This is a genomic window from Aeoliella straminimaris, from assembly GCF_024054565.1.
Taxonomy (GTDB): domain Bacteria; phylum Planctomycetota; class Planctomycetia; order Pirellulales; family Lacipirellulaceae; genus Aeoliella; species Aeoliella straminimaris.
Window position 1 is genome coordinate 1 of the sequence record NZ_JAMXLR010000077.1, and the last position, 115343, is coordinate 115343.

General features: G+C 59.7%; 92 protein-coding genes (1 of these 92 running past the window's edge). 35 read left to right on the top strand and 57 right to left on the bottom strand.

Going from position 1 to position 115343, the window contains the following annotated elements; genetic code table 11:
• Window positions 1-306: 306 nt before the first annotated feature.
• The 6 genes from NG895_RS22330 to NG895_RS22355 form a co-directional block, all read right to left on the bottom strand.
• Window positions 307-2112: a CARDB domain-containing protein gene (locus NG895_RS22330; RefSeq protein ID WP_252854757.1), complete on the bottom strand. Its 1806-nt coding sequence runs from the start codon at window positions 2110-2112 to the stop codon at window positions 307-309.
• A 743-nt stretch (window positions 2113-2855) separates the two neighbouring features.
• Complete coding sequence (locus NG895_RS22335) at window positions 2856-3863, bottom strand: DUF1207 domain-containing protein (protein WP_252854758.1); 1008 nt, start codon at window positions 3861-3863, stop codon at window positions 2856-2858.
• A gap of 1048 nt (window positions 3864-4911) precedes the next feature.
• A complete protein-coding gene (locus NG895_RS22340) occupies window positions 4912-5736 on the bottom strand; it encodes a DUF1559 family PulG-like putative transporter (RefSeq protein WP_252854759.1) in 825 nt (274 codons plus the stop codon).
• Between the two features lie 64 nt (window positions 5737-5800).
• Window positions 5801-6595: a PEP-CTERM sorting domain-containing protein gene (locus tag NG895_RS22345; protein WP_252854760.1), complete on the bottom strand. Its 795-nt coding sequence runs from the start codon at window positions 6593-6595 to the stop codon at window positions 5801-5803.
• A gap of 147 nt (window positions 6596-6742) precedes the next feature.
• A complete protein-coding gene (locus NG895_RS22350) occupies window positions 6743-9874 on the bottom strand; it encodes a serine/threonine protein kinase (protein WP_252854761.1) in 3132 nt (1043 codons plus the stop codon).
• A 219-nt stretch (window positions 9875-10093) separates the two neighbouring features.
• A complete protein-coding gene (locus tag NG895_RS22355; protein WP_252854762.1) occupies window positions 10094-10660 on the bottom strand; it encodes an ECF-type sigma factor in 567 nt (188 codons plus the stop codon).
• 569 nt (window positions 10661-11229) lie between these two features.
• On the opposite strand from NG895_RS22355, the gene NG895_RS22360 reads away from it, so the two are divergent.
• Window positions 11230-11655, top strand: coding sequence for a hypothetical protein (locus NG895_RS22360; protein WP_252854763.1), 426 nt, complete (start codon window positions 11230-11232; stop codon window positions 11653-11655).
• A 166-nt stretch (window positions 11656-11821) separates the two neighbouring features.
• On the opposite strand, the gene NG895_RS22365 is transcribed toward NG895_RS22360, so the two are convergent.
• A complete protein-coding gene (locus tag NG895_RS22365) occupies window positions 11822-13231 on the bottom strand; it encodes a BNR repeat-containing protein (protein ID WP_252854764.1) in 1410 nt (469 codons plus the stop codon).
• Between the two features lie 681 nt (window positions 13232-13912).
• A complete protein-coding gene (locus NG895_RS22370; protein ID WP_252854765.1) occupies window positions 13913-15079 on the bottom strand; it encodes an FAD-dependent monooxygenase in 1167 nt (388 codons plus the stop codon).
• Window positions 15080-15414: 335 nt separating this feature from the next.
• Between NG895_RS22370 and NG895_RS22375 the strand changes: the two genes are divergently transcribed.
• Window positions 15415-16221 (top strand): TrkA C-terminal domain-containing protein, encoded by an 807-nt coding sequence (locus NG895_RS22375; protein ID WP_252854766.1) that lies wholly within the window; start codon window positions 15415-15417, stop codon window positions 16219-16221.
• 40 nt (window positions 16222-16261) lie between these two features.
• Here the strand turns inward: NG895_RS22375 and NG895_RS22380 are convergent, their stop codons facing one another.
• The 3 genes from NG895_RS22380 to NG895_RS22390 form a co-directional block, all read right to left on the bottom strand.
• Entirely contained in the window at window positions 16262-17179 is a 918-nt protein-coding gene (locus tag NG895_RS22380) for an aldo/keto reductase (protein ID WP_252854767.1), read from the bottom strand.
• 430 nt (window positions 17180-17609) lie between these two features.
• Entirely contained in the window at window positions 17610-18533 is a 924-nt protein-coding gene (locus tag NG895_RS22385) for a hypothetical protein (protein ID WP_252854768.1), read from the bottom strand.
• Window positions 18534-18682: 149 nt separating this feature from the next.
• Complete coding sequence (locus NG895_RS22390; RefSeq protein ID WP_252854769.1) at window positions 18683-20137, bottom strand: B12-binding domain-containing radical SAM protein; 1455 nt, start codon at window positions 20135-20137, stop codon at window positions 18683-18685.
• Between the two features lie 202 nt (window positions 20138-20339).
• Between NG895_RS22390 and NG895_RS22395 the strand changes: the two genes are divergently transcribed.
• The 8 genes from NG895_RS22395 to NG895_RS22430 all read left to right on the top strand — a co-directional run bounded on the left by NG895_RS22395 (window position 20340) and on the right by NG895_RS22430 (window position 29870).
• A complete protein-coding gene (locus NG895_RS22395) occupies window positions 20340-20762 on the top strand; it encodes a hypothetical protein (RefSeq protein ID WP_252854770.1) in 423 nt (140 codons plus the stop codon).
• A gap of 158 nt (window positions 20763-20920) precedes the next feature.
• On the top strand, window positions 20921-21931 hold the full coding sequence (locus NG895_RS22400) for an alcohol dehydrogenase catalytic domain-containing protein (protein ID WP_252854771.1): 1011 nt from the start codon (window positions 20921-20923) through the stop codon (window positions 21929-21931).
• A 100-nt stretch (window positions 21932-22031) separates the two neighbouring features.
• Window positions 22032-22460 (top strand): VOC family protein, encoded by a 429-nt coding sequence (locus NG895_RS22405; protein WP_252854772.1) that lies wholly within the window; start codon window positions 22032-22034, stop codon window positions 22458-22460.
• Window positions 22461-23476: 1016 nt separating this feature from the next.
• Window positions 23477-23914: a hypothetical protein gene (locus NG895_RS22410; protein ID WP_252854773.1), complete on the top strand. Its 438-nt coding sequence runs from the start codon at window positions 23477-23479 to the stop codon at window positions 23912-23914.
• A 143-nt stretch (window positions 23915-24057) separates the two neighbouring features.
• Window positions 24058-24621, top strand: a complete 564-nt coding sequence (locus NG895_RS22415) for a tetratricopeptide repeat protein (RefSeq protein ID WP_252854774.1) — start codon at window positions 24058-24060, stop codon at window positions 24619-24621.
• Window positions 24622-24699: 78 nt separating this feature from the next.
• Window positions 24700-24906, top strand: a complete 207-nt coding sequence (locus tag NG895_RS22420; RefSeq protein ID WP_252854775.1) for a nucleoside/nucleotide kinase family protein — start codon at window positions 24700-24702, stop codon at window positions 24904-24906.
• Window positions 24907-25362: 456 nt separating this feature from the next.
• On the top strand, window positions 25363-28146 hold the full coding sequence (locus NG895_RS22425) for a bifunctional acetate--CoA ligase family protein/GNAT family N-acetyltransferase (RefSeq protein ID WP_252854776.1): 2784 nt from the start codon (window positions 25363-25365) through the stop codon (window positions 28144-28146).
• A 473-nt stretch (window positions 28147-28619) separates the two neighbouring features.
• Window positions 28620-29870, top strand: a complete 1251-nt coding sequence (locus NG895_RS22430) for a right-handed parallel beta-helix repeat-containing protein (RefSeq protein WP_252854777.1) — start codon at window positions 28620-28622, stop codon at window positions 29868-29870.
• Between the two features lie 123 nt (window positions 29871-29993).
• Here the strand turns inward: NG895_RS22430 and NG895_RS22435 are convergent, their stop codons facing one another.
• The 7 genes from NG895_RS22435 to NG895_RS22465 all read right to left on the bottom strand — a co-directional run bounded on the left by NG895_RS22435 (window position 29994) and on the right by NG895_RS22465 (window position 39772).
• The gene (locus NG895_RS22435; protein WP_252854778.1) at window positions 29994-30782 is read right to left on the bottom strand and encodes a class I SAM-dependent DNA methyltransferase; all 789 of its coding nucleotides are present in this window, start codon (window positions 30780-30782) and stop codon (window positions 29994-29996) included.
• A 232-nt stretch (window positions 30783-31014) separates the two neighbouring features.
• Window positions 31015-32172, bottom strand: a complete 1158-nt coding sequence (locus NG895_RS22440) for a hypothetical protein (RefSeq protein ID WP_252854779.1) — start codon at window positions 32170-32172, stop codon at window positions 31015-31017.
• A 203-nt stretch (window positions 32173-32375) separates the two neighbouring features.
• A complete protein-coding gene (locus NG895_RS22445; RefSeq protein WP_252854780.1) occupies window positions 32376-35375 on the bottom strand; it encodes a tetratricopeptide repeat protein in 3000 nt (999 codons plus the stop codon).
• Between the two features lie 207 nt (window positions 35376-35582).
• Window positions 35583-37778, bottom strand: coding sequence for an alpha-glucan family phosphorylase (gene glgP / locus NG895_RS22450; RefSeq protein WP_252854781.1), 2196 nt, complete (start codon window positions 37776-37778; stop codon window positions 35583-35585).
• A gap of 411 nt (window positions 37779-38189) precedes the next feature.
• On the bottom strand, window positions 38190-38486 hold the full coding sequence (locus tag NG895_RS22455; RefSeq protein ID WP_252854782.1) for an RNA recognition motif domain-containing protein: 297 nt from the start codon (window positions 38484-38486) through the stop codon (window positions 38190-38192).
• A 308-nt stretch (window positions 38487-38794) separates the two neighbouring features.
• Window positions 38795-39268 (bottom strand): hypothetical protein, encoded by a 474-nt coding sequence (locus NG895_RS22460; RefSeq protein ID WP_252854783.1) that lies wholly within the window; start codon window positions 39266-39268, stop codon window positions 38795-38797.
• A 54-nt stretch (window positions 39269-39322) separates the two neighbouring features.
• Window positions 39323-39772: a PH domain-containing protein gene (locus tag NG895_RS22465; protein ID WP_252854784.1), complete on the bottom strand. Its 450-nt coding sequence runs from the start codon at window positions 39770-39772 to the stop codon at window positions 39323-39325.
• Window positions 39773-39958: 186 nt separating this feature from the next.
• Between NG895_RS22465 and NG895_RS22470 the strand changes: the two genes are divergently transcribed.
• The 3 genes from NG895_RS22470 (at window position 39959) to NG895_RS22480 (ending at window position 43387) form a co-directional block, all read left to right on the top strand.
• The gene (locus NG895_RS22470) at window positions 39959-41545 is read left to right on the top strand and encodes a glycoside hydrolase family protein (protein WP_252854785.1); all 1587 of its coding nucleotides are present in this window, start codon (window positions 39959-39961) and stop codon (window positions 41543-41545) included.
• Window positions 41546-41587: 42 nt separating this feature from the next.
• Complete coding sequence (locus tag NG895_RS22475; protein ID WP_252854786.1) at window positions 41588-42823, top strand: formylmethanofuran dehydrogenase subunit B; 1236 nt, start codon at window positions 41588-41590, stop codon at window positions 42821-42823.
• A gap of 111 nt (window positions 42824-42934) precedes the next feature.
• The gene (locus tag NG895_RS22480) at window positions 42935-43387 is read left to right on the top strand and encodes a hypothetical protein (protein WP_252854787.1); all 453 of its coding nucleotides are present in this window, start codon (window positions 42935-42937) and stop codon (window positions 43385-43387) included.
• Between the two features lie 45 nt (window positions 43388-43432).
• Here NG895_RS22480 and NG895_RS22485 read toward each other — a convergent pair whose 3' ends face one another.
• The 3 genes from NG895_RS22485 to NG895_RS22495 form a co-directional block, all read right to left on the bottom strand.
• Window positions 43433-45397, bottom strand: coding sequence for a tetratricopeptide repeat protein (locus NG895_RS22485; RefSeq protein WP_252854788.1), 1965 nt, complete (start codon window positions 45395-45397; stop codon window positions 43433-43435).
• A 336-nt stretch (window positions 45398-45733) separates the two neighbouring features.
• Complete coding sequence (locus NG895_RS22490; RefSeq protein ID WP_252854789.1) at window positions 45734-49198, bottom strand: alkaline phosphatase; 3465 nt, start codon at window positions 49196-49198, stop codon at window positions 45734-45736.
• Window positions 49199-50057: 859 nt separating this feature from the next.
• Entirely contained in the window at window positions 50058-50567 is a 510-nt protein-coding gene (locus NG895_RS22495) for a Dabb family protein (protein ID WP_252854790.1), read from the bottom strand.
• Between the two features lie 315 nt (window positions 50568-50882).
• Here NG895_RS22495 and NG895_RS22500 point away from each other — a divergent pair, with 315 nt between their 5' ends.
• The 4 genes from NG895_RS22500 to NG895_RS22515 all read left to right on the top strand — a co-directional run bounded on the left by NG895_RS22500 (window position 50883) and on the right by NG895_RS22515 (window position 55450).
• The gene (locus NG895_RS22500) at window positions 50883-53093 is read left to right on the top strand and encodes a hypothetical protein (RefSeq protein ID WP_252854791.1); all 2211 of its coding nucleotides are present in this window, start codon (window positions 50883-50885) and stop codon (window positions 53091-53093) included.
• A 367-nt stretch (window positions 53094-53460) separates the two neighbouring features.
• Window positions 53461-53910: a hypothetical protein gene (locus NG895_RS22505; protein ID WP_252854792.1), complete on the top strand. Its 450-nt coding sequence runs from the start codon at window positions 53461-53463 to the stop codon at window positions 53908-53910.
• A gap of 249 nt (window positions 53911-54159) precedes the next feature.
• Entirely contained in the window at window positions 54160-54309 is a 150-nt protein-coding gene (locus NG895_RS22510; protein WP_252854793.1) for a hypothetical protein, read from the top strand.
• A gap of 94 nt (window positions 54310-54403) precedes the next feature.
• Complete coding sequence (locus tag NG895_RS22515) at window positions 54404-55450, top strand: hypothetical protein (RefSeq protein WP_252854794.1); 1047 nt, start codon at window positions 54404-54406, stop codon at window positions 55448-55450.
• A 20-nt stretch (window positions 55451-55470) separates the two neighbouring features.
• On the opposite strand, the gene NG895_RS22520 is transcribed toward NG895_RS22515, so the two are convergent.
• Complete coding sequence (locus NG895_RS22520) at window positions 55471-55731, bottom strand: anti-sigma factor (RefSeq protein ID WP_252854795.1); 261 nt, start codon at window positions 55729-55731, stop codon at window positions 55471-55473.
• Between the two features lie 310 nt (window positions 55732-56041).
• Between NG895_RS22520 and NG895_RS22525 the strand changes: the two genes are divergently transcribed.
• Window positions 56042-57691, top strand: coding sequence for a formylmethanofuran dehydrogenase subunit A (locus NG895_RS22525; RefSeq protein ID WP_252854796.1), 1650 nt, complete (start codon window positions 56042-56044; stop codon window positions 57689-57691).
• Window positions 57692-58013: 322 nt separating this feature from the next.
• Window positions 58014-58850: a DUF2262 domain-containing protein gene (locus NG895_RS22530; RefSeq protein WP_252854797.1), complete on the top strand. Its 837-nt coding sequence runs from the start codon at window positions 58014-58016 to the stop codon at window positions 58848-58850.
• A 1083-nt stretch (window positions 58851-59933) separates the two neighbouring features.
• Here NG895_RS22530 and NG895_RS22535 read toward each other — a convergent pair.
• The 4 genes from NG895_RS22535 to NG895_RS22550 form a co-directional block, all read right to left on the bottom strand.
• The gene (locus NG895_RS22535; protein ID WP_252854798.1) at window positions 59934-60467 is read right to left on the bottom strand and encodes a hypothetical protein; all 534 of its coding nucleotides are present in this window, start codon (window positions 60465-60467) and stop codon (window positions 59934-59936) included.
• Window positions 60468-60625: 158 nt separating this feature from the next.
• On the bottom strand, window positions 60626-61012 hold the full coding sequence (locus NG895_RS22540; protein WP_252854799.1) for a hypothetical protein: 387 nt from the start codon (window positions 61010-61012) through the stop codon (window positions 60626-60628).
• 162 nt (window positions 61013-61174) lie between these two features.
• On the bottom strand, window positions 61175-61789 hold the full coding sequence (mobA, locus tag NG895_RS22545; RefSeq protein ID WP_252854800.1) for a molybdenum cofactor guanylyltransferase: 615 nt from the start codon (window positions 61787-61789) through the stop codon (window positions 61175-61177).
• Window positions 61786-62151: a hypothetical protein gene (locus NG895_RS22550; RefSeq protein WP_252854801.1), complete on the bottom strand. Its 366-nt coding sequence runs from the start codon at window positions 62149-62151 to the stop codon at window positions 61786-61788. Before NG895_RS22550 ends, mobA begins: the two co-directional genes overlap by 4 nt.
• Before the next feature lie 80 nt (window positions 62152-62231).
• On the opposite strand from NG895_RS22550, the gene NG895_RS22555 reads away from it, so the two are divergent.
• On the top strand, window positions 62232-63044 hold the full coding sequence (locus NG895_RS22555; protein ID WP_252854802.1) for a formylmethanofuran dehydrogenase subunit C: 813 nt from the start codon (window positions 62232-62234) through the stop codon (window positions 63042-63044).
• A gap of 309 nt (window positions 63045-63353) precedes the next feature.
• Here the strand turns inward: NG895_RS22555 and NG895_RS22560 are convergent, their stop codons facing one another.
• Together NG895_RS22560 and NG895_RS22565 are read right to left on the bottom strand one after the other, a co-directional pair.
• Window positions 63354-63689, bottom strand: a complete 336-nt coding sequence (locus tag NG895_RS22560; protein WP_252854803.1) for a helix-turn-helix domain-containing protein — start codon at window positions 63687-63689, stop codon at window positions 63354-63356.
• A 52-nt stretch (window positions 63690-63741) separates the two neighbouring features.
• Complete coding sequence (locus NG895_RS22565) at window positions 63742-63885, bottom strand: hypothetical protein (protein ID WP_252854804.1); 144 nt, start codon at window positions 63883-63885, stop codon at window positions 63742-63744.
• A 249-nt stretch (window positions 63886-64134) separates the two neighbouring features.
• Between NG895_RS22565 and NG895_RS22570 the strand changes: the two genes are divergently transcribed.
• The 3 genes from NG895_RS22570 to NG895_RS22580 all read left to right on the top strand — a co-directional run bounded on the left by NG895_RS22570 (window position 64135) and on the right by NG895_RS22580 (window position 67240).
• Window positions 64135-64287 carry a hypothetical protein gene (locus NG895_RS22570; RefSeq protein WP_252854805.1) on the top strand — a complete coding sequence of 51 codons (153 nt, stop codon included), beginning with the start codon at window positions 64135-64137 and terminating at the stop codon, window positions 64285-64287.
• A 210-nt stretch (window positions 64288-64497) separates the two neighbouring features.
• Complete coding sequence (locus NG895_RS22575; RefSeq protein ID WP_252854806.1) at window positions 64498-64812, top strand: hypothetical protein; 315 nt, start codon at window positions 64498-64500, stop codon at window positions 64810-64812.
• A 373-nt stretch (window positions 64813-65185) separates the two neighbouring features.
• Window positions 65186-67240: a catalase gene (locus NG895_RS22580; protein ID WP_252854807.1), complete on the top strand. Its 2055-nt coding sequence runs from the start codon at window positions 65186-65188 to the stop codon at window positions 67238-67240.
• Window positions 67241-67285: 45 nt separating this feature from the next.
• On the opposite strand, the gene NG895_RS22585 is transcribed toward NG895_RS22580, so the two are convergent.
• On the bottom strand, window positions 67286-68731 hold the full coding sequence (locus tag NG895_RS22585; RefSeq protein WP_252854808.1) for a protein kinase domain-containing protein: 1446 nt from the start codon (window positions 68729-68731) through the stop codon (window positions 67286-67288).
• 656 nt (window positions 68732-69387) lie between these two features.
• Between NG895_RS22585 and NG895_RS22590 the strand changes: the two genes are divergently transcribed.
• Window positions 69388-71088, top strand: coding sequence for a hypothetical protein (locus NG895_RS22590; protein WP_252854809.1), 1701 nt, complete (start codon window positions 69388-69390; stop codon window positions 71086-71088).
• A gap of 58 nt (window positions 71089-71146) precedes the next feature.
• On the top strand, window positions 71147-73339 hold the full coding sequence (locus NG895_RS22595; RefSeq protein ID WP_252854810.1) for a PhnD/SsuA/transferrin family substrate-binding protein: 2193 nt from the start codon (window positions 71147-71149) through the stop codon (window positions 73337-73339).
• Window positions 73340-73417: 78 nt separating this feature from the next.
• Here the strand turns inward: NG895_RS22595 and NG895_RS22600 are convergent, their stop codons facing one another.
• A complete protein-coding gene (locus tag NG895_RS22600; protein WP_252854811.1) occupies window positions 73418-73624 on the bottom strand; it encodes a hypothetical protein in 207 nt (68 codons plus the stop codon).
• Between the two features lie 295 nt (window positions 73625-73919).
• Here NG895_RS22600 and NG895_RS22605 point away from each other — a divergent pair, with 295 nt between their 5' ends.
• Window positions 73920-74492, top strand: coding sequence for a hypothetical protein (locus NG895_RS22605; RefSeq protein WP_252854812.1), 573 nt, complete (start codon window positions 73920-73922; stop codon window positions 74490-74492).
• Window positions 74493-74511: 19 nt separating this feature from the next.
• On the opposite strand, the gene metF is transcribed toward NG895_RS22605, so the two are convergent.
• The gene (gene metF / locus NG895_RS22610; RefSeq protein ID WP_252854813.1) at window positions 74512-75387 is read right to left on the bottom strand and encodes a methylenetetrahydrofolate reductase [NAD(P)H]; all 876 of its coding nucleotides are present in this window, start codon (window positions 75385-75387) and stop codon (window positions 74512-74514) included.
• A gap of 372 nt (window positions 75388-75759) precedes the next feature.
• Between metF and NG895_RS22615 the strand changes: the two genes are divergently transcribed.
• From NG895_RS22615 to NG895_RS22630, 4 genes are all read left to right on the top strand, one after another.
• Window positions 75760-76818, top strand: a complete 1059-nt coding sequence (locus NG895_RS22615; RefSeq protein WP_252854814.1) for a GGDEF domain-containing protein — start codon at window positions 75760-75762, stop codon at window positions 76816-76818.
• A gap of 148 nt (window positions 76819-76966) precedes the next feature.
• Window positions 76967-79300 (top strand): DUF1592 domain-containing protein, encoded by a 2334-nt coding sequence (locus NG895_RS22620; protein ID WP_252854815.1) that lies wholly within the window; start codon window positions 76967-76969, stop codon window positions 79298-79300.
• 42 nt (window positions 79301-79342) lie between these two features.
• On the top strand, window positions 79343-80323 hold the full coding sequence (locus NG895_RS22625) for a family 43 glycosylhydrolase (RefSeq protein ID WP_252854816.1): 981 nt from the start codon (window positions 79343-79345) through the stop codon (window positions 80321-80323).
• Between the two features lie 75 nt (window positions 80324-80398).
• Window positions 80399-81733, top strand: coding sequence for a DUF1552 domain-containing protein (locus tag NG895_RS22630; RefSeq protein WP_252854817.1), 1335 nt, complete (start codon window positions 80399-80401; stop codon window positions 81731-81733).
• 72 nt (window positions 81734-81805) lie between these two features.
• Here the strand turns inward: NG895_RS22630 and NG895_RS22635 are convergent, their stop codons facing one another.
• Window positions 81806-82306 carry a helix-turn-helix domain-containing protein gene (locus tag NG895_RS22635; RefSeq protein WP_252854818.1) on the bottom strand — a complete coding sequence of 167 codons (501 nt, stop codon included), beginning with the start codon at window positions 82304-82306 and terminating at the stop codon, window positions 81806-81808.
• Between the two features lie 957 nt (window positions 82307-83263).
• On the bottom strand, window positions 83264-84298 hold the full coding sequence (locus tag NG895_RS22640; protein WP_252854819.1) for a metallophosphoesterase family protein: 1035 nt from the start codon (window positions 84296-84298) through the stop codon (window positions 83264-83266).
• A 244-nt stretch (window positions 84299-84542) separates the two neighbouring features.
• Between NG895_RS22640 and phnW the strand changes: the two genes are divergently transcribed.
• A complete protein-coding gene (gene phnW / locus NG895_RS22645) occupies window positions 84543-85661 on the top strand; it encodes a 2-aminoethylphosphonate--pyruvate transaminase (RefSeq protein ID WP_252854820.1) in 1119 nt (372 codons plus the stop codon).
• 35 nt (window positions 85662-85696) lie between these two features.
• On the opposite strand, the gene NG895_RS22650 is transcribed toward phnW, so the two are convergent.
• The 5 genes from NG895_RS22650 to NG895_RS22670 all read right to left on the bottom strand — a co-directional run bounded on the left by NG895_RS22650 (window position 85697) and on the right by NG895_RS22670 (window position 92023).
• On the bottom strand, window positions 85697-86668 hold the full coding sequence (locus NG895_RS22650; RefSeq protein ID WP_252854821.1) for a hypothetical protein: 972 nt from the start codon (window positions 86666-86668) through the stop codon (window positions 85697-85699).
• 276 nt (window positions 86669-86944) lie between these two features.
• Window positions 86945-88624, bottom strand: coding sequence for a right-handed parallel beta-helix repeat-containing protein (locus tag NG895_RS30675; protein WP_252854822.1), 1680 nt, complete (start codon window positions 88622-88624; stop codon window positions 86945-86947).
• 274 nt (window positions 88625-88898) lie between these two features.
• Window positions 88899-89633 carry a deoxyribonuclease V gene (nfi, locus tag NG895_RS22660; RefSeq protein WP_252854823.1) on the bottom strand — a complete coding sequence of 245 codons (735 nt, stop codon included), beginning with the start codon at window positions 89631-89633 and terminating at the stop codon, window positions 88899-88901.
• A 62-nt stretch (window positions 89634-89695) separates the two neighbouring features.
• A complete protein-coding gene (locus NG895_RS22665; RefSeq protein ID WP_252854824.1) occupies window positions 89696-90847 on the bottom strand; it encodes a glycosyltransferase in 1152 nt (383 codons plus the stop codon).
• Window positions 90848-90865: 18 nt separating this feature from the next.
• Window positions 90866-92023, bottom strand: coding sequence for a c-type cytochrome domain-containing protein (locus NG895_RS22670; RefSeq protein WP_252854825.1), 1158 nt, complete (start codon window positions 92021-92023; stop codon window positions 90866-90868).
• A gap of 160 nt (window positions 92024-92183) precedes the next feature.
• On the opposite strand from NG895_RS22670, the gene NG895_RS22675 reads away from it, so the two are divergent.
• Complete coding sequence (locus NG895_RS22675; protein WP_252854826.1) at window positions 92184-93959, top strand: DUF885 domain-containing protein; 1776 nt, start codon at window positions 92184-92186, stop codon at window positions 93957-93959.
• 37 nt (window positions 93960-93996) lie between these two features.
• On the opposite strand, the gene NG895_RS22680 is transcribed toward NG895_RS22675, so the two are convergent.
• Both NG895_RS22680 and NG895_RS22685 read right to left on the bottom strand, forming a co-directional pair.
• The gene (locus NG895_RS22680; protein ID WP_252854827.1) at window positions 93997-94737 is read right to left on the bottom strand and encodes a TSUP family transporter; all 741 of its coding nucleotides are present in this window, start codon (window positions 94735-94737) and stop codon (window positions 93997-93999) included.
• A 103-nt stretch (window positions 94738-94840) separates the two neighbouring features.
• A complete protein-coding gene (locus NG895_RS22685) occupies window positions 94841-95647 on the bottom strand; it encodes a hypothetical protein (RefSeq protein ID WP_252854828.1) in 807 nt (268 codons plus the stop codon).
• A 128-nt stretch (window positions 95648-95775) separates the two neighbouring features.
• Between NG895_RS22685 and NG895_RS22690 the strand changes: the two genes are divergently transcribed.
• Window positions 95776-97056 carry a glycosyltransferase gene (locus NG895_RS22690; protein ID WP_252854829.1) on the top strand — a complete coding sequence of 427 codons (1281 nt, stop codon included), beginning with the start codon at window positions 95776-95778 and terminating at the stop codon, window positions 97054-97056.
• On the opposite strand, the gene NG895_RS22695 is transcribed toward NG895_RS22690, so the two are convergent.
• Window positions 97053-97790, bottom strand: a complete 738-nt coding sequence (locus tag NG895_RS22695; RefSeq protein ID WP_252854830.1) for a tetratricopeptide repeat protein — start codon at window positions 97788-97790, stop codon at window positions 97053-97055. The genes NG895_RS22690 and NG895_RS22695 overlap by 4 nt on opposite strands.
• 375 nt (window positions 97791-98165) lie before the next feature.
• On the opposite strand from NG895_RS22695, the gene NG895_RS22700 reads away from it, so the two are divergent.
• The gene (locus NG895_RS22700) at window positions 98166-98693 is read left to right on the top strand and encodes a hypothetical protein (protein WP_341871476.1); all 528 of its coding nucleotides are present in this window, start codon (window positions 98166-98168) and stop codon (window positions 98691-98693) included.
• Between the two features lie 42 nt (window positions 98694-98735).
• Here the strand turns inward: NG895_RS22700 and NG895_RS22705 are convergent, their stop codons facing one another.
• Both NG895_RS22705 and NG895_RS22710 read right to left on the bottom strand, forming a co-directional pair.
• Complete coding sequence (locus tag NG895_RS22705) at window positions 98736-99389, bottom strand: anti-sigma factor family protein (RefSeq protein ID WP_252854831.1); 654 nt, start codon at window positions 99387-99389, stop codon at window positions 98736-98738.
• The gene (locus NG895_RS22710; protein ID WP_252854832.1) at window positions 99343-100083 is read right to left on the bottom strand and encodes an RNA polymerase sigma factor; all 741 of its coding nucleotides are present in this window, start codon (window positions 100081-100083) and stop codon (window positions 99343-99345) included. Before NG895_RS22710 ends, NG895_RS22705 begins: the two co-directional genes overlap by 47 nt.
• Window positions 100084-100637: 554 nt before the next feature.
• Here NG895_RS22710 and NG895_RS22715 point away from each other — a divergent pair.
• Window positions 100638-101279 (top strand): imm11 family protein, encoded by a 642-nt coding sequence (locus NG895_RS22715; RefSeq protein WP_252854833.1) that lies wholly within the window; start codon window positions 100638-100640, stop codon window positions 101277-101279.
• Between the two features lie 281 nt (window positions 101280-101560).
• Here the strand turns inward: NG895_RS22715 and NG895_RS22720 are convergent, their stop codons facing one another.
• From NG895_RS22720 to rnr, 14 genes are all read right to left on the bottom strand, one after another.
• Window positions 101561-102304: a PEP-CTERM sorting domain-containing protein gene (locus NG895_RS22720; protein WP_252854834.1), complete on the bottom strand. Its 744-nt coding sequence runs from the start codon at window positions 102302-102304 to the stop codon at window positions 101561-101563.
• A 426-nt stretch (window positions 102305-102730) separates the two neighbouring features.
• Entirely contained in the window at window positions 102731-103312 is a 582-nt protein-coding gene (locus NG895_RS22725; protein ID WP_252854835.1) for a hypothetical protein, read from the bottom strand.
• A gap of 320 nt (window positions 103313-103632) precedes the next feature.
• Window positions 103633-104652 (bottom strand): hypothetical protein, encoded by a 1020-nt coding sequence (locus NG895_RS22730; RefSeq protein ID WP_252854836.1) that lies wholly within the window; start codon window positions 104650-104652, stop codon window positions 103633-103635.
• Window positions 104653-104802: 150 nt separating this feature from the next.
• A complete protein-coding gene (locus tag NG895_RS22735) occupies window positions 104803-105069 on the bottom strand; it encodes a hypothetical protein (RefSeq protein WP_252854837.1) in 267 nt (88 codons plus the stop codon).
• Window positions 105070-105175: 106 nt separating this feature from the next.
• The gene (locus NG895_RS22740; protein WP_252854838.1) at window positions 105176-105862 is read right to left on the bottom strand and encodes an FHA domain-containing protein; all 687 of its coding nucleotides are present in this window, start codon (window positions 105860-105862) and stop codon (window positions 105176-105178) included.
• A gap of 382 nt (window positions 105863-106244) precedes the next feature.
• Window positions 106245-107051, bottom strand: coding sequence for a lipoate--protein ligase family protein (locus NG895_RS22745; protein WP_252854839.1), 807 nt, complete (start codon window positions 107049-107051; stop codon window positions 106245-106247).
• A 187-nt stretch (window positions 107052-107238) separates the two neighbouring features.
• Window positions 107239-107703: a DUF6985 domain-containing protein gene (locus NG895_RS22750; protein WP_252854840.1), complete on the bottom strand. Its 465-nt coding sequence runs from the start codon at window positions 107701-107703 to the stop codon at window positions 107239-107241.
• Window positions 107704-107925: 222 nt separating this feature from the next.
• Window positions 107926-109386: an aminomethyl-transferring glycine dehydrogenase subunit GcvPB gene (gene gcvPB / locus NG895_RS22755; protein ID WP_252854841.1), complete on the bottom strand. Its 1461-nt coding sequence runs from the start codon at window positions 109384-109386 to the stop codon at window positions 107926-107928.
• A gap of 322 nt (window positions 109387-109708) precedes the next feature.
• Window positions 109709-110497: a hypothetical protein gene (locus NG895_RS22760; protein ID WP_252854842.1), complete on the bottom strand. Its 789-nt coding sequence runs from the start codon at window positions 110495-110497 to the stop codon at window positions 109709-109711.
• A 169-nt stretch (window positions 110498-110666) separates the two neighbouring features.
• Window positions 110667-112052, bottom strand: a complete 1386-nt coding sequence (gcvPA, locus tag NG895_RS22765; protein WP_252854843.1) for an aminomethyl-transferring glycine dehydrogenase subunit GcvPA — start codon at window positions 112050-112052, stop codon at window positions 110667-110669.
• 101 nt (window positions 112053-112153) lie between these two features.
• A complete protein-coding gene (gene gcvH / locus NG895_RS22770; RefSeq protein ID WP_252854844.1) occupies window positions 112154-112552 on the bottom strand; it encodes a glycine cleavage system protein GcvH in 399 nt (132 codons plus the stop codon).
• Window positions 112553-112629: 77 nt separating this feature from the next.
• On the bottom strand, window positions 112630-113013 hold the full coding sequence (locus tag NG895_RS22775; RefSeq protein WP_252854845.1) for a GxxExxY protein: 384 nt from the start codon (window positions 113011-113013) through the stop codon (window positions 112630-112632).
• A 41-nt stretch (window positions 113014-113054) separates the two neighbouring features.
• Window positions 113055-114182 carry a glycine cleavage system aminomethyltransferase GcvT gene (gene gcvT / locus NG895_RS22780; protein WP_252854846.1) on the bottom strand — a complete coding sequence of 376 codons (1128 nt, stop codon included), beginning with the start codon at window positions 114180-114182 and terminating at the stop codon, window positions 113055-113057.
• 166 nt (window positions 114183-114348) lie between these two features.
• On the bottom strand, window positions 114349-115343 hold the 3' portion of the coding sequence (gene rnr, locus NG895_RS22785) for a ribonuclease R (RefSeq protein ID WP_252854847.1). It continues 1351 nt past the right edge of the window; the window shows 995 of its 2346 coding nt (coding positions 1352-2346); its start codon lies beyond the right edge, outside the window; its stop codon occupies window positions 114349-114351.

Below are 115343 nucleotides of genomic sequence, written 5' to 3' on the forward strand. Positions count from 1 at the left end.
GTTCCGAGGAGACACCTCGGCGAGTTCGGGGGAGGCGCAACTCGCACGTGCTGGTCCAACCGCTGGCAGATTCGGTGATCAAGCAATTGATGGCGATTGTGCACACCGCTGCAAATGGCGAGACAACAAACCACCGCTATTGTGCCTAACTTCCATCCAGGAGCCGTACATCCAGAGTTGGAGCAGCTCGGGGGCATGATTTCATTTTGCGTCGCTCAAGGACAACAGGTTGATGCCGACCGACTATCTTCTGTACGGCGCGACTCAGCCATACCGCTTGCATACAGGGCTTTGTCGCCGGTGATGCTATTTCTCGAGCCAAGTCAGCGAGACTTCCATTGTATTGTTTAACTCGTCCGCTTCCGAGACTACATTGTCGGGATCAACAGTAACTTTAACGACATGAGTGCCAGGTCGGCTACGCCCACTGGTTGCGACACCTACTTGTCCGGGACCGAGTGTGAGACCGCGAAAATTCCCCGTAAGGTCCTCGGTCTCGAATCGGACGGACGCGCCCGTAGCCGGCATAGCTCCGTTGTTTCGGACTCGAGCACGCAGATAGCTGCCGTTGTGAAGGAAGACGTCCACAACTTCCAAATCGGGTAGCTGACTGCGTTCGCTGGGCTCTTGTGCCGGCAACGCGTCCCCCTCAGCGGTTTGTGGGGATCGAGTGCGATGGGCAGCTAGTGGATCACTTCGAGATTCGAATTGCTCGATCTGTGCGATAGAACGTTTAGCGTACCGACTCAGACTGGGGTAGTTCGATGTGGCAGCGACACGAAGTGCGGGAAGTGCGGGGCGGCCTGCGGCGCCCAAGTTGCCCACAGTCTGTGCCGCCGCTTCGACCGTCTCACACCACGGACAGGGATGATTCAAAAGGGCAATGAGCGCCGGAAGGCAATCGTCGCGCCTTGGCATGATCCTTGGTAGCGTGTGGATGACTTGTTCGGAACCCTTGGCAACTGCACGAAAGCGGTACTGCTCGTTTGGGTCTGCCGAAGCAGCGACGATAAACTCGACGACTGCCGGGCCGATCTTCGTTCGGTCGGGCAGTTTGAAAAGCACACTTGTCGCCGCGTGCCAATTCCCCCAGTTGAGAAGTACTTGCGTCGCCGCTCGCCGGACTGGGATCGACTGGTTGGTGTCGCGTACGATCGCGACGACGCGGGATGTATTTCCTGGGCCGGAGTTGTGTCCCTTATTCCACATCTCCGGCGAAGCGAGAAGACACAATAGCTCTTTTCGCGCTTGAGTACTGGTTGTCGTCTCGATGCGATCGAGGATCGACGATATCGCGTCGCCATTGGCGGCCATCACGCAGAACGGATCTCTGTCGAGCTCAAGCAGCTGAAGGAATTGAGCCTTGGCGAGTTCGAAGTCCCGATCGTCGCTGCCCTCGGCGGCTTCGACCAGTTCGTCGAGTTTCTCAATGGCGGCATTCCTGGCATCTTCGCTCTCTTGCATCATCCGACCTATCCGCTGTTGCTCGCGAGCGTCGGAGAAGTATGCGTTGTGAACCACGGCCCCCAACGTCCCAAAGCATGCAGCGGCGATTCCCAATACCATGAGTAAATCGCGGGTGGTGTATCGAAGGCCCTTGGGTCGTGGTGCAGTCCACCAGATGCTCAGTGCCGCCAACCACAACGGCAGCAACACTCCGGCTGCCAGACCGTACAGCGTCCAGGCATAGATGTCTGAAGAGAGGGATCGCATGAACAATAACGCAACGGCAAACAAGGTTGCCAATAGTGCCATCCATCCGGCGCCCCAACCCGGATGAGCACGCTCGACAAATACGCCTGGCAAAAATCCGAGCACGGCTACCAGTACACCGGCAGCAACCCACTTGTCGATTGTCTCATCAAACACGCTACGGCCGTTGCCGATCAGCATCAAAGCAGCCAGCCAGTAAATGCCATAGAGCGCTCCCAGAACGCCGATACACCACAATAGCATCGGGCGCCAGATTGGCGATGAAGATTCGTGAATGCGACGCCATATCACGACAACGATCCCGCCGATCGCAACCGCCATGGCCACCAACACGATCAGTCCGAGTATGGCAGCGATGCCCGACCCGTACCCGCCATATTGTGCAAGCATTAGTCGCATCACGAGCCGCCCCTAAGGGAAAGTGATCGTAGCAGCGTAAACCTGCGAGTACTCCGAAGATGACGCCAAATCTACCACGGATTTACTTGACATGCGACAGGAACAATTGAGGATCACACGAAGTTGAAGTGTTCGAGTACCATCGATTTCTAGCACTTAAGGAGCGCAATTGGGATTGAAGTCTCTCCTCCCTCGCTTGGCTGAAGCCCAGAGAACTAGTGATAGCCGCAAGCACAAATCGAACACATCAGAATCTGAGAGGCACACGTAGCAAGTACCAAGCGAATCTGACCTCGCTCAGTTAGGCGACTGGCCAAGTTGCTGCGGATGCATCGGCGAATGGCACTTAGTTATTCGCAAGTCCTTGTAGCATTTGACGTTTGGCTTCGTGTCGGGGAATGGCCAGAGGAACGTAGTGCTTGTGCCGTCGCTTGATTCGCCTTGGTTCAAAACGATTGGGTCGATCTGCCACGCGGTGAACTGCGATGGCCTGCAGCAACTGTTTGTAGAGCAGCTCCCAGGGGGCGTCAAAGTAGAACCCGTACTTGTATGGATCGTGAGGATCTATCAAGTCGGCGATTGCAATCGCTGCGTTCTCCGCACTTCACTCCGAATGCCAGAGGGCGACGAACGCCCGGTCAACCTGCTCCACCGAGCCCGCTGGAATGGTAGGCGAGGTCAGAACCTCCTGCCCCATCTTGTTCAGTACCACTTCAGGTGCGGCCGTAGGCCGCGCTGGACCCTCAAAAATCGTACCATAGCCCCCAGCCGTACTGCTCTTCAGACTCGTCGAAGAACTGATACAGGTTGCTTTTCCCGGTGAGGTATTGAAAGCCGGTGCGGACGGTTCTGCCGGTCGGGCCCCGCCACAGCCAGCCTAGCTGCAGGGTGTAGTCGCCGCCAAAGTTGTTTTCCTGGCGGAGGTGGCCATTGGTGGCGAAAAACGGAGTTCCTCGGAAGCCGGTCGGCCCCGGCTGGGCGTACTCGACGCCTGTTTGAATCTCCAGGTGTTTCGCGCCACCCGATGGCTTGAAGGCGTAGGCGGTTTCGCCATACAGCCGCCACGCCGGTCGAGGGTTAACCGAGACTCCGATCAACATCGAGTCGCGAACGTAGTTCTTGCGCTGTGCGCTCGGCATGCGGACGATCAGTTCATCGCCCAAGTGCGAGCTGACGTGGTAGTAGCCGATTTTGAATTGCCATCGACCGTGCCCGTAGGTGAGCGGGATACCAAAGCGATAGTCGGAGACGTCGACGTCGTGGTGATTGTCGATGTTCAGTCGCACGAATCCGGCGCCCTCGATGTCGAGTTGCCATCCTTGCGGCCGAAGGGGGTCTTCGGTGCCAAACCGCAAGAGGCCCTGCCGTCCACCCAGTGTCACGTCCCACAACGTCTGGTTGCTCGACGTCTCTTCAAAGTAAATGAGCTGGAACCGCGGCTCGCGAGGGCCGGCGAGATAGCTACGGTAAATGAGTCCCTCCGGTAGTAGCTGCCACCGCCAGGCGTCGCTGGAAGATCCGGCGCCGGCGAGGGTGAAGTCGGAGTCGGCATACTGTGCCGACGACACGGCCGGGTCGAACCGCAGTTCGCTGTCCGCGACATAAGGGGTCCATAGGTCCTGCGCCCGGTTGTCGACGAGGCCTCCGTTTGCTAGCTCTACCGCCACATCGTCCCCACCGCGCGCGGCTGTCCCCACGACCAGAAGCGTGAGAACAAGCGAACTGGCGCAGGGTGCGAACGAATAGCGCATCGCCGTAGGGTCCTTGAGGGTGCGAGGCGGGCGGTGGCGAGGGGCCGAGAGGCGAGGTGGGAACTTAGAGGTGGGAATTTAGAGGTGGGAATTTAGAGGTGGGAATTTAGAGGTGGGGCACGGCGGCAGCCGTTCGCATCAGGCGACGCGAGACACGCGAGGTCCTGCCAAGACTACATCGAGTTGGCCTAAGTCGCATCTTGAGCCGTGTGCACTCGACTTGGCCTATTGCCTGCTTCTAATCTGATCAAGTTGTCGTTGTCGGCAACCTGGGAAAGCAAGCTGGTGCGAGCAAGTCGACTGCTAGCTACGCTATCTTTCCTTGATTCTAGCCTCTGCGTGAGACTGCCATGCCCGGCCGCTACACCCGAAAAAGGCTCCGGACACTCTTTCTCTCTTACTCGCCATTGGAGCTTTCGCCCTTCGCCAAACTGATCGAGACGGTTCGCGGTGTCGGCTATCGATTCCGCGATCCCGCCTCGGCGCAGAGCCGCAATAGTCCTACGGCCGCGCCGAGTGCCTGGCCGAGGGTTTCCCCGGCATGGAGGGGAGCGAGATTGTCGCCATGTTCTTCCAGGCAATGGCATGCCATCCCGCCGCGATGGTCACGCGGATCTAGTTCCGCTACGTCGACATCGTTGAGGAGGAGGGAGCGTGAGAGACGCTGCTTGGGGCGGCCGGCATGTTGGTGCCGCTGCAGTTAGTAAGCCCACGATGCCATCCCTGTAGAGCTGACGTTCAGCCGATCCAAAGCCGCTAGAAAGAGCTCCCCAAATCCGTCCGAAACGCGGCCTACCATCGATCGTCGGCTTAGGCAGAGACCTGCAACCAGAGCCTCAGCCGGAAGTGCGGATCACCGTCATCTCCCTCTCCGCCCGCTAGCTGGCATTCGCCAAAGGCTATTACCAGAAGAACGGTAGTTGCGCCCGAGCCGTCCCAGGTATCAAGGCTACACTCCGCTACCTGAGGGGAACTCGACAACACCCTCTGCCAAGCCTGTCTGACGGTAAGGTGTTCATTCTCCAGCACCCACCCGAGCTCTGTTTCCCTACCAGAGAGGCTTAGTTGTCCTGGTCTGAGTCGGCCAGGTAACGTTGTCTCCTGAAACCAACTCATCTCCCTGCGGAGTCAGCAGTGCGAGCATGACCATTGGATCAACGTCCTCCGACTTAAAATGAACTGAACCGTCACACATGGCCACGTTGATTCCATCATGAAAACTGTAGGCGCCTCTCGTATTGGACTGGTTAACGGTGAGTCCAGTAGTGACTGAGCCTTGCAGGAACATACTGTAGCCCGCCCGAAATCGTCCCCAATACCACGCGCTGGTTACGTCTGGATTAGGAACTCGATTTGGCCAGGAACCGAGGTGATGCGATACATCTCGTGCCTCATAAAAGATGGGGATGCCGGCCCGCTCTATGAACATCATTGTCCGTGAAAGACCGTCGGTGATTCTCTCCCACCCCTGATTATCTTCGATGTACGCTGGCCAGCCCTCATAGCTCTTTCCACAACTAACGTCACCTTCTGTTGTAGGGGAGTAGTCGCTGCCAAAATTCTGTACCCATGGCTCTTTCGTAAGCTCCCACACACGTGCCAGTTCTCTGATCTGGGGTGCCGACGGGCACTTTGGATACCAGCCTACCCGGACCTTGGTGCCTATGTAGTACGTTCCTTCCTCGGTTTCCCACTCCGCTGGCATCATTGCCGGGTCGAGTTGGCTGAGTGCGATCTGCTTCAGGTTGCTCTTGCACTCGGCGATGCGGGCTGCCTCGCGGGCAGTTTGCACCGCCGGCAAGAGCAAGCCGCCCAATACGCCGATGATGGCGATGGCAACTAACAACTCCACGAGTGTAAATGCTTTTCGCATCGTTTCGGCCCTTTGCTGATGTGGTGAGTGAGATTATAGCGCCCTAAAGCCAAGTACGCGGACACTACCTACACCTGCGCCACCGAAGACCAAGGAGCATACCGATGAGCCCCGTGGTCATCAACGCAGTGGAAGGCTCGGGCACAGGCGTGAAATAGACATCGTCGAAGGTAGTATTGATCGGTCCGACCGTATCGGAGGCAAAATTGATGTTGGTCTGAAGGGCAAACCGACCTACAGGCAAGGTCGCGTCGGTGAAGGCGAGTTGCGGCTGCGTCGGCTCGGGTTCTCCGTCGCGCCAGACTTTCATCGAAAGCTGATCGCCCACGGCCCCCGCCTCTATCCACCACTCTTCGCCCAGCCCCACGGCGACTCCGGGAATCTCCATGCTGTCGGTTAGAAAACTGTCCTCATATCTATTGAAGCCAAAGCCCCTGCCCCCAAAGGCGGAGAATGCATAGAGACTGAACCCTGTCTCCAGCGATCCGGTATATCTCAGAAGGATAGTCGCACCACTGTCGACCGCATCTGCCCGCACTTTAGCTCTCCATAAGCCATTGGTGTACAGTGGATCGCTCGACTGATCCCAAACAGAAGACATGGCGCCACGGTACGGCGCCTCCAAGGGTACGTCTTGCGGTGTTGAGAAGTGATAGGCGAAGGAAGTAGGGTCCATCGATCCTGGTCCCCACGACTCACCCTCGTTGGTGTCGACCGTTGTCCAGCCGTCATCGTTACCGTCGTTGAAATCGTCGATGAGCATCATGGTGCCTGCCCTGGCCGTGGTCCACGCCGTGGCGACAAGGGTCACTGCAAGTAAGATTTCCCGCAGGCCATGGCAAAGTAGTGCTGCGTTCATGTCTCGCGCTCTTTCATGCGGCCTGCGGTAGGATAAACACGAGGTCGCGAGCGCGCAGGCCGTGCGCTCGGAATCCCCCCCCTTGGCTTACAAGGGTGTACTTGTGCGCTGCCCTGTTACAGCGAGGAGCATACGTGCAACCTGGTACTACCACTGAATGTTGGAAGCGTTTTGGCTCACCTCTTCTGTGGAGGTAACTCCGCCAGGTTCTTCCAGGCGTCCCTTCCAGAGCTCGACTTGTTCGTTCGAATTCAACTGCCGGTACGTCTGGATGAGTCCTTGTACGATTCGCTGTCGAACTCCGTGGAGATAGACGCAATGCTGCAACTGCAATGTTTTGTATGCGTTTTCGAGTCGAGTCGCCGCATCCACGTAGTCTTTCTGATCGATCAACAACTCTCCCAATCGCACCTCGGCCAGTATCGTCTGAATATGACTGGGCCCAAGCCATTGTGCATTCTTGCGAACTTTCACACCTAGCTCCAAGACCTCTCGCGCTTCGGAGGGGCGTTCAGCTTCTTCAAGGTAGTCGACCAACAGTGACTCGATTTGCCAGCGATCGGATGGAACCGTGTATTTACGGCCATTTAGTATTGTCGCGTTTGGCTCCTCGGCTTTGTCCAGTGCCAATTGAAGCTGCTGAATGGCTTCCTTCGCTTCACCTCTGCGATGTTGAATCATTGCTTTCACCAGGTGAAATGCGGGTTCTTGGCTTACCTGGTGCCATGCCTTGACTTGTTCGTGTCCGTCGCTCACTAGCTTCTCCGCTCGTTCAAGCACCTCCGGAGTCGCGTTTGAAGTGGCCAGCATGCCGCGGACATGCGCCCAATAGGATCCCGCATGCACTTGAGGCGCGTCGACGAAGTGCTGTGTCAGTGACCGCAGCTCTCTGTATTGATGGGCGGCATCCGACGGCTTATCCATCGCTTCAAACGTCAGAGCCAACTGCGCGCAAGGCATGCCGAATAAACCATGCATCATTCCGAACTCGCGTTCGGCCAATTGCTTGGCCTTTTTGAGTCGGTGCTCGGCTGCTTCAAGGTCTTCTAGCTGGAAATAGAACCACCCTTCAAGGTATTTGGACGAGATCGTCGAATTGGGAGCGTTCGACTCACCTACGTTAGCCTGGACCTCATGGACCAGATTGAAAGCGTTGGCGACGTCACCTTTCGCAAAAAGGAGACTTGCGAGACTCAGGCCGCACGCATGTCCTTCCGGTTCGCTGCGCAGATCGGACGTTTGGTAGAGTGCGTATGCATCCTGGTACACTTGTATAGCAGTATCGAGTTCGCCTAGTCGGCGGTGGCATTGGGCCTTCTTTGACAGCAAATTTCCTTTCAGGTGGTTTTGCTGGTTCTTGGATTTCTCATAGCTCTCAATTGCATCGTCGAAACATCCGCGGGCCATCTCAAGGTGTTCCGTGTCGTCCATGAGCATATGAATATTACCTAGATCGGCGTGCGTAAAGACTGCATTTTCACCTTCAAGGCGTACAGCCTCCTTTGCAGCGGCGATCGCTTCTTCGTGCCTTTCGGGCCACTCCTGCAACGCATAGGCTTTACCCACATATACACGGGCCGGAACTTCCCCGTACTGACGATAGATTCTGATGGCCTCATCGGCATGCGCTATCAAGTTCGTCGAATCTTTGACTCGATCGATCCCCCCGCCCGCAGAGTAGGCCAATCGCCCATGAATATGAGCGACAATCGGGTTGTTGTCTGCGTACTCCTGCTTTGCCAGCACCAGCGCCGTTTCGAGATGGTTCGCGAACTTGTCATACTCGCCGACGTCGAAGTAGGAATCGGCCAAGATCATGCGCACTTCAATCTCAACCCGAGGGTGTCCGCTGAGGCGTCCCTCTTGTTCGATCTGTCGGGAGATCTCTTCGACCGATTCATACACGGTGCGATTGCGGCCGGGATTCGCAAGCAAGAAAGTCGTTGGCTGCATTTCGCGAAGTACATCGGCCAAGACCTGCTGGTCCTCAAGGACTGCCGACAGGTCCGCGGCCCTCTGGCGCGCCTCCTTCTCCGCTGACCGGGCTTCCTGCTCAGCCAACAATGCCTTCGCAGCGGACACATTAGCTTGCTCTTTCTGGTGGATGGCGTGTACAAACGCCACCGTCGATACAGCGAGGCCCACAACGAGGGCGGAGACCACAGCGGCCGAGGCGGCCACAAGTTCTCGATTGCGTCGCATGAATTTCTTCGCTCGATACCAATTGCCGGCCGGTCGCGCAGTAATGGGCTCATCCTTCAGGTATCGCTCGACATCCTCCGCCAGAGCGCCTGCCGACTCGTACCGCCGATTGCGATCTTTTTCGAGCGCCTTCATCACGATCCAGTCGAGCTCGCCCCTTAGTGACTTGCTTAGCGTTCGCATCTCGCTCTGCCGTTGTTCGGCCACGGTCGAGATGTTTTCAGCGGCCAGGGTCGAGACCCGCGCGCTCGGGCGCGGCGGTTCGTCTTCGCGAATCATTCTTCGCATCTCATCGAAGCCGGCTTGTTTGAGTGAGTTGCTATCGAACGGTGTGCTGCCAGTCAACAGTTCGTACAGCAGCACGCCCAGCGAATAGACGTCGCTACGCGTATCGACGTCTACGACGCCCAAGCCGGCTTGTTCGGGACTCATGTACAGTGGGGTACCGACCAATTGCGCAAATTGGGTGTACACGGTTTGCTCAGAGAGCTTCTCGCCGACAGCTTTTGCCACGCCGAAGTCAATTACTTTAGGCACTGCAGCTCCGTCGATCTCCGGAACAAGAATGTTCGACGGCTTGAGATCACGGTGGATGACCCCCTTCTGGTGGGCATGCTGCACGGCCCTACAGACTTTGACGAATAGTTCCAGTCTCTCGTGGGTGCCGAGTTTGTGTTGCTCGCAGTACTCGGTCAGGGGTGGTCCTTGGACCAGTTCCATGACGAAGTACGGCTGCTCCAAATTGGTCACGCCTCCATCAAACACCTTGGCAATATGGGGGTGGTCCATCATCGCGAGCGCCTGCCGTTCTGCCTCAAAGCGAGCGACCACATCGCGATTGGCCAAGCCCGGCTTGACAACCTTGATGGCTACTTTGCGGCGGACAGGCGTAGCCTGCTCGGCGACGTAGACCACCCCCATGCCCCCTTCGCCGAGCTGCTCACGAAGCTTGTAGGGACCGATCTCGGTGTCGACAGGGATCCCGGTTGGCAATGCTGCCACCATCTCAAGCAACGCGTCAGGCAGCTGCTCCAAGAAGTGCTTTGCCTGCTCGTCATGTTCCAATAGACAATCCATACGGCGGCGCAGGGTTGGCGATTCCCTGCAAACTTCGTCAAGGAACCGTTTCCGGTCCTCTGGGTCCTGGCGGGACATGGCTTCAATGAAGAGGTTTTGCTCGTTCATAGATCGCTCGTTGGCAGAGTCGATTGACCTCCAATAAGCAATGCGAATTTCCGCGGCAAATTGCGCACAGATTTTCGAAATCACCTTCTGGAGCCTGAGACGAATGAGTGATTACGACCGATTATCGCCGAAAACCCGCTCGTGCAGCCATGCCTTGGCGAACGCCCAAAGCGTGTTAGCGTGGCGAGGCGAGATGCCGAGGATCTCGGACGCCTCCGCATTGGAGAAACCAGCAAAATACCGGAGCTTTACCAGCTTCGCCGTCTCGGGCTGCTGAATCTCGAGTTCATCGAGCGCTTGATCCAAAGCGATTAAGTCGTCCGAGCGAGTAATCAAGGGCAGATCGACATCTTTCAGCTCGACTCGGTGGTGGCCGCCCCCGTGTTTGACGCTGTTCTTACGTCGGACACTCTCAATTAGTATTCGCCGCATGGCTTCGGCGGCAGCAGCGAAAAAATGCGCCCGCGAATCCCATTGTTGCACGTGTTCGACGTTGACCAGTTTGACGTACGCCTCATGTACCAACGCTGTGGCCTGAAGGGTCTGGCCAGGCTTCTCGTGTGCCAACTTTGCTGCGGCTAACTTTCGCAGCTCGCTGTAAACCAGCGGCAACAACTGCTCAGCAGCGCTCGGATCGCCCTGTTCGACCTGCGACAAGATTTGCGTGACGTCGGTCATAAAAACGAGTATAGCAGGTGCGAGACCGTGCTTCAGGCGGGCAGAGAACCGAGCCATTTCGTGCTGAGGTCGCCCCACCGCCTGCAGTTCGAGAAATTGTTAACCTGCTGAAGTTGTATTGGCTTTGCTCAGTTGGCCGGAGGGCTTCGGCGCGTCGGTCTTGACGACCGCTGTAAATAGCCAGCCCGCGAGTCCCACCGCGACGGGGGGCAGAGCGACCGATTTCGAGCCGCCGCCAACTCCCCGCGGGGCAGCTCACCGCGGGAGGTTTGGAGTTATCGAAACCTGCTCAGGCCACACCGTCCTGTGTAAGCCGGTGAACTCGAGTACCTCCGGTCGCCCTGTGTGAAAAACTATGTTCGGGCAGTTGTCCGTGTGCGCAGCACAAGAGGTTACCGGGACGATTGCCACGCCTACCCAGCGTAGCGGCGTAGCCCGGGTACTCCTCTGCAAGGCGAAAGTTCTTCGGGAGAGTGACTAAACTAGGTGGTGGATGTTAACCGAGCCGAGTTGCTTTGGTCGGCACCGCAAGTAGTTCGCAATGGAGAGACCGTTCCCTGCAGGGGTCGATGAGATACAACCTGAAAATCCTGTTTGTGCTCACGACCACCATTGCGATTGCAGTCGGATCGATAGCAGCCTGGAGTTTCTATTATCCCTATCAGGCAACAGGGACGAGTGTCGCTGTAGCGAATCGGGTTCTCTGGGACGACCTGAAGCTTCCAGCTGGTGCGAGTGACATCACGTTCTACGTCGACCGGTACGGCTGCGAGGCTGAATTTGCGATCTCCCAGCCCGAGTTCTTGGAATGGTGCAAGGTTCAGGGATGGAGTGTTTCAGGGATCACAACGCCCGTACCCTACTTCGAACCGGTGTGCCTGCCCGAAGACGACCGCCTGGTGGAGACTGGCTACGAATTTTCGATTCCATACGGCCGAGTCGTCTATGACAGTTCGCGCTCTCGCGCGGCCTTCTGGGCATCGACCTTTCCGTGAGGCCAGCATGTAGCACGGTCAGCTGTCGCGTCACTCCGCTTCGGTCAAATCAAACCTGTGGAGACGCCTCGGCGGTCTAACCTTGGCGATTGACCAGACTTGCGGCGGTCTGGGGACCTCAGCAGTGTGGAATGCCATGGAGGAAATGGGTTGCCACTGGGCAACGTCAGTGGCCAGGTTCGGGGCTCGTTGTCGTCGCCTGCACCGCTTTGTTGGCGGTATCTGTCTTTGCATTGGCTACGAGTTTGTAAAGCCTCAGGGTGCTGGGCTCCGGTAGCGGTGGCTTACGTGGACGGTCGTGGTTGGCTCCCAGGGTTTCCCATTGAAGAACGTAACGAACCGAATCGTCCGCGGCCCCGCCAATGTCGATGGCGCGGCGAATGCCCATGCCCTCAAAATCGCTCTGCTTCCGCCTGAGTTCTTTCGGATATTCCTGCGTGACCTCGATTTTCTTCGTCGTCGGGCGCAGGGAGTTCTCGTCGATCACTAGCCGCCCACTTCCGTAGTCGCGGTGGCGATAGGTCATGGTGAGTAGGCCCGGTTCGGCTCGGCTCAGTCCGCTGATCCGGATCCCAATGAAACCCATCGAACCACGTCCACTGAACTCGATCGGCTGCTGCCAGTCCGTCAGAACGTGCCGGGTCCATGTGGTGCCTTCCGGCCGCGCGGCATAGATCTGCATGTCCCCGTTGCGATCGGATTTGTGATAGGTGATGATTGGACGATTGCTGGAGTCGAACGTCAGTTTTTCGCACCCGTTGATGATGCCGCCCCCACTAGGAATGGGGTCTACCCATAACGACTTGTTGTCGAGAGTCATGGAGGGTTCGATCTTCTGCCCAAAGGCAGATTCCCAGTGAACAAGATCCTTGCTGCGGGCATAGGAGAGATGGTGATTCGTGGCGCAGTCCGGAGTGTCGCGCCATACCCAGACGAGGTGGAACCAGCCATCTGGTCCGCGGATCGGCCCGAGCGGGTAGGCGTTGCACCTTCCTTCGCCGTCCAGCAGTGGCTTGTCCAGCAAGCGTGCCCATTGCCTTGTTGCCAGGTCGTACTTGTTCCAGATCCGCATTCCGTTACCAGAGCCGCCATCCCGGTAGTTGAAGAGTAGGGTTCCCTCCTGGTCCGTCAGGAACTTTGGATAGGTCACCCTATCCTCCTGCTCGCCGGTCATCTTGAGTTGCTTCAGCGAAGTGATGTCTCCTGGTCTCTCGGTGCGAAAGTAGATGAGCTTCACGCAGTGCATGTTCCCCGAGACGTGCAGGTGCCCGTCGCCATCGACCGCCATCGTAATGTAGTTGTGCGAGTCCCACCCGATTCTTGTGGGAAGCACCTGGTACTGCCATTGATCTGAATCGAGAGATCTCGAAGCGATACACATCTGTCGCTGCTCGTTATAGTAAGCGATATACTGACGCGTCTTGTCTGTGAGAATGCAGAATTCGACGGGAAACCCGGATGGCACCTGGTCGATTTCCCATGAGTCCTCTAGCTGGAATTGCACCGAGTCGAGTGCCGTCGCTGCTTGTGCGATAACTGCTCCGAGGATGAACAAGGATGAAATGGTTTTGCGCATTACTTTCCGCCTACGTAGAAGGCTCGGCTGCCGGCCGCCCGCGGGAGCGGACGTCCAACCGACCACACCATTCTAGTCCCAGACAGCCCGCAACTGCAGCCGGTGGTTATCGACCGCGTTTGCGGGCATTGCGCATCTCACCCGGGACCGCGCCTTTGAACCCCGCGATAGCATCAGCTTCCAAATGCCGTGACGGGAGTCAAGCTGACCACCGATCAAGTGATGGTCAATGCCGATCGGTTTGACCCAATAGGTGATCGGCCGCTATTCGCTTCGCAATCACCAATAGACGAGGAGTTGCCCAACCAGGCAGATGCGGCTGCATGCGAGCACTGTTCCCGCAGCATAATTCGACAGCGGACAAGACGCCGACTGCAATGGCTCATGCGGCGAACTTGCTGAAGCTGCATCGCCCGCCAACTCGGAGATTTCCGGTGAAGGCGCCAAGGTGTCAAATTTCGGAGAAGACCTCAGCATCTCAGGTTGGAGCGAATTTCGGGTCGGGTAGTCCAACCTTGGCTTCTTGACGACTGACCAGACCTGCAGCGGTGTGTCGAATTCAGTGCGTACTGCGTGGCAAGAGTGGAAGCGTCTAGTGCAGCACAGCTTGCCTCAACCCGCCGTCCGTCATTGTCACGCCCTTGATACAACACTGCTGACAGCCCCGGGCCATTGCGATGTTTACAAGCCGAGTGGCAGCCCCGCGCTCCAGCCCGTCGCCATTCGGATAGCCATCGTGGCATAGTCTGCCTGCATGGCGTCGCGGTCACGTGCTTTGCACTCGGCGGGATCCTTATTGAACAGCATTGATGCGAAGGCACGCCCCCCCATGATTATCCCAGTTGTCTTGGCCAAGCGTCTTTGAGTGAACGCTGCCATAATGTCGTCCGGACTTCCATGCGAAGTCGCAAACTCGTGAGCCAGGCACCAGGCGTCCTCCAGGGCTTGCGCTGCGCCTTGACCGGATGTAGGCAGTGCTGCGTGTGCGGCATCCCCAACTAGCAGCACGTTGTCTTTATGCCAAGTAGGCATTGGATTGTGGTCGTACAAGACCACGCGTTTAATGTTTGATTCAGTCGTGTTCAGTATGATATCGCCAATGGGTGAGGGCCAGCCATCAAAAGCCTGGCGCAGTCGTACAATGTCTTCACCGACTTCTCTTGCTTCACTGCTGAGCACAGCGATGCCTGCAGCCCAGTAAGCAGTGTGCGCAGAAATCGGCACAATTCCGAAACGTGCGCCTAAGCCCCAGTAGTCGCCAATCTCCGCGTGATCAAACAATGCGACATCCGAATGGTAGATACCTATCCAATTCACAAAGCCCTGAAAAACAGGTCGGTTGACCTTTGCCACATAGCGACGAGCGATGGAGTTCATTCTTCCGTCTGCGCCGATGACTATGGCTGGAGAAATAGTAAGGCCATTCGAAAACTGCACCCGGCGACCATCGCTATCACTTGCGATCCCTACTGCGTTTGCATTGTAGTGAATGGAGACCCCTAGTTCCTCAGTCCGCCGCAAAAGGACTTGCATTAAGTCTTTTCGTAACACGGGCAGACTTGGATAGCCCATGGCCTCGTCAATCAAGCGAATGTCGAGTCTCCCTAACTCGGTGCCGTCTATCGAGATTCGTCGCATCGCGGTTGTTGTTCCCGCAAGAGAACGTAGTTCGTCCAGAATTCCGAGTTCGGAAAGAACAAATGACGCGTTTGGCCAGCAAACAATGCCGGCACCGAGACCATGCACAGATTCTCGGCGCTCGAAGACATCTACGGTCATCCCAAGTCGTCTCAAGGAAATGGCCGTGGCTAGTCCCGCGACTCCACCACCGAGTATCGCTACATCCAAGATCGACTCCGCATAAGGTTGTTGGTACTTTGACTTGTTCGGAGGGAATCCTTACCGCTCGACTGCAGGCAGATGAGGCATCGACAATTCACCGGGCAGCCAGTCGTTGCGATTCGAATTGTATCCTTGGCCCACTTTAACGGCCAATACGAGATAAGAGTCCTTTGCTGCATTCATCGAGAGTGAGCCCTGCGCCATGTTACAATGGGAGGGAGAGGCGGGCCACGTGCAGTTATGACCTTGCCGTACGGAATGCTCTCCAGGGCAACCAATCAATTGCGATCATTACGGTGTCCTCCGAGCAGAGGCGTTCGCACTTGCTGGAGATATGAACCATGGCTGCAGTCTTTACGCTCTTGTTGGTGCTTGTCTTCTCGCTGGTCGTAATCCGTGTAGCAACCGTTGGACTAACGCTGACGGGCTTGTCACGCGACCTGGCCGAGTTCCAATCGCTTTCTGCGTTCACCGGCTCTGGATTCACCACGCGGGAGGCAGAAGAGATTGTCAATCATCCAGTGCGGCGGCGAATCATCATGCACCTGATGCTGATGGGCAACGCTGGCATTGTGATTGCCGTCCCATCGGTTCTGCTTTCGTTTCTCAATACCGCCAGTGCTCAGACTTGGTCAGACACGTGGTGGTTTAGGGTCGAAGTGCTTGCGGCAGGGGTATTCGTGTTGTGGATCGTGGCGCGCAGCCGCCATATCGAACAACTAATGTGGCGAGTCAACAGTTGGGCGCTGCGAAGATGGACGCAAGTCGACGTCCATGACTATGTGGGGCTGTTACGGTTGGCTCGCGACTACACGGTATCGGAACTGCAAGTTCACGAGGGAGACTGGCTCTGTGGGCACACCTTGGTCGAACTGAAATTGGCAAGCGAGGGAGTCCTCGTGCTCGGCATCGAGCGTGCGAATGGACGATACATTGGTGCGCCGCGTGGGCAGGCCTGCCTGGAAGCCAACGACCGACTTATCCTTTATGGTCGCGTCTCAACACTGCTTGACCTCGATTCGCGGAAAGCGGGATTCGAAGGAAACATGGATCATGTCATCAAAGTTACCGAGCAACTCGACGTCATCGAGTCGGAAGTAAAGGCTGCAGGCCCCGGTGTAGACGAAGAGGAGGGCAAAGCAGGTTAAACATCCTCCGGCAGAGGACTTGAGATTCAGGCAAACTCTGCTAGCTCATGGCCGATGGGTACTTTGCCATGAACGAGAGCACCTCGTCGATCTGTCCAGGCTTTTCGAAGCCGATAGTCATGGCGTCCATAAAGTCGTGCTGCTGCGCATAGCGGATGCAAGCCTCCCGCTCGTCTGCGAGTTGCCCCTCGCCCAGGATCTTCATGCCCAGAATCGCTTTGCCGGCAGCCTTGGCTTTGCGGAGAACGGGAATCACTTCCTCAACCGAGGCGTCCATCTTGACGCCGCGCGGGTTGATTCGCGCCAGGATTACGTCGACCCAAGGCGATTCTGCCGCGGCCTTCAGCGCACCGAAGTCGTGACACGATACGCCAACAGCCTTTATACGACCGAGTCGCTTCTGCTCGTCGAGCACTTCCATGTAGAGCTTCATTTGGTCGCCCCAGTCCGATCGCATCAGGCAGTGCAGCAGCACGATGTCCAGGTAGTCGGTCGCCAGTTCGTGTCGAAACCGTTCTATCGTGGAGCGGGCGATCTGGGCACGCTGGTCGACGGTGGTTTCGTCCTCAGGCCCGTCGTAACGCCACCAGATCTTGGTGAGAATGGCGACCTTCTCTCGGGGAATCGTGCGGAGCGCCTCGCGGAAGTAGACGTGGGTACCGTACAGGTCTGCCAGGTCAAAGAACGTAATGCCGCGGGCGTAGGCGTGGTGAAACAAGTCGACCAGCTTCGAAAATCCTAGCCGCGTCTGGTTCGACTGCCTTTTTCCTCCGTGTACACCGGTACCCTGTCCTAGTCGAGAGAGCGTGACGCCGGTCTTGCCAAGGTTGACTTGGGGAGGAGCGGGCACCTGCGATACTGGTGCTTGCGGTTGTGGCGGTTTCGCGCGAGCTGCGCTCGTGGCCGCTGCTGTGGCAGCCAAGCTACCCAAAAATCGCCTGCGATCGAATTCGGCCATGGCCATCTCCTTTAAGAAGAGCTCATCAGCAATATACCAAGGTGCGAGCGAGAACTCAAACTCGCAGGCCAGTTGATAGCAGTGAAAAAAGAAGCCGCGCGTTGAATGCGTGGCGTACGGTGCCGCTTAAGTCGCGGCGCCCAGAAGGTCAAAATGGGGATAGCTACGCTTCCTCCCTCGCCTGCTTTCGTCCGGTCGACATGACCGGAAAAGCAACCCCGCACTAGTTGGAGTTGGAAGCGTTGGGAGTGACTCCGGTCGGCTGGTCCAGCTTCAACTTGTGGGCTGAGAGTCCGATTGTGGTCGGTGTTGTCGACCTCAGCGAGACGAACTGTCAAGGCACCATTGATTCGTCTGAGTGCAGGCGTACTGGCTGCAGATAGCTTCGTGGAGTGGAAAAAGGGTCTTCAATCATGTTCGAAGCGGTGTCTCACTTGTTGCCAGTACTTTTGTGCTCTCGTTTCCGTTGTTGCGTCGCTGGTTCGTCAATGTACTCTTGGAACTGATCTCGCAAGCGTTTACGGTCTGATGGGTCTGAGTCGAGCCCGCGGATGCGAAGGTACAATCGGGGATTGAGCGGTGCGCGGAAGAGCATTGTGCCTAAACGTCGCCAGAATGGGTACTTGCGAACCTTATCGACGATGTGAAATGGCGTCGACGTACAGTTGTTCGTGCCAACCAGATGGAACAAGCGATATTTCTCATTGTTGGCGGACCGGTGGCTGCGTTTTAGTGACTCGAGCAACACGGCTTTCTTTTCCGCATTCGATAGCGGAATCGGAGGACTCTCGGAAATGTAGTAGTCCTCGACCACGATCCGTTCGAATACGATCTCCGTCGTGGATACGAAACGATGTGCAGCAACCAGGTTTCCAAAGTAGGCGTCCCTGACGTTGAAGGTCACGCCGGGTGGACCGACGGCCTCCAACGAGTAAACAAAATCGTGGATCTGGTATGTTGGTGTTCCCGTTATGTCATGTCCAAGCGGATAGAGGTCGACCGATTGTCCTTTCCCCATGACAAATCGTGTTTGGATATGATTCAGCAGCGGCACCGTGTATTTTGGAATGCCGCGCTCCCCCCAAATGACCTCCCGTCCATGTTCTCCGGGCTTCGTCTTCTTGCTGGAAAAGTTCATCGACTGGCCAAAGATCTCGGCAACTCCGTCCAACGGAAGCGTGGCTGTCCAAAAGGTGCCTTCGTGGTAGAAATAGTCGAGGACCACTCGCTCTTCCTCAAGCGTCTCCATGCGCAGGGTGATGGACCGCCTCGTGGAAACATCTACAGGACGTCCCGCATAGCGAGATCGCTTTGGCATCAAGACAGGCGAGACTTCATTAGCAGGGGCGTTCATGATTGCGTTTCCATGTCAATTGCGAATGCCTACTACTCATGTTGTTCGTGGCGACTCTGGCAGCGGTGGTGGACGCAATCGGCTAGCAGTAAGAACGTCCCCACCCTCTATTCGCGATTGGGTACTTCCTCATCCGTCATTCCCTCCTTCTACGTTTCTTGCTCCGCGACGATGGGCAGCTGCGTGCTTAACGGCTGCTCGATGGTTTCCCCACTATTCGGCTGAATCCTTCCCAGTCCGGAGAGCACCTGTTCGAGCATCGGTCGCATCTGGCTGATCTGTTTCAGGCGGATCACCGCGTTCCAGAGGCCTTCGAATTTCTTCCAGCCCGCGGCGTAGGTCAAGTGGCGGCCGCGCCCGGTCCAGGTTGGTTTGGTGGCGGCGGCGGTGAACAGGTTTCGCCAGGTGTAGAACTGGCGGTACGACTGCCAGTAGCCCTGCTCGAGCTCATCGGGCGTCATCCGTGCAGGCTGGAATACGGTGTGGCGGGTGTCGTACTCGTTCCAGCGGGAGTGCAGCAGACGGCCCTCACGCTGCATCCGCTGGTAGAGTCCGGTCGAAGGGTATGGCGTGAGGATGTGATACGTCGAAGTCTCGAGGCCCTGGCTGACGCCCCACTCGACGGTTCGCTCGAACACCGAGGTGTCGTCCTGGTCCATGCCGAACACGAAGCTACCGTTGATCATCACGCCCGCGTCGCGGACCCGGCGGATGGCGGTGGTGTAGTCGCGGTCGAGGTTCTGCGTTTTGGCGTGGTCGGCGAGGTTCGTGGTGTCGAGCGTCTCGAAGCCGATGAACAAGCTTCGCAGCCCGGCGGCGGCTGCTTTCTCCAGCAAGCCCGGCTGGAGGATCGTGTTCACCGTGGCGGCCGCCTGCCACAACCGGCCCATGCCCTGCATGCCGTCGAACAACGTGGCGGCGAAGCGGCGATTGCCGAACAGATGATCGTCGAGAAAGTACAGGTGCCGCCCCGGCAGGCGCTCGATCTCGGCCAGCGCATCGTCCACGGTTTGCGTGTAATAGCCGCGGCCACCGGTGAAGAAGGCATCCTTGTAACAGAAGTCGCAATGGTGAGGGCAACCGCGCGAGACGACGATGGAATTCGGTACCAGGTACAAGTGCCGACGGATCAAGTCGCGGCGAATCTTCGGCAGCCCGTCGAGCGTGCGGACCGTTGAAGTGTAGCGCGGGCGGGGGTGGCCTTGCCGATAGTCTTCGAGAAATTGCGGCCAGGTGTCTTCGCCGGGGCCGAGGAAGATGCTGTCGGCATGGGCGGCCGCCTCGTCGGGTAGCGACGTGACATGAAGACCGCCCAAACAGACGTACGTGCCCCCCTCGCGGTAGTGGTCCGCGATTTCGTACGCCCGTTGGGCGGAGGTAATGTAGGCCTGGATGACTACCACGTCGGGCCGCTCGCCCGAGTTCGAGGCGTCATCCAGGCAAAGCCGCTCGACGTGTTCGTCGTGAATGCTGGCCTGGTCGTCGTCTTTCAAGTACCCGGCCAGCGTCGCCAGACCCAACGGTGGGAATAGGCTGTATTTTACTGGCCGAAATAGCGGGCTGGTCGCCTCGGTGAGGGCAGGCAGGATGAACTTGACCTTCATGCGTCGAGGCGACCTCCTTCGACTTCTACGCTGCTAGCATCAAAGGGTTCGAAGGCAAGTTGAAAAAAGTATGGGGTGTTCACAATCGCGCAAGCGGCCTGCTCTCCGTTTACGATTTCCTTGGCCAACTGCGAATGCCGAGCCCCTACAATGGCGGAGAATCGACGACCGTTTCTAGTGCTTCGTTTAAATGGAGGGCAACATGCGTTTTCTAAGTTTGGCGATCGCGGTGTTGGTTGTGGGGGTGAGTGCGACGCTGGTGGCAAAGCAGCCCAGCAAAGAGTCCGCGCCCAAGGGGATGGACTGCACCATGTACACCAAGCCGTACAAGGCGACCGAATACGGCGCATTTCCTCTGCCGAAGGGACTCGAGTGGAAAGTGATGCCGCGGTACGTAGGTATGCAGGAGAATGGCGACCGCATTGTCGACGAGCGAGTGACCTTGGTGTTAGTCGACCGAGAGAAGCGATTCTGGCCGGTGATCTCCAAGATGTCGCTGCACGAGGCACGGGATCTCCATAAGAAGCTCGGCGATGTGATCGCGGACAAAGAGAAGGCCGAAGCTGTAAAGGACAAGCAGGTCGACAATGCCGCCGAGGAAGCGGTGGAAGGGGAAGAAGAATAGTCGCGCCCAAGTAGCACACAGCCGCACCTAGATCCGCGTTGCGTCATGGAGCAAACGAGTTCGCTCTCTCGTACTTCTCGTCCACTGGGGAGGAGTACGAGAGAGCATCGAAACGTTACAATGCGTAGTGAGCGGAGTCATTCCGAAGGAGGTGCATCATGCGTGCGATGGTACTGCACGAGTTGGTGTCGCTTGACGAGTGCGACGCGCCACTGGTGCTGGAGAAGCTGCCCAAGCCGGCGCCGCGCGGCGGACAAGTGCTCGTCGAAGTAGCTTGCTGCGGTGTCTGTCATACGGAACTCGACGAAATCGAAGGCCGCACGCCCCCCGCCAAGCTGCCGATGGTGCTCGGACATCAGGTCGTGGGACGTGTGGTAGAGCAGGGCACCGGGGCAACCAAACATCCCATCGGCCAACGAGTCGGCATCGGCTGGATTCATTCTTCCAACGGCCGCAAGGACGAGAACCTGGCCAGCGAGTTCCACGCCACGGGTCGCGACGCCCCCGGTGGGTACGCCGAGTACCTGACAGTGCCCGAGGACTACGCCTATCCCATTCCCGAGGTGTTCACCGATGCGCAGGCCGCGCCGCTGCTGTGTGCCGGCGGTGTCGGGTATCGTTCGCTGCGGTTGTGCAAGCTGGTTGATGGCCAGCGGCTGGGGCTCACCGGCTTTGGCGCCTCGGCGCATCTGGTGCTGCAAATCGCGCGGCACTTGTATCCCCGCAGCGGAATCTACGTCTTCGCCCGCAGTGCCGAGCAGCGAGCGTTCGCCAAGCAACTGGGTGCGTGCTGGGCGGGCGACACGACGGACTGCGCGCCGCAGTTGCTCGACGCAGTGATCGACACTACGCCCGCCTGGCGGCCGGTGGTCGAGGCACTCGGCAACTTGCGCCCCGGCGGCCGCTTGATCGTGAACGCCATCCGCAAGGAGGCCGGCGATCAGCAAGCGCTGCTGGACCTCGACTACACACAGCATTTGTGGATGGAGAAGGAGATCAAAAGTGTGGCGAACGTCACCCACCACGACCTGGCCGAGTTCCTGCCCATGGCCGCCGACGTGCCGCTGAAGCCAACGGTGGAATGCCTGCCGCTCGAGCTGGCCAACGAAGCGCTGCTGCGGGTCAAGCGCGGCGGTGGTCGCGGCGCGCAAGTACTGATGGTGAAGTGACAGAATACCCAGTGACTCAGTACCCAAGTACGATCGTTTGCCCGTATATTGGTCAGGCGGGGCTTTCGTCATTTGCCAAGGTTTACTTCCAGGAAGCTGCATGGTTGCCACACGAATCACGATGGTCACGCTCGGCGTGGCCGATATTGCCAAGTCGCGGGCATTCTACGAGCGGCTCGGCTGGCGGGCGTCGGGGGCGTCGAACGAGAGCGTCGTATTCTTTCACTCCGGCGGCACCGTGCTCGGGCTCTTTGGTCGCGAATCGCTTGCCGAGGATGCTAATGTCGAGAATACCCAGGGCAGCTTCGATGGCGTAACGCTGGCCACCAACTACAACTCGCCCGAGGAAGTCGACGCGGCGTTCGCCCACGCCGTGGCGTGCGGCGCAACGCCAACCAAGCCGCCCGAAAAGGTCTTCTGGGGCGGCTACTCCGGCTACTACGCCGACCCCGACGGCCACCTGTGGGAAGTGGCCCACAACCCATTCATGCAGCTGGACGCCACCGAGCACATGACGCTGCCGGAGTAGGAGCCGATACCTTCGTTTTGGGCCAACTCCTTTTTTGGGCCAATTCTGGGGGATCTACATCCATGGTCCCAAAACCCCCGCCGTTTTGTCCGCCCCGGCTTTCATTTACCCCTTGTTTTTCAGGTTCGACAGCAATCGCCCAGGGACAAAACCCACCGCGTTGTTCTCCGCATGTTTCGGTAGTGACCCAATACTCCTCGAGCCGATAGTGGCCATTCGCTCCGCGAATGAGCGCCTCCGGCATTACACTCGTTCGCAGAGCGAACGGCCACTAACGACTTTTGGCCTACAGCTTACAGCCCATTCCAAATGTCCAAAGCTCCACGCGAGCTACAAACTGCCGCACCTCTATTGGATCACACCGGCGGGCCGTTTCAATGACGATTATTTTACACCTGCGTTTTTTACGAAGCCGCCGCACAGGCGCCGCTCAGCTCGGGTGAAATTACCACAGAGGGCCCGGCGGAGTGGCACTGCCGGCAAGTTTCGGGTGCCACTGCTGGCTTGGCGAGGGTGGACCCATGGAGTGAGTTGGAGCAGCTAGTTGGGCCAAACACGGTCCGCCACGAGGTCCCTTGACCAGCAGTGTGCGTAAGGTTTGGCGTGCAACTCGCCACGGTGTTATATTCGGTGCATGCTTCCTGCCAAGCCTCATCGAAAACAAGTCCGGCACTTCGACCAGCAGGGCGAGATTCACGAGTTGACGTTCTCGTGCTACCACCGGTGGCCTTTGTTAGAGGACGACTGCCGAGGTGATCGGCCGTGCCACCGGATTGGTTTGCTGGAGAACCCGACTTTACGAGCTACTGAGGCTGCCCACAGAGCACTGCTGGCCCACCGCAAGCTGGCGAACGAGTAGAAAACTGTGCGAATCGCTGAGGGTTTGAAAAAGCCAAACCTCGACAAGCCAGCAGTGGCATCCTACGCTTGTGGTGGAAAGGCATTGTTTCCTTATTGGGCATGGGGCAGCAGGACCGCCAGTGATGTCGTGCCACCAGCATCTGAGTAACTCACGTATGGCAAGAGGCAAATCAGTAAGTGGGTGGATGCTGAAATACGGTGGACTGTGCGTAGGCATCACTGCAATAGGCGTACTCTACGAATATTTCAGCCCCCCAGCGCCAACCCGTGTTCTGCGCGAAATTCGCATCGCGCTCTCGCCAGAGATCATGGATTTTATTGGAAATGGAGATGCCGAAATTGAGTACGACGCTATGTACTCACTTGATCAAGCGCATCGATTTGTAGATTCGAATCAAATCCAAGTTCTCACCTTTGAGGCCGCTGAGATGATTGACGAGAATCGCATCGCCATTGTCGTTCCGGATGTTGTCTCATATTCTCCACTCAGGAGAGTTCTTCATGAAGATCTATGCGATGCACTAGTCGCTAAAGTCACAGTTGATGGAAAGTCACGGATATTTGTAATGGAGATCGATCGGATAGAAGAGTAGTCCGCTTGGTGAGAAAGTTCGCCACACAAAAAAACAATCCCTAAAACACGAACTAGCTGGATTGCGAAAAGAAAGTCCGGCGGGTGGCACCCGCGGGCAAAACTTATTTGTTCGGCAACTCAGTGCATGGTCTACATGGTGTAATGGAAGAGTTTCCCGTCGACTTTGCTGATATGAAAGCAGCCTTTTACCGAGGCGAGTTCACTCAAGTTATTACTGAACTAGACAGTTTGCGACGGCACTTTTTGCCCGAACAACTGCCGACAAGTGTATTTGTGTATGGTGGCTTGGCGCGGTACTATTCTGGCGACTTCGTTGGAGCGATACGACAATATGAACAAGCAATTCGCATCGACGACGAGTGCGGCGCCGCTTTGTCAAACCTCGCGTATATTTATGCGTGTTGTCCTGACAAAGGCTTTCATGATGCTGCGACTGCGGTTGCCCTTGCCGAGCGAGCTAGCGAATTGTCTAACTGGTCGGATGGCAATTGCATCGAGGTGTTGGCAGCAGCTCATGCGCGAGGAGGTGATTTTTCTAAGGCAGAATCGTACCTTTTGCTGGCTCAGGAACTCGGTCCGCCGAACAAGCAAGAAGGGCTTCGGAAATTGTTAGAAATGGTCCGGCTTCGACAAGCTATATGTGGAGATGTCTTTGAAGACTTCAAACGTTGTCAACGGGACTTTGGAGATAGTAGCGAACCTTAGGACACTCTTCAGCAAAACTACCTGGACTCTCCCGTAGCGAAGAACCGCTGAACGATAGAACTGTCAGGCCGAAGCATCTTGGGGGCCAATGTTAGCCCACAGTGCCACCAAGGCGCGCGGGTCGAACTTGTCTACATCGAGCCACCCCTGGAGACCATCGTCCGTCAGAATGCGGATCGTAGTCGGCCGGTTCCGAAGAAGGTGGTCGAGCGATTGGCCGGCAAGCTGGAAGTGCCCACCTGGCGGGAGTGTCACGCGCTGGCGTTGCTGGAGCGGGTGGCGTAAGGTCTGGCCGTTTCACCTGACTTCTAGATCGTCAAGTAATTCAATGGCCATCATTTGATACGGGTGCCCGTGCGGTTTAATGTCGCACGTCTTGCTGGCGGTATGTCGATTGCACGGTTCTGGGGTATCTATTTGGCATTCATCCCTTCCGCCGTTTTTTATCGCGTCTGGGCGGATGTCCCGCCCGGCTGGCGGTGCTGAACCGCAGCATGCGGGTGTGCCCGGCGGCACACCGGTGCAAGTCCTGGACCTTCGTTTGCAAGCGTTGCGTGCATCTGTTCGACTGGAGAGGGTGCATTAAATTCGTCGCAAGAGAGTGAAAAAGAGTGCTGTCTCGCCCAGGTCGTATTGTCGCGGGTTTGCGGTTTAGACCACGATAGACCGTCAACGCTCCGTGGCCCGGTTGGCGACAGTTCAAATGGGTCTAACCTATTCAAGGAGTGAAAGGCGATACTGATGAATAGGACCGATACGGCGGATTCGCCGACCAAGAAAGAGCAGGAAATCACGATGCCCGTTCGCAACCTCGATAAGATCTTTCATCCCGAAAGCGTCGCCATCATTGGCGCCAGTCATAAGGCGACCAGTGTCGGACACACGGTGATGCAAAACATGGCCGAGGCGGGGTTCACGGGGCCGGTCTACCCGGTGAACCCGCGGTACGAGAAGATTGGCGACAAGCAGTGCTACGCGAGCCTGGCCGACCTGCCCACCGTGCCCGACCTGGCCGTAATCTGCACGCCGGGCGCCACGGTGCCGAACATCGTTCGCGAGTGTGGCGACGCGGGCATCATGGGGTTGGTGATCCTGTCGGCCGGTTTTCGCGAGACGGGCGAGAAGGGTCGTAAACTGGAAGACGAACTCCGCGAAGCGGCCGGCGAGTATCCCGGCTTGCGGATCATCGGGCCCAACTGCCTGGGCATCATGTCGCCCCATTCGAAGCTGAACGCCAGCTTCGGCAACACCACCCCCGCGCCAGGCCGCGTGGCCTTCATCTCGCAGTCGGGCGCGCTCTGCACGGCGGTGCTCGATTGGGCCCTGCAGGAGCACATCGGGTTCTCGCACTTCGTGTCGCTGGGCAACACCATCGACGTGACGATCGGCGACCTGATCGACTACTTCGCCACCGACGACTGGACCGAGTCGCTTATTCTGTACGTCGAGTCGATTACCGAAGCTCGCGAGTTCATGTCCGCCGCGCGGGCGTTCGCGCGGAACAAGCCGATCATCGCCTACAAGGCGGGACGGTTTACCGAGTCGGCCGAGGCCGCGGCGTCGCATACCGGCGCGATGGCCGGCGTCGACACCGTGTACGAGGCGGCCTTCAACCGCGCGGGCATCGTGCGCATCTCGGAGATGACGGACATGTTCGACTGCGCCGAACTGCTCGCCCGTCAGCAAACGCCCAAGGGACCGCGGCTGGCCATCGTGACCAACGCGGGCGGACCTGGCGTGATGGCCACCGACGCGTTGCTCGATCGCAACGGCGTATTGGCCCGGCTGTCGAAAGAGTCGATCGAGAAGCTGAATGCCGAGTTGCCGGCTGCCTGGTCGAAGAGCAATCCCATCGACGTGCTGGGCGACGCTTCGCCCGAGCGGCTGGCCGCGGCGCTGAAAATCGTGCTGGAAGACCCCAATGTCGATGCCGTGCTGACGGTGTTTGCGCCGCAGGCCATCAGCCAACCCGTGGCGGCGGCCGAAGCCGTGATCAAGGTGGCCAAAGGTTCGCGCAAACCGATACTTACTTCCTGGATGGGCGGCGCGTCGATGGCCGGCGCGATCGACATGTTCAATCGCTCGGGCATTCCGACCTACTCGGCGCCCGAGCAGGCGGTCCGCGCGTTCATGTACCTGGTTTCCTACGCCCGTACCCGCGAAGTGCTGTACGAGACACCCCGCGAGGTTCCCGTGGGATTCCCGCTGAATCGCGGCAAGTTGCGCGGTGTGTTCGACACCATTTTGAGCGAGGGCCACGACACCCTGACCGAAAGCACCTCGAAGGCGCTGCTCGAGTCGTACGAGATTCCGGTGGCCAAACCCTTCGTCGCCCGCAACATGGACGACGCAGTGAGCCTCGCCCGCCGCGTGGGTTACCCCGTGGTGCTGAAGGTGCTGTCGCCCGACATCACGCACAAGACGGACGTCGGCGGCGTCGAGCTTGGTCTGGCCAACGAGACCGAAGTGATCGAGTCGTTCCACCGCATCGTCAATCGCGCCAAAGAAGAACGGCCCGACGCCGACGTGCAGGGCGTCACCGTGCAGAAGATGGTTATCAGCCCCGTAGGCCGCGAGCTGATCGTCGGCGCACGCCGCGACAATGTGTTCGGTATGGTGATGCTGGTGGGCGCCGGCGGCACGGCGGCCGAGTTGTTCAAGGACCGCGCGCTGGAACTGCCGCCGCTGAACGAACGGCTGGCGCGACGGATGCTCGAGTCGCTCAAGAGTTGGCCGCTGTTGGATGGCTATCGTGGCCGCCCGCGGGTGAACGTCGACCGGCTGATCGAGTCGCTGATTCGGTTGTCGTACCTGGTGGCCGACTATCCGGAGATCAAGGAACTGGACGTCAACCCGCTGCTGGTAACGCCCGACGACGTGATCGCGCTCGACGCCCGAGTGATACTCGACCACAACATGGTGCTCAACCCGCCGCGGCGGTTCTCGCACCTGGCCATCCGTCCTTACCCCGAGGAGTACACCAAACGGGTAAAACTAAAAGACGGTCGTAGCGTACTGCTGCGGCCGATCAAACCCGAGGACGAACCGATGTGGCACGACCTGCTGGCCAGTTGCTCGAAGGAGTCGATTTGGTTCCGGTTCCGCTACCTGTTCAAGAAGAGCACGCACGAGATGGCCACGCGATTCTGCTTTATCGACTACGACCGCGAAATCGCGATTGTGGCCGAGATGGAAGACGCCGGCGAGCGGCGCTTGGTGGGCGTGTGCCGATTGGTGCCCGATGCCGATCGCACCAACGCCGAATACGGCGTGCTGGTGGCCGACGCCCTGCAAGGGCAGGGGCTCGGTTCGCTGCTCACGGATTATTGCCTGGAGATCTGCACGAACTGGGGCATCCACACCATCGTGGCCGAGACCGCCCCGCAGAACCAGCGGATGCTCAGCATCTTCGCTCACCGCGGCTTCACCCTCGACCGCAACACCTGCGACGACGTGGTGCTGGGCCGCAAGGAGTTGGTAAAAAACCCGTCGCCCACCGAAGGTAGCCCGGCGCTGTTGCGCTAAATAGGTAGCACCGATAGTCGGCCGGAGATAGCGCTGCGATGCGCGGACGGTCTGTACGGCCGATTGTCGGCGTCGCTGGCGACATCTGGTATCCGAATTCACCCGCTTGCCCCGGGGCGATGGGGGTGAGGCGAGTTTCTGTTTGCTCCAACCTCCCTGGGGGATGCTGCACCGACGGGAGTTCGGGAAGGTCCGCGTTGGGCGTATCAAGCGGCTACTCGGGTTACACTCAGGTGCAGAGATCGCCACTACCGACGCGACTTTGGACTTTTGCGTCGCAGTCCAGCCGAGGGCGTGGGCTACCGGCCCCGATGAGCGCCGGGCAGAGGCGGCCTGGCTCGCAAAGAAAGGGACGACAACGAAGCAACGAGCAGCTAAAACAGAAGCTACGGCAATCCACTGCCTGCGCGTCAGGCCGCCAATCGACCGCCAGCAGGTCTGTCTACAGCCAAAAACGATACGAGAGCAGAATGATGTTGATTCTGATGCTGAAGCAACAATTGCCATCGGCTCTTACCGCTGTGTTTCTCCTGATCTCTGGAGGTCAGGCGTTCGGGGGTGACATCATCGTGCGCAACACGGGCGATTTGCGCCACGAGTTGCGCCGTGCCCAGCCCGGAACTACAATCACTCTGGCACCGGGGGAATACGATGGAATTTCGCTGGAGGGCATCAACGGCACGCAGGAGCATCCGATAGTCATCACGGGCGCCGATCCCGCCGACCCGCCGTTGTTCAAGGGGGGAAAACAAGCGATCCATCTTTCGAACTGCAACTATGTCACCTTGCGACATATCAGGGTGTCCGGTTGTACGACGAATGGAATCAATTCTGATGATGGCGGAAATTTCAGCATCCCCTCGAAGGGAATGTCTTTCGAGAATCTCGTCATCGAGAACATCGGCCCGAAAGGCAATCATGACGGGCTGAAGCTATCTGGTCTTGATGAATTCGCTGTCAGCAACTGCCACTTCTCCGGCTGGGGTGGCTCGGCGATCGACATGGTCGGTTGCCACGACGGGCTCATTGAGAAATGCCATTTCATCGGCAAGGAGGGCTACTCTCAGAACACAGGCGTCCAGGCCAAGGGCGGCACCGAGAACATCCTGGTCAGGCAGAACTACTTCGACAATGCCGGTGGGCGTGCCATCAACATTGGCGGCAGTACCGGCCTGGAGTTCTTCCGTCCAAAGCTGACCGATTATGAAGCCCGGGAGATCGACGTGGCGGGCAACCTGTTTGTCGGCAGCGACTCCCCGATAGCCTACGTCACATCCATCAACTGTAAGGTCCGTCAGAACACGATCATTCATCCCGGCAAGTGGGTCGTGCGAATTCTGCAAGAACAGTCGACGGACAACTTCCAGCCATGCCAGCAGGGAACATTCCAAAACAACCTGGTCGTGTTTGACAGTCGCGTGAGGACGTCTGTCAATGTTGGACCAAATACCAAGCCTGAGACCTTTGTATTTCGCAGGAATGCCTGGTTTTGCAGTGACGGTAACCGTCGCCCCTCACTGCCTTCCAAAGAGATGGATGGCGTTTACCAGGTGGATCCTCTGCTCGAGAATGCTGAGACACCTGAGTTGAAGATAGGATCGACGAACCCCAAATTGCGGGGAATTGGTGCGCACGCTTTTCGCCCGGAGCACTCCGAACCAAGACCATCCGACGGAAATAGGGAACAAGGCACGAACGCGGACGTGGACAAGCCACGTCGCTGAGCTGGAAAGCTTGGGCTGCGGCCGGCTGTCCGGGCGATCCGCTATCCAACATCCCGCGAAAAAAGCCGCCGAGGCTTGGCTCGGCGGCTTTGTGTTCTGTGAGTCGTTGAGCGTTTGGGAGGCTCAATCCTCGATGCCCCGCGACGTGAGGAAGTCGTCCGGAATGTTCGCGCTCTTGCGGCCCACCAGGGCGTAGTAGAACAGCGGCAGGCCTTCCATCGACAGGCGGTGGCGATACCGTTCGAGGTGGAAGACGTCCAGGTACTCGGAGAAAATCAGCTCGCGGATGAATCGCGAAAAGCCGGTGTTGTCCGAGGCGTCGAGGAACGTCTCCTTGATGTTGAAGGCGACCCAGCCTCCTTCACTCACGAACTGCAGCCCCTGCATGAAGGCCTTGGGCGGAATGTCGCCAAAGCCCAGCGCGGCGACGCTGGTCAGACAGTCGATGTTCCACTCGCCGATTTGCTCGGCCGTGTCGGCGTCGAGGTTCGTGAAGTCGTTCACGTAGTACTCGTCGTACAGTTCAGGCCGGTCGCGATAGCAGGCCGAGCGGGCTTCGGGGATGATGTCGACCCCAATCAGCCGGGCGACGCCACACCGCTTGAGTTCCTCGCCCATCATGCCATTGCCGGCGCCCAGGTCGAGCACCCGCAACTCCGAAGCATACTGTCCCACGGCTTCGAGTGTCTTGTGCAGGATGCCAGCCACCTTGGCGGGCGAGTTGCACTTCAGGCGGTCGTAGAATAACTGCTCGTAGAGGCCCTGCTCGTTGTAGATCTTGTCGTAGTCGTGTAGCAGCAGCTTGCGTTTCTTCCGATCTGGACCATCCACGAGGTAGAAATAGGCTTCATCCTGGGCAAGGTCGTGCGATCCAATCGGAGGGAATTGGATCCGGTGGCGCGTGGCGGGCATGGGTCTCCAAACGGGTTGAGGGGCTCAAGCTAACATAAACCACGTCATTCTATCACAACTAGGGAAGTTGTGCAGGAATGGTGCCAACGCTTGGTGTACATGCATGTGCCGTGAAGGTCGATCTTCCCCTTAATTCAAAGGGTGGGAGGCGTGCGCGAGCTGCTAGCGGCGGAATTTTGCCGAAGGGCAGGAGGGGAGGTGAAGCGGCAGCTACGAAGTACTACCAACAGTGTCATCTTACTTGCGCCGAGACATTTCGGCCCCAGGCAACAGCGATGGCTCCCAGCCCCGCTATCAACAGCGTTGCCGAGGGGACCTCGGGGACCGCGACGCTGGACGACGCGATGCTGGCTGGCAAGGTGTTGCCGAAATTCATGCGCCACACTTCGTATTGAGCGGTCCCGATGACACCGCCGGCCGGGTCGTTCATCAGCGATCCCGCCTCGCCACCCAGGTGATTCCGCCAGACGACGTAGTCGGCGATGTCGACTCGGTCGTCGCCATTAAAGTCGCCATCCAGGGCCGTCTCGATTTCCGACACGACGATGTTGTCCCACACGATCCAGTTCACGTCGTTCACCGAGTTAAACATGTCGGTTGCACCGATGAGGATGTCGCCGGCCGCTTGAGCAGAGATGTCGAACTGGTCAATCACCACTCCTTCGACGTAGAAAGTGGCCGTTTGGTTGCGGACCAGCAGTTCGGTCGAAAACCACCGGTTGCCGGCATAGCCAGCATCGTCGAACGTCGGGTCGTCGCCGACGAAGGGGATCTCCAGGACTTCTGGATCCTGCAGCGAAAGCGAAGGGGCATTGCCATATAGTCCTGTCGCTGTGCCATCGCTCACGCGGTAGTAGTCGTCGGGCACCAAAGAGTCGTCCAGGCCGCTGTCGTGCGGAATGTGATAGACGGTACCCATGCCATCGGGCTTGTACGCGAAGGGTACCGAGTTGCGGTCGGAATTCACGCCCAGTACGGCGTGCTCACTTGCGCCGGCACCGCCGCCGTACCAAATGAAGGCATCGGCTGTGATGCGGTACTCGCCGGGCAGGGCTTCTATGATGGGCGACACGGCAATCGCCTCCCCTTCGTCAACGAGCCCGTCGTCGAAGATGTTTACTTGCAGGCCAAGGCCGATGGTGGTTTCGTCCATCGAATTGGGGGCCGGGGCAAGGCCTATCGTCGAGTAGTCGAAGGCGAAATCGACGGTGCCGTCCCATTCGTTGGTTCCGACCACTTCGGTACTGTAGAAAGGCGTGCTAAACCGACTTTCGGCAGTGCCGGCGTCGAAATCCTCGGCGAAGATCACCGCCCCCGCATCGGCAGCCATCAGGCTCGCCAGAAACACCTCAATACAAAGCAGCGCGGACCTGGTCCAAGCGGTCAACATAACGCACCCCACTGAAGTTAGCGTATTGAAACCGAATGTCTTGTCGCATTCTTCGTACCGCCGGTGAGGTCAGTGTAAGCGAAGTGACCTCGAATTGCACACTACTATCGGAGCGCATTCACAAAAAATTAACCGCCGAGGCGAACCCCGGCGGTCATTGGGAAACACGAGCGTGAACGTGGCGGCCACTCGACGGGCGGTGCTTATTCTTCCTGCGCAGGGTGCTCCGGACCCCACAGGTCGTCTTCGTGCAGCACGTCCTTGGTCTTCCGCGAAGTATCCAGCTTGTTGCAAAGGGCTCGGCCGGCCAGGGTTGAGTAGTAGATCTCTCGATCGGGTTGGACCAACGCCCGACGCCAATAGAGCAGGGCGGCATCCGACTTGCCGAGTCGCTCGAGCTCGTTGGCGAAGAAGTAAGCGAAGGCGGTCCGCGTGAGGCCACTTTCGATTTGTCGAATCAGTTCGCCGATTCGATCGATCTCGTCGTCGGAGATCTCCGTTTGCTCGAGCAGGTCGAACAAGGCATTGGCCGCTGCTACGGTTTGGGGGGCGATGTCCGGATTTCCGTCGTAATGTTTTTTGACGGTTGCGATCCGCTGCTCAACGTCGGCATCGACACCGAGCTCGCGCGCCAGTTGGGCGACCATGAAGGTGCACGTATAAGTGGGGGTGTCCTTCAGGGCGTTCTGGTAGCATTCGAGGGCCTGTTGAGGCTGGTTTTGCAGCAACGCGAAGACCCCTTTGCTAACTTCGTCATTGCGAGAATGCCTATCCTTGAGCAACTCGTAATACTTTTGGGCGTGCTGCAGTGCCTCCTGCTCGTTGCCGCGACCGGTGCGACAGCACCAGAAGTACCAGGCCCAGCCGTAGTTGCTTGCATAGTTGGTTGTCTGCTCGCGTGTCCAGTACTCCGATTGTTCCCATTCGCCCAGCCCTTCGAGCACGAAACCTGCCTGGCCCAGCGAGACGGTGCCCCACACTTGGGCGGCTTCCAGGATGAATGGTTTGGCCCGCTTCCACTCTCCCCAGTTGCAGTAGGTCTCCGCAATCTTACACTGCGCGAAGTAGTGATTGGACGAGGTGTCGGGCGTCTTCAAAAAGGCCTTCCACAGCTTTTCCCAGCGATCGCGATCACCGATTTCCAGGTAGATGTCCGCCAATTGCTCGGCTGCCGAGTAAGTAGGCACAAGTATCAGGCTGCGACGAAAGTTGAGAATCGCCGCTTCGTTGTCGCCCGCTTCGTGGAACTTGGTGGCCAGCATGCGAAATGCTTCGGAGTCTTCACGCAGTTGGCCTTCCCATTTCTTAAGCTGTTCGAGTGTCGGTTCTTTGGCAGCCCCGATTTCGATGCGTGCGGGTATCTCCGAATGGGGCGCGTAGGCACGAAGTTCGCTGGTCACCATGCGAACCGCCGTATCGCTGCCTGGTTGCCAGTACATGCCCGAGGGATAGATGCTGAGCAACAGTCCCTGCGCAGTTGGTAGGCGGGTCCGACCTTCCCAGGCAGCGCGGCCTACTTCTTTGCGACCATCGATTTTTGTGTACCAACAGAGGTGGCACAAAGTACTCATCCGCCCGGTGACGTCTTGTGGGTTCAACTTGCCGCCCAACGCAGCGATCTGGTCTTTTTCCCTCACCCTATGGAAGCGATATGACTCGAGCAGCGGGAGGTACCGATGCTGGCCGACTGTCGGCACAATGCGATCGACGTCGTCAGCGTGGGACGTCTCCGTCGCCACCATCGACACTTGGAAGTAATTGGCTGCCTGCACGAAGGCCTCCTCCTTCATCAAGTAACCAAGTGCCGACCAGGTAAGGCCCCCGGCCGTCTCCTTCTTCGAGCTGTTGTGCAGCAGTTGCCCTAAGTAGCCGGGCAGCGGTGTGAACTGGTCTTGAGGCTCAGGGTCGTTGGTTAGCCCGGCCAGCAATTGCGCCTTAACCTCGTTGGTTGGCAGCACGGTTTTCACTTCTGCTGGCAGGTCTTCCAGGCTGTCGAGGCTGATGACCGAAAAGTGGTTGAAGGCGGCTGGAGCGTAGTTTGCGCCTGTGCGTGTAGCGGCCAGGCTGCGGCCGAATTGGGCCATGTCGGAGTAAACGCCGTAGCCGGTGGGAACGGCCTGCAGAACTTCGACACCCGAGTGATAGATCCATTCCGAATAGCGGTAGTTCGCCGTCAGCTGAAACCAGAGTCGCAGCGCCCAGGGCTGGAGGGTTTTGGAGTTGTCGGCCAGTTCATGCAGCTCTTTGCGTTTCCATTCGCAGTAGGGGCGGATGAGCGATGTCCACTCGGGGGCCGACTCGGCAGACGACATCTCTGCAATCGTGTCCAGGTCGGCTTTTGCCTGGCCGTGCAAACCAGTGAGCGCCCTGGCGTAGGCGCGGTGCCAGAGGGCGGTGGCCGTGGGGGCGTCGGCATTGGCTGCGACCATCCGCTCGGCGTAGATCAGTGCCCGGGCGAAGCACGTGGAGCTCACGGCGTTCCACTGATGCTGGGTCAGCTGCCCCAGGTTCGCGTATCCCCGCACCAGCACCGCTTCCCACTCGGGCGACCTGCCACCCGCGGCGGCGAGTGCTTCGTGCGCCTTGCGGACCGCGTCGAACTGGGGAATGAAGTCGACCTGCAGCAACTGTTCTTCAATCTCCTCGCCCGGCGGTTCGACCTTGGTCGGATCAATGGCCTGGGCTTCGACGCCGCCGGCTGCGAGGGCTTTCTGCAGGTCGCCGGGGATCAAGCCGGTCATCACCTCGGCCGCGTTGGTCATCATGTTCACCGGCTGCGAATCGACGTCGTAGGTTGCCTCCCACAGCGCGGGTTGCTCCCACCAGTCGACCTCGTTGATGGGATTGGCCGGATCGATGGCGATGAGCTTCAGTTGCCACTTCTTGGTTTTGATGTCGTAGCGCTCGAGCAGCGCCAGGTGGGTGACCTCGCTGCCGTCGGCGACGACCTCGCCGAGCGACTCGTCGCGGGCGATCTGGTTGAGGTCATCGCGGGCCGCGATGAGCAGTGCTTGCCGCGCCAGTTCGCGAGTCAGCAGACAACGACGCGTGTGAATCGTCACGTCGAGGTACGGCATGTGCTCGGTTTCGAGGTACAGCTGACTCGGTCCCGCTCCGATGGCCGGAGAGCCGCCTGCGAGTGTTGAGAGCAGAGTTAGTAGACAGACTGCGACGGTCGCCACGCGGCGAGAAATGGCATTCATGGATTGGCTCGATAGGATCTGGCTTAAGGATGGACGCCTGGATGAATAGATGCCCTCTATTCTAGCGAGCAGGCCGCGGTGTGGTCAAAAAAACAGATCGGGTCTTTGTAGGAGGGGATTTCGGGTAGCCAACAAAAAAACCGCCGAGGTTCGCCTCGGCGGTTTTCATGAAATCTTGATGTTGTTGGCACGATTGCCAATTGCCGGTTAAGGCATGTCGCTGCTCAGGCCGCCGGCGGCGGGGACGTAGCAGTGACGGACATAGTCGACCACCATGCGGTGCGAACTGAAGCGTTCGGCCAACGTGGCGATCGATTCGATCATCATGTTGATCCACTTCGAAGGGAGGCCGTCGGCGTCGCGATCGTAGAACGTGGGGACCACCTCGTAGGCCAGCACGTTATACAGATTCTCGGCATCACGCTCGTCGGTGATGTTGTCGTCCACGTGCTGCGTGCCGTTGCCGATGGCGAAGCCGTTGCGGCCGTTGTAGGCCTCGGCCCACCAACCATCGAGAATCGAGCAGTTCAGGCCGCCGTTGAGGATGACCTTCATACCGCTGGTGCCGGAGGCTTCCAACGGACGGCGGGGGTTGTTAAGCCACACGTCGACGCCTTGCGTCAGGTGACGGCCCACGTTGATGTCGTAGTCTTCCACGAACACCACCCGACCAGCAAACCGCGGGTCGCGGCGCAGTTGGGCGATCTTCTTGATGAAGCTCTTGCCACCTTCGTCGGCCGGGTGAGCCTTGCCGCTGAAGATGAACTGCACCGGGCGTTCCGGGTCGTTGATCAGCTCGGCGATCTCGTCCAGCTTGCGGAGGAACAGGTCGGCACGCTTGTACGTGGCGAACCGGCGAGCGAAGCCGATGGTCAGCGCGCTGGGGTCGAGTGCCGAACGCGCCGCTTCCACGGCGGTCTCGTCTTCGTTGCGGCGACGGCACTGCCGGCTGAGGCGGCGGCGGACAAACTCCAACAGCCGGCTCTTCAGGGCGTGGTGCGTTTCCCACAACTCGCCCGGCTCGATGGTGTAGACCTTGTTCCAGACCTCGGGCTCCTCGAGCCGCAGACGCCAGCCCTGACCGAGGTGCCGTTCGAACAATTGCTGCATCGGTTGAGCGATCCAGCTCGGGATGTGCACGCCGTTGGTGATGTGCCCGATGGGGATTTCTTCTTCCACGCGCCACGGCCAGAGGTGCGCCCACATGCGGCGGGAGACATGCCCGTGCAGCGAGCTCACGGCGTTGGCCCTTCGCGACAGCTTGAGTCCGATGACCGTCATGCAGAACGTTTCGTGTTCGTTCTGGGGTTCGACGCGGCCCAAGCCCATGAGCTGCTCGTGCGAGATGCCCAAGTGGTCGCGGAGCGGGCCCAAGTGCTCTTCGACCAGCGCCGCGTCGAAGCGGTCGTGACCGGCGGGCACAGGCGTGTGCGTGGTGAACACGGTGTGCTGGGCCACATCGCGTAGCGCGTCGTCGAACGACAGGCCATCGCCTTCCATCCGCTCGCGGATCACTTCCAGCGGGGCGAACGCGCTGTGACCTTCATTCAGGTGGTAGCAGCCCGGCGTAATACCCAGGGCTCGCAAGGCTTTCACGCCACCGACGCCGAGCACCAGTTCCTGGCGGATACGCGTGCGACGGTCGCCGCCGTACAGGCGGGAGGTCAATTCGCGGTCCTGCGGGCTGTTGCCTTCGACATCGCAGTCCAGCAGGTACAGCTTGACGCGGCCCACGTGCATCAACCAGACCTTGGCCAGCAGCGTGCCATCGCGGGTATCGATAGTCACCGAAATCGGCTTGCCATCGGGACCCGTGGCCGCTTCCATCGGCAGGTTATCCACCTTCGTGTCGAGGTACTCTTCTTGCTGGTAACCTTCGCCATTGAGGTGCTGCTTGAAGTAGCCCTGGTCGTAGAACAAACCAATGGCCACCAGCGGCACGCCCAGTCCGCTGGCACTCTTGATGTGGTCGCCCGACAGCACGCCGAGGCCGCCGGAGTAGATGGGGACCGATTCGTGAATGCCGAACTCGGCCGAAAAGTAGGCCACCGGCTTCGAGCCGAGCACACCGGCGTGAATACCGCCCCAAGTTTGGTGCACATCGGCCATGTAGTCCTTCAGCCGGCGATGGGCCTGGTTGATGCGGGTGTACATCACCATCTCGCCCGCCCGCTCGGCCACCAGTTCGGGGCTCATTTCGGCGAGCAGGGCGATGGGGTTGTGGTCGAGTTGCCGCCAGCGTACCGGATCGAGATCGCGGAACAGGCTGACGACCTCGGGATGCCAGCTCCACCATAGATTGCTGGCGAGGGATTGCAGCTTGTTATACAAGGCTTGCGGGGTGATTTCGGTCCAGTTTACCCGCTCGATAGCGGCGACGGTTCCATCTTCTACCTGGCTCATAACGTGACTCGTCTTTTCCTGATAACGAACGAAGCCTGTACGGACACAACTTCTCTTACGGCAACCATAGCGCGGTCACCAATTGCGGCAATCGCGCGGCAGGATCGCTGAAATGCGGCGATCACCACCGGGCTAGTGTCTCCGAAACGAGGGCGCACGACGACTAACAATCGCCGCATTATAGCGATTTGCAGATAGATTGCGACGCCTCTATGATGTCGTCGAAATCGCTGGCGGACTTTGGCGAATCCCCGCAGTACTTACCCAAATCTCGTAAAGTACGGCCCCCGGGTGGTCGTTGGTCGCCCGGCGGGCAGGGGGGCTCTGGCGTGCAGTTGGCCGGTAGCCGCTCGACCGCGAATCGATTTCGTTCCCTCGCGTGCGGCGAGGGTTCTCTGGTCCGTCACCGGTCTACCAGCGACCTCCGCCGCTTCCACCACGGCGAGGGCCACCACCACCGCCAGCAGGTTTTGGACGCGCTTCATTCACGGTGAGCGTGCGACCATCAAGTTCTACGCCATTCATTCCGTCGATGGCTTGCTGGCCTTCTTCCTGGTTGGCCATGGTGACAAATGCGAAACCGCGAGGGCGACCTGTTTCGCGATCGTTGATGATGGCAACTTCTTCTACTTGGCCGAAGGCAGCGAACTGTTCCTCGAGCGAGGCTTGCGTGGTGTTGTAGGAAAGATTGCCGACGTAGATTTTCATCTCGAGACTCCAAGACGCGGACGTGCAGCAGCCACAACGACCCACGAGGCAGTCGGGCTGCCGCCGAAACAACGGACGTTCGCTAGCGCAACCGAACACCGTATCCAAGTCGCACGCCTGAAAAGATCACCTCGAACACGTCGCCGGGCAGCGGGAGCGTATTCGTAAATTTACCAGATTTGTGGCAAACACCAGTAGAATAGTCTGCGATTTTGCAATATTTCCGGGCCCCCAATGCTGGGGGAAAGCGCAAGCGATAAGCACTCGTCAGCTACCAGCAATTCCACGAATGCCAGCATTCGCCATTGCTATGCTTGGTCGTCATCGGGTTCTTCATCTTCTTCATCTTCTTCGTCGATGCTCGTGAATTGCATCTGCTCTCCGTCCGACAATCCCACGGGCGTGCCGGTTGCCTGCAGCATGTAAGGCTTGCCGTCAGAGAAGTAAAGCAGCGTGGGATGCGCAAGCGACGTGAGATGGTAGTAACCCACCGGCCCGGTGCCATGCGACCACCGCGCCAGCCATTCCGACAACGCAATGAATGGCATGAAGAACTCGGCGGCCGTGGCCGTGCCGGTGATGGTCACATGCCGCTCGGACAGTGTCGTCTTGCCGGCGACCAGCGCGATCACTTCGGTGGGCGATGTTTCGAGTTGCTGCTCGTCGACCTCGGGCACTGCCTCCGGTGTTTGGCCTTCGACAAGCTGCGTGAAGAAGTCGACCACCGCCGCGGGGCAGTGGTCGGCCAGTGGGAAGCTGAGCGTGTATTGGTAGTGGGACATGACGACCAGTATGCGAACAGCGTGCTGAACACGCAATTGGCAGGTCGCGGCTGGTCACGCTCGTTGACGCGCCGCGGTGTCTCGCACCACCAGCATTTCGTTGCGTACCCGCTCCGGGTCGACCAGTCCGTACAGGATGGCTTCGGAAGTCTGCGCGCCCATGCCGGCGGTTTGTACATTCAGTTGCCACAGGCCGAAGTAGCGCAGCACCGGCCCTTGGGCCAACACGACGTCGGTCACCCGGTCCAGCGGGATGGCCTTGCGACGGAGGAACAGCACGCCTTGGTTTACCCGCAGTGTGGTGCCGTCGAGCCAGTAGTCCAGGGCGTCGGTTTGCAGACCGGTAAACCAGCGGCCAATGGTGAGGGCATAGACGATGGCCAGCACCAGAGTGATGCCGAGGGTGAATAACCCCATGACGGCCAGCATCAGCACCTGCGACCAGTAGAAATAGTCGCGGACTCGGTTGCGTTGGATATCGAAATGGAGCAGTTCGGCGTTCATTTTTGGGGTTTCTTGATGTCCGGCGATCACCCAGGGCCGGTATACGGTCCATTATTGTAGTATCCCGCACCAGGCTGTATTTCGCCCGCCCGCAGAGAATCTTGCTGGCAAAACACCTCTTGGCCTGCGGACGTTGGCAACGTAGTTTAGGGCAGTCCCTCCGCAGAACTTCTTGAGAATCACCCCATGTTTTCCGAATCCAACTGGAGCCGAAAGTCGATTGGCGATGTCGACGTGGTGTACCACGACGGTCTCTATCACTTATTCCACCTGGTGCTGCCCAACCACGACTTCATCGCCCATGCGGTGAGCGACAACGCCGTGAACTGGCGGCGGGTGGACAATGCCATCTTCATCGGCGACCCCGGCAGTTGGGACGACCTGATGTTGTGGACTATGGCCATCTCGGCCGATCCCTACAAGCCGGGTAGCTGGCGGATGTTCTACACGGGTCTGAGCCGCTGCGATCAGGGCGTCAAACAACGGATCGGCCTGGCCGTGAGCGACGACCTGTATCGTTGGACCAAGGTGCCCAGTTGGTGGGAAGATCGCCGGGGCAAGAACGACCCCGAGCCGATCAAGCAGGCCATTCACAACCTGCAGCCGACGCAGTGCACCCGCATCAAGGCCACGCACGATGCGGATAGTGCCTATCCGCTGGAGCCCGATCTCGAGTACTACGAGGCATCGTACGACGACGACCGCAACTGGATCAGCTTTCGCGATCCCTTTTACTATCGCGAGAACGGCGAAGGCTACCTGATCATGGCCGCCCGCTCGAACCATGGGCCGCTGGTCCGGCGGGGCTGTGTCGGCGCGATGAAGGAAGTGGCGCCCAACAAGTTCGAGGTCCGCCCCCCGCTATACGAGCCGATGCACTACGACGATATCGAAGTGCCCAACCTGTTCAAGATGGACGACGAGTACTATTTGATCGGCAGCATCCGCGAGGACGCCAAGATTCGCTACTGGCACACCAGCAAGATTGGCCAGCCGTGGCGCAACTATTCCGATAACGTGCTGTTGCCCACCGGAAACTACGCCGGGCGAATCTGTCACGACGACAAGGGCACGCTGCTGTGGAATTTCTACACCGCCAATCTGTACGATCGGCAGCATGGCAACCTGATGCCGATGCCCAAGCGGCTGGTGCACACCTCCGAGGGGCAGCTCAAGGCGCGGGCGTACGAGGGGCTGCGAGAGCGGGAACTCGACACCATCAACACGCGGGCCATCATCACGCTGAAAGACGCCACTAGCGAGGACTACTGCGAGATCGAGGGCGACCATCTGCACCTCAGCAGCGAGGCCGGCTTCCAGGGCTACGTCTTCCGCCAGAAGGCCGAATGCTTCCGTCTGTCGGCCAAGCTGCGGATGGTCGGCGCCGGTAAGTGCGGGCTGTTGTACCGCATCAACCGCCAGAACCACGACGGCTACTACCTGTCGCTCGACCTGCGAAAAGGTATCGCCCAACTCCGCGCCTGGGGTACCGGACCCAAGCGCTCGGGCGAGGACATGATGCGCTTCGCCGCGTTGCAGGGGGGCAACTACTTCGCCGAAGATCGCCACAACGTGAGTATCCAACTGGTCTGCTTCGGCAGCTATCACGAACTGTCGATCAACGATAACGTGATCCTGTCGCTGGCCGACAGCCGTTATCATGAAGGAGCGTTTGGCTTCTACGTCGAAACGGCCGACCTGCACATCCACGACCTGAACGTCGTGCGACTCGAGTCGCCCGAACAGACGGATCACCATTTGACCCGCGGGTAGGGGAATTGCCTCCTACACCTGCCCCTGAATCCTTAACTTCCCATGCCTCCGGTCCTCACCACCTGCACCGCTTGCGGCTGTACTTGCGACGACATTCGCTTGTCGGTCGATGGCGAGGGCGCAGTCACCAAAGCGGACCACGCCTGCGAAATTGGCCAGCAGTGGTTCGCCCGCCCCCCGGCGACGGGGCCGGTGGCGATGATCGAAGGCCGTGAGGCCACGCTCGACGAGGCCCTCGCCCGCGCGGCGGAGATTCTTCAGGGGGCCCGATTGCCGCTGGTGACCGGTTTGCAGCAGGCGACTACCGAAGCCGTGCGTGCGGCCATGGCGCTGGCCGACCAGTTGGGCGCCTGCATCGATTGGACCGCCAGCGATGCCGACGCCGCCTCGACGCTAGCCCTGCAGAACGCTGGCAGCGTGACGGCCTCGCTGGGCGAGGTGGCGCAGCGATCGGACATGGTTCTGGTGTGGGGCATGGACCTCGCTACCACACACCCGCGGCATTTTGAGCGGTATTCGCTGGAGCCGACCAGCGCGTGGATCGACGGTCGCGAGGATCGCACGTTGATCGTGATCGATGGTAGTTCGACAGCCACGGCGAAGTTGGCCGATGAGTATGTTCAGCTCGACCCCAATCGCAGTTATGAAGCTCTTGTGGTCCTCCGCTCACTCTTAGCCGACATCACCCTGGATGCAGCGACAGTCAAACAGCAAACCGGAGTGGCAATCGACAAGTGGCAAGAGCTCGTTGAGAAAATGAAAGCGGCGAAATACGGCGCGATGATTCATGGTGGCGGTCTCGCCGCGAGTCGCGAGTGCTTGATCGCGCTCACCCAGTTAATGGCCGACCTCACCGCCCACACCCGCTGGGTCGCGATGCCCGCCGGCAGTGCCGGCAACAAAGCTGGTGCAGCGAGCGTGCTTACGTGGCAAACCGGTTACCCGCTGGGGGTGAACCTGGCTGAGGGGTATCCCCAGTACGGCCCGGGCGAGTGGACCACCGCGGCAATGCTCGAGCGAGGCGAAGCAGATGCCGCGCTACTAATCGGATTCGAGGGCGACGGGCCGTCGATTCCCACCGTCGCCCTCGACTGGCAATCGACGAATGCCATGGCATCCGCCACGGTGGCGATCCGCACCGCCCGCCCTGGCGTGGAATGCGGCGGCACCACGCAGCGCGTGGACGGGGTGATGCTGCCGATCAGGGCGGCGCGGACGACCGACGCGCCGACGACGGAGGAAGCGTTGGAGAAGTTGAAGAGCCTGATCGAAGAGTAGTAGGGCCGCCGCGGCCGTGAAGAAGTCGCCGGTAGGGCCGATGCGGCCAAAATACGGTTGGGAGCACATCCAACAGATAGCCTGAAGGTCGAACTTCAACCCCATTCAACAATGCAACAAATCTCCTCTCCATCGACGTTTATGGTGAAGTGGCTCCTGCCGGCTATCTATTTTGGGTTGGTGGCGCTGGTGCTGGTTTACTTTGTGAACCGTGTGACGGGGCATTGGACATCGGTGGCGGTTTTGCTCGCGCCAACTTTCTTTGGTGTGCTCGGTTATTCGATCATGCGGAACTACAACTTTCGGCTGGTCGATGAAGTGTGGCTCGACGAGCACGAGATTGCCGTCTGCAACGGCAGCCAGGAGGATCGCTTTCCCCTGCACAACCTGGGCCATATCGAAGTAACCAGCCGGGGCAAAGGCCGCCACATCACGCTGTTTTTGAAAGAGCCCTCCGTGTTCGGCGACGAGATCATGTTCCTGCAATCGATCGACCGTTCGCCGCCGGTCGAAAAGCTGCTCGACGAAGCCTATCGTCAGAGCCAGCTGGAAGCGACGAAATAGACCTCGTCCCGCAGCGGCTTGCGACAGGCAGCAACGGGTATGCCATCAATCCAGCCGATCCGCCAGTTGCTGCCGTTCGAGATCTTCGAGCATCGCTCGGTATTCTCCCTTCATTCCCAGGGGGGCCCGTTTGATGGCCATTTTCATGTACTCAATTGCCTGGTCGATCCGATTCGACTCCGCATGTAGCATGGCCAGCGCCGCGATCATGTCGGGGTCCGACCATTCGCTCAGTTCGCAAGCGGTCTCCACGCTCCACAAGGCTTCTTTCAAAACCCGTGGCGGTGCATCGAGGTCGTTGGCCAACTCGTAGCCCAGCCCGTAGTATGCCCAAGCGTTGCTGGAATCCAACTGGATGGCTTTGCGGTAGTCGGTTATCGCGGCCGGACTGTCGCCGTTGTCGCTGTGTATGCCGCCGCGGATGACGTACGCCCAGGGGAGCTCGGGATCGAGCTCTACCGCCCGATCGCAGTCGCGGAGGGCTTCTTCGCGCCGTTCGAGCATGCGGAGGGCCTCGCCCCGGTCGGCGTAAAACATGGCCTGCGTGGGATCCAGCTCGATAGCCTTGGTGGTGTCGTCCAGCGATGCCTGGTAATGTCCCAGCACGCGATAGGCCTCGGCCCGGCTGCGATACGCCTCGGCCAGGGTGGGATCGGCGTCGATGGCTTGGGAGAAATCTATCACTGCCTCTTCGAATTCCTGTTGCTCGACATGGCGCTGGCCGCGATTTACGTGCGCCGAGGCCGTTTGCGGATTGAGCCAATCAGCGGCCGGGTAGTACAGGGCCCAGCCAAAGATCACGCAGGCCACGCAGGCGGCCACGATCGCTTTTCTGCCAGCATTCTCCTGAGTCGCGACCCCGGCGAACGATTCTGGCGGCGTTACCGTGGTGCAGTATCCTGGATTCCATTCGGTCTGGTCTCTGTCCGCCGATTGGAACACGACCTTGGTCTGCTTCATGACGATGGCAATCGCCACGATCGCCAGACAACTGGCCGCCGTTAGGTAGAAAGGAACCTGCACCACTTCGTCCGGCCCGCCAAAGTAGTAGATGCCGTTGTATTGCAGCTTACACGCCAGCAGCGAGGTCGAGTTGAACAGAATGTGCAGTATCATCGGACCCCACAGCGAGCGCGACCACAAGTACACGCAGTGCAGGACAATGCCCAGCACGATCGTATAACTCACTTGTATGGGGTCGATGTGAAACAGCCCGAACAACAACGAAGTGGCAGCGATGCCACCGACCGGTCCGTACCGCGCCAGCAAACCTCGTCCCAGGAATCCGCGAAAGAACAGCTCCTCGCACACGCCGGGCAGCAAACAGATCACAACGAAGCCGAGGTACCAAGGCTGGTCGCCCAACGCTTCGAACAGCTCATCGAGGTAGCTCGTATAGCCGAGCGGCAATGCCGGCAAACCATCGGGTGTGGCTGCTGCTTGAACCGGCTCGGCAGCCGGGAACGCGCGATCGATGACCTCCGCTACCCGATTGCCGACGGCTTGGCAGACGAACCAGGTGGGCACCGTGAGCAGCACCACCAGCAGCAAATGGAACGGGTTGATGGGGCGCAGGGAAAGCTGCCGCGGGGGGTCGGGTTTCAGGTTGATCAAGCTCAGCGTGAGCATCACCAGATCGGCGACCACCAGCGCGGCGATCATCACCACGTAGCGCTGCGACAATTGGAACCCCCCGATGGCCAGTACGAGAGGAACGATCATGACGGCCGCCACGGTTTGCGCTGCGAACAAGCTCACGAGCCAGCCGAACGCCGGCACCAACGCCATCGCGGGGGAAGCGAGCGGTTCCAGCTCGACAGGCTCCAGGTCCAGGGGCGGTAGGTCCTCAGACGTTGCAGGTTCCTCGCCGGTAGGCGGGTCGGTCATCGGCGTGTCGGCGGTGGCCTCATCGTCGGGCACCAACAGCATTTGATACCCGCAGGCCGGACATTCGCCGTCGTTTTTCGGGATGATCCGTACGTCACAGTGGGGGCACCTGATAATCTCCATGGCGACTCCCAGGCTCCGGAGAGTTGGCAGACATTCAGGGTAGACGCGACTGCTTGAGATGAGAAGGTGGTCGGGGACGAGCTCGCCAGGCACGCATCATCGATGGGTATCGTCTCCTCCGCGTGTGCATATTGTACCCGGAAGTCAACATCGAATCGACTGGTTGTTGCAGCTACCAGTCTTTTCGTTCATTTCACGGTCCATGGCGGCCATGCTACGGGAGTGTGCAGGCTGCCTAGTAGAAGTCGGTGAAGGAAGCGCGGGCGGGATCGCCGCGGCAGCCAGAGCCACTTACCGGTTTTGGCGCTGCTCGATTCACTGCCTGCGCAGCCCGCCCTAGTTCACCTCTGCAAATACCGCGTCCACGACAGCGGGATCCAAGGATAGGCTCACATCCTCCGCTGCGTCCAGCGCCTCGCTGGTGCTAAAGAACATCTGATCCACGTAGAGCGCGTCGAGCGTTGTTTCGCCGTTCGACCGATTGGTGTCGATCGCACGAACGTAAACTAAGCCATCGGTGATTGTGAGCGGTCCCGAGGAATACATGTCGTCGGGTGACGAATTGTCGACCGTGAACATCGTGGTCCACGTGTTCTGATCCAGCGAATACTGAATCTCGAAGTGATCGTTGGAACCGGTGTCATAGGCCTCCATAAAGAAGGTCCAATCTCCCTCTTGGGCAAGGTCGAACGTCCAGATGTGCTCAAGCTGGCTCTTCCCTTGGCCCCGGCTCAGCAGTTCCTCCTGGATCACTTCGTAGAGGCCGTCGTCGACGAGCGTGGCGCTATGGTCGCCGGAGATTACCTCTCCCAGTACCGTACTTTCACCGCTGGTGTAGACGTTGTCGGGCACTACCGCGGTGTCGTGGATCGCAATGGTGGCCGTGTCGGGCGATGCCACGGTATAGTCGCCCGCAACGAGCACGAGCGTTAAGGTCTCGATCCCTTCGCTCTGGCCGTCGTTAACCGGGGTGATGGTGATCGTTGCCTCGGCACTGCCGTCGGGTATCGTCACCGATCCGGTGAGCGTTTCCTGGTAATCGCTGGCGGTCGCCGTGCTACTGTCATCGACAACGTAGCTGACCACCAGATCGCCGGACACATCGCCGGATCGAGTGACAGTAAAGGTGCCCGGATCGCTTACGTCTTCAACGGCCGTGTCGTCGGTGGTCACGAGCGACACCGTGGGGAGCACGGGCCCGGTCTGACGCAGGAAATACATCTCATCAATCGAGATCATGTCCAAGGTCGACTCCTTGGATCGGTCGGTATCGACCACCCGAACCTGAACCGCCCCAGAGATCGGCGCGCCAAACTGGTACTCGTGGACGCTTTCGGTAGTTGCCACGCTCGCGATCATGGTCGTCCAATTGACACCATCGGTGGAGTACTCGAATTGGAAATCATCGGCAGAAAGCGCGGTGCGATAGCCTTCGAACACGAACTGCTGCGCGCTGTCGACCTGACCAAAGTCCCACACGTGTTCCAAGCGGCTTCGTTTGCCGCCGTAGATCTCTTCGGTGATTTGTTCGTTCCGGTCGTCAGCCGCCTGGGTGTCGACGTACGATCCGGCGACCGTGCCGAACACCGAGGTTTCGCTCGCGGCAAAATACCGCTGCACCGCGGGTGCGACGGCGACCGTTACCGCGACCACGTTGCTATCGTGAAGGCCGTCGTTGACGTGGTAGCTGAAGCTGTCGGAGAGATTCTCGCTGCCATCGTGAGTGTAGCTGAAGGTGCCATCCGCGTTGAGCGTGAAATCAGTCGCAAACGCTGGTCCCGTATCCAGCACCGCCGTTAGCGTGTCGCCCGGCAGGTCGGCATCGCTGTCGTTGGCCTGCACGCTGGCCTCGCCCGAGTCCAGCAATGTGACCGTGCCGCCCTCGGTCACGGTGGCACTGTCCGCCACCGCGATGGGCGTGTTGTCGTTCACCGGTGTGACGGTTATCAGCACGGTGGCTGTATCAGCGCCACCGGCGCCATCGTGCACTTCGTAAGTAAAGCTGTCGGAAAAGTTTTCGCTTCCATTGTGGGTGTAGCTGAACGTGCCATCGGTTTTGAGTACGAGATCTCCAAACTGCGGCGCGACGATCGGTGTGGTGTTGATCGTGAGGGTGTCGCCGGGATCTGCATCCGTGTCGTTGTCCAGCACACTCGCAGCGCCACCGTCCAACGTGGTGGCCATCGCACCCTCGTCCAGGGTGACGGCATCTGCATTGGCCACAGGCTGGCTATTGCCCGTGCCAGGCTGGAAGCTGACCACGAGCTTCGGCTGGGTGGGCCCTTCGGCGGAATCGAAGTCGACCCCGTCGGTGCCGGACGAAAGCACTGCCCACCCGTGGTTGGTTGTGGGGTCGGCTTGCCAGGCTGCTAGACTACTCGTCACGTCGATCAAAAGTGTGCCGGTTGCCACGGCGCCGGTCGACGCATCTGCCCATCCGGCGGCTTCCGTACCATCGGCCTGGATGCCAGCGACTCGGCTATTCCAGGTGTCCGTGTCGTCCCAGCTTGTGAGCATTTGATGCAAGTTGAGGCTGTTGCCAGGATTGGAGACCTGCAGTTCAAGTCGGGCAGAGACGAGTTGCGCGTCCAGCGGTACCTGGCCGGCGCCTGTGCCGAAAATGTCCGCAAAGCGGAGCAGGACTTGGGCATCGTCGCCGCTGCCTGATGGTTCGTCCGAGTCGACGTTCAGCTGTGTGGCCGTTGCGTAACTGGTGTCGGCCCGAGCGGGATCTTGGAACAGGTTGGTATCGAACGTTCCCGAGTACGAATTGACACCCTGCTGGAACTCGACCGTGGAGAACGCCCCGACAGTTGTCAAACTGAACACGTCGGTGTTGTCCAGCGTGCCGATGACGGATTCGGCGCCCGCCCCCCAGGCGTACACCGGCACGTTTGCCGCCGTGTGGCCGGTGGTCGAAAAACTCCCGGTGCCAGTGTCAAAGTTGAAGTCCAGTCCGCCCGTTTCGTGATCGGCAGTGACGATCAACAGGGTGTCCGTCCAATTACTGTTCAGGTCTACCCAGTCGATCACCGTTTGGACGGCGTTGGAAAATTCGACCACCTCGGCCTGCAGACGCGGCAGGTCGTTATCGTGACCCGCATGATCGATCCGCCCGCCTTCGACCATCAGGAAGAATCCATCCGGGTCATTGTCCACCAGATCGAGGGCGGTGCCTGTCATCTCCGAAAGATGCGGCAGGTCGTCCAGACCGTCGTATTCGTAGGGCAGGTGGCTGCTGCCGAACTGACCGGAGACATAGACCTCGGTGCCCGTGAGCACCTGCATTTCGTCCGCGGTCGTCACCACGGTATAGCCGGCGTTCGTGGCTGCGGACGCGGACATTCCGTTGGCCCCGCCACCCAACAGCACGTTGGGTAACGTCTGCGAGAGAAAGTCATCGGCAATGGAGCCCGTGTTGTTACGACTCGATTCATGAGCGCCAAAGGCGGCCGGAGTGGCATGGGTTATGTAGGCAGTGGACACCAGTCCGGTCGCCTTTCCGGACAACTGGTGGATCTCGAGCGACGTCTGCAACTCGGAGCCATCGCCGGGATAGGCCAAGCTGATGACACCGTTGTTGACCTTTTGGCCAGTGGCCATTGCCGTGGCGGAAGCCGCGGAGTCGGTCACGGAATTATCGGCCGAGTAGGTGGTCATTTCGGCCTGGTAGGGCAACGTCTCGAAGCTCAGGGGCGTGTCGCCGCTGGAATCCAGGAGGTAACGCCCGGCCTCCACCTGCTCGGGTCCCATTCCGTCGCCGATCATCAGGATGATGTTCGTGGGCATGGTGCTGAGCACTAACCGGGACTCCAAAGACTCCATCCGGAGGTTTCGGCGTTGATTGGAGCCGGGGCACCGGCCAAGAATGTCATGACTTGCGAATCGGAAATTCATCGCCAACCCCTCCAGGAAGAGATACCGTAGTCGTTCCATGCGTGGCCTGCACCGGGCAATGCATCAAAACGGCATTCACAATTAACGACTATACGAGAAAGTAGTCCTGATTGCAGCGACTCCCGCACGCGTCCGACTTCCGAGAACGCGCTACCTCGCCACCTTCTCCCCTGGAGCCGATGAAGAAGAAGTAGCTGGGCAAATGCTGTACCCATCGTCCAATGCGCGACAGCTTTGCAAAGCTGGAAAGGCCTTGGAACAACTCCGGGATAGAAGGATAGTATGAACCTATCTCCCAGATGGAGGTACATCAATCCGTAGGGTTGCCCTTCGGATTAATAGAACGAAGGCCTGAAAAGCCTTGAAGTGGATTTTGTGGTCGAGATATTCGGTTGTGCCGAACAGCGCGCATTCATGTGACAGACGAGCACGATCCAATTCCAGTGCATCGAATCTTCACCGCACTGTCACTTTCTCAGCGACAGTGCCCAGGCCTCCAACGCTGATCCACCCGGAACTCGCCGAAGTGCCGCAATAACCATCCCGCCTGCCGCAGTGACGCGGAATCCTCGCGACCGACGCCATGCGGCGCTGAACACTAACTCGGCCGCATTGCCCAAGGGCAACTTCAGCCGCGGGGTGGCATCAGCGCATCGGAGCTTGCAGGAAACTCAGTCTGTCGCGAACGGTGGCGCGCCACCCCGCGATCAGCGCGCCGCGGTGGATTCGCGCCGGGTTATTGGATGGAGGCGCCGTCGCCTTTCTACTTCTCAGCCTTCTCGCTGTCTTTCTTCTTCGATTTCGGCTGCGGCGAATAGTCTACGACCAGCACTTCTTCGACGTGCGGGCGCAGCAGGCCGGCGAACTTGATGTGCTCGGGGTGGGGCAGGTAGGCCGCGCGGTCGGCGTCCGAGTTGAAGGTGACCAGGAAGCAGTGGGTGAAGCCGCTGCTGAGACCCTCGGGGCTGTTGTTCAGGCCCCACTCTAGATCGGCAATTTCCTCGATCTTCTCGGGCAGCGAGGCAAACGCCTGCTCGATTTCGGCGATCTTCTCTTTCGAAGTGCCTTCCTTGAATTGCAGCAGCACCACGTGGCGAATCATGTCCCTCGCGGTCTTCTTCGCCGGTTTGGTCGATTCGGCCGGCTGGCTCTCGGCCGACGAAGACTCGGCGGCTGCGGCCGGGGCGGGTGCATCCTGGGCCACCACCCAGGACGTGACGGCGGCCGTGAATAGCAGAAAAGAGGTAATAATGGCGGTGATGCGGAAACTCATGCTACACTTCTCCTACGGTGGAAAAACGCTTCAGATGCTCGATCGAGTGGGGATCGGTACCTACTTTTTACCATATTCAGCCGTTCTGCGGGGCAAGAATGAAACCCAGCGGCCGAAGGCGTAGTAGATATTCTTGGCCTGCCCGGTGTCCTGCGGCAAGTGGCCATCCGGGGCGTGGAAACCGGCCTGGCAGTGGTTTACGAACCCCCACGTACTTATTTACAACAACAGTCTTCAGGCGGACCGCTCAGATTCCGACTTTTGACTGCATTTCACACCGACTTCACATCCTTCCCTCGGCGAGGAGTACCCGTCATGCGTTCTATTGTCTTCCGTCCGAATAGCCCGTTGATGCGCGCCGTCGTGGCCGCCAGCGTGTTGGTTGCCGCTTCGGTAGCGGCAGCGGCCGACATGGCCGACCACGCCAAGTCGCTGAGCGTGGCTCCCAAGGACTCCGCGTTCTACGTTGCCTGGGTCAAGAACCAGCAGCAGATGGAGTCGATTGCCGAGAGCAATACGTGGAAAAAGTTCATGGCCATCCCCGTTGTACAAATGGGATGGATGCAGGTGCAAACGCAGTGGCAGTTTCCCACCCAGCCCGAACTGGTGCAGTTCAAGAACTGGTTCGACAGCGAAGAAGGTCAGGACGTGTTTGGTCTGGCCAAGGAAATGTGTGCCGAAGAGTTCTTTGTCTATGGCGACGGCTCGGTAACCACCCTGCTGCAAGTGCTGATGGAGATGAACTCGGAGATGACCCGCGCCCAGTTCCAGTCCCTCCAACTGTATGGCGGACCTGACGCGGTGGACGAGGACGTGATCGCCAGAGAAAACGCCATCAAGCTGCTCGACAAGTACAAGGGCCAGCTCGGCATTCCGAACCTGGTAACCGGCTTCGTGATCGAAGACAAAGCCCGCGCTTCGCGCGTGCTGGATATTGCCGAGAACCGTCTGCGCGAGGCGATCCAGCAAGAAGAAGACGTGCCGCCATGGGTGCTCGAGAACCTGGAACGCAGGCAGGTAAACGGCAACGAACTGCTGACCTTCACCATCACCGGCGATCAGCTTCCCTGGGACGAAATCGAAGAGGACCTGGTCGAAGCGCCTGAACTGTACGAGAAGCTCAAGTCGTTGTTGGAAGACAAGCAGGTGGTCTTCGCCCTGGGTATTGTCGACAACTACATGCTGTTGAGCGTGACCGGTTCGCTGGATTTCTACGAGAACTTTGGCAAGGGCGACTCGCTGGCCGAAACCAAGGAGTTCAAGCGGCTGAGCGAGCACGCCGACCAGAACGTCATCACCCTGGGCTACGCCAGCGGCGATTTCATGAAGGCCCTGGCTTCGCAAAAGAGCTCGTTCGAAGATCTGGCTGTCATGGCCAAGGGCCTTCTGTCGATGGCCGACCTGACCGAAGACGAGTCGAAGGCCATCGAGAAGGATATCGACGAACTGAAGGACGACATCCTGAAGTGGCTGCCCAAGCCGGGCGCCGTGGCCGCCACCACGTTTACCACCGATCGTGGATACGAGAGCTTCACCTACAACTGGGGTGAGCAGCCGGCCACGATGGACGGTTCGAAGGAGCTGACGCTCATCGATCACCTGGGTAAGGATTCGCTCGGTTGGTACGTCGCCCGTGGCAAGCAATCGCCCGAAGGCTACGACGAGTTCGTCGATTGGTGCAAGCGTGGATTCGCCCATTTCGAGACCATTGGCGAGCGTCAAGCGCCCGAAGACGACTGGGCCGAGTACACGAAGGTGCGGGATGAAGTGCTGCCGTTGCTCGAGCAACTGGACGAAGCCAACCGCAAGTACCTGATCCCCGGCTTTGCCGATGGTCAGAGCGCCATCGTGCTGGACGCCAGCGTTACCGGCAAAGAGTGGTGCGACTACATGCCGGCTTCGAAGAAGGAGTTGCCGCTGCCAACCATCGCCTGCGTGGCGGGCGTAAGCGACGCCAGTGCCGTACGCGATGGAGCGAAGATTTACTACGACGTCATTCAGCAGGCAATCGACAAGGCCCGCAAGGCCAACCCGGATGATGTGCCACCCATCGTGCTGCAGAAACCTACGGAGTCGACCACCAGCTCGGGCACTATTTACTCGTACGCATTGCCCACCGAATGGGGCGTCGACGATCGCATCGCTCCGAATGCTGGCTTGAGCGACTCGGTGCTGGTGCTGAGCGCCCTGCCCGAATTGAGTGAGAAGCTGCTGGCTGGTTCGCCTCCGGAGCTGGACGGCCCGGTGGCCGATTTCGACCGCCCGCTGTTGGCGGCCGGCCACTTCAAGATTGCCGGATTCATCGAAGCGGCCAAGCCGTGGATCGATTACGGCATTCAAGTGGCCATCGATCAAGCGGATGAAGAGGGTGGCAACATGGTGGCAACCGTGGGCTTCATCAAGCCGCAGGTCGATCAGTTGATCGAAGTCATGCAAGCCATGGACAGCTATACCGGCGTCACCTACCGCGACGGCGACGCCTGGGTGACGCACGGCGAGATGCGGATCATCGACCTGGAGGATTAGTCGCCCCGCAATCCAATGCAACGAGTTGCACAGGAACACTAATCGATGCTGATCTTCGCCACTGGGTGGAGATCAGCAGAGATTGGTGTTCCTTTTTTTGTTGAGGCGAGTTTCGATTCTACGACTTGTCGGCGCTATCTATCGCCGTGCGCCCAACCAATATGCCCAGCACGCCACCGCGAAAATAACGAGGGTCCCGATACCGAAGCTGATCGGATCGGCTGGAGTGACAAGAATAGCAGCCACATTGGACACGACGGCGATCACCGCTAGCGACGCCGCATGACGACGAGGCGAAGTCCGTCTTGGCAGGGGTGTCGACTTTTCCTGCGGTGCGGCGTAGGGGTTTTCAGTGGGGTCGCTCACGATGGCCGCCGCTGGTGATGTGTTAATTGCTGCCAAAGTATATTGTGGGCAACGAGTTCAGGCAAATACGGTCAGCCTGGAACTTCGCTACGCTACAATCGAGGGCATGCGATTCACCATCCGCTCAATCCTGGTGCTGACCGCCGGCACTGCGCTGTGGCTGACGCTGCTGGTGCACGTGCCCCAGGTGGCGGTGATCATCGCCGCCTTGTTTGCAGCGTTTGGCCTATTCTGGGCCGCCAGGTTGGTGCCACGTGGGAGGGCACGCGACGCGATGTTTGTCCTGGGGGTCTTGTGGTCGTACTTTACGTCTTACCTGCTGGCGATCGCGCTGTGGCCCAGGAATCCTCCGGAAGTCGTCGACGCGCTATACACGTTTTCCTTCGACTGGCTGAGGCATACGCCAATGGACCCGCTGCTGGAGTGGTACTTCCACGTGTGTGGCGTTTGAGTGCGGCATGGCAAGGGATCAATGATGATGGGGGAGGCGTTGACGTGACTGATCTGTGTGCCATTTCGAACGAGGCTCGCCGTCTGAGGAATCTGGCTTGCCGTCTGGTTGGCGTTGAGACGCCTTGGGTGGTCGGCCGACTGAGCTCCCCAAATCCCACCGAGCCGACCGGGGCAACGTAGATCCTTCAGTCGCTTGGGCCTCCTTTAGACGACATGCTCCCCACGCGAATGCGTTATAATCGGGAACATGAGATTTTCGATTCGTCTGATTTTTGCGCTGACCACCATCCTGGCACTGTGGCTCGCCCTGTATGTGCATGTGCCATCGTTTGCAATCGTCGTAGGATGGCTGCTCGTGGCCGTGGGCGTTACGCGACAGTCGTGGAGGACCGCGTAGCCGCCGGCGGCCCCAGTTTTAGATGCTAAACTTCCCCTAGGCCGGCTGGCGGCCTTGTCCTTCGCTCAGATTTAAAGTCCGTCCGGAACTAACGATGCATCGTCGCCTGTTATTCCTCCTCACCGCGTTTGCCATCAGCCCGTTGCTGCCGAAAAGCGTTTGTGCTCAACAGGCCAACGGCGACCTGGCCGGCGCGCCGCTGGCCCATGCCCGGCAAACGGCCATCGACGCCCGGGCGTTCCACCGCGAGCTGGACGCCGAGAAGATTGCCAAGTGGATCGAGATCGCTTCGGTCTGCACCATGGCGGAGTTCGAGCTGTTCCTCGCTCCCCTGACGGACGATGAACAGAAGCTGGTCGAGAAGTTGGCGACCATGCCCGCCCCGATCGTCAATCGTCTGCACTTCGAAGACCTTCGCGCGGTGCTCAAGGCCGGGCAGCTTTCGTCGTACTACGTCGAGGAAGAACTCGGCAAACATCTTGCCCACACGACGCCGGCCATCGAAGACAAACTCTACGGCGCGTTCGACTGCGTATTTGCCAGCGTCGGACCGCCGGATGGCTCGCCTCGCTACGGCGACGTGGTGATTCGAATGGAGGATTCGGTCCGCGATGGCGCCTGGGCCACGCCGTTCAGTGGCATGCACTTCATCTACGCGGTTCGCCATCAGGACGCCCGTAAGATGCAGGACCTGCTGGCCGCTGGCAAAAACTTGCCAACCGACCCGACCAACCCGCTGAGCCTCGGCTTCGACGACCGGCTGCACTTTTCGCACTACGTAGTGACCGAGCGGCACTGGAACAGGGCGCTGGCGTATCAGGCGATTCTCGTGCTGCGGAATGCAGGCGACACGGCGGCCGGCACGCGAATTCGTCAGCGGTTTGCGAAGTTGCTCTCAGAGGACGACCCCCGCAAGTTCTGGAAGACATTCATACCGGCCCGCGAAGAGAACCTGTCCGAACAACAACAAGCCGCGCGAACTCCGTTCGGCTACCTGGAAGGCAAGTTCGACAACCGGCTGACGACTGCCCAGATGACTTCAATCGAAGTACCGGCCGACAAGCTCAAAGAAGTGCTCACTTGGCCCGAGGCCCAGCCGCATCGGCATCTCATTCGCGCCAAAGCCAATGATGTCCCCTAGGAAGTTGGTGATCCGCCACTTCAGGTCTCTTCGGCGCGAAACTCGAGCCTCTTCAAAGCTTCATGCATGAATAACTGCATCTGAAACTCGTGACGCAGATCGGCGTCCGACATTAATTCACGTACTAATTGACGCATGCCGATCTCGTCGAGTACTCCGTCCACGTAATTATGGCACAGACGTTCGAACAGACTGCCGTTCTCGTCGAATTCGTCGTCAACCATGGCCCCCAATTGAGCTGTTAGCCCACCTCGCTGAGTAATCGGACGTGGATTCTGCACGACAGGGCGTCTCCTAGAACTAACATCTAGCTAGCGAGAAGGCAGTGTATTTACCGTGCCTTACTTACTAAGACACCGGCCGAGATGAAGATATCCCACCAATCCGCGTAGAATTCTCTGGATGGTTTTATTGCCCCTTCATCCGGCTGCTGGTATTGGTATCGCTGGGGAGTCGCTTGGTACGCAGGTTGGGGAACACCAATCGACGCTAATCTGCGCTGATCGATGAGTGCAGATTAGCGAGGACTCGTGTTCCCCTACTCCTTACATACCTTTCACTTCGCAACGCTTTGCGTCAAACTAATCCTCCATGGCCACGCTCACCAAGATCTCCGGGGGAACCGTCTTCGATCCTGCCAACGGGATCGATGGCGAAGTGCGCGACTTATGGTTCTCGAATGGCAAGATGGTCGCGCCACCGACGGATAAAAACGCCAAGGCCGATCGCACCATCGACGCAGCGGGCCTGGTGATTATGCCGGGCGGGGTCGATATGCATTGCCACATCGCCGGGCCGAAGGTGAACGTGGGACGCAAGCTACGGGCCGACGATCGCCGCGATCCGGCCGCGGCTTTGGAGCGAACAAGACTTACGAGAAGTGGCACACTCGGCTCCGTCCCATCCACCTTCGCCACGGCTTACAAGTACGCAGCGCTCGGCTACACGGCGGCGTTCGATGCGGCCGTGCCGCCGCTCGGGGCGCGGCAGGCGCATCAGGAGCTGGCTGACACGCCGTCGATCGATCGGGGCTTTTACACGCTGGTCGGCAACAACCACTACCTGATGGAGCAAATCGCCGCCGGCGAGCCCGAGGGCGTCGAGGCGTACCTCGCCTGGTTGCTCACTGCCACGAAGAGCTACGCCCCCAAGCTGGTGAATCCCGGCGGTGTGGAAGTTTGGAAGCAACTCGGCGCCGGTGAATCGACTGGCCTCGACGATCGGGTGCCAACGTTTAACGTCACGCCCCGCGAGATCATCCAGGGTATCGCCCGTGCCGCCAATGCCCTCGAGCTACCGCACCCGGTGCACATCCACTGCAACCAGCTCGGCATGCCCGGCAATTGGAACACGACGCTCGAAACGATGAAGTCGCTCGAGGGACATCGCGGCCACCTCACGCACATTCAGTTTCACAGCTACGGCGGCGGCGAAGGGGAAGAGTCGTCGCTCAAGAGTCAGGTTGCCGAGCTGTCCGAGTACATCAACGCGCACGAGAACTTGTCGGTCGACGTTGGCCAGGTGATGTTCGGCAATACCACCAGCATGACGGGCGACGGGCCGCTTGGTTACTACTTGCGGAGCATCTACGGCGACCGCTGGTACTCGGCCGATGGCGAGGTCGAGTCGGGCTGCGGCGTGATGCCCATCGAGTACAAGAACAAAAACCTGGTGCACGCCCTGCAATGGGCGATCGGCCTGGAGTGGTACCTGGCGGTCGACGACCCGTGGCGGGTGGTGATGAGCACCGACCACCCCAACGGCGGCTCGTTCCTGGCGTACCCCGAGATCATCCGCCTGCTGATGGACCGTACCTATCGCAATGACGTGCTGGCCACCTGCCCCAAAGGACTTGGTAAGCGAACCGCGCTCGCCGACATGGACCGCCAGTACACACTCGGCGAAATCGCCGTCATCACCCGCGCCGGCCCCGCCAGGCTGCTGGGCCTGGAGCAGAAAGGCCACCTCGGCCCGGGCGCGGATGCCGACATCACGCTCTACACTCCGAGCGAAAACTTCGCCGAGATGTTCCAGTTGCCGCGAATGGTCTTCAAGGCGGGCGAGCTATTAGTGGAACAAGGCGAAATCCGCACCGCCACCACCGGCCGCACGCTGCACGTGGATGTATCGTACGACCAGGATCGACTCGCTAACCTGCCCGAGTGGTTCAACTCGCGGTACTCGCTGGAGTTTGAGAATTTTGCGATTGGTGAAGAGGAGTTGGGAGAGGTGTCATCCTGAAACTGCGGTAATGTCATCCAGAAGGAGCCTAAGCGACTGAAGGATCTCGCGTGCCCTCGGAGAAGGTATTGAGGAACGCTAATCTTCGCTAATAATTGGGGAGAAATATGGATGCCGATGTGCCACGCCGAGGGAGAATCTGATAGTCTCAGAGTAGACTTCGTAGGGCTGTGACATACGGTGTCTTTTTTAACTCTATACCTTTTGCAGTCAGTCCAGGCAGATGCTCCAGTACCGAACCAATCTACTGTTGCTAGTTGGTCTGATATGTACGGGCTGTAGCGGAACATCATCACCGGATTCTGGTTCATCGGAGAAGGCCATGCCCACTCCCTATCATCCTCCAGGTATCGAGTCATTGTCCGAGATCGACATGGCGGATGTTACCTATCAAGACCAATCGGTAATCATTTGTGGGCTGGTTTCGCTCGAACCTCAAGCCGGATCAAACGGAACTAACGATTCTTACATGGTTCATAGCTTGTCATTCGCAGCTTGGCACCGCCCTGGTGAACCGATAGTTGAACGGGAACTCGATGTCTTTCGTGCCGTGCCTAAAGGAGAGGAGTTTTTTGACACGGATTGCTTCGAAGACTTTCCAGAACTCTCGATTCAGAAGTTCAGGGTTCTGCTTTCGGAGGACGAAACGCGTGCTGTTTTTGAGCAAGCATTTCTAATGGACGACAAAGATGACGAAGCCCTGATTGCTGTTCGGGAAGAACTCAAGAAGCCAGTTGTGGTATCAACTAAGCTGTTCGGCGACTTAGTCTTAAACCGGCAAGTCGAGTGGTTTGAAGGCACAGCAATCTGGAATGGCGAAAAAGTCCCCATTGCTTTTGACACCGACGAAGAGTTAGGCATTACGAAACAGCTACAAACAGCCGAGGAGTTGTTCCAAGACTCAGCGAAGTGGGGAGAACTTATTGCAGAATTCGCAGCTAAGGAGAATCTCTCAGTCGCCAACGATTGGCGACTACAAGGGGCTCCCAGAATTACCAAAAGCGAGTTCCTGCAACGAATTAAGCCTTCATTCATCATCATTCAGACTGATGGCGAGTTTAAGTTCTCCTGCGATGACGACGATATGTTTGGAGGTCATTCGATTGACATCAGTGGCTCGTTGCAGGAAGGTCTGACTCATTCCCGCATTTCGGGATGACCCTTTGAGCAATAGTCAAGTCTACTTCAGATTCATTGTTCGAAGCATTTGGAACTATCTTCCCGCGTCGTCAGAGCTGTACCCCACTTTTCCGCAATCTACGACACATATTAGCGCCGATTAGCGTTCCCTACTCTTTGCGCCTGCTTCCACCAACGCCGCATACTCCTCCGGCGTATTGCAATTCCTGAGGCTCCACAACTCGGGATCCACTTTCGCCATTTCGCAGGCGACACATGCCAGATTCAGTCATTGAGATCAGGAAAATCAATGATAAGCTGAAGTAGATCGTCTGGACCGCCGAACGCCAGCGTTCTATCCTGAAGAACGCCGCGAACGTGCAACTTTCAGAGCAACGTCCAGTCTTGCTCATAGTCTTCAGGCTCGAGCATTGATGGAGAATCCATACCAGTCACCGAATGTTGAACCAACGGAATCTTCGGTGACCAACCACCGTAGTTTCCGCTTGACTCGGTGTTCGACATCACCGGACGCCAGCATCACGGTTGGCTCTTTTCGCGACGCACTAGTTTTCAGCCTTGTCCAACAACTTCCTTTGTTGGTGCTGTCCGCGCTGCTCTTGGATGGCGGTTTGGTTTTCCAGCGTGTCGCTATCGCATCCATTGCGTATTGGGTTATGACGCTGCTAATCATGATCCGACGCGGCCGGAACATGTCGAGGTCGGATATCCTGCTCCTCAAATGGGGATTTCTGCCGCTGTTGCTTACGACATGTACACTTTGGTTGCTTGCATCGACAATGTTGCCGTGACCATGACTGCCTCGTCGGATGAGTCAAGCTCGGGTAACGCTGCGGATCCCCCTTGATGTTCCGCGATTGGTGAGGAGAACATGGGGTAGATGTCCCGCGCCGTGTAATCCTGAAGGATCTCGTTCGCCCTGGGGGGGCAGATTCCAGGGGAACGCTTATCTTCCCTAATAATTACTGGTTGGGGGAAAGGATTGCATGATGTAGCGGCGCATCACTTGCGCCGCAAATGACGGCGGCCGAAGAATGCGCCCGGCGATGTCGTAGCGGCATTTTCGAGGACCAAGTTCTTTGACGCACGCGATGCAAGTTTACTAGGTGAAGAGGTTCACCGCCTTTAGGGCAATTTCGTGGGGCGTATCTGCAAAGTACCACGCAGTACAATCTCGATCATCAGGCAGTTTCTTGTAACTGACGATTATGTGAAATGTGCAGGCGACCTTCATCGCCACAGTTGTCTGATTTATGGCCAGCCCTGAAGCGTCGTATGCTGTTTCGAGTTGATTGCTTGCCAGGTCAAGATCGGGCAGTCGCGCATATAGCATAACTAGGTCTTCTGTACCCAATGTCAGATGCCAACTATCTGTCTCGAACTCGATGCATTCCAGGCATTCGCCAGGAGCGGGATAGCCGACTACTTGTGAATTTATAAGCCTGGCTGAGAGCTGCACATCGGTAGTATCAGACTTGGGGAGAACCTGAAGAACACACGCTATCGATCTATCAATCGTCATCCCATTCGCGATTGAATGTGGCAAGTTTCCGCGATGCAGCGATATTCCTCCGTTCGACTCGGCCTCAACCAGCACGCCGCCAAGGGGCGTTTCTATTAACATATGCTTTCGCATTGGATGGCTGCTAAATTACAGATGGTTTTCGTGTTTCCGCGCAGGCAGAAGTCTTGAGGATTCAGTCCTGATGGGTCCGCGCGAGCTGAGACTCGTTTGACCCAACCTACGAACCTAATGGTTGCTGATTGGGGGATGGATTGAACCATCCGCCGAATTCAACTCAGCCCCTTCATCAGCATCACCAAGGGTGAAATAAGAGCGTAAACGGCGAGGAGGGTGAGGGCAAACGCAAGTCCGAAGGACCAGTTAGCCATCAGGTAGCGTTGGCGAGGACTGGCATAAATCGCAGCAAAACCTAACAGGAGTGCAGCGGTGGCCGGTAACAAAGGGCAAGCAGGGTGCAGCATCACACGAGTTATGAGCGGCAGTTCTACATCGAAGTCTCGGTACAGGGATGCCAGTACAGTACTTCCAAACCAAATGGCCACGGACAGCAAAGCCCAGACGATGCACGCCACAAGGGCACTTGTCTTGAACGTGAAAACCTCCGATTGTCCCGTCGAGGTGGGCGCTCGATACGGATTGGAGGAGTCCTCGTTCATGGTTGGTTGATTCACGAGTCGTTCAGTCGCCGGTATTCGAGTATTGCTCAAATGTACCCGGTCGTACTGCGACACACCATCGTTCCATTATACCGGTCACAACACATAGGCATGTCGCTAAGGTCCCAACACATGACCACCATTAGTGGCGATTAGCGCAGATTAGCGTTCCCCAATCTTCCCACCCGCTTCCACCAACGCCGCGTACTCCTCCGGCGTATTGCAATTCCGCAAACTCCACAGCTCAGGATCGACTTCCGCCAGCTCCTCGCGCGAAACGTACCGCGCGTTGAGTTCTGCCACCCAGTCGATCACACGGCGTTCGCCGCGGGCTAATCGCTCGTCGGCCAACTTCGCTACGCTTGGACGATAGACGGCCGTAAGTGGATAAAGCTGGCCATCGAGCCGGGGCACCACCGCGTCTTGTTCTCCGAGCATGCTTGCCAGGAATGTCGGCAGCTCCGGCGCCACCAGCGGTGCGTCGCAGGTGGTGACGAACACGGCGTCGGCCGCGCTCGTCGTGGAGAGGCCGGTGGCTAGTCCTTCCAGCGGGCCGCAGTCGCTCGTGCGATCGAAGACAATGTTTACTTCGGCGGGCAGCTCTGGCAGTGTTTGCCCCTGCGCGGCGACGCAGAGCATTCGTGCGGGCGGTATCGTCGCGCTCAACCGCTGCACTACACCGGTGAGCATCGGCTGGCCGGCGAACTCGAGCGTCGCCTTGTCGCGGCCCATCCGCCGGCTGCCGCCCCCGCAGAGGATGATCGCCCACGGGTTCATCGGTGGTCCTCCTTTGCGGGGCCGCGGCCGATGCGGGAGAAGAAGGCGAACAATAGCGCCGACCGGATGGCCCATAATCCGCAGACGATGGCGGTGATCACACCGAGCGCGGCGAGCGGGATGCCCAAGGCGTGAATTGCTACATGCATCCAACTCTCTTGCGCCCCCATGGCGAACCAGAGCAAGCCGGCGGCCACCAGAAAGGCCACCACACCCGTGAGCGCTAGCACAGCGAAGCCAATGGCCTCGTGCTTGAGATCGCGCAGCCTGGGTCCCAGCTCGCGCGGCGGCGACTTGGCGTCGCCCGTCGACACGGTCTGGGGCGACGCGAACGGGTTTGGGGACTCACGATCGGTGGGCATGTGCTTTATAGTAAACGATCGCACCGGCGAGGCGTAGCTCGCCGGCTAATGTTCCGCGCACATTCGATCGTAACCTGCCGTTGACACTCACGCTTCGCCCACGATTGCTCGACCGATTGCCGGTGTCGCTCGCCGGGGTGACGCCCGCTGCGCTGGCGGGTAAATCGCTCAGGCAGATCGAGCAGACTCCCGTCTGGCAGGGCAATCGGCAACTGCCGCTGGCCGAGTTGTATGAAGTGTCCGGCTCGGCCGCTGATCTCCACTGGCGGCTCGAAGGCGACTTCTCGCGTGTGCACAATATTGCCAGCGCGATGAATGAGGGCGCGGTGCACGTCGCCGGCGACGTCGGTCGCCACGCTGGGCAGCAGATGCGGGGAGGCAAACTGACGGTGGAAGGCTCGGCCGGCGACTGGCTGGGCGCGGCCATGCGGGGTGGCAGCATCGACCTGCAGGGCGACACCGGCAACCACGTGGGCGGCGCGCTGGTGGCCGCCAAGGTGGGCATGCGGGGTGGGCGAATCCTGGTGCGCGGCAGCGTCGGCACCCACGCGGCCGAGCGAATGCGGCGCGGCTGGATTACCGTGCTCTCGGACTGCGGCGAGTGGGCCGGCCACCAGATGCGGGCGGGCACGCTGATGGTATTCGGCAGTTGCGGCCCAAGGCCCGGCGCGTCGATGCGCCGCGGCACGCTCGCACTTTTGGGCGGCGCGCCGGAGCTTTTGCCCACGTTCCGCTACGCGTGCGATTACGCGCCTCAGGCACTCGCGCTAATGCTATGCGACTTGGCAGAGCAGGGGATCGATGCGGCGCAGAATGTCTCCTGCAACGTCGCGATTTACAACGGCGACTTACTCGAAGGCGGCCGCGGCGAAGTGTTGGTCGCGCGGGGCTAAGCGGTCATTGGGGGCTCGCCCCATTCGCGTGGTCATCGGGATGCGTATCATACCGCGGCCAGAGGGACTACGCGGTGGCGAGGGCGAGGCGCCCGCGAGAGAGTACAAATGGTTGTCGCCGGCTGGCGAGCGGTGCTAGCCAGCCGGCGATAACACATCGTGGCCAAGTGGTAAGCCGATGAAGCATTACCCCGAAATTCGACGGCGTCGTCAGTTATCAACCAAGTTTCAACGAATTCATGCCCGCCGGCGCTCGGTTGTTCCGATTGGCGAACTGGTACCATGCCGTCGTGCAGAGCGATACGGCCCCTACGCCACGCGGTCGCTTTGCGACGGGGCGAAACAGGTGGCGGCCTCCACACCCGCAAATTGCCGATGGCCCCGGCGGCGGGTGCGGAGATGGAACTCCCGGGCGCGGCATGCCACACATGGCAGGTATACCCGCACACCGCAGGTGGGGCAGCGCGTCGCCCGCTGTGAGGGGGCGTGCTCGTCGCTGTCGCGGCTGAATAAACCACGCCGACCACTGGCGATGGCGTACACGCTGCTGTGGCTGACGCCTACCCGCTGGGCGATCTGACGGCGGGTCAACTCGTTCCGCTCAAGCAATTCAACGATCTGTTGGACTTCCGACTGGCTAAGCATGACCTTCGTGGGGGTTAGGGCAGGGGGGAACCAGGGCGACGCAGAGGGGAAATCAGGCGTCCGCTTCGTCGACGATGTCGAACCAAAAATCCCCCTCCTCTGGTAGGGGTTCGTCCTCCCCTTCAGGCAGGAAGACCTCCCAGATTTCGTCCCCTGGTTCGCCCTGGCTGATAGTGTTCTTGTGTTCAGTATCCATGGCATGAAGGTAGCACGAATGGTGTACAAAAACTACGCGCGACCGGAAAAATTTGTGTACTTTTTGTGTCCCCCGATCCGAGGGGGAAAGGTGCCCGATCGCACGTTCTAACCCGCACACCCGGTAGTGGCTGGGCGAGATTGCAGAGCCCGGTCGGTGAGGGGCGATAAATCTCTATGCAGGCATGGATTGCCCCACGCGCACCACGGAGGAGTGCTCGACCCCGCTCGCACCTCCCGGATTCCTTTCATGCCTTTCGACGTTGTAATGCCTGTACTCGGCACCTGCTTTGTTACCGCCTGGGTCTTCATTGGCGGAATGATGGTCCGCGACTCGCTGGACCGGGCGCGCGAAATACGCTTCGACTCGCCCAGCGATCCGCAGCAGGTACACTTCCGCTAGTCGCGGCTTGAACGCTGCCCATATGGTTCTGTCGCCTGTCGCTGGGCCAAGCTGCCACACGTGGATTTCCACCGTGTTTGGCCGGAATGAGACCCAATCTACGGATTGTTAAGAAAACGTTATCGAGTTAGGTTAAGGCGTGGCGAATGGGTGGCACCCAATTACTTCAGCAGGGCGACGTCTGCCCAGCGAGGGCGAGACACGAAACGGATGTTGGCTAAAGGACTGGAAACGGGCGACTGGGTCGTCTATCGAAAGCAGAAGCACAGCACCTCACCCGGTCCGCGGGCGAAGGACGTGGCTGCTGCTCCTTCCGGCGAGACCTACGCCTACGTGGTCGACAAGTACTGGGTGGTGAAACAACGCCTGGACGACAACAGCGTGCTGCTGATCACGCGCACGGGCAAAGAGCACACGGTATCGCTTGCCGATCCGAATCTTCGCGCGGCCCGATGGTGGGAGCGTTGGTTGTACGGCGAACGCTTCCGCGAGACCGAGAAACTGTTGGAAGCCCCCGTGGGCTAAACCGTATTCAGCATTGGCGTACGAGTTCCGCTTCGGGCGACGCCGCGGATCTACGAGTCCTCAGGCTTTTCTTTTTGCCCATTGAGCTCAAGCTCGGTGCCTGCTTCTAGCATCACCACTATTGTCGGTGGTCTCACCGTCAGCTTGATCGTCGGCCGCGCAGCTGGCAGTTGTCGAACTTCTGTGGATTTCCCTCGTGTTGACTCGAGTTCTGCCCCACGATGGCTGGTTCGGGGTTCGCGGTGGCTGCTTGGCATCAACTTTGCACCATTTTAGGACTTCTATCGTACCGCATACAGTTTTTACATCAGATGTTATGGCGGCAGGCGAAGCGGCGCTCCGGGCACAATGGTATTGGAAGGGAGAATCTCTAATGGCAAAGCAGAATGGTCAAGGCAGTTATCGAGGAACTGGTGGCGAGTTGCATCAAACGAACACCGATTCGCAGGCTCATCTGACGACAAATCAAGGAGTGTCCGTTTCCGACGATCAGAACACGCTGACCGTCGGTCCGAGTGGACCCCAATTGCTTGAAGATCATGTGATGCGTGAGAAGATCACGCACTTCGATCACGAACGCATTCCCGAGCGGGTGGTACACGCCCGCGGCTACGGAGCGCATGGCTACTTCGAGCCGTACAAATCGCACGCCAAGCTTACCAAAGCGGCTTTTCTGCAGGACCCCAAAGAGCGGACGCCAGTGTTTGTGCGTTTCTCCACGGTTGCCGGCAGCGCGGGCTCGCCCGATACCGCCCGCGATGTGCGTGGCTTCGCCGTGAAGTTCTACACCAGCGAAGGCAACTACGACCTGGTGGGCAACAACATTCCGGTGTTCTTCATTCAGGACGCCATCAAGTTCCCCGACCTGATTCACAGCGTGAAGCCCGCACCCGACCGCGACTTTCCCCAAGCGCAGTCGGCGCACGACACGTTCTGGGACTTCGTCGGCCTGACGCCCGAGAGCATGCACATGCTGATGTGGGTGATGAGCGATCGGGCGATTCCGCGTTCGTTCCGCATGATGGAAGGGTTCGGCATCCACACGTTCCGCATGATCAACAAGCAGGGCGACTCGACCTTCGTGAAGTTCCACTGGCGGCCGAAGCTCGGTACCTACTCGCTGATGTGGGACGAAGCGGTGAAGATCGCTGGCGCCGATCCTGACTTCCATCGCCGCGATCTGTGGAACGCCATTGAGTCGGGCGACTATCCCGAATGGGAATTGAGCGTGCAGGCGTTCACCGCTGAGCAGGCTGAAGAGTTCGGCTACGATGTGCTCGATCCCACGAAGCTCGTGCCCGAAGAGGAAGTGCCTCTGACGCCGCTGGGACGCATGGTGCTCGATCGCAACGTAGAGAACTTCTTCGCCGAGACCGAGCAAGTGGCGTTCTGCCCATCGCACGTGGTGCCCGGCATCGATTTCTCCAACGATCCTTTGCTGCAGGGGCGACTGTTCAGTTACCTCGATACGCAGCTTTCGCGGCTTGGATCGCCCAACTTTCATCAGATCCCGATCAACGCGCCCAAGAACAGTGCGCAGAACTTTCAGCGGGATGGCCACATGCAGATGGGCGTGCCAGCAGGGCGAGTGGCCAACGAACCCAACTCGTTGGATGATGGTTCACCCCGTGAGAATCCCAAGGAGGGTTTCGCCAGTTATCAGGCCGAAGAAGCTGGTAGCAAGCAACGCATCCGTCCCGAGAGCTTCGCCGATCACTACACCCAGGCGCGGCTGTTCTATCACTCGATGACCACGCCCGAACAGAAGCACATTGTCGGCGGGCTGGCGTTCGAACTGGGCAAGTGCAAAGAAACCAAGGTCCACACCCGCATGTTGGGGCACTTGCGCCACATCGATAAGGACCTGTCCATCGAGGTGGCCGAGGCGCTCGGAATGAAAGGGCAGGCCGACAAGATTAAGCCGGCGGTGGAACCTTTCGACATGAAGCCGAGTCCGGCCCTGTCGCAGTATGCCAAGGCGCCCGACTCGATTGCCGGCAAAAAGATTGGCCTGCTTACCACCCATGGCGTGGAGTCGAAGCTTTACAACGCCCTGCTGAAAGCGGCCAAGGAAGAGTCGGCCCAAGTAGAAGTGATCGCGCCGACGATTGGCCCCATGGAAACCAGCAGTGGCAAGGAGATTGAGCCCGACCACTTCCTCTCGGGCGCGCCTTCGGCGTTGTTCGACGCGGTGGTGATTGCCCCGGCGGATGAATCGTTGGCCGCGATGCCTGATGCGGTGAACTGGCTACGCGATGCGTACGCCCACCTGAAGGTGATTGGTTACAACGGCAATACCGAGCAACTGTTCCGCAAGGCCGGCATCGAGCAGGGGGCCGACGAGGGCGTTTTGGACGTCGCCGGCGGGCAGTTCGATGCGCTGGTCGCCGCGGCGAAGAAGCATCGCGTATGGGGCCGCGAGCCTTGAGGCGAGCGGCCGCCAGGGTGACCACCGATGTCGCGCGTTAGGGCTTTAGAGTTCTTCGAACCGAGCGAGCAGTTCCGGGTCGGTTTGCATGTTCCGCAGATCGGTCGGCGTGACCTGCTGCTTGTACAGCCGCGCCTTTTCGTCGTTGCCCAATTCGGCATACGCCACGGCTAGGGCCACATAGGCGAAGGTTCGCGTGGTGTGTTGCGCGCTGGGCACGTCGGCTAGCTCCAGCAATGGATCGAGCGCCTTTTCGTAGTCTTCGGCGCGCATGTAGTATCGCGCCAGGCCCTGCTTTGCCTGATTGATTTCGAAGGGATCGGCCTCCTCGCCATGCAGCGTCCATACAGCCTGCCAGGCCGCCGGCGTGTCGACCATCTTGGCGTGGAACAACTGTTTCTGTGCTGTCTCGTATTTTGTCAGTGTTGGTTCGCTGCTGGCCAGCACGTAGGGCCGCCGCGCGGCGCCGGCCACCAGGGCGCCCACCACGGCGGCAATAGCTAGTATCGCGATCAATCGCCTGCTTTTGGGCTTGGGTATCTGCAGGGCGCGAGTGCCACGCATCAATTGTTCCAGTTCGCTGGTGGCTTCGATGGTACCACCGTAGGCCGTCAAGTCGCTCAGCGACCAATTCTCAGGGCCTTCTGCCCAACCATCGGCGGCTGCTTGCTTGGCCAGCATGCGCAGCTCGCGCATCAGCTCCATCGGGTTGGAGAAGCGATCCTCCGGCTTCTTGGCCATCATCCGCTCGACCAACTGCACCAGCGCTGCGGGGGTGTCCGGCGCCGCTTCGGCCAGCGGCGTTGGCTGCTTGTTGATGTGCTGCACCGCCACGGCCAGTGGTGTCTCGCCCTGGAAAGGTGGTTCGCCCGTCAACATGTGATAAGCGGTAACGCCCAGCGAATAGATGTCGCTGCGGCTATCGACCGAGCCCCCTTCAATCTGCTCGGGGCTCATATACAGGGGAGTGCCCATGGTGACACCCGCTTGGGTGCGGTTGGTCTCGTCGGTCGTGGCGCGGGCCAGGCCAAAGTCGGCCACTTTCACCTCGCCCGAACGGGAGAGCATGATGTTCTCGGGCTTGACGTCGCGGTGAACGATAGCTCGTTCGTGGGCCTTCGAAAGTGCAGCCGTCACTTGGCGAAGGATGTCGAGCACGCGCCCCGGTTCGACTCGGCCGTGGCGGTGCATCCACTCGGCCAGGTTTTGCCCGGCCACGTATTCCTGCGCGATGAAGTGCGAACCGTTCGACTGCCCGACTTCATACACCTGCACGATATTGGCATGCACTAGCGAGGCGGCTGAGCGGGCTTCGTGTTTGAATCGTTCGACGTAGGCGGGCTGCGACGCCAAGTCGACTGACAGCACCTTGAGCGCCACCTGCCTGGCCAGCGACTGCTGTTCGGCCAGATAGACCTCGGCCATAGCCCCTCGCCCAAGGCGGCGGAGTACCTGATAGTCGTTCAGCAGCTTGCCTGTAAGATCGGACAAGGGCGGCAGAGGGATGAAAAACGAGTGGGAGAGAATTGGTTTTGCGCAGGCAACCTGCAAGCACACAAGTCGAACTACTTAAATGCAGACGTCGCCAGCCTTTCTATTCTATCCAAATCGGGGTGTTCTTGGCAGAACCGGTGGCCCGCGGACTGAGGAAATCGGCTTAATTGCGGACAACTTGGCAATTTCCAAAACTACCTCGATTGCCAGCGGGTAGGAGAGCGGGGGACACGCCGTTTGGGCTTACCCCCGTGGTGGCACTTGGGCCAGCGCCGTGCAGGGGATGGCGCTGGCACAGGTGGCCACCTGCGACCGACACCCACTTGCACTGCACCTTGGTCCGCCCGCCCCCGCGAAAGAAGCAGTTTTCGATCATGCATTGACAGCTGGCAGAGCTTTCCCCGTTTTCCGCGATACTCCGGGAACTCGAGAGGAAGTGCTGACGTCCAAGCTGTTTGGGGAACTTGGCGGATCGGAATATTCTGGCCAGAAATCGCCGATTCGGATAGCGTCGGCGCCAATAAGCAGGGATAATCTTCGAAAGCTCTCACGAGGTGCACCGGAACCCCTTTCGCCCTCGACCCCCCCCCCTCCAGTTTACCCTATTACAACGCCAGGCAAGTCGTTCGACACCTAACTCAGGGAGGCATTTTATGTCACGGATCACTCAATTGTTTTTTGCCGGCTTCGCTATGCTGGCCATCGTCGTTTGGGCCGCGATGCCCGCGAACGCCGAGGAGGTCACGCTGGAGGTCGAGGCCGACAGCCCCGCCGCCGCCGAGGCTCCTTGTACCGAGGCCAAGTGCCCCGCTTGCGAAGACGGCACCTGCACCGGTGAAGACTGCCCGCTGAAGGCCACTACCGTGGCGGCCAGTTCCGATAAGCCCGTGATCTCGGCCGCCGAGAGCGAAGCGGAACTCGGCACCCCGACTCACCGTCAGGTGAAGATCATCAAGGCCAATCAAGAAGGTCTGTCGAACACCAAGCTCAATTGCTTTTGCATGACGCTCGATGGTCGCATCCTGGCCGGCTGCGGCAGCAGCAAGGACAATGGCGAGATTCGCGTCTTCAATTCCGATGGCGACTACGTCGAAACCTGGTCGACACCCGTGAAGGTCGAAGCCATTAATGTCCGCGCCAACGACGGTCACGTGTTCGTGGCGGGCGATGGCCGGTTGGTGCAACTGGACGACACTGGCAGCCTGATTGCCGACAAGCCCTCGCCTCATGCTTCGGTCAGCAAGGAGCAAGCCGCCAAGATGCGCCAGGCGGTGATCGACCAACTTACTTCGCGCGTGAAGCTGTATCAGCAGCAGGCGAAGATCTACGACCAGCAGATCGAATTGATCGGCGCCCAGGTCGAAAAGCTGCAAACCAAGCTCGACGAACTGCCCGCCGCCGAAGAGGGCACCGACGAAGCGGCCGAAGGCGAAGAAGCGGATTCCGAATCTGCCGTCGCCTCGCGGACGCGAGCGATGTTTGAGAAGCAACTCACCCAGCTCGAGCGAAGCAAGGGCAGCCTCGAGCGGACCAAGGAGCTGTGGAACAAGCGCATCGAACAACTGGGCGACGCCGAACCTTCCGAAGAAGACATCCAGAGGCAGATTGAATCGCAAGTTTCCCGCAAGCTGGCCGTGGCATCGATCAGCGCCGTGGACGACCAGGTGTACATCGCCTGCTCGGCCGCCGTTGGTTATGGCTACAGCGTATGGGCGATTAGCGATGACTTCGCCAGTGGTGAAGAAATCATCGGCGACCTGCGTGGCTGCTGTGGCCAGATGGACGTGCAGGTGAACGACCATGGTATCTACGTGGCCGAGAACTCGCGCGACCGCGTGGTGTGCTTCGACCACAAGGGCGAGGAGGTCACGCACTGGGGTCACTCGGCTCGTGAGGGTATTCGCGGGTTCGGCAGTTGCTGCAACCCGATGAATGTCGCCTTCGGTCCTGAGCACACTGTTTACACTGCCGAAAGTGGCACGGGACGCATCAAGCAGTACACTTCCGATGGTCAGTTGCTGCAGGTGGTCGGATCGGCCGACCTGGTGCCTGGCTGCAAGAAGGTGTCGATTGGCGTCAGCAGCGATGGTAATCGCGTGTTCATGCTCGATATCACTCGCGACCACATCGTGATGATGGATCGTATCCCAGCCGAGGAACGTAAGCAGATGGTTGCCAAGGCGCAGGCCGACGACAACGCTGCCAATTCGGACGACACCGACGAGGCCGCAGGCGAGAAGCCCGTGGCCGACAAAGTCACCCAACTCAAGGCCAGCCAGCCGATTCGGGTGCGTGCCGCGGCGATCCGTGCCATTCAGGTCCAACCTGCCATCAAGGCAGTGCCGGCCCAATAGTCCGCTCGCTGTCACCGACCGTTCTCGGTTAACGAAACTTAACGAGGGAAATATGCCCATGCGTTTTGCCTGTTTGGCGATCCTGGCGTTGGTACCACTTTGCGTGGCCCCGCCAGCGACGGCCGATGAGCCCGCGCCACTGAATATGGTGGTGATGGATCCGCTCGCCGCGCCGCTGTCGTGCCCCTGCGTGGAGGGCTACGCCCAACGCAAGTACGAAGAACTGGCCAAGTACCTGACCAAGAAGTTGGGGCGTGAAGTCAAGGTGGCCTTCGGCGAGTCAGTCGCCCGGGGTATGGAAAAGGGCGAATTTGACGAAGTGCATATCGTCATCGGCAAGGACTCCGTGGTCCGCGCCGACGCCGCCAAGCTGAAGGTGAAAGCCGTGCCGGTGGCACAGCTTACCGGCAAGGATGGCTCGACCACACAGACCGGCCTGGTGGTTGTTCGCAGTAGCGATTCGGCCAAGAAGGTGAGCGACCTGAGTGGTTACCGCATTCTGTACGGCCCGCAGGAGTGCGACGAGAAGTTCGCCGCGCCGCGCGACTTGCTCGCAGCGGCCGGCATCGACGTGGTAGCGGCCGAGCAGGCCGAAACCAGCGCTGCCTGCAGCGACGGTGCGTGCAAGATCATCGAGTGGGGCGATTCGCAAAACGCCGCGGCGGTGATCTCCAGCTACGCCGCGCCGCTGCTCGAAGGTTGCGGCACCATCAATAAGGGCGACCTCCGCGTGGTGGGCGAAACCAAACCTGTGCCGTTCGTGACCGCATTCGTCAATGGCAGCCTGGCCGACGACGAGCAGCAGGAGGTTCGCGAGACACTGCTCGACGTGATGTACGAACCCGAGTTGCTGTTGTCGCTGGAAACTCTGAAGGGCTTTGTGCCGCTGACCAAAGAGTACAAAGACAAGTACAAGAAATCCAAGGACGCACCCCCTGCTGGCGAGAAGCTGGGGGTGCTTCCCGTTTCCGGACTTGAGGATCGGGGGCCTCCCGATGGGGGGCCGCCTGGCGCAGGGCCGCAGGTGGTCGCCGCCAACTCTTCGCCCGAACAGGAAGCAACCCTTGGGTGGACTGGTTGGCGGGGCCCGCACCGCGACGGCCGTGTGCGAGCTCTGCCAACCCGCCTCCCCGAGAAGCTCCCGCAGGTCTGGCAAGTTCCTCTGGCCCACTCGGGCCTCGGCGGCATCGCTGCCACGGATAAGTACGTCGTAATCGGCGACCGCAATCTGCCCAACACGGGCGACGAGTTCCGCTGTTACGATGCTGCTACCGGCAATCTGCTTTGGATAGTGGACTATCCGGCCGAGGGCGCGCTGGACTACGACAACACTCCACGGGCCACGCCATTGATTGTGGCCGGCGAAGACGAACTGCTGGGGCCGCGGGTCATTCTGCAAGGTGCGTTTGGACACCTGAGCTGTGTCGATCTGGCGACCGGCATCATTTACTGGCAGAAAAACATTCGCGACGAGTTCGGTGCCGACAGCGAACTCGTGTGGGGCACTTGTTCGTCGCCGCTGGTCGTGGATGGCAAGCTGATCGTGACCCCGGGCGCGCCCGAGGCCTCGATAGCGGCGCTCGACCTGATGACGGGTCTGGCGCTATGGCAAACGCCTGGCGAGACTTCCGGTTACGGTTCGTTGATTGTCGCCACGTTGGGCGGCAAGCGGCAGATTGTGGGGCACGATCGGGTGTCACTCGGTGGTTGGGACGTGGAGACCGGCGAGCGACTGTGGACGCTCAAGCCCCCTCGCAGTGGCGACTTCAACGTGCCGACCCCCATCGAAGTGGATGGCAAGCTGCTGGTCACCACCGAAGGCAATGGCACCCGGCTTTATGCGTTCGACGCCGATGGTAAGATCATCCCCGAGCCGACCGCCCTGCAAATGCAATTGGCGCCCGACATGAGCACTCCCGTGGTGGTGGGCTCGCGATTGTACTGTGTTTGCCAGCAACTTTACTGCCTGGACCTGGCCGGCAGCCTGGCCGAGCTGTGCGAACTGCAGGACCCCGCCCTGGGCGACTACGCCCCCATTATCGCCGACGACAAGCATCTGCTGATTCTAGGTCATGGCGGCGAGCTACTGCTGATCGACATCTCAGGCGAAAGTCTGACGATCACCAGCCGCACATTCTTGTTCGACGACCCCGAAACCCGCGAAGCGGAACTCTACAGCCACCCGGCGATCGTCGGCAACCGGCTGTACGTACGCGGTGAAACTTCGCTGGCGTGCTTCGAGCTGCAGTGAGGTAGTCGTGTCGGGTGACGAACCTGCGACCGATCGAGGAGACGGAAATCCATTCCGGTCACCTCGAACGAAGGCTCATCACCGCCCGCCCGATGAAGCGCAGAAGCCAACGAAGAGCCCATTGCGCTGGTGGAGCTTGATTGCCGCGGCCGTGTGCCCGATGGTGATGGTCGCGACGCTGATTGCCGCTTTTAGCGGATTGCCATCGCCGACGCCCACGGTTCGTGTAACAGTGGTCTTCGTGATGGGCTGCGGAGCGTTGGCCGCCGTGACCCTGGGAATCATGGCCCTGACAAAGCGCTTTAGCGCCGTCGCACTCATCGCTGTTTTGTTGGGACTGTTGGAACTACCTCTCGTCCACGCCATGATCTCGATGTCCAGGGAACTGGGGGACCTGTGAAGTTGCCAGGCTCAGCGAACCCGAACCATCCTGCTCGCAATTCTTGACTGTTAGCCGACCCGCGACGCGCATGCTTGTCGTTTGCCCTTCGACTGCACACTCGGCGATTATGACCAGCTCATGCCGCGACCAAGCTCTTAGCACATTTGTTGGTTGGCTCCTTTCCAACCGACAACTATCATGGAGCCCAGCGAGGCCGATGTTCGATTCGGCCTGTCCGACACTCTGCTATTGCTGAACGAGGGGAAGTTAGCTGCGATGAAGAATTTGCTGCTCGTTTGCGGAATTGTGGTCGGAGTACTGTTCACGATCCTGTTCTATGTACTGATGTGGATTGGTTTGAGGGCCGAAGCGGGCGCCATTCCCGACACGGTGATCGTATCAGGCGATGAGATTAGCGAGCCGGCGCGCGAGGCGATCGGCAAAGCCATCACGCTTCGGCCCAACGAGACCATTGCCTATTTCTACAGCACTGGGGTGCTGAACTGGGAGGAGGACGGAAACCTGATTACCAATCAGCGTGTGGTCTCGTACATGCAGGATGAAGAAGGGAAGTTCATCGTGGAGGAAGCGGACTACGACAACATTGAGGAGATCGCACCAGAGTTCAGTGACAAATGGATCGACGACACGTTCGTGTGGATTACTCCCAGGGAAGGGGAGGAGTTCTTGATAGCATTGTCGATCGAAGAGGACCTCGATCATCCGGCCGTCGAATACATTCAGCGCAAACTCGACGAGGCGAAGCAATAGCGCGGCATTCGGTGGGAGGCTACTTCACGCCCAGCCCCAGGTTTTCCAGCACCCGGCTGGCCGCTTCCGACTTGTTCAGCACGTACAGGTGAATGCCCGGGACGTCGGCCTTGATCAGGTCTTCCAATTGCCGCGTGGCGAACTCGACGCCGACGTCGAACTGGGCCGCTTCGTCTTCGCCGGCCGACTGCAATGCGGAGACAAAATCCTCCGGCAGCTTCGCCCCGCATAGCGAGGTGATGCGCTGGATCTGGGCGAAGTTCGTCACCGGCAGCAGCCCCGGCACGATGGGCACCGTGATGCCGAGCGCCGTGCAGTGGTCGCGGAATGCGAAGAAGTCGGCGTTGTCGTAGAAGAGTTGGGTGATCACCACGTCCGCACCGGCATCGACCTTGCGACGCAGGTTCTCCAGGTCGATGTCCAGGCTGGGGGCCTCGACGTGTTTCTCCGGATAGCCGGCCACGGCCACGCCCATGTCAGCAAAACGCTCGCGGATGAACTCCACGAGTTCGTTGGCGTAGCGAAAGCCGCCTTGCGTGGCGGTGAAGGTCGACTCGCCCTTGGGGGGGTCACCGCGCAGGGCCACCACGTTGTCGACTCCCCGCGCGCGGGCTTCGCTCAGGTACTCGGCCAACTGGTCGGCCGTGCGGTTCACGCACGTCAGGTGCGTGGCCACCGGCAGGCCGCTGGTTTCGCGCACCCGGGCGACGATGTCGAGTGTCTTGTTCTGGGTCGACCCACCGGCGCCATAGGTACAGGTGATGTAAGCAGGATTGAACTCAACGAGTCGCTCGACGTGGCGAAACAAGGCTCGCTCGCCCGCGGGGGTCTTGGGGGGGAACAGTTCGAACGAGAGTCCAAGATGGTCGGCGAGATAGTAGTCAGCAAGAGACATACAAAAATAACAGGGGGGCTAGAGGCGAGCGGCCGCCATGAGGCGGCTGGTAGTGATGCGTGGTGAGCCGATATCCGTAAGGCGGCTGGTAGTCATGAGTTGCGCGTAATCTTCCGTCGGCTGGCAGATGAGTCTGAGGGTTCCGGGTTACTCCATCAGCCAGGAATCGATGTCCAGCGCACTTCGTGGCCTCGTATCTTACCAAACTTGGCTCCCCTTGGCGTGGGGCCCTGGGTTGCAGAACCGCTACATTCGGCACGATGGCTGCCCGTTGGGGTGACGACCGATTCGACTTGCCGCACCACCACCGCCGAGGGGGCCGCGGTGGCGTACGCTTGCAGCAACAACGAATTTTTGTGGGCAATTTTTCTGATGACGAATACGATTCTGATGATCGTTGCCGGGTGCCTGTTGGGTGTCCTGCAACTGCTTGTCGGCGTGGCTATCGGTTGGTGGCTGCGGCGCCCCTCGCCGGGCTCGCGCGACGCCGATCTGGGCCGCGCGCGGACGCTGGCCCTCGAACTGCATGGGCTGACGCAGCGAATTGGTCTGCAAGTGGCCAACCATCGCACGCGGTTCGAAGCCGCCAACACTCGCTTGCAGGAGGTTCCTGCCGATAGGCGTCACCCCACGACCGACTTGGTGGTTGGTGTGGTGGGCGAGATACTGGCGGCCAATCGTCAGTTGCAGCAGGAACTCACTGCGGCTGAGAACCAGATTGCCGAACAGTCTCGCGAGATCGAGTCGCACCTGAGTACCTCGCTTACCGATTCGTTGACCAAGCTCCCGAATCGTCGGGCGCTGGACGAACAGTTGGCCTCGCGCCTGAACGATTATCGCAAGCACGGCACACCATTTTCGTTAGTGATGCTGGACGTCGATCACTTTAAGCAGATCAATGACGATTTTGGTCACCAAGTTGGCGACGACGTACTGATTGGCATGGCGGGGACGTTGCGCCGAGCGCTGCGGCGGAACGATTTCGTTGGCCGCTACGGCGGCGAAGAGTTCGCCATCATCCTGCCTCACACGGCGATCGAAGAGGGGCATCTCGCGTTGGGGAAGGCTCACAAGGCACTCGACCAACTCGGCGAACAATTTGCCCAGCTTCAGCGGCCCATCACCGCCAGCGCTGGCCTGGCTTCCATCGCGCCGGGAGAGGACGTGCAAACCCTGGTCGAACGGGCTGACCGAGCCCTGTACGCAGCCAAACGCCATGGCCGCAACTGCGCCTGGATGCACGACGGTTTCGAGTCGCGACCACTGGACCAGGAACTGACGGAGCCGGAAGCCTGGCCAGCCGAAAGCGACAACGACATGGTCGGCGAGGAGCTGGCTTCGGCCGACGAATCCCTGTCCGCCTCGCTGGCCGGAGCCTGCGACGATTTGCGGGCTGCCATGCTCAGCTCGGTGGGAAGCCGGGAAGCGTAGCAGGCAGTGGGGGTGAGGGGGGATTGGCTAATCTGCGGCGATTGGCAGGTTGGTTAGCGTTCTGCGTGCAATTTTGGGCGGGACTCGGTATAATCTGAGCCCAATCCCACCTCGTGTCGCTATCCTCCTTCCCGTCGAGCGACCATTCATGCCCCGCCTTCCGTTGCGTTTCGTTCTCCTATCTGTTTGCGTGGTCGTTGCGCCACTTGCCGGAGGTGAACCGCTCGAACCAATTGCCGAATACCAACACCTAGCCGGTCCCCTGGTCGAACAGTACTGCCTGGATTGTCATTCGGGCGATGGAGCGGATGCCGGGCTCGAACTGGATAAGCTGCAGTCGGGCGACCGCTTCCAGGAAGACCGTAATACCTGGAAGGACGTCGTGGCCCGATTGAAGGCGGGCGACATGCCGCCGGCCGACTACGATGCGCCCGACGACCAGGAGCGATCGAAGCTGGTGGGGTGGATCGAAGCGAAGCTCGAGCAACTCGACTGCAGCGTATCGCAGGACCCAGGCTGGGTGACCCTGCGTCGGCTGAACCGCGATCAGTACCGCAATACGATTCGCGATCTGTTGATGGTCGACTTCGAACCGGCCAAGACCTTCCCGCCCGACGAACTGGCGTACGGTTTCGACAACAATGCTGACATGCTGTCGCTGACACCGGTGCTGTTGGAGAAGTACCTCGACGCGGCGCGGGATATTTCGCGCCGGGCGCTGATGATTCCGGAGGTGCAATCCGAAAACACCTTCGACGTGCCCCGCGTCCACTGGCAAGGGGGACAGGCCGATCGCGACGGCCGACGAGAGCTGTGGAGCAATGGGGCCGTGGAGTTTGTGTACGAGTTTCCCAAAACGGGCCGTTATTGGATGCGAGTTCGTGTATCGGCCGACCAGGCGGAAAACGAACCAGTGCGGATGGCAGTGCTCGACGACAGCCATGTCGTGCAGATGATCGACGTGCACGTCAATGGCGAGTCCTCCGAGGAGTTTACGCTGCCGTTCGACGTGCCCCAGGGCAAGAAGCGGCTGGGCGTGGCGTTTACCAATGATTTGAAGAACGAGACTCACGATCGCAACTTGTTCATCGAAAAGATGGAGGTGATCGGACCCCGCGAAGATTTGATGAACGGCGCACCACAGGCGCATAAGAAATGGTTTGCCGAGGCCCCCACGGCCGACCAATGGCGCGACGACCAGCAGTGGCGTCCCCAGGCAAGCAAGTCGCTCGAGCAGTTTGCTTCGAGCTGTTTTCGCCGACCGGTGAACCAGCGGGAGGTCGACCGCTTGCTGATGCTGGTCGACACCCATCGTCGCTACGGCGACAGTTACGAACGTGCCATGCAAGTGGCCCTCGAGGCGATGTTGGTTTCGCCGCGGTTCTTGTTCATTGGCAATGTCGACGGGCAGCCATCGCCGGCCGCAGGACAACAGCGCGGCTACCTGGTGGACGAGTACGAACTGGCGGCCCGGCTTAGTTACTTCTTGTGGAGCTCGATGCCCGACGCCACGCTGATGCGTTTGGCGGGCGAGGGGCAATTGCGTGCCGAGCTTTCCGAGCAGGTCGATCGCATGCTTGGCGATCCCCGTGCCGAGCAGTTCACCAAGCACTTTCCCGGCCAGTGGCTGGGCACGCGGTTGCTGGCGGATCTGGTGCCCGACGAGAAGCAGTTCGATTCGTTCGATGGTCCGCTCCGCCGGTCGATGGCCCGCGAAGCCGAGATGCTGTTCGCCGAGGTGGTCGACCGCGATCTGCCGATTACCACGTTGCTGAGCGCCGACTTCACCTATCTGAACGATCGCCTGGCCAAACACTACGGCATCGAGGGCATTGAAGGAGACGACTTCCGCCGGGTGGAGTTTGCCGAGATCGAACCGTTCCAGGGCGTGCGGGGTGGCGTTGTTACCATGGCGGGCGTGTTGACCGCCACGTCGAACCCTAACCGTACGTCGCCGGTGAAACGTGGCAAATGGGTGTTGGCCGAACTGATGGGCGCCCCGCCGCCCGATCCTCCGCCTGGCGTGACAACGTTAGAGGAAGTGACCAAGCACAGCGACAAGCCGCTGTCGATGCGCGAGCAGATGGCGTTGCACCGTGAGGATCCGTCCTGCGCGGTGTGCCATGAACAAATGGATGCCATTGGGCTGGCTTTGGAGAACTACGACCTGGTGGGCCGCTGGCGGACCGAGGACAACGTGGGCGTGATCGACGCCTCGGGCGAACTGCCCACGGGCGAGAAGATTAACGGTGCCGCCGACCTGACCAACGTGCTGCTGCAGCGCCGCGAGGGGTTCCGCCGCTGCCTGACCGAGAAGCTGTTGACTTACGCTCTGGGGCGAGGCCTGGAGTACTACGACGAATGCGCCGTCCGCGAAATCGCCCGTCGCTCGGTGGAGGACGACGACAGGATGAGGGCGCTGATCCTGGCCGTGGTCGAAAGCACCCCCTTCCAGCAACGTCGATGCGAAGTCGCTGAATAATCACCCTGGATGTTTCACCTAAGCTAATTGAATTGAACCACGATGACCCTAACCACAACATGCCGTTCACTGTTCCTGTTCCTTGCTGCCGCGCTGCTGCCACTGGCCGCGCAGGCAGCCAATCCGGTATTTCCGGGCGCCGACCCGCACGTGGCCGTGTTCGAGGGCAAGTACTGGGCCTACCCCACCCACACGCCCGACCGGCGGGCACAGTTCCATGCGTTTGATTTTGTGGCTTACTCGTCGGACGACCTGGTCGACTGGAAGGCGAGCGAGCCCATCCTGAAGATCGAAGACATCGACTGGATCAAAGCCGACGGCGCGCCGAACCACTGGTTGTGGGCCCCGGGCATCGCCGAGAAGGACGGCAAGTACTACTTGTACTACAGCGTGGGCCCTCAGAACCCCACGCCCAGCCGCATTGGCGTTGCCGTGAGCGATCGACCGGACGGTCCGTTCAAGGATATCGGCAAGCCACTGCTGACGGGCGGCGACGGATTCGAGGCCATCGATCCGATGGTGTTCCAGGACAAAGACGGCACCGCCTACTTCTATGCCGGAGGCAGTGCGGGAGCCAAGTTGCGTATCTGGAAACTGAAGCCCAACATGGTGGAGCTTGGCGAAGAGATTACGGTCGATACGCCGCCTAACTTCACGGAAGGCGCCTTCATGCACGAGATCGACGGCACCTACTACTTGTCGTACAGCCACGGTGGTTGGAACAATCCCAATTACTCGGTGCACTATGCCACGTCCAGCTCGCCGGTTGGCCCATGGGACTACCAAGGTCCCATCCTCAATTCGCGCGGCAGGTTCCAGGGGCCGGGCCATCATTCGTTTTTCCAGCATCCGAAGTCGGGCCAGTGGTACATTGCCTATCACTACTGGCCCTCGAAGAAGACCGAGCCGCCACTTACTGGCTTGCGTCAGTGTGCCATCCAGCCCGTGACTTTTGGGTCGGATGGAAAAATTGAGAAGATCGTTCCCACGAGAGGCGGCCCCGAGCCGGCCCCGTTACAATAAGTTACGTTCGACGCTCACCGGCAAACTTGGGAAGTTTGCCGAGTGCAGCGTTTTCCCATCGCTCACGAGGTGAAGATGCCTTTCCAACCGATTGCACGTCGCACGTTCCTGCGTGGTTTAGGCACGGCTATCGCGCTGCCGGCGCTCGAGGCGATGACGCCGCTGGCCGCAGCGGCAGGGCCGGCGGCCGGTCAGGCCCCGCAGCGACTGGCATTTCTCTACGTGCCCAACGGCATGCACATGCCCGACTGGACGCCCGAGGGAGTTGGCGAAGGCTTCAAGCTCAATAAGATTCTCGAACCGCTGGCGGAAGTGCAGCAGCACATCTCCATTTTCAGCGGACTGGGTTGCGACAATGCTCGCTCGCATGGCGATGGTCCCGGCGATCACGCCCGCAGCGCCGCGTCGTTCCTTACCGGCATGCATCCCGTGAAGACCGAGGGCCGCGACATCCGCGCGGGAGTGTCGATCGACCACATTGCTGCCAAGTACATTGCGGGCGATACGCCGTTCCCCACGCTTGAACTTGGTTGCGAAGCGGGCAAGCTGGCCGGTACCTGCGACAGCGGCTACAGCTGTGCGTATTCCAACAGCATTTCGTGGCGTTCGCCTTCGCAACCCTCGGGCAAGGAGGTGAACCCGCAATTGGTGTTCGATCGCTTGTTCGGCGGAGGCTCCGCGGCCGACGTTCCCGAGTCGCAATTCCGTCGCCGCGAGCGTCAGAAAAGCATCCTCGACTTCGTTTCCGAAGACACGCAGCGCATCCAACGCCGCATCAGCATGTCCGATCGTCGCAAGCTCGATCAGTACATGGAGAGCATTCGCGGCGTCGAGCGTCGCATCGCAGACCCCGCGAGCCGGTTGTCGTTAAGCGACCTCGAACGCCCCGATGGTGTGCCCAAGGATTATGGCGAGCACGTTCGCCTGATGGGCGATTTGATGGTATTGGCGCTACAAGCCGATTTGACGCGGGTGGCGACCTTCATGTTCGCAAACGAGGGAAGCAACCATCGCTATCGCGAGTTGGAGATCAGCGGCGGGCATCATCAGATTTCGCATCACCAGAACGATCCCGACAAAGAGGGTGCCATCAGCCGCATCAATCGGTATCACATCGAGCAGCTCGCGCATATCCTCAAACGAATGAACGAAATCAAAGAGGGCGACTCGACGCTGCTGGCCAATACCGGCCTAGTGTACGGCAGCGCGATTCGCGATGGCAATCGCCACGATCATCACGATGTCCCCGTGCTGATGGCCGGCAACCTGGGCGGCAAGATGGTGACGGGCCGCCACCAGATTTTCCCTGCCAAAACGCCTCTGATGAATCTGTTCCTCACCATGTTGCAAGGCGTGGGCGCCCCGGTCGAATCGGTGGGCGACAGCACCGGCACGCTCACCTTGGTGTAGTCATCGCGCGGGGAACGAGGCCCCAGAGCGATCGCCACCCAGATTGGGAGAGATCTGCTTCGCCGGGAGTGGTTAGCTTCCCAACCCAAAATGATGGGCCGCCATGCGGAAACCTTCAGGGTGATGGATGTGCAGTTTCCGCTTGAGGTTGGCAATGTGGTCGCGAGCCGTCGAAGCGCTGATGCCCAGCACATCGGCCACCTGATTGGGGCTGGCGCCGCCAGCTACCAGAACCAGCACATGTCGTTCGCGGTCGGTCAGCGAACCGGTAAACACGCGAGTGTAGAGCACCAACACCTGCCCGCTGTCGAGCGGGAACAGATGGAACCGCAGCGGAAACGATTCGTCTCCGTAGTTCAAGGAAACGACAAACGGTCCTTGCTCCTGGCGAAACATGCAAGCCTGGACAAAGTGCTCCCGGCACTTGGCCCGATCAGCCCCCACCGCGATGTCCCAAGGCTTGGTGTGAATCACATCGGGGTAGCGGGGGTGCAAAACAATCGTCCCCTCGCTATCGACCACGAAGGCGTTGGTGTCGGCGAAACCCTCAGGATTGTTGGGGTCGACTCGCATAGGACCGCTTTCGAAAATCTGGCGAACGGTGGACGAATCAAGGCATGCGGAGCAACGACGCGCCAATAGCGATCATAGCTCTGGCGGGCTTGGTTGGCCAGTAGTTTTCGTGGGCCTCGAGAAGCGTGGGGCCGTCAGCGCCTGGTGGTAAGGTTTAACGCGTAACCGGCTGTTCGGCCGGGTTTGAGATTTGAAAGGTGATGGGCGAAGTTGCCAGAGTTTCGCGCCGCCCACCGCGCTTTCAGAGCCACGATGCCCGAAATGTTGCGGGGCGGTTGGGATTGCATCTAAAATTGGGGGAACGGGGCTTCATCTTCCGCTCGGCGCCCGAACACCACATGGGCTGAATGCAATGCCAACTGGGCAACGAAGTCAGTTTCGGTTTGGCTTGCGATTCCTGTTTGCAGCTATCACACTTACCGCCTTGGTGGTTGTTAGCGGGCCGTATGTTCTCTTCTATCTAGACCAATACGTCGCTCTTGGTTGTTCTTTGCTGGCGATTGGCGCGTACGTGCTGGTGCGGTGGTTGCATGTTCCGGCAGAATCGAATTCACCGCGACCAAAGAGGAACTGGCAATTGTGGCTCCTTCCGGCAATCGCGAGTCTACTGGTGGCAGTCGCAGTATTCTGTCGGTATCGATGGTTGGTAGTAGTTGACGATCCACTTTGGCCTCGACCGTATCCCTACCCGGACCAGCTTCTGGTTGATTGGCACAACTGGTGGGACCGCCTGCATCCACCTCCACCAGACACGTTCAAGATTCACGGTGAACACTATACAGTTCTACGTTTCCTGAATGTGATCGTCGCCTCCGCTTGCGCGTTGTTGGGCACCGTGTGTGGATTCTGTTTCCCAGATGTCTCGGTGTACTCGGCGACCAGCGGCGAGGAAACCTCTGGATAGCATCGTTCGGGCGAAGTGCGCTAGCAGTGCCGTGAAGAATCCATCTGAGACGCTCACGTCTGCCCCTCCGCCCGCTCGACCTTCCGGTCGCGAATTACCGGCACGATCTCTTCGCCATTTACTTGGTTCTCGCGATCGGGAACGCCAGCTGCTTTTGGCGACTGCCCGACCCACTCGCTCTTGCGGCCTGTGACGTTGATGGTAAGCGTTTCGGGATCGATCGAAAGCACCGCGAATAACGCCTCGCGGTAAGGGCAGGTGTACTCGATGTACTTGTGCGCGGCGTGCACTTCGTCCGCGAAGCTGTTGTGTTGGTAGTCGCCGCCCACCCAATAGTAGGAGGCCGAGTTGACGTGTAGGTAAGGAATGTGGCCAATCGTCAGTTGGTCGTCGATGTGGGTATGGCCGTTGATTGCGAGGATGACTTTATCGGCTGCGGCGGAGAGGATCTTTTGAATCGACTCGGCATTGTCGACTGCCGCTGCGCCGGCCAGCGGTTGATGCGAGACGACCACGATGGGGCCCGCGAGTTTGGTGAGTTGCTGCTCGAGCCACTGCAATTGCTCGTCTCCCACGTACGACGGATAGCCACCCTTGTGCTTGGGAGACCCCTTGTCGTTGCCATCCAGCACGATGAGGTCTACCCCTCCCACGTTTGTCGTGTAGTACCGGGCGGGCATTTTCCATATATCAAGGCATTGCTGCTTGGTGTGCCCGGCGTCGGTGTCGTGGTTGCCGATTACATGCAGCGCCTTCTTGTGCACGGAGTTGAACATGTCGATCACCGCGCGGTTCTTGGCATTCGGGTAGGCAAAGTCGCCCAACTGCATCACCGCGTCGAGTTGCTGGCCCTTCATGGCCTGGGCGAATGCCTGCATCCGCTGCGGTCCGTCGTGCATGATGTCCTGGTGCAGGTCGGCGATCAAACCGATACGCACCGGGCGCTTCAATTGCTCGGCCGCCGCACGGGAAACGGCCGGCCACACCATCGACAGCACCGGCACCGTGGCCAGACCCAGCACCCGTCGCCGCGTCCAGCTTCGGCCTTCGCTCAATCCTGGTCTGGTATAGTGGTCCTTCGATGCCATGCCGCCGCCCTTGGTTCGAGGAAACGAGAGTAGGAAGTCCTCATTTGTACCGCGCAATCAGGCGATGGGCCAACCACTTTAGGGGAATGTTTTTTGTCTTACTGCGCAAGTGGGATAGCTCCCGGCGCACGCTTCGGTGCCACAACGGCGTGTGAGACCACTCGCGACCTTACGGCCCCCAGCCTGGTGGGTCTAAAATCAACGTTGCGGCGCCCGTGGGCCCAATTCTTGAGGATACGATACGATGGATGCTTGGACCGAGAACGAATACCTGCTGCTGACCCCGGGGCCGCTTTCCACCTCGCCGACCGTGCGGGCGGCAATGGATCGCGATTGGTGCACCTGGGACGACGACTACAACGTGGGCATTGTCTCGCCAATTCGCCAGCGGTTGGTCGAGATCGCCACCGAGCGACACCGCAACGAGTACACCTGCGTGCTGATGCAGGGCAGCGGAACCTTTGCCGTCGAGTCGATGCTCGGCACCACGATCCCCCGGGAGGGCAAACTGCTGGTGCTGGCCAACGGCCACTACGGCGATCGCATCGCGCGGATCGCGGCCTACCTCGGAATCGATCACCTGGTGCACGACACCGGCGAGCTCGCGCTGCCTGATGTGAAGAAGCTCGATCAGACCCTCACGCTCGATGGGTCGATTACCCACGTGGCCTTCGTGCACAACGAGACCACTACCGGCATGCTCAACCCGCTGGAGGAGCTATGTCGGGTAGTGAAGCATCATCGTCGGGTGCTGCTGGTCGACTCGATGAGCGCCTTCGGCGGCGTGCCGCTCGACATGGGCGAGCTAGGTATCGACTTCCTGGTCTCCTCCAGCAACAAGTGCGTACAGGGTGTGCCGGGGTTTGGGTTCGTCTTGTGCCGCCGGGCGTTGCTCGAGCAGTGCGAAGGCCAGGCCCGCTCCTTGTCTCTCGACCTGTTCGACCAGTGGCGGACCATGGAGCAGGGCCGCGGCAAATGGCGTTTCACCAGCCCCACGCACGTGGTCCGCGCGTTTCACCAGGCCCTCTCGGAACTCGACACCGAGGGAGGAGTCGCCGCCCGCGGTGCCCGCTACACGGAAAACCAGCGGCTGCTGGTCGAAGGCATGCAGCAGCTAGGTTTCCGCTGCCTGCTGCCCCGCGAGCTACACAGCCCGATCATCACCGGTTTTCTCGATCCCGAGTCCGCGGACTACACTTTCGCCCGCTTCTACCAATCGCTGAAGGCAAAGGGCTTCGTGATCTACCCCGGCAAAGTGACCAACATCAACTCGTTCCGCATCGGCACCATCGGGCACGTGTTCCCGGCGGACATTACGCGGCTCATCGAGGCGGTCGAGGAGTCGATGGTTTGGGGGAGGTGAGGCACCCAACACGAGCGAGTCGTCGGTGTTTGCTGCTAATTCTGCCGACGCACACGCAACCAGTGTCCTCCACAAAGAGCAAAGACCGCCGCCAACAGCAGGGTGGAGGGTTCTGGAATCGCGTTGGTGGTGAACAGGGCCACGTCGTTTCCATCGCCGCCGACATAGGTGATGAATAGCGAGCGTCCGAAGTTGCCCACCAGGGCGCCTTCGGCGAGGCCGTCGAACTGGCCTGTCAGCGATCCGCCAACGTTGATGATGGGGAACTGCTGGAAATCGTCCAGCGCGAAGCCGTCCAGGAGACTGACGTTCAATTGACCGGCGAGCGTGACGTCGCCGGTTACATCCACCCAATCGAACTCGGTCAACGACTTATCGCCGCCACCGTCGGAGGTGCCGCCGAGTTCGATCTCCAACGATCCGCCGGTCTTACTCCAATCGCCATCAATGGTGTGCACCGCGGCTGCATCGCCGGGTGCGACTACGCCAGAGTCGTTAACCGAACCGACGACCGTGCCGCTGCCCGATAGGCTGCCATCGTTGATAAACGCTCCATTGGTCACAATGGTGCCAGCGTTTTGAATTTCAGATGTCGCTTTGTTGTCTATCGTGCCGTTATTGACGATGGTGCCGCCCTGTCTGATGGCAATGATGTAACCGCTGTTCAGGTTACCACTGTTGTTGATGATCCCTAGATGCTCGACGACTATCACGCCGTTGTTGCCGAGCGTGCCCTCGTTGTCGAGCGAACCCCAAACTTCCAACAGGGCATGCGCCTCGCTGGCGTTATTGAGCAGCGCGCCAGCATTATTGATTAGCGTCCCGCCGAAACTAATAGAGAGGTAGCCGTGATTGTCAAACGGATTCTCGGCGTTGAAATCGGTGTTTCCCATTTCGACGAAGATATCACCGGTAGTCGGATTGGGATTCGGTGAAATCTGATCGGCCGTCGCCTGATGGCAGGCGATGCAGCAGAGAGCGGCCAGGGCGCTGAAGTAACGGTTCATTGTGGGGCTCCAGTAGTGGTTACCAGACGCGATTATAGTTGGTCCACAGTAAGCAGCAATATTTTTGACCCGACGGAGTGGCGTTCCAGGGCAGCGGCACAGATGAACGATGCGGCGAGTCGCAGGTGGCCACTGGTTTTAGTCGCACCAGTTGGCGAATCTGTCTCGAGAGGCATGATCTGGCAGCTCTGCATCCACAATTGAATTGCGGGAGCAGTGACCTGGTGGAGAAAGATACCTTCGGCCACGCAGCCGAAGGATAGGTATTACATCGCTTCAGTCTTCGATCACCACATTATTCGTGATCGTGATATTGGCCTCGGGCGTGTTGTTGAATCGTACCGCAGGCGTATCGGGCGAGGCGAGCTGCCAGTGGTTGCCGGTCACGGTGTTTTGGCCGGCGCGATGGAAACGCAGCGGCGAGCGGGCGATACGCTGGAACGTGTTATCGCGCACGGTCCAACCCGTGGTTCCCTCGTCGAGGAACATGCCATTGGACTCCGCCGATCCGACGTTGATCGGAATGTCAGTGATTGTGTTTCCTTCGATCACACTGTTGGGTTGATTGCCCAGCGTGTAGATGCCGCCGCCGTCGTTTAAAATCTGCATCGCGTGGTGGATGTGGTTGTCGGCGATGCGGTTGTTGCCTGCTGGCGTCGGCGAGGGATTCCACATCCAGCCGAGCGACACGCCGGTGTACGGGCAGTCGTACACCTCGTTGTCGACGATCTGGAGCTCTTGCTGGAAGCCTCCCCAGATGCCCACGGCGCCGAGAAGTATTTGGCCGCAATGGCTGATCTTGCTCCCCGTCACCACGTTGCCTGTGGGAACTTCGTTGGGGGCTGCGTCGTACCAGGCTCGGCCTTCGACGCGGCGGGCGGAGTCTTCGCCCAGGTTAATTCCGTTGCCACCGACGTGGTCGATATGGCAGTTCTCGACGCGGCAATCTCGTGTCCGGCTCCCGATCCAGAGTGCCGTGTTGCCTAGGGAATGGAATTTACACTCGCGAAGGACACTGTCCTTGGCCCGCGACAAGTGCACGGCAGCGGAAAGCATCTGTCGTCCGTTTTCCTGCAACTTGCCAGAGGCATCCCTCGCCTCATAAGCAGTGGCCTGGCTGCAGGCCAGTCCACCGGGCGGCATCGGGAAGCGGGTGCCTGTAAAAGTGATGTTGTGCAGCACCAGGTTAGCGATTGGCTGGTCGTCGTCGCCAGTGGCGACGAACAGTTGCTCGAGCATTGGCAGCGCGACACTGGGCGGGCCAGCGGCATCCGCCTGGCCGATGACTACCAGTTTTTCCGTGGCGAGGTCGATGTACCACTCGCCCGGTTGATCGGCAAATGCGGGGTGGCCTTCGAGGAAGTACCGGGGCTGTCGCTCGAAATGGTCGATGGCATAGTGGGGTGCGCTCGATCCAATCGGCCCGAGCGTCCTGAGCACCGACGTACTGCGGTCGATCGAGGCCACCGGCAGCCTGCTCGTGGACCAGTCATGCAGCAGCACCAGGTCACACACGTGGCCGTCGAGCGGCAGCGTTTCAGGCAGATCGTCCGGTTGGTAAGCGAATCCGCTCCGGCGGTCGGGCAGGGCTTGCTCGATACGCATGTAGCCTTCGTTGGGATGGCGGGCGGCCGTGGTTAGTGTTTGCTCGACCAGCATGGCGCGAGGAACTCCGTGCTCTTTCCATCCGTCAGGTAACGGATATCGCCAGTTGCCTTGTTCGTCGCGCGTCGGCGGATCGAGTGACTGCGCTCCGCTGAACACCACTTGCGTTCCATCCGCGGCGTGCAGGGCAAGTCCCTCGCCTACGATTGTCGAGTCGAGCCGCAACGTATCCGACAGGTGATAGGTGCCGGGCAGCAGCCGGACAGCCAGGCGTTGAGTTTCGCCTTGGGTGCGCCGTTGCCTCACGTTTTCCAGTACAGTCCGTAGGGCGGCTTCGGATGGTTCCGACACCATTAGAATCTTTGATTCAGCACGGCACACAGGCCCATTGGCCAACAGAGAGAGGAGGAGCAAGCACGCGACGAATTTCACAAGCCGAGCCATTTTAATGCCTCATCATTCGGGAGTCGTTGACGATTGACTGAAGGCGCCCATGAGCACCAAGGTAACATGGGGATCACCGCGCAGTCGATCGTTTACACGCCCAGGGCGGAGTCGGACTTGTTGCTCTAGATACCTTGTCAGCAACTTTGCCTGCCACGCGCCGATCGCCGCTAGTCGGCAGTCACTTGTGATGGGCCGTTGCCCGCTGCCAATCGGTGTGCAGTTCCTCCAAGGTTTTGCCGGCAGCACATTGGTGGGCACGGCGCGTTGGTTCGGGCAGGCGATAACCAGTGCTGCACCACATGACGTGCTCGAGTGCCGTGGACAGGTTCATGCGATGGCCGGGCGAAATGAACATCGATTTCACCGACTCGCGGGTGCGGAGCACGGCGCCGAGTACTTCGGGCGGCTTGGTACTGGGGTCGACGATTTCGGTGTAGCTGCCAGCGGCCTCGGCCGGTTCGTCCCATTGGCCAAAGAAGTGAGTCTTTGCGCAGCCGATGGTGGGTACATCGAGCACCAGCCCCAGATGCGCGGCAATGCCTAGCCGGCGTGGATGGACATAGCCGTGCCCGTCGACCATCACAAGATCCACCTCGCGGGTGAGCTGCTGGAAGGCGGTGAGCAGAACCGGAATCTCGCGAAACGAGAGCAGCCCAGGCACGTAGGGGAACGGCGAGGGCATCGACGCGGTTACGACCTCGAGCGGTTCGAGCGTCGCGTAATCGAACACGACGACCGCGGCCTTGGAAGTGGCCTCGCGCCAGCGGGGACCGGTCACGCTGACGTCGACGCCCGCCACCAGCTGCGGGTGCTGGCGCGGTGGCTTCAGCACCAGTTGCGGCCGCAGCGTTTCCTGCAGCTGACGTGCTTCACGCGGTGTGAGGTCCCAACGATGGTTGGCTTTGGGTTTCATGGTGGCGTTCTCTCTCTCGGGTCCTCACTGCCAGTGAGGACCCGGGAGAGGGGACGGCAACGCTATTTGTTCTGCACTGCCTGGCGATACAGGTCGATGTAACCTTCGGACACTCGCGTAGGATCGAGCCACTGCTGGATGTACTGGCGGCCCTGTAAACCTCGCTCGGCGAGTGCCGCCCGGTCGGCCAGCAACCGTTCGAGTTCGTTGGCGAGCGATTCGGGCTGGTTGTCTGTGATGGTGCTGCCGGCCGCTTCGATTTCGGGCCAGATGTCGACGCCCCGCGTGGTGACAACGGGCGTGCCGCACGCCAGCGACTCGGGCAGCACGAGGCCAAAATTCTCCTGGTGCGTGGGCAGCACGAACAGGTCACACGCCTGGTACAACGACAGCTTGGTATCGCCCTGCACCATGCCAATGAAGTGCGTGAAGTCGGCAATACCGAGCTCGGCAGCCAGCGATTCGAGCTGCGTGACGTAAGCCGGCTCGCCTGGCCCCGCGACGAACAGTTGATAGGAGGTGCCGCGATCGACCAGCAGCTTGGCGGCACGAAGCAGTAGGTCGACTCCCTTTTTGGGATGCAGCCGGCTGAGGAATAGCAGCTTGGCGTCGTCCGTGGCCAGGGCTGGAAAGGTCTCGGTGGCAAGCTGCGGACCTGGCAGCGTGTCGGGGTTCGGCATGTCGACCACCAGAGGCAAGACCGCCGACTGAGCGCGGGGATACCACTTGCCCGCCTGTTGGGCCTCGCCCTCGGCGGTGCAGTGCACACGGTACGCCCCTTCGAGCATCCTCCTGCCGGCGAGCCACAAGTAAACGCGTTTCTTGAGTCCCTTGTGATCCATGCACCAATCGTCGAGCATGCCGTGCACGCTGACAATGTACGGCTTGGCGAGCGAGTTTGCCGTTTTGGCGATTCCCGTGTTGCGGCGATCCCAAGGCGTATGCAGATGCAGGACATCGACCTGCTCGGCCGCCTGGCGCAATTCGGCCGTCCACCGCTCGGCAGGCAATTCGACCACGCGTGGCGCATTGGATTTCTCTCGCCAGTGGGCGGGAACATCCTTCGCATCGAGCGTGGCGAGCGTCACTTCGCAGCCTTGCTCGGCCAGTACGCCACACAGATCGATCACACATCGCACGACACCTCCCGCTTCCTCGCGCACGGCGTCGAGGTAGTGTAGCACCCGGGGCGGTTTAGGAGCGGTATCGGACAAGGCGTGCTTCTTGCGAACTCAGGCCGTCTCGCCTTCGGCGGGTTTGTCGGCCGGCGCTTCCTCTTTCTTAGCTGCGGGTTTGTCGAGCTCTTCGAGCTGTTTTTTGATTTCTGCCGCCCGGTCGCTGGCCGACTTCTGGTCGGCTTCGGCCGTTTCGAGCATCTTCTTGGCTTCTTCGACGGTCTTGGTGGCCTCGGCCTGCTGCTCTTCCACGCGAGTGAGCTCCTTGGTCAGCCGTTCGCGCACCACGCCGGGATGATCCCAGCCGAGGTTCACTGCCAGGCCGGGCGTGGCCTTCTCGAGTGCCTTGGCGGCGTCGTAGCTGGCGGCCGTCTGCCAGACGTAGAGCTTTCGCAAGCTGGGGGCCGATTTCAGGGCCTCGAGCGAGGCATCGGTCGCCTTGGTGCTATGCAGGTTCAGGTAGTTCAGATAGGTCATATCCGCCAGTGCCGAGACTGCGGCATCGCCCACTTCTGTTTTCTCCAGGTGTAGCGTGTCGAGATACTTGAACTCCTTAAGCGATTCGGCCACCGCGTCGGTGATCTTGGTGCCCGACAGGTCGAGCTCTACTACCTGCCCAGCCAGCGGTACTAGCTTGGCCACGGTTTCGTCGGTCACCTGGTCGCGCGACGAGGGGAAGCTGACGCGGAGTTCGTTGCTGCCGGAATAGAGCGGAATTACCAGGGCGCCGGTTTCCTCGGCGGCGGCGATGGCGTCGGGCGAAGCGGGCTCGAGTTCCGGGCGTTCGGGCAGTGGGGCGGCTTCGGCCGGCTTCTCATCCATCGCCTCGGCGGCAGGAGCTTCGGCCGTGGCAAACTCGGCTCCGCCGGCGATCCACTGCTTGATGGTTTCGATGTCCTTTTCGGCCAGCGGATCGGCGCCCTTGGGCATCCGCTTGCGATCGTCCTCAGGCAGCACCAGCCGCTCGTACAGTTCGCTCTCGTCGGGCTTGCCGGCAATCAGCAGGTCGCCCTTCTTCTCGGCCGCGGCTTCGATTTCCTCGGCCGTGTGCAGTTTCAGACCGCCCAGACCTTTCGATTCGCCGTGACAACTGTAGCAATGGGCCTCGAAAATGGGCGCTACGTCTTTCGCAAAATCGACCGACGTTTCCGCCATGGCGACGGGGGTAAATCCAACGAACAGAAGCGACGCAAACAGCCTGGGAAAGGATCGCATGGGAAGAACTCCGGATGCAGGTGGGGCAGGACAATGCCCCTACAGTCTAACCACGCGCCGCCCGAGACTCCAGCAGTGCCGGATGTCGCCGCCAGCGGCACCTGATAAGATGGCAAGTCGCCTGAATGTGTTGCCTATTTTCGCCTGGAGATGTTGCTCGATGAATGCTTTCTATTGGCTCCTTGGAATGGCCTCGATGCTGCTGGTTTTGCCCGCCTCGGTGGTGCTGGCCGAATCGGAGTCGGACAAGCTGCACCGGCTAATCGACGAGAACTGGGAATATCGACTGGCGGAGTCGCCCCTGATGGCCACCCGGGTGGGCGACCACCGCGCGAACGACCGGCTTGATTCGCTGACGCCGCAAGACATCGAGCGGCGAACCGCCAAGACCGCGGAATTTCTCGAGCAACTCGAAGCCATCGACCGCGATCAATTGGAGGGCGACGATCGCATTCACTACGCGGTGATGAAGCGAGAGCTGGAGTCGGACCTGGCCGAAGACCGTTTCAAGACGTACTTGATGCCGATCAACAATCGTTCGGGTTTTCATATCAGCTTTCCCGAGATCCGTCGAGAAGTGCCGCTGGTTACCACCGAGGACTTCGAAAATTACATCGCCCGCCTAAATGACTTCGGCCGCTACGCCGACGAGCACATCACCTTGATGCGCGAAGGGGTGCGGCAGGGCTATACGATGCCCTCGATAATTATGGAAGGAAGCCTCGACTCGGTGGACGCCCACGTGGTGAGTGATCCTGAGCGGAGCTTAATGTACGAACCGCTGAAGCAGATTCCCGCCACGGTGCCAACCAGCGAACACGAGCGGCTGCAACAAGCCGCCCGGGCTGCCATTTCCGAAAGCGTTGTGCCAGCGTATCAGCGGTTGGGGCAATTCATGCGCACAGAGTACCTGCCCAATTGCCGCGACACCATCGCCGCCAGGGCGCTACCCGATGGGGCCGACTTCTACCGGTTCCGGGCGGTGAAGCACACCACGCTGGACGACATCACCCCCGAGGCGATCCACCGCCGCGGTTTGGATGAGGTGAAGCGGATTCGGGGCGAGATGGATGAGATCATCAAGCGAGTTGGCTTCGAGGGCGACTTCCAGGAATTCGTCGAGCACTTGCGGACCGATCCGAAGTTCTACGCTAAAACGCCCGAAGCGCTACAGCAGCACACGGCGCTGATCTGCAAACGCATGGACGGGAAGCTGCCCGAGTTGTTCCGTTTGCTGCCGCGGACGTCCTACGGTTTGCGGCCGATCCCCGATTACATTGCACCCAAGACCACGGCCGCCTACTACCAACCACCGGCTGGCGATGGCACGCGGGCCGGCTACTACTGCCTGAACACCTACGACTTGCCCAGCCGTCCGTTGTACATGCTCGAAGCGTTGTCGTTTCACGAATCGGTGCCGGGGCATCACCTGCAGATTGCGCTGCAATACGAACTGGAAGACCTGCCCGAGTTCCGCAAGTTCGCCGGCTTCAACGTGTTCGTCGAAGGTTGGGCGCTCTACTCGGAGCGGCTTGGCCTGGAGGTTGGTTTCTACGAGGATCCCTACAGCGATTTCGGCCGACTGTCGATGGAAATCTGGCGGGCGTGCCGGCTGGTGGTTGATCCAGGAATGCACTACCTCGGCTGGTCGCGGCAGCAGGCCATCGATTACATGGCCGAGAACACCGCACTGTCGATGCTCGATATCCGTTCGGAGGTCGACCGCTACATCGGTTGGCCGGGCCAGGCCGTGGCGTACAAGATTGGCGAACTGCGAATCCGTGAATTGCGAGCCCTGGCCGAGGCCGAGTTGGCCGAGAAGTTCGACATCCGCGAGTTTCACGCCGTGGTGCTCAGCAGCGGTGCCGTGCCGCTCGACGTGCTGGAGGAAAACGTGCGGGCGTGGGTAGCGAGTGTGAAAGCTGGTAGCGAGTGAGACTTGTATGGCCGCGTTCGATACGAAGATTGGACACTTATCCCGTCGCCATTAGAGCCCGCACCAGGATTACCACGGCCGACAATCCCGCGATGGCCAGCACAGCGGGGCGAGTCGTGTGCTGGTCGATCAGTCGCACCGTGTAGCGGGAGATAGCGAACCCCAGGAATATGCCGGGCATCAGCATTAGTCCCAGCAGGATGTCGTGGAAGGTAAACTCGCCGACCACTGCCAGGCAGATCATCGACAGTGTCGAGCCGATTGCAAATATCGCGGAGAGAGTAGAGCGAATGTGTGCGCCATGTTGCGTCTGGTACACCAGCGCCATCGGCGGACCTCCCACCGCCGAAACAGTGTTCGAGATACCCGACACGCAGCTTGCCAGCACCAGGTTGGAGGTTGTGAACGGCAATGCGACTCCGCTAAGGCTGATCGAGACGGCGACCAGGATAACCACGGCGAACAGGATGCTGAACAGCCGCTGATCGATGATGCTCACGACGTACGCTGTAGGGATGGTGGTTACCAGGCGGGCCGTGGCCGAGATGAAAACCTCGCGCTTCACCACGGCGTGGCGTTCGCGGAAGAACATCATCAACGTCAGCACCGTGGCCGACAGCATCAGCGAGCCGGGTACGAACTGGGGCGCGACCATCAGCAGGATGGGGGCCGAGACAACCGCCAATCCGAATCCCACCGACCCCTGCACAATCGCCCCCACCGTGGTGGCTGCAATACCAACGAGCAGGTAAACAACGGGGACGCCAAAAAGTTCCACGGAAAGGTCTACAGCAGGCGGGACGGTTGGGGGAGAATCAGCTATTGTCCTTCGCCGCCCGGAGTTGGTCAAACCGGGGACCGGCAACCGAGACGCCGTTCGGCTAGCCAATCAGGACTGTGAGAAAACTCATTGCGACATAGAACGCGAGCAACAGCCAGGAGCCGGTGGCGAGCACGCGGGGCGGGTTGGGCAGCGTCGCCGAGGCGAGCGTGGCCGCACCCAGGATGAGTCCTAACACCAGGGTGCCGCCAGGCATGCCGAATTGCAGCATGGCGACCAGCACCAGGCAGGTCATGGTGACCAGCAACAGCAAATCCTGCGTGGTGAACGCCAAGTGAGGTGGCGAGGAGAATATCAGGGTGTCGTCGTCCAGCAACGAGTTGCGCGTGGCAGTGGTCTTCGATTTGTGCTGGTCAGCGCGGTCGAAATTCGAGATACCCTGGTCCTTATTGCGTTCCTGGTGGCGGCGAAGCATCTCGTTCCGCTTCCTGTCCCACTCCTGCAGGCGTTGCTGCTCCTGCCAGGTGAACCAGCCGTAGGCGCCGGCCAATCCGAGAAAAGTGACCACCACCAGCGGCGCTGCAAAACCACCGATGATGTACTTTCCGATCACGAACATCACCGCCAGCGCCGTCATGGCCCACAGCAGGTGTTTGACACCAAATTGAAATCGCATGTCCTTCACATACGATTCAATGTCGTCGGCAATTCCCTCCTGTTCGCGATACAGGTCGTCGATGTTCACCGCTTTGGACGCGTGATCGAGCGCTTCGGCGGCGCGGCGTTTCTCACCGGCGACGATTTCCTCGTCCGGCGGCATAAGTTCGTAGTCGTCCTCTTCCGCGGCATCCGGGTCTTCACCACGGTAGAACGTCTCGCGATCGAATTCGTCGTCCAGGGGAGGCATGGGGCGAAGCAAGTGGGTAGGGCAGGGGGCAGTCGCGCGCGTGAATTATCCGAGTATACTTACGCCCGAGGTGGCTAGCCCCTCTTACGTTTGGCAATCTGCGGTTTCTCTCTTCCTGTTGGGCAGTGATGCACTTTATTGTAACGGCCATCGGCAGCTACGGCGACGTCCATCCGATGGTGGGGGTGGGCAAGCGGCTCGCCGAGCGGGGGCATCGCGTTACCATCGTGACGAACCCGTACTTTGCCCCCGTGGTCGAGGCCGCGGGGCTCGATTTGGCCAGCGTGCTATCGACCGACGACTACCTGCGGCTGATCGAATATCCGCATATCTGGCATCCCACCAAGAGCGTTCCGTACCTGTTTCGCGAAGCGGTCGTGAACCTGATGCGGCCGCTGTACGCGCTGCTCGAAGAGCTATACACGCCCGGCGAGACCGTGGTGGCCGCCCACACGCTGGACGCCGCCAGCCGGGTGTTCCGCGAGCGAACCGGGGCGCGGGTGGCCACGGTGACATTTGCGCCCCAAGCGATCTGGAGCCGCCACGAACCACCGAAACTGGGGGCCGTGCCGGTGGGACCCGATTGGCCGCGGTGGTGGAACGACATCTTCTTCTGGTTCGGCAATCGCCTGGTGATCGACCCGTCGCTCGCCAAGCCACTCAACAGTTGGCGGCGCGAGCTCGATTTGCCCCCGGTCCGGCGTTTGTTCCCCGACTGGTGGTTCGCGGCCGATACGAACGTCTGCTTGTTTCCCGAATGGTTTGGTCCGGTGCAGCCCGATTGGCCGCGTCCGGTCGAGGCGGTCGGATTTCCGCTCTGGGACGCAGGCGATACGACGGCCCTGCCTGGCGACGTGCAAGCATTCGTCGCCGAGGGCCAGCCGCCGCTGGTGTTCACACCCGGCACGGCTAACACCCAGGCTGCCGATTTCTTTCGGGTGGCCGTCGAGGTCTGCCAGCGACTCGACCGGCGCGGGTTGCTGCTAACCAAATTTGCGGGCCAGGTGCCGAACGACCTGCCACCCGGCGTGAAGCATGTGGAGTTTGTCCCTCTTTCGCGACTGCTGCCGAGCTGCGCGGCCTTTGTCCATCACGGTGGCATCGGTTCCTGTTCGCAGGGCCTGGCGGCTGGGGTGCCTCAACTGGTGCGGCCCATGGCGTTCGACCAGTACGACAACGTCGCGCGGTTGCGTCGCCTGGGGGTGGCCGAGCAGGTGGTCGGGCAGCGGTTTACCGCGCCGCGCGTGGCGCAAGCGATCGAGCGGCTGATCGACTCGCCAGCGGTGGCGGAGAGTTGCCGCGAGCACGCCCGGCGTTGCCAGACCAATGGGCTAGACCGCGCGTGCGACCTGCTGGAGGGTGTGGGACAAATGAGACTCAATGCCATGAGCCTCGCCCCGGAGGGCTAGTACTTCACCGAAGGCTGCCAGTTGGCGCCCAAGCGGGTGCCCGAGTTACTGGTGGTCACGGCCGGTACGGCAGGGCTGCCGGCCGCGTTGAGCGTGGCGACCCGCGCCGCGACGTCGGGCTGGAAGCGATTGATTTCCAGCGAACGGTTGTAGTTGGCCAGGGCTTGGGAGTGGTCGCCCGATTGATCGCGCAGTCGGCCGAGTGCCGTGAGCGCGCGGGCGTTGTTGGGATCGATGTTCAGCGCCTCGACCAGGGTGGCTTTGGCGTCTTCGGGGCGGCTGGTCTCTTCATACAGTCGGGCCAGTTCGATGCGGGCGGCCGGTTGGTCGGGGCTCTGCTGAATCCAGGCCGAGAGCAGGCGGAACGCTTCCTCCTGGCGGTTGGTCTCGCTCAGCAGCACAGCCAGTCCACGGTAGCACTCGGCGTGGTTGGGATCGCGTTCCAGGCACTGGTTGTACAGCACTTCGGCTTGCTGCAGATCGTTGGGGCGGTTGTACATGGTGCCCGCTTTGTGCAGCGAAGCGGCCAGGTTGTAGTAGCCGTTGGCCGACGCCGGATCGTTGGCAATCGCCTCCTGAAACCGCACTGAAGCCTGCTGGTAGTTGCCTTGCTGATACAACCGCACGCCCTCGGAGTTGAGGGCCTGGCTATTGAGGTTGTTGCAGCCGGCCAGGACCGAGAGCATCAGCAGAGCGGCGGCGGAAGCGATCCATCGCTGAGGTTGGGCGTACACGTCGAGGGCCTCGCACTTCGGGGACGAGCTTTCGGCCGACCGCCTTGGCGGGGCGGACGACTGGCGGGGCGTGCATCCGTACACGAATCCCGCGGTTGCCGGTTTCTCGGCGGCAGAACCGTAGCAGGCGCCCCAAACCGACGCAAGGCGAACCTGACAGGTCCTTCCAGCCGTCGCGGCTTGCCTTGACCGGCGCAGGCGGAAAATCGGGCAATTTTGCTCAAATCGCAGTTCTTCCCTAGGAGGTATATTTTTCGGTGCTAGCTTTCCGATCTTCACTTTCACACGGAAGTTGCTGTCCCCTCCAGCGAGTCCCCCAGCCATCGGCAGGCTGAAGACCCGCACCGTTTCCCGCTTCGACAGGAGACCTCCGTCGTGCCTACGCGTAAGACCACCAGCCAAGCGAAGAACACCAAAAAGGCTACCAAGAAGGCCACCCCCAAGCGGGCTTCCAGCGGCTCTGCTAGCAAGACCACCAAGAAGCGAGCGACCAAGAAGAAGGCCGCCACGAAGAAAGCCGCTAACAAGAAGGTCGGCGACGAGGAAGTCACCATCGATCGACGCCGGAAGGATCGCCGGAAAGAAGAAGTGGCCGCAGCCGAGCCGAAGCTCGAGCGTCGCAAGAAGGTGAACCGTCGCCGCCAGATCGATCCCACCACCTGCGAACGCGACTACAGCGACCAGGAAGTGGAATTCATGAACGCCATGGACGAGTACAAGCGTACCAGCGGCCGCATGTTCCCCACCTGCAGCGAAGTGCTGGAAGTGATCCGCGGGTTGGGTTACGTGCAACTCAGTTCCGCCGAACTGGCTGCCCGCCAGGCGGACGACGCCGTGGAATCGTACGACGACTCGGCGAGCGAAGAAGTCATGGAAGAAGAGCTGGAAGCCGAGTTGGTCTAAAGGCCAACCGACAGCATGCAGCAGGCGTCCGACAGGTTTGTCTCAGCTCACCATCGCATAGGTGGGGGGTGGGAGATAGCCTGTCTCGCCCTGCGTGGATGGGCTGCCATCGCCTTCGCCGGGCCACAGGATCCGTAGCGTGTCGAGCGCGCGGCGGAACAATTGGCTGTCGCTGGAGGCTTCGGCCTCGGCCGTTTGGCTGCCTTGCGACTGCATGCCGCCGAGCGAAAACGAAGCCAGTCCCTGGCCCGTGCGGTAGAACATCTCGCTGCCCGGCATATTGGCTGCTGGCATGCCGATGGGGGTGCTGGGCATTTCGCCTGTGACTTGCTCCGCACCCGGTTGAGACAGGGCAGGGGACGCTTGATCGTTTTGACGGATCAGGCCTACCGTTAGCAGCAGGCACGCCGCCACGGCTACGGCCCACTGCGCCCAGCGAACGTAACGCGAGTGGGCTGCCGGAGCAGTGTGGGCGACGGACTGGTTGAGTTCGGCCGTCACGCGATCGGCCAGTCCGGCCAGCGGTTGTCCGGCGACAATTCGTAGCGGTACCCGCGTCACTGCGGTGTACGCAGTAGCTAGTGCTTCGCAGTCGGGACACGCGGCCATGTGCTGACGAATGGCCTGGTCGTCGGCGATGTCTTGGCGGTTATCCAGTAAGGCTTGCAGCCGCTCTTGGAATTGCAGGCAATTCATGTTGGTTCTCACTACGCTCGGCTCTTGCTTCAACTTTCTCGACCACGCCGCGACGGATCAGTCGGGTGGCGGTTTCCTGGCGGGCGCGATGAATCCATGTTTTCACCGTTCCCACGGGCACCGATAACACCTCGGCAATCTCCGCATACGCGAGCTGTTCGTAGTGAAACAGCTCAAACGCCTGGCGGTACTCGGGTCGCAAATCCGCCAGTGCCAACTCCACTTCTTCCGTCAGTTGTTTCAATCGCTGAGATCCATCCCGTCGGGCGGGCAATTCATCGGCCAACACCTGCTGGTCGCACGGCAACGGCTTGCGCTTCGTCAGGGCCGTTCGGCAACGGTTGGCCGCAATCGCCAGCAGCCAGGGACGCAACGCCCGAGTGCTATCCCATTTTGCCAGGCTTCGCAGCGCCCTTACAAAACTCTCCTGGACCACATCTTCGGCGTCGTGCCGGTTGCCCAGCATCCGTTCGCACAACCGCAGCACCATCGCCTGGTGGCGTTCGACCAATCGGCGCACGGCCGACTGATCGCCACCGCGAGCTCGTAGGGCGAGCGCCCGGTCAACCTCGTCGTCTCGGCTCGGTCGTGTATCGGTGTCGGACAAGTTGCTGTACCAATCGCAGTGTGGTCGTAAAAAGATACCCAGGCTGTTCGGCCAGGGTTTCAGGATCTTGGTAAGAACCTGAGCCATCCCCGGGGCAAGTCCTATTAGACCAGTCCGCGCGAGGGCGGGCCACAGGGAAATCGGGGGCATTTTTCGCCGGCTTCCACTCGCATAACCCCGCAAGCTGTAGCCACCGTCGCCAGACGGTGGGATCTCACGGACCGCGTGGCGGTCCGGCTGCTGAAGTCTCTTGGGTTTTGGGCCAACTTCCGGCATTTACATCTATGGGCCCAAAACCCCATGCCGTTTTGCCCCTCCCGAGTGGTGAAACCCCTGTTTTTCTCGACTTAACCGTTCGGGGGGTGCGACAAAACCCAGCATATTGTTCCCCGCATGTGTTTTGGGGCGCCGAGTTGGACCAAAACCCCCCCCCTTCGCGATTCACTTCTTCACCCACTCACTTACTAACCTACTAACCTACTAACACGACCACGGGCCTGACGGCCCCCGCTCGCTGGTTGTGGGGATAGCGGTCCCCAACTCCATTGGACCAAACCGGCCCGCGGATTCAACGACGATTTTTGGACAGTTCGTGTTTAGAATACCCGGCGTTAATCGTGGATTCTAACAAGGGGTATCTGGTGGAATTTTACGTATGGGACTACCTCGACTATACACGGGCGGCGAGAACCGGTTATGCAGAGTTCAAGACACTTAGTCGAGACTCCACGGGACGCAGAAAGCTCAGTAAGAATTTTCCCTCGTGTCCGCACTGCGGTGTACGTATTGGTTACTTGGTTTGGCTACCGCCGTTCCGTATCAAACTCACTACCACCAAGCTCGGAGATTTGTGCACCGACGGTCTTACCATTCTGGTCAGCAAGCAATTTCGCGAGGCTTGGCAGCAACGAGTTTTGAAAGGAGTTGAGTTTGTCACGGATCCGGTAAAGACCGACACGCGTAAAGGCGAGCTGATGGAGTATCAAGTCGTTCGAATTCCAGATGTCATTACCCGCTTGGACGAATCAGCCTCTGGCTTAGAAATTGAGAAGATGGATGGCTGTGGAAAGTGCCGTGCCGCAAATCGGAAACGAGTTCGACGAATTCGCGTTGATGAAAGCAGTTGGGAAGGTCAAGACGCCTTTCACCCCAGCGGACTATATGGCGTTACCTTGGTCACTTCACGATTCGTGGAGACGGTTCGAGACTTCCAGTTGACAAATTTCCATTTCATACATCAAGACGATTATTTCGAGCCAAAAACATACGACCATTCACTCTAATTCACGACAACGGAATCATAGTGAAGCAATCGGCGGAATATCTCAGGTCGCGTGGTTGAGTGATGCCGGGTCAGCCGCCACAAACATCCATGGCCGCCGCCTGACAATCCGGTTTTCAATTCCCGGGCAATTTAGTACCGGACGGGTCGCACACAGATAAGTAGCCTCCGCTTGTTGCTCGCCTCGCCCACTCCACACATACAACGAGCCCGCTTGCCACATGTGGCAGGCGGGCTCATTAAGTGTCGAGAAGTGGGTGTAGAGATGCTAGTTGCTGGTCGTTAGGCCGAGCGGCGGCTGGCGATGCCCAGTCCCACTAACGCCACTGCAGCGATGCAGAGGGTACTTGGTTCGGGGACGGCTGCCGAGACTTCGAACGAGCTGACGTTGATTTCGGCCGTTCCATCGCCGGCCTGGATGCGAAGTCGGTTCACCGCGACGTTCGGATCGTAGGTGCGAAGAATCGTATCCGAACTCGTTCCGTCGCTCACGGTCAGCGAAGCGTTGCCCGTATCGTAAGCGTAAGTGAACGTGCCGGTAACCGCTTCGGCTCCGATGGAGGAGACCACGAAGCCACTGCCCCCGGCGAAGCCGTCGAGCCCCCAACCGGTGCCCGGAATGTCGTTGCCGCCGGCGGGATCGCCGACGAAGAACTTCTCGTCGCCGCCCACATACAGCGAGATGCCCGCGTAGCTGTTGCCGCTGACGCCATCGCTGAACATGGTGCCGCCGGTATCCAGCGTCGTGAATGTCATCGTCAGTATTTCGCCCGGCCCCAGCGCGCGGGTGAAGTCGACAAAGCTGCCATCGTGGGCGCCGCCGAACTGGGCGGTATCGAAAGCACCGCTGTTGATCTGGCCATTGCTGGACCAGGTGCCACCGACGTCGGCCATGCGGCCACCCAGAGCAGTGCCATCGGGTTCGTTGAATTGATCGGCGCCGATCACCTCGGCGGCGGCCGGGTTGGCGAAAGCGATCACGCCGCCAACGAGGAGAAGGGTAAGAGCGTAACTCGTCGTTTTCATTAGATTCAGTCTCCGAGAAGAAAAGAGATACTCTCGCTAGCGCGGCGTTCTGCCGCCATCTGCGGCACGGAAACGCCTCCAGGGCGGTGTCCCCAGGGCGCTGACCCCAGGGCGCTGACCTACGTACGGACAGACACCACCTGTGTGAAAAGCCAATTCCACCCGTCATTATTCAATCTGGGAACGGTGTTTGCGACGCCAAAAATCTCTAGAAAGAGAAAATTTTGGCTAGATACCGCTACCAGCCAAGGGAAGACTGCCCCCTCTGAGAAGTTGCTGAGGGCGTCAAATCCTATCGGCAGCAAAGGAGACTAACATCTCGCGATGTCATCAATGCCCCGCGAAAAGTAAGCTGCTTGCTTCGCCGGGTGCAGCCAGATCGGCGTCTCCGTGGTGCGACCATCATGTGGTGCGGACCCGATACCGTTAGTCCGCATTCACTGGCTCAACGTCGCTGGCGGTGCGATGGACGCGGCGGTGAATGGCCAAGGCAAGGAATCCTGCCAGGACTCCTAACCATAAATACAGTGTGCTGTAGAAGACCACGCGAAACTCAGCGCTAGTGGGGACGCGCGGAACGGCGTCGACATTAATTCCCGCTTCCTTAGCCTCTTGCATTGTGTGGAAGATGGGTCGGCCATCCGCTGTTCGCTCCACAATCCGATCGCCGCCGCGGTAGTCTCGCCTATAGTAGGTCAGTCCGTCGGCCGAATGAATTTGCGATCGAAGAGGGTAGTAAGTATAGCGTTCGAAGGCGATGCGCCATTCCGGAAGAGGGGCCTTTGACCAGTCGGTAAGCCATAGCGTGAGAATGACCCCCAGAAATGCCAGGGTAAAGCTCCGACTGCGAGCGTTTCCTCCAGCAGCAAAGCAGATCGCAAGGAGCATGGCCAGGATCAACAGTGCCGGTGCCAGCCATTGGGCGATCAGCGACGCGGAACCAATCAACCACAACGAGATACAGAGCGCGGCAGTGAGGGCTCCGGCAGTCTTCAGCGACACACGCATGGCAAAACGGTACTTCCTGTGGAGTTCTCGAACCGATGCTTCCCGTTGCCCAATGTTACTGGAAGTTGTCGTCGGGGTGGGGGGGGCGGCTGAGGGTTTGGCGGCCACCTTGGCTCGACTTCGTACAACCTACCCTAGAAAAAACGACAGCCTGGAACGGGGGCTGGTGCGGAATCCACCCGTCCAGGCTGCCTGATACCGCTCGCGCGGCATGTGGGACGCTGTTTTTCTAGTTAGGTATAGGCGCGGAGGTAGCGTCGACTACTCGGAATTTTTGCCGAGCACTCGGGGAGTAACGCTACACGCAGATGCGACTCGTGCTAGTTGCCCGAGCCACTCGAACCGGGGGTGGAACCACCACCCAGGTCGCCGGCTGTCCCACCAGGTCCACCACTACCTTGAGGAGTGGAGCCGGCACCCGGACCGTTAGGCTGGGGAACGCCAATTCCGCTTCCGGAGGCTGGATTCTGGGGACGTCCGATACCCGAGCCGGGGTTCACGCCTCGCGGTGTACCACGTCGGTTCTGGTAGGCGGGATTGCGCCCCTGCGAGTCGAGGTCGCTGGCCGTACCAAAGAAGCTCTGGTCGGAGAACGAAAATGGGCTGCCATTCATCTCCGACATCATCTGACGCTGTTCGTCGTTGACGATGCCGTCCAGGTCGGAGGCTGTTTGCTGGCGTAACTGGCGAAACTGGCGCATCCGCTCGGCGGGGTCGCCCGAGTAGTTCCGCAACTCAGCCAGGCGGCGATTGTAGCGATCCTGCAATTGCGCAATCTGCGCACGCTGCCCGGAGTTGAAACCGAAGTACTCCACGTAATCGGGGTTGCTAAAGGCGTTGATCCCCATGTACTGACGCTGCAGTTGGTCGTAACGCTGGCGCTGTTGCTGGTTGAAGTGTTGCTGCGTCAATGCGTCGACGTCACGCCGATAGGCATCGCGATACTCCCGCGCCAATTTGCTACGCTGCTCGAGTGCCTTTTCTTCATCGGACTTGGCCGCATCGAGCTTCGCTTGACGCTCCTTATGGCGTTGCCATACCGCGCTGTAGTCGTCGTAAAGCGGGCCTAGTTCGGGATCCTCGATGCCAAGTTCGTTCTGCACCGAATCGTCCAAAAACCACGGTGTTGGCGTTCCATCTTCGTCTCGGGCCGTGCCGTCCGACGAAGTACGGGGCGTAAGTTCCTCCTGCCGGCGAGCTTGAGCGCGTGCCGTGGGAGAACCGTTGTTGCGAATGCCGAATCCTTCTTCCAAGTCGCCCTGCTGGGCGCTGGCCGAGGGTGGTAGCAACAGCAGCGCACTGGTCGTTGCCAATACACCAAATTGAGGGAGATATCGCATGGCACTGTTTCCTCGTGTTCCAGGTTATGTCAGGCGGTGCTGGTACGAACCAGTGATTTCCGCCAGTGCCTGATACGAGGAAGCAAACGGTGTGCCAGTGAGCGGCGGGCAGGGGGCGATAGCTTGACGTTGGGCTTTTGGAACGCCGGCTTAAGAGAGGACGTCTTCGAATGTATCGCGCAGTTCTTCCGGCGACACGTTACGCAGCGACTTGCCGCGATTGTCGAGTTTCTCGGTGACGCGAATCACCGTTTCGCGCATCATGCCGTGTGTCTCTTCCGAACCGCCGGCGAGCACAAAGTCCTTGGCCCGCGTCAGACGCTTGTGGCCATCCTCGGCATCGAACGCCAGGCCCAGCAAAACGGGCGCCTGGCCTTGGGAAGATCGTGACTTCGCAGGTCGGTTCTTGTCAGACATGGCAATGAAGCAAGGGAGGAAAGGGCGGCAAAAATACCCACGCTTGGCGCGTGCAGGTATTCTAGGCCGCCTTTCGCCTGTGGCTACCCCGTACATCCAGGGACATCTAACGACGCCGGGTCATCTCGCGAAGAATGTCAGCTGCCGCTTCGCGGCTGTCCTTGGCCATCTTGGAGGGGATGGGAGGAAGCTTGCCAAACGACTTCTTGCTGCCCTTGCCCTTGGGGTCTTTCGCGTCGGGCTCTTCTTCGAGCACGTCGGCGTTTTCCTCCGTTAGCTCGGGGGCCGGGACATTCACCGGAGCGATCTCGGGCATGGTCTGCGTTTCGTCCATGCGGAACGAACGCGTCTCACGACTGGCGGCCGACTCGTCCGAGGGATCGGGACCCAACAGCCAGCGGCTGATGTCGTCTTCGAACTCGCCCGGCTCGTTCCCGGTGCCAGTAGAGCGTGAAACCGCTTCGCCGACATTGGCGACCTTGGGCTTTTTCTGGCTCTTGAGGTCCTGGCCCAGGTCGACGCGGAACTCCAGCGTGCCGACACGAACCATGTCGCCACCTTTGAGCTTGACCTCCGCGGCAATCTTTTCGCCGTTCACGTAGGTACCATTTCGGCTTCCCAAGTCACGTATGGTGAGGCCTGCGTCGCCGCGCAAGATTGCGCAATGGTGACGGCTGATGGCCTCGCTGCCGGTGCGGAGCGTACAGTCGCTCGCCCGGCCGATGACGAACTTGCTTCGCTTCAGCGGTATTTCCGTGCCCTGCTTGGCTCCTGCCAATACTACTAACTTCATTGCCTACTCCTGCCTCATCTGCACTCAGGAAATGAAATGACTACATGAATAGTCCGAATGGGGGGTGAGCACAGATCTACAGTAACAGGTGGTTCATCGCGGCCCGAATTGGAAAAGTGGCGACCAGGAAAGTCGTCCTTGCACCTTTATCGGCATGGTCGGCTCGGCAGTATGATGGAGATTAGGATTTGATATAAAGGTTTACCGCCAAGCTGGCCTATACTTTAAATCTTAGTTGGAATCAGTAAAGCAGGCCTGCCCCAAAATCGCCATTTTTGGAGCGAATTCGGGAACTTTCCGGATAACCGAAAGGCGGGACTACTTCCCATCGCGCAAGTGAACAACTCTTTTGCGCCAGACGACTTAGGAGCAAACGCCGCGCCTATCGGCGACGAGTCCACGAATCGTTGCCAAACTTGTCCGTTTCCACGGCCCTAATGGCTTTTCGTTCGCCAACGGAAAAGGGCAGGGCCTTGGTCAATTCGAGGCCAAGCTGGTCGGCGACCGAGCTAGTCCAAAGTTCGCCCAACTGCTGGGCGTTTATTCCTTGGCCGGTTAGCTCAGCCACACCTGGTAGCTCTGGCGCCTGCGGCGACTGGGCAAGCAGCACGCCGCCGTGTTGTAGCACCGCACCGCGATGCTTGCGTTGGGCGCTGCCGCAGATCTTGAAGCTACCATCGGCCACCAGCGGGTTGGCCTTCGATGTGGTTGATTTGGGGTCGGACGTGTAGATCACGTCGCCCTTAGCTCTACGTAAGAAACAGAGAAAGGGTTCCCCATTTCCACGCGCGTCGGTTTCCCGGCATCGCGTGAATTCCGCCCCTACGGGTTGGACAATCTGTGTGAGTACGGCAATCAGCGAGGTGTGCGCAGCGTCGTAAAGCTGCTGGGTACTCTTCGCAAGCGCGTGACCTGGAGGAACCGCCAGGCTGTAGGTCAGCTCGCGGTCGTGCACCAGCGCCCCGCCACCCGAGGCGCGGCGAACCACAGGGCAGTCGAGGCTCGTGGCGTGCGACTGGCGATCTTCGTACGCCTGGAAGTAACCAAGCGACAGCGTGGCCCCGCGCCACTGGTACAGCCGCAGCGTCATGACGCCCTCGTCCGCGGCCCGATTGAGCAGCCACTCGTCGACCGCCATATTCCACGAGCCCGGCTGCGGCGGGTCGACGATGAGTTGGCACTCGGTCATGGGATGGATGTCACGTAGAGACGCGGAGACGGCGGAGGGAGGAATATAGGAACGCGGATGGACGCGGGTTGGGCAGGATGTTCGCGGGTAGCGCGGGAGTTTCACGCTGAGGCAGCTTTGGCCAGTCCATTTAAGAAGGCAGCCGATTTATGGGAAATGCACAACAGACGCGACTAGACTATGTGTCTCACCATTCTTGCGGCAAGTGTTCGAGCTTCTCGATTATCTCATCGTAGTCGCGAGCTGAATTCGTGAAATCTTCAATTCCGTAGTAGCCATTTGGATAATAGCACAGCACTTGGCCGACATAGATGAGGTCGTCAGTTCCATGGATACACCACTCGTGCTGCTCCTCGATATCCCATTCGGGGACGGCATAAACTACAACCAGTTCGGGGCCTTGAGCACGCACTGACTCGACTTCGACATGTCGCCAAATATGCTCAGGGCGTTTGATGACTGGGACTGTAGGAGGCGTTGCTGCAATCGCATCCACCTTGTCCAGATAGTCTGCAAAACAAGCGCGTTCTATTCTAGTACGGAGCGAATCGGACCACCGTTCCATATTCGCTAGAGCTAAATGCTCTTCACCAGTGGGCTCCGTGAAGTCATCAACTACTTTTACTTCGACGTTGAGCCAAGGAAATCTCACTCTAGAAGGGGGCTGATGACACATAGGAGGACCTCTGTGCGCTGCGACAATCGTCAGTGCTCTATGGCGTTTCGCCAGTTTCTAGCCACTACCGGTCGCCGATGCCAAAACCACCTCGGCTTCATCGTCAGGAATACCATCTCTCACGTTCAAATCCGCGACAATCCTGCCAAATCCGCGCCCCATTCCTCTCTGCCGTCTCCGCGTCTCCGCGTGACACCCCTACATACAAGCCAAGCACGGATTCCGCGCGGCCGCTACTTCGTTGGGGCGGCTGATGCTCGTGGTGTGGGGGGCGTCGTGCAGGAGATCCGGATCTTCTTCGGTGATGCGGAACAAGGTTTCGGCAAACGCGTCGAGCGTGTCCTTGCTCTCGGTTTCCGTCGGCTCGATCATGAACGCTTCCTTCACCGTCAGCGGGAAGTAGACCGTGGGGGCGTGGAAGCCGTAGTCCAATAGCCGCTTGGCGATGTCCATCGCCGTGATGCCTTTCTCGGCCTTGAGCTTGGAGACCGTGGCCACGAACTCGTGCATGCACCGCTCGCCCTGCGGCACTGGCAGGAAGTGCTTTACCTTGGCCAGCAGGTAGTTGGCGTTCAGCACCGCGTTTTCGCTCACCTCTCGCAGACCCTGCGGCCCGTGCGTGCGAATGTAAGCGTAAGCCCGCAGCAGTACGCCCGTGTTGCCGAAGAACGCGCGAACCTTGCCGATCGACTTCTCGGGATTAACGAGCTTGAAGTACGCTTCGTCAGAACCAGTCGATTCCTTCTCCACCACGGGGCCGGGCAGGTAGGGGGCCAGCTTGCCCGTGACGCAGATCGGTCCGGCGCCGGGGCCGCCACCGCCGTGGGGGCCGCTGAAGGTCTTGTGGGGGTTGTAGTGCTGCATGTCGGCGCCGAAGTCGCCGGGGCGGGTGATGCCGAGGATGGCGTTCATGTTTGCCCCGTCCAGGTAGATCAAACCGCCGCGGGCGTGCACTTCGTCGGCCAGCTTCTGCATGTTCGACTCGAAGATGCCCACCGTGTTGGGGTTGGTGATCATGAACACGGCAATCGTGTCGTCGAGCTTGGCGTGGAAGTCCTCCATGTCGACGCCGCCGTCGATGTTGGTCTTCACGGTCACGGCCTCGAAACCCGCCATCGCGGCGCTGGCCGGGTTGGTGCCGTGGGCGTTGTCGGGCACTAGCACCTTCTTCCGCTCTTCGCCAATGTCCTTGAAGTAGGCCGCGGCCACCAACAGTGCGGCGAGCTCGCCATGCGCACCGGCCGCCGGTTGCAGGCTGCAAGCCTCGAGGCCCGAGATCTCCTTCAAGATCTCCTGCATCTCATACAGCATCTCGAGCATGCCCTGCTTGGTCTCTTCGGGCTGGTAGGGGTGCACCTCGGCAAAGCCGGGCATGGCGGCCGCCCGCTCGTTTCGCTTGGGGTTGTACTTCATCGTGCAACTGCCCAGCGGGTAGAAGTGCGTGTCGACGCTCATGTTGAGCTGCGACAGGTTCACGAAGTGACGCACCACCTGCGGCTCGGTCACCTCGGGCATCGCCGGCGGGGCGTCGGCCAGCATACTGGCGGGCAGCAGCGACGAAGGCTCTGCACTCGGCACATCGCAATCCGGCAGTACCGCTCCCCGGCAACCAGGGCGAGAGAGATCGAAAATCAGTTTGGTGTCGCGAGTATTCTTCATGTTCTTTTTGGTTGAACCGCCAAGGAGGTTCTAGTGGCGAGCCGGAACGCCACGTCCTGGAGATGCAGCGCCCGGAGTTAGGTTGGTTTGGTTTTGTTGTTAACCACGGAGTGCACAGAGGTCACGGAGTTTTTCGAACACTAATCTTCGCTAATAACAAAATTAGTGAGGATTAGCGTAGATTAGTGTTCCTCGGTTCTTCTCTGTGCGTCTCTGTGTCCTCTGTGGTGGGTCTGTTCTCGATGTCAAACGGCGGGCTAGTTGCGGTCTCGGTTATGCTCCGGCTGGTGGATACCCTAGTGGTCGGCAGCGGGTATTATGTTTACTTTTCTTCGTCAAAGGGCGGGAGGGCTTCAAGGTACTTTGATGTAGTCTCCGTCTCCTCTGTGGTTGGTTTCCGCAGTGTAAAGCTACTAGTAAAAGACAATTTCATCGGAGGAGTATTCAACAGTTCCGTGGCAGGGAGATTCATAGTCATCGATATGCTCTTGGGCATGATATTCCGTTTATGCAGCAGTTCGTCAAGCTTCAGCTGTGTGCCCGCAGGAAGTCTCTGAAGTTGCATTGCCTTGTGTATCGCATTGAGTCGATCGTATTTGTAGAACCTCGACCGATCCTCCTCCGATATGTTTGGCATTGCAACGATGTCGTAGCTAACGAACTTCCCCTCCACAGTGAGAGTGGAGTTGCTTGCGGTGATCTTGAATTCCGGGGTAAGACCTTCACGAATGAATTGCTTCTCTTCCTCGCTTGAAGCAGCTTCAAGTGCCTTTTCGAATCTCTCTATAATGAGTCGCTCAGCTCTTTTCCAATCGGATTTACTCACCCACTTTCGCTCATTGAAGTCGTACCAACACTTCTTGTCGAGATTGAAAACAACGGGTAGATAGTTGTCTTGATCACCATTCACGTTCTTAGGAGGAACGGAGAAAGCGTAAGGTCCGCTGAACAAAACACGGCTCTGCGACTCCCTTTTCTCACCATTAACCTCTACAGAGACTGAATGATATAATGTCGAATGATTAGCGGGCTCAGTCGCCATCACGTTGCTTGGGACTACCGGTGCGCCACCAAAGGTGATTGCAAGCAGAGCGAGGGCTCCGGGGGCCATAGAGTATCCTCTGAAAGGTAGGCGTTTTCTCATTTAGCACTCTGCCTGACCGATGTGTCGAGCCCTTTTATTTCTTTATCGCTCAGATGGCCGGTTGCGAGCGATATCAGCTCTTGTGGTCTTTGTATATTGGTTGTTCAACTCCGGGCGCTGACGCTCCCGGCTCGCCTTAGATCCCCGCTTGGATCAACTCGTCAGCGGCGGCTTTGGCGGCGCCGGTTTGGAGCACTTCGACCAGGGCGTCCATCTGGGCTTTGGTTCGCTTTTCGGTCACGCACACCAGCATGCAGTCGGCAAGGTTCGGGTACCAACCGCCGAGCGGGATGCCGGCCAGGTAGCCTTCCTTGGCGGCGTCGGCCACCAAGGCTTCCACGGCGCCCTCTTTGTCGCGGACCACGAACTCTTTGAACGTGGGAGCGTTGAACACCAGCTCGAAGCGGCTCGTGGAGTCGAGCTGGTCGGCCAGGTAGCGGCTCTTCTGCAGGCACAGGTTCGCCACGTCCCTGAGGCCGCCGGGGCCGACGAGCGACAGGTAAACCGTTGCCCGCAGGGCGAACAGCGCCTGGTTGGTGCAGACGTTACTGGTCGACTTCTCGCGGCGGATGTGCTGCTCGCGGGTCTGCATGGTCAGGGTGTAGCAGGGATTGCCCCGACGGTCGGTCGTTTCGCCTACCACTCGGCCCGGCAGGCGGCGGATTAGCTTGTCGGTGCAGGCCAGGATACCGAGCACGGGGCCGCCGTAGCTGATAGGCGTGCCAAGCGACTGCCCTTCGGCCACGGCAATGTCGGCGCCCCAGTCGCCAGGCCGCTTCAGCAGCCCCAGGCTGATGGGATCGAACACGCCGATCATCAACGCGCCGGCGTCGTGGGCCACTTGGGCGATGGTTTCGGCGTCCTCCAGCGCGCCGAAGAAGTTCGGATGCTCGAGCACCACACAGGCGGTCTGGTCGTTCACCTCGGCGGTCAGCTCTGCGACGTCCACCGTGCCTTCGGGCGTGCCAACGGTCACGACTTCGACGCCCAGGTTCGCCAGATAGGTGGTGACCGTCTGGCGATATTCGGGATGGACACTCTCGGCCATCACCACCCGCCCGCTGCGGCGGGTCGAGTCGACGGCCATCAGCACGGCCTCGGCCGTGGCGCTGCCACCGTCGTACAGGCTGCTGTTGGAGACATCGAGCCCCGTGAGCCGCGTGATGAGCGACTGGTACTCGAACATTGCCTGCAGGTTGCCCTGGGCCACTTCGGCCTGATAGGGGGTGTAGCTGGTGTAAAACTCGCTGCGCGACCCAATTGTGTCGACGGCCGCCGGCACAAAGTGGTCGTAGCTGCCACCGCCCAGGAACGACACGGCATTACTGGCGTGCAGGTTGCGTCCAGCCAGTTCGCGGAGATGTTGCTCCAGATCCAACTCGCCCAGCGCCCGGGGAATGTCCAGCGGACGATTCAGGCGGAGCTCGTCGGGAATGGACTTGAACAGTTCATCGATCGACTCGGCGCCGATCGCCGAAAGCATTTCCGCCTGATCTTCGGGAGTGTTGTAGAGGTAAGGCATGGGGGAATTCGGAACTCGGAATTCGGATTGCGGAATTAAATGAGATACGGAAGCACGGGCTGCCAAATGCGATTCCGCATTCCGCATTCCGCACTCCGCATTTAGTGTGCTTCTTCTTCGCACGCCTTTTGGTAGGTGGCGTAGTCCATCAGTTTGTCGAGACCCGTCTCGCTGGCGAGCTTGATCTTGCAGACCCAGCCGGCGCCGAAGGGGTCTTCGCTCAATGTTTCCAAGGTATCGGGCAGGGGCTCGTTGATCTCGACCACTTCGCCCTCTACGGGACTATAGAGGTCGCTCACGGCTTTGACAGACTCAATTTCGCAAATCGAGTCGCCTGGCTTCACTTGCTGGCCAACTTTCGGCAGTTCCATGAATACCAAGTCGGTCAGCGCCTCAACGGCGAAGGCCGAGATGCCCACCGTGGCCACCTTCGAGCCACCTTCCTCAGCAAGCGACACCCACTCGTGTGTCTTGGCGTACAGCAAAGTCTCAGGATTCATCGTTTCTTGCTCCTGTAGGGGGCATTCTTGGGGAAGGTGTCACGCAGAGACGCAGAGGCGCGGAGGAGGGAGGGGAGCTAGTCTGCAGCGCCGTTTGCAATCCGAGTGATACCGTCCTTCATCAGGTTGACGTTGAAGTTTAAAAGTAGACCGATCTTCTTGTCGGTCAAACGGAGGTAGGTAAGCAGCTGTTTTTTGTGAACGGGTGCAATCTCTTCGACTGATTTCAGTTCAATGACCACTTGGTCTTCCACAAGCAAGTCAATTCGAAAACCGGCTTCGATTCTTACTCCAAAGTAAGTAATGGGTAGCGGGACTTCTTTTTCGACTGTAAGCCCTCGCTCCCTCAATTCATACGCCAGGCACTGTAGGTAAACCGATTCGAGCAATCCAGGTCCAAGGTGGGAATGTACCTTGACTGCTGCGTCGACAATCTGCCTCGTTATGTCGTTAATCTCCAATTCTTCTCTCTGCGGTCTCTGTGCCTCTGCGTGACACACCTTTACTTTCCGCGTTGGTAAAACGGCAGCGGGACGACGGTCGCGGGGAGTTGGGTGCCGCGGATGTCGACGGAGAGGGGGGTGCCGATTGCCGACACGGCAGGCTTTACGTAAGCCATGGCCAGCGGTCGTTCAAATGTAGGCGAGTAGGTGCCGCTGGTCACGGTGCCGACCGGCTTGTCGCCTTCCAGCACCGGGCAGCCATCACGGGCCGCGCGGCGACCGTCCATCTGCAGGCCGACTCGCACTGGGCGAGCCCCTTCGGTGGCGCTCACCAGGGCGTCGCGGCCAATGAAGTCGCGGTCTGGCAGGTTCACGGCAAAGTCGAGCCCCGCCTGAAGCGGATTGATGTTTTCCGAGAGCTCATGACCATACAGTGGCATCCCCGCCTCGAGCCGGAGCGTGTCGCGGGCGCCCAGGCCGACGGCCATTCCCTCCGATTCTTCGATCGACTCGTGCAGCGTTTCCCAGATCTCCACGGCATTCTCGGCCGGGCAGATGATCTCGCAACCATCCTCGCCGGTGTAGCCGGTGCGGCTCAGGTAGCAGTCGTGGCCCAGCACGCGGGTGGCGATGCCGCGGTAGTACCGCAGCGAGGTCAGCTCGCAGTCGCACAGCGGGTCGGTCTTCTCGATGGCCAGCGGACCCTGCAGGGCAATCATGGCCGTGCTGTGGGTGAGGTCCTCGGTGCGGGCGGCGAACTCCACCTGGCGATCGACCAGCCAGTCGAGAATCTTCTGGCGGTTGCTGGCGTTGACCACCATGTGGAACGATGGCGGATTGGGCATGCTCTGCAGTTCGCCGTCCCAGCGATAAACGAGCACGTCGTCCAGTATGCCACCGTCGGCGTTGCACATCAGGCCATAGCGAATCTGTCCCGGTTTCATGTCGGCGATGCGACGAGTCACCATCGCGTCGAGGAACTTCGCCGTATCGGGACCATGGAACGCCAGGCGACCCATGTGCGAAATGTCGAACAGGCCAGCGGCCGTACGGGTAGCGTTGTGCTCATCGACAATGGACGCGTACTGCACCGGCATACTCCAGCCGGCGAAGTCGACCATTCGGCCGCCATGCGCGGCGTGCCAGTCGTGTAGCGGTGTGTGAGCCAGGTTCGCAGTGGTCGGCATGGGGGGGACCTCGGTGGGGAGGGGGCGCCGAGAGACTTCGGGTGCAGGAATACCGCATTCTAGCCGGCCGCACGCCACTTGCCAGGGGTGAGGTGCGAAGGCGGAGTTCGGAATGTGGAATCTAGGGCGAGAGAAACGGCGGTGCATTCCGCCATCCGCATTTGACTTACCGCTTTCGCTTGCCCTTGCGACCTTTCCCTTTTCCTTTACCCTTGCTCTTGCCTTGGCGGTCTTTGCCAGGCGTGGCGCTCGATCGACTGGTTGGTGCGCGTCCGCCGCTGGTGTGGCCCAGCATGCGGAAGTCGAGTTCGCGGGCTTCCACGTCCACGGTGGCCACCGCCACGCGGACGATATCGCCCAATCGATACGAATTACCAGCCTGGAAACCCGTGATCGAGTGGCTATCGCGGTCGAATTTGTAGTAGTCGTCACCCAGGGCCGAAATGTGGATGAAGCCCTCGGCCGGAATGTCGCGGCCTACCACAAACAATCCAAAACGCTCGACGCCGGTGATGATGCCCTCCATCTCCATGCCGATCTTGTTTTCCAAGTAGTGCAGCAGCTTTACCTTGGTGAGCTCCCGCTCGGCGTTGGTGGCCCGCTGCTCGCGTTCGCTGCAATGGTCGCCCCAGATAAAGTAGTCCTCCATCTTCTGCGGCGGCTTTTGGCCTTCGTTCAGCGCGTTGATCAGGCGATGGATCGTCAGGTCGGGATACCGACGAATCGGCGAGGTGAAGTGGCAGTAGCAATCGGCCGCCAGGGCGTAGTGGCCCTCGTCCTCGGGGCTGTAAATCGCTCGCTGCATCGAGCGGAGCACCGCGTAGTTCACCGCGTGGCGGCGGGGATCGCTTTCAACGTTGTCGAGCAGCTTCTGCAGTTCGAAGCGGCTTTCGAGGCTGTCGACCTTGAAGCCCAGGTCGCGGACGAAGCTGGTGAGTGCCTTGAGCTTGCGGCTGTCGGGATCGCCATGCACGCGGCGCAGGAAGATCATTCCCTCGTCCCGCAGCTTAGTGGCCACCGCGATGTTGGCCGCCAGCATGAACTCTTCGATCATCTGGTGGCTCTCGGTGTTCACCTCGACGTGGGCGCCCGACATCTTGCCGTCGTCGTCCAGGTCGATCTCCACCTCGGGCATCGAGAGCTCCAGCGCCCCGGCATTGA

Coding starts and splice junctions, on each gene's coding strand:
- NG895_RS22460 (WP_252854783.1), bottom strand. CDS start 39,268: ATGTCCCACTACCAATACACGCTCAGCTTCCCACTGGCCGACCACTGC.
- NG895_RS22485 (WP_252854788.1), bottom strand. CDS start 45,397: ATGGAGATTATCAGGTGCCCCCACTGTGACGTACGGATCATCCCGAAA.
- NG895_RS22455 (WP_252854782.1), bottom strand. CDS start 38,486: ATGAAAATCTACGTCGGCAATCTTTCCTACAACACCACGCAAGCCTCG.
- NG895_RS22730 (WP_252854836.1), bottom strand. CDS start 104,652: ATGCGATATCTCCCTCAATTTGGTGTATTGGCAACGACCAGTGCGCTG.
- NG895_RS22590 (WP_252854809.1), top strand. CDS start 69,388: ATGTCACGGATCACTCAATTGTTTTTTGCCGGCTTCGCTATGCTGGCC.
- NG895_RS22565 (WP_252854804.1), bottom strand. CDS start 63,885: ATGGATACTGAACACAAGAACACTATCAGCCAGGGCGAACCAGGGGAC.
- metF (WP_252854813.1), bottom strand. CDS start 75,387: ATGTCTCTTGCTGACTACTATCTCGCCGACCATCTTGGACTCTCGTTC.
- NG895_RS22570 (WP_252854805.1), top strand. CDS start 64,135: ATGCCTTTCGACGTTGTAATGCCTGTACTCGGCACCTGCTTTGTTACC.
- NG895_RS22725 (WP_252854835.1), bottom strand. CDS start 103,312: ATGCGTGTGTCGCTGAAGACTGCCGGAGCCCTCACTGCCGCGCTCTGT.
- NG895_RS22365 (WP_252854764.1), bottom strand. CDS start 13,231: ATGCGCAAAACCATTTCATCCTTGTTCATCCTCGGAGCAGTTATCGCA.
- nfi (WP_252854823.1), bottom strand. CDS start 89,633: ATGAAACCCAAAGCCAACCATCGTTGGGACCTCACACCGCGTGAAGCA.
- NG895_RS22615 (WP_252854814.1), top strand. CDS start 75,760: ATGACGAATACGATTCTGATGATCGTTGCCGGGTGCCTGTTGGGTGTC.
- NG895_RS22640 (WP_252854819.1), bottom strand. CDS start 84,298: ATGGCATCGAAGGACCACTATACCAGACCAGGATTGAGCGAAGGCCGA.
- NG895_RS22710 (WP_252854832.1), bottom strand. CDS start 100,083: ATGGCTCAGGTTCTTACCAAGATCCTGAAACCCTGGCCGAACAGCCTG.
- NG895_RS22500 (WP_252854791.1), top strand. CDS start 50,883: ATGCGTTCTATTGTCTTCCGTCCGAATAGCCCGTTGATGCGCGCCGTC.
- NG895_RS22425 (WP_252854776.1), top strand. CDS start 25,363: ATGAATAGGACCGATACGGCGGATTCGCCGACCAAGAAAGAGCAGGAA.
- NG895_RS22625 (WP_252854816.1), top strand. CDS start 79,343: ATGACCCTAACCACAACATGCCGTTCACTGTTCCTGTTCCTTGCTGCC.
- NG895_RS22350 (WP_252854761.1), bottom strand. CDS start 9,874: ATGGATTGTCTATTGGAACATGACGAGCAGGCAAAGCACTTCTTGGAG.
- NG895_RS22465 (WP_252854784.1), bottom strand. CDS start 39,772: ATGAACGCCGAACTGCTCCATTTCGATATCCAACGCAACCGAGTCCGC.
- NG895_RS22360 (WP_252854763.1), top strand. CDS start 11,230: ATGAGATACAACCTGAAAATCCTGTTTGTGCTCACGACCACCATTGCG.
- NG895_RS22650 (WP_252854821.1), bottom strand. CDS start 86,668: ATGAACCGTTACTTCAGCGCCCTGGCCGCTCTCTGCTGCATCGCCTGC.
- NG895_RS22690 (WP_252854829.1), top strand. CDS start 95,776: ATGCACTTTATTGTAACGGCCATCGGCAGCTACGGCGACGTCCATCCG.
- NG895_RS22390 (WP_252854769.1), bottom strand. CDS start 20,137: ATGAAGGTCAAGTTCATCCTGCCTGCCCTCACCGAGGCGACCAGCCCG.
- NG895_RS22510 (WP_252854793.1), top strand. CDS start 54,160: ATGAGATTTTCGATTCGTCTGATTTTTGCGCTGACCACCATCCTGGCA.
- NG895_RS22430 (WP_252854777.1), top strand. CDS start 28,620: ATGTTGATTCTGATGCTGAAGCAACAATTGCCATCGGCTCTTACCGCT.
- NG895_RS22535 (WP_252854798.1), bottom strand. CDS start 60,467: ATGCGAAAGCATATGTTAATAGAAACGCCCCTTGGCGGCGTGCTGGTT.
- NG895_RS22580 (WP_252854807.1), top strand. CDS start 65,186: ATGGCAAAGCAGAATGGTCAAGGCAGTTATCGAGGAACTGGTGGCGAG.
- NG895_RS22600 (WP_252854811.1), bottom strand. CDS start 73,624: ATGATTCCCAGGGTCACGGCGGCCAACGCTCCGCAGCCCATCACGAAG.
- NG895_RS22670 (WP_252854825.1), bottom strand. CDS start 92,023: ATGCGATCCTTTCCCAGGCTGTTTGCGTCGCTTCTGTTCGTTGGATTT.
- NG895_RS22440 (WP_252854779.1), bottom strand. CDS start 32,172: ATGTTGACCGCTTGGACCAGGTCCGCGCTGCTTTGTATTGAGGTGTTT.
- NG895_RS22685 (WP_252854828.1), bottom strand. CDS start 95,647: ATGCCTCCCCTGGACGACGAATTCGATCGCGAGACGTTCTACCGTGGT.
- NG895_RS22605 (WP_252854812.1), top strand. CDS start 73,920: ATGGAGCCCAGCGAGGCCGATGTTCGATTCGGCCTGTCCGACACTCTG.
- NG895_RS22410 (WP_252854773.1), top strand. CDS start 23,477: ATGGCAAGAGGCAAATCAGTAAGTGGGTGGATGCTGAAATACGGTGGA.
- NG895_RS22345 (WP_252854760.1), bottom strand. CDS start 6,595: ATGAACGCAGCACTACTTTGCCATGGCCTGCGGGAAATCTTACTTGCA.
- NG895_RS22505 (WP_252854792.1), top strand. CDS start 53,461: ATGGCCGCCGCTGGTGATGTGTTAATTGCTGCCAAAGTATATTGTGGG.
- NG895_RS22745 (WP_252854839.1), bottom strand. CDS start 107,051: ATGACCGAGTGCCAACTCATCGTCGACCCGCCGCAGCCGGGCTCGTGG.
- NG895_RS22380 (WP_252854767.1), bottom strand. CDS start 17,179: ATGGCCGAATTCGATCGCAGGCGATTTTTGGGTAGCTTGGCTGCCACA.
- NG895_RS22335 (WP_252854758.1), bottom strand. CDS start 3,863: ATGCGCTATTCGTTCGCACCCTGCGCCAGTTCGCTTGTTCTCACGCTT.
- gcvH (WP_252854844.1), bottom strand. CDS start 112,552: ATGAATCCTGAGACTTTGCTGTACGCCAAGACACACGAGTGGGTGTCG.
- NG895_RS22595 (WP_252854810.1), top strand. CDS start 71,147: ATGCGTTTTGCCTGTTTGGCGATCCTGGCGTTGGTACCACTTTGCGTG.
- gcvPA (WP_252854843.1), bottom strand. CDS start 112,052: ATGCCTTACCTCTACAACACTCCCGAAGATCAGGCGGAAATGCTTTCG.
- gcvPB (WP_252854841.1), bottom strand. CDS start 109,386: ATGAAGAATACTCGCGACACCAAACTGATTTTCGATCTCTCTCGCCCT.
- gcvT (WP_252854846.1), bottom strand. CDS start 114,182: ATGCCGACCACTGCGAACCTGGCTCACACACCGCTACACGACTGGCAC.
- NG895_RS22515 (WP_252854794.1), top strand. CDS start 54,404: ATGCATCGTCGCCTGTTATTCCTCCTCACCGCGTTTGCCATCAGCCCG.
- NG895_RS22385 (WP_252854768.1), bottom strand. CDS start 18,533: ATGAACGCCCCTGCTAATGAAGTCTCGCCTGTCTTGATGCCAAAGCGA.
- NG895_RS22525 (WP_252854796.1), top strand. CDS start 56,042: ATGGCCACGCTCACCAAGATCTCCGGGGGAACCGTCTTCGATCCTGCC.
- NG895_RS22355 (WP_252854762.1), bottom strand. CDS start 10,660: ATGACCGACGTCACGCAAATCTTGTCGCAGGTCGAACAGGGCGATCCG.
- NG895_RS22330 (WP_252854757.1), bottom strand. CDS start 2,112: ATGCGACTAATGCTTGCACAATATGGCGGGTACGGGTCGGGCATCGCT.
- NG895_RS22735 (WP_252854837.1), bottom strand. CDS start 105,069: ATGTCTGACAAGAACCGACCTGCGAAGTCACGATCTTCCCAAGGCCAG.
- NG895_RS22495 (WP_252854790.1), bottom strand. CDS start 50,567: ATGAGTTTCCGCATCACCGCCATTATTACCTCTTTTCTGCTATTCACG.
- NG895_RS22760 (WP_252854842.1), bottom strand. CDS start 110,497: ATGGCCCCCGGAGCCCTCGCTCTGCTTGCAATCACCTTTGGTGGCGCA.
- NG895_RS22675 (WP_252854826.1), top strand. CDS start 92,184: ATGAATGCTTTCTATTGGCTCCTTGGAATGGCCTCGATGCTGCTGGTT.
- NG895_RS22635 (WP_252854818.1), bottom strand. CDS start 82,306: ATGCGAGTCGACCCCAACAATCCTGAGGGTTTCGCCGACACCAACGCC.
- mobA (WP_252854800.1), bottom strand. CDS start 61,789: ATGAACCCGTGGGCGATCATCCTCTGCGGGGGCGGCAGCCGGCGGATG.
- NG895_RS22620 (WP_252854815.1), top strand. CDS start 76,967: ATGCCCCGCCTTCCGTTGCGTTTCGTTCTCCTATCTGTTTGCGTGGTC.
- NG895_RS22540 (WP_252854799.1), bottom strand. CDS start 61,012: ATGAACGAGGACTCCTCCAATCCGTATCGAGCGCCCACCTCGACGGGA.
- NG895_RS22400 (WP_252854771.1), top strand. CDS start 20,921: ATGCGTGCGATGGTACTGCACGAGTTGGTGTCGCTTGACGAGTGCGAC.
- NG895_RS22720 (WP_252854834.1), bottom strand. CDS start 102,304: ATGAAAACGACGAGTTACGCTCTTACCCTTCTCCTCGTTGGCGGCGTG.
- glgP (WP_252854781.1), bottom strand. CDS start 37,778: ATGAGCCAGGTAGAAGATGGAACCGTCGCCGCTATCGAGCGGGTAAAC.
- NG895_RS22445 (WP_252854780.1), bottom strand. CDS start 35,375: ATGAATGCCATTTCTCGCCGCGTGGCGACCGTCGCAGTCTGTCTACTA.
- NG895_RS22395 (WP_252854770.1), top strand. CDS start 20,340: ATGCGTTTTCTAAGTTTGGCGATCGCGGTGTTGGTTGTGGGGGTGAGT.
- NG895_RS22575 (WP_252854806.1), top strand. CDS start 64,498: ATGTTGGCTAAAGGACTGGAAACGGGCGACTGGGTCGTCTATCGAAAG.
- NG895_RS22560 (WP_252854803.1), bottom strand. CDS start 63,689: ATGCTTAGCCAGTCGGAAGTCCAACAGATCGTTGAATTGCTTGAGCGG.
- NG895_RS22530 (WP_252854797.1), top strand. CDS start 58,014: ATGCCCACTCCCTATCATCCTCCAGGTATCGAGTCATTGTCCGAGATC.
- NG895_RS22435 (WP_252854778.1), bottom strand. CDS start 30,782: ATGCCCGCCACGCGCCACCGGATCCAATTCCCTCCGATTGGATCGCAC.
- NG895_RS22340 (WP_252854759.1), bottom strand. CDS start 5,736: ATGCGAAAAGCATTTACACTCGTGGAGTTGTTAGTTGCCATCGCCATC.
- phnW (WP_252854820.1), top strand. CDS start 84,543: ATGGATGCTTGGACCGAGAACGAATACCTGCTGCTGACCCCGGGGCCG.
- NG895_RS22740 (WP_252854838.1), bottom strand. CDS start 105,862: ATGAAGTTAGTAGTATTGGCAGGAGCCAAGCAGGGCACGGAAATACCG.
- NG895_RS22550 (WP_252854801.1), bottom strand. CDS start 62,151: ATGCCCACCGATCGTGAGTCCCCAAACCCGTTCGCGTCGCCCCAGACC.
- NG895_RS22630 (WP_252854817.1), top strand. CDS start 80,399: ATGCCTTTCCAACCGATTGCACGTCGCACGTTCCTGCGTGGTTTAGGC.
- NG895_RS22475 (WP_252854786.1), top strand. CDS start 41,588: ATGCCTCCGGTCCTCACCACCTGCACCGCTTGCGGCTGTACTTGCGAC.
- NG895_RS22405 (WP_252854772.1), top strand. CDS start 22,032: ATGGTTGCCACACGAATCACGATGGTCACGCTCGGCGTGGCCGATATT.
- NG895_RS22470 (WP_252854785.1), top strand. CDS start 39,959: ATGTTTTCCGAATCCAACTGGAGCCGAAAGTCGATTGGCGATGTCGAC.
- NG895_RS22375 (WP_252854766.1), top strand. CDS start 15,415: ATGGCTGCAGTCTTTACGCTCTTGTTGGTGCTTGTCTTCTCGCTGGTC.
- NG895_RS22415 (WP_252854774.1), top strand. CDS start 24,058: ATGGAAGAGTTTCCCGTCGACTTTGCTGATATGAAAGCAGCCTTTTAC.
- NG895_RS22705 (WP_252854831.1), bottom strand. CDS start 99,389: ATGAATTGCCTGCAATTCCAAGAGCGGCTGCAAGCCTTACTGGATAAC.
- NG895_RS22480 (WP_252854787.1), top strand. CDS start 42,935: ATGCAACAAATCTCCTCTCCATCGACGTTTATGGTGAAGTGGCTCCTG.